Source organism: Methyloparacoccus murrellii (genome assembly GCF_054657115.1).
The window spans coordinates 1-86,203 of sequence record NZ_BAAHXD010000008.1 but is presented as its reverse complement, the minus strand read 5'-3'; the positions used below and the strand labels follow the sequence as shown (position 1 = coordinate 86,203).

Genomic DNA, 86,203 nt, shown 5'->3' with positions numbered 1-86,203 from the left:
GTGCTGCGCCCCCTGCTCGTGTCCGCGCCCCGGCTTGGGCTATCATCCCCCGCAACTTAGTTTGTCGATTCCTTCCTCGCCATTCCGCACCTCTCATGAGCTCTGATTCCTCCATCCGTCGTTCCGGCCTGATGGCACCGCCCCGTTTGCAGGGCGCGTTGCCGCTGCTCGGACATATCCTCGCCTTCGGCAAGAACCCGCACCTGTTCATGATGAGCCTGCGCGAGCAGCTGGGCGACGTGGCCGAGTTCAAGATGTTCCATCAGGACATGGTCTTGTTGACCGGTGACAAGGCCAGCGAGGCTTTCTACCGTGCGCCTGACGAGCAGTTGGACCAAGGGGCGGCCTACAAGATCATGACGCCGATCTTCGGCCAGGGCGTGGTGTTCGATGCACCGATCCGCAAGAAGAACCAGCAGCTGCAAATGTTGATGCCGGCGCTGCGGGACAAGCCGATGCGTACCTATGCGGATCTGATCGTCGAGGAGGTCGAGAACCTGATTGCGGGCTGGGGCGAGGCCGGTGAGATCGATCTCCTGGCGTTCACCAAGGAGTTGACCATCTACACGTCCAGTCATTGCCTGCTGGGGCCGGAATTCCGCTTCGAGCTGAACAAGGTTTTTGCCGAGATCTATCACGATCTGGAGCAGGGGATCCAGCCGATCGCCTATGTGTTCCCGAACCTGCCGCTACCGGTCTTCCGGCGCCGCGACAAGGCTCGCGCCCGCTTGCAGGTGCTGGTCACCGAAATCATGGCGCGACGGGCCAAGGCGCGTTCCGACAGCCCGAATGTCTTCCAGACGCTGATCGATGCTACCTACGAGGATGGCAGCAAGCTGACGCCACACGAGATTACCGGCATGCTGATTGCCACGATCTTTGCCGGCCACCACACCAGCTCCGGCACGACGGCCTGGGTTCTGATCGAATTGCTGCGGCATCCGTCCTGGATGCAGGCAGTGGTGGCGGAGCTGGATGCCCTGTTCGGCGAGGATGGCAAGGTGACCTTCGAGTCGCTGCGGCAAGTCCCCAAGCTGGAGAGCGTGCTGAAGGAGGTGCTGCGCCTGCATCCACCGCTGATCATTCTGATGCGTAAGGTGTTGCAGGATTTCACGGTCGGCGATTACCTGATCAAGGCCGGCAAGTTTGTCTGTGCGGCACCGGCGGTCACCCATCGCATCGACGCGCTGTTTCCCAACCCGGAACAGTTCGATCCCGACCGCTATTCGCCCGAGCGCGCCGAGGACAGGAACCTGTATGCGTGGCAGGCCTTCGGGGGCGGGCGGCACAAATGCTCGGGGAATGCCTTCGCCCTGTTCCAGATCAAGGCGATTTTCTGCATCCTGCTGCGGCGCTACGAATTCGAATTGGTGGACGCGCCCGACAGCTATCGGGACGATTACACTAAGATGGTGGTCGAGCCCGGGTCGCCCTGCCGCATCCGCTATCGCCGCCGCCGGTCGGCCAGCACGGCAGCAGAGGCCGCTCGGACTGGTGACGAGGGGATCGCCATGGCATCAGCGGGGCATTTCCGGATCCGGCTCGACCGGGATCTGTGCAAGGGACACGCCGCCTGCATGGGCGAAGCCCCCGGACTCTTCCATGTGGACGAGGAAGGGCACCTGACCATCCTCAACGATCATCCCCCGGAAGCCGAGTTGGAGAAGGCCAGGGCCGCGGCGAAATATTGCCCGACTCAGGCGATACGCATTGGTGTCGAATGAGGCCTGGCCGGGTCTTTCCCGTGCCGGGCGAGCACGGGTTCCGGCTGCGGGCGTGAGCGGGATTCGCCGCAGGACGCGCCCTCAGGCGCAATCCACGCGGACCTCGCCATCACCTGCCAAGGCCAAGGGCATGCTGTTCCCGCAACCAATGACGAAAGGCGTTCTGCTGGATGTTCATGCCCTTGAGGGCCAGCTTTGCCATCGAGCGCAGCCATAGGCTGGTCTGGCCGCTCCTGATCCGCTCCGGAAACAGGCGGAAGGCCTGCATCACGACCAGGGCAAACTGAGCGCCCATCGAGACGATGCTGCTGTCTTGGGTGGACAGCAGCGCCAGCGAGTGCGCGCGTCCCTTGGGGCAGCTGCGCCAGTAGGAAAAGATGCACTGGTTGAGCAGTTCCGCTTCCGCCGTATGCGACAGGAAGGCTTCGCGCAGCTCTTCCGAGAGGGTACGGCGGGTCAGCTGTACCCGCCCCGCCGCGATGGCGTAACGGCGCAGGGCTTTCGGAACGTTGAAGCGGGTCTCGACCAGGGCGTCCCGCAGGCTCAGGGCATCCTTGACCGCCGTGGTAATCCCCGATGCCGTCAGCGGATGGCAGCAGCCGCGGGCGTCACCCAGCAGCGCGATGTTGGCCTTGACGCTGCTCTGCGGCACGATGCGGTAGTTGGCGGCGGCCATCGGCTTGTCCTGGGCCATGGCTGCCTCGATGTCCTCGCGGAAGGCCGCCGGGAAAAACTTGAGATGCTCGCGGATGGATTCCTTGGAATTATCCCCGCGCAGGATCTCGAACATCACCCGGGCACGGCCTGTGCTGACGCTGTAGGCATAGGAGATGCCCAGCGGATTCAGGAAGATGTTTCCATAGCCGGGATTGGGCAGGTGGGTGTCGTCCACTTCGACGCCCATCATGCCCGAGTAGCGGTGTGTCTCGTGTGGAATGCCGGTCAGCTTCCGTACCTGCGACATCGGTCCGTCGGCACCGATGATGAGTCGCGCCCGGATGCGGGTTGTCCCGGTATCGGTGGTGACGATGGCGGCATAATCGTCCTCGCCTTCGTTCTGCTCGATCGAGGAAACCCGCCCCCCGAGCCAGACATCGACGCCGGAAAAGTGCTTCACCTTCTCCAGCAGATGGTTTTTCAGGGCCTGGTGTTCGATGGCCATGCCGCCATGGGTCAGGCCATCCACTTCGCTGTAGGGCAGGATGACCGATTCCGACTCCTGGACTTCGTGATCCGGCTGGTAGGGGAAGATGGCGAACCCACCGATATCGGCGCCGATATTGGCATCGTTCTCGAGCAGGCCCAGCTGCTTGAGCGCATCGATGCCGGGCGGGTGAATCAGCTCGCCGGCCAGGCGCCGGCCATGGGAGAGCTTGGGTTCGACGATCAGTATGCGCAAGCCCAGGGGCGAGAGGGCCGCAGCAGCGGCAGCACCAGCCACGCCGCCCCCGGCGATAAGGACGTCGGTGTCCAGATGATTCATCGCGTGTGTTTCCATCGTCAACTCGGAATTACCCGTCATAAGTTCAGGCTTGGCAGGTCTGGCGGAAGATTGTTGGGCGAGCCCGGCAACGCGTCCATTGCGTGCCGCATGGGCTTGTGGATGAACCACTGGCCAGACTATCCGGGATCATCATGCAACAGCTGTGGCTTGTGGGCAACTTTGTCGTGTATTTACAGCACAAGTATATCGTGTCAGGGCCCAAACCGGAAAATAAGTATGGTAAAGGCGGTAGTCGAGCATCGCCGCGCCGAAGAAAACCCCATTCACGGCTTGCTGTGGCCAGCCTCCGTCCGCCCGCTGTTGTTGCATAAGCCACAAGATGCCACGCTCGATGGCGCTGTCCTGAGGCGGCAGGATTTCCAGCAGGGCGAGGATCGCCCAGCTGGACATGACCACCTGGGTTTCCGGATGTTCCCGGTACTGGCCGTCGAGACAGCTGCTGTAATGCTCGCTCCAGCCGCCATCGGGGCGCTGCTTGTCCTTCAGCCAGGCGGCAGCCCGGACTAGGGCAGGGTCGGTGGCCGGCATGCCGGCCAGGCGCAGACCTTTTGCCACATGGAAGATCGCATAGGTGTAGTTGATGCCCCAGAACCCCGGCCAGGCGCCGTCCGGCAGCTGGCCCTTGCGCAGCAGCGCGATGGCCCGCGGGATCGCACGGTCGATCTCGCCGCCGGGGAAGTCGGGGTAATGCCGGCGATAGTGGCAGAGCGCGGCGAGGGAGGAGGCCGTGCATTCGAGATAGGAGAGTTCGGTCATGCATTGTCCGAACATCTCGGACGGGTTGACCAGCTCCATGAGCTTGCCGGCCCGGCGGCGCTCGTAGGTGCCGAAGCCGCCGTCGGCATTCTGCCGGGACAGGATGAAGCGGATGGCCTGCGTCAGGCGCTCGACATCCAGCGTGGGTATGGTTTGCAGTTCAGGGTGTTCGGCGGCGGCGAGAATGCCGCAGACGGCCTCGGCGGTACAGTCGCTGACCGGCCAGCGGTGCTGGCCGTCGGAAAAACACCAGCCACCCAGCGCGGGATCCCGCCAGTGGTCGGCGGGGTCGGGCAGCTCCTCCGTCAGCTGGGCGCGTTCGAGGAAGCGCAGCGCCTTGCCGACCGCCGTGCGGGTGTCGTCATCGGTCTGCCGGAGATTGGCCAGCGCCTGCAGGACAAAGCCGGTGTCCCAGGTGTTCGAGCGGGCGCCGACATAGCGCAGACCCTCCGCCGGGTCTTCCCAGCGCCACGCCTCGACGCCCGCCAGGCTGGGTTCCAGGTCGGGATGCCGAGGGTCCTCGACGAAGATGGCCAGGGTATTGAGCAGGCCGTTCACCGGAGAAATGCCCTGATATCGGGTGCTGCGCTGCTCATAGAGGATGCGGTCGAAACAGGCCGCCAAGGCTTTTTCTCTCAGCCGCGGGCTGTGCCAGCGTTCGAACAGCGCCAGCAGATCATAGATGCGCCGCAGCAGGGGGCTGATCGGGACATGGACATCGCCCGGCGCCAGGGTGTGGCGCAGGCCGGCGAAGTCGATGGTGTCATAGGGCTCGTCGTAGAGTTCTTTCCGCAACTCCTCGATCAGCGCCGGCGGCAGATCGGCCCGGTAGCGGCGGCCGGCAAGGTAGGCCAGGCCAAGGTAGATGAGTCGTGTATGACAATAGAACCGGCTGGGGTGGAAGGGGAGCCATCGCGGGAGCAGGAACAGCTCCGGCGGAATGGCGTTGAGCCCGGTGTATTCGTAGAGGCCCAGCATGGCCAGCCAGAACTTGCCCCAGGTCGGAATCCCCTTCACGCCACCCGGTTGCCGGTGCAGCCAGGCCCGGGCACGGGCCAGCCGGGGGTCGCTGGTCGGCACGTCCAGTAATCTCAGGGCGATGTACGCCAGCGTGGTGAAGAAGACATAACCGGGCGACTCGGGGTGCATGCCCCAGGAGCCGTCGTCGGCCTGATTGACCGCGAAATGCCGGATGATCTGCTGGCGTTCCGCCTCGTGATAGGGGCGGCCAACGAGCGTGCGGACGATCACCGCCTGGGCGAGGATCATGGTGCACCAGACCATTTCGCCTTCCCAGTCGCCGCTTTCCTTCTGGAGCCCCAACAGGTAGCCGACGGCCTTGCGGGTGGCCGCTTCGGCCAGGATGGGGGTGTTCGGTTGCGTGCTCACGATATGTCGATGGCGGGGATGTTTGTGGCAGGAGTCAGCGCAGCGGGGTGTCCAGTTCCTGCGCGACTTGCGAGAACTCCTTGCCCCAGATGGTCTTGTTGTAACCCCACGGCCCTGAGCGCAGCTGCCTGAGTCCTTCTTCCAGCGCGGACCTGGCCGCGGCACCTTTCTCGTCGACCTCCCACAGCGCCTCGGCATGGAACAGGTGGTTGAGCGGATGCTGCGGGTATTGGTCGACCGCCTTCTGCAACCACCCCAGCGCCTTGTCTCCATCGCCGATGCCCGTCGGCCAGGAAGGTGCCTTCAGATACAGCATGCCCAGCAGCCGCAGGGGGCCGCCATCGTCGACACCCGGAGAGAGGCGGACGGCCGTCTGCAGTTCCTGCTCCAGCCGGGAGACGCTGTCGGCGGCCTGCAGGGGGTGCTGGTGGACCGCCAGGCCGAGGTTGGCCGCCAGATAGTAGTGAACCGCGCCATCCCGTTCGGCGCCCTGACGGAGCGCCTGCTCCGCCCACTGCACGCCTTCACGGGCCAGCGCCTCCTTGCGGGCGCTGTCCGGCTCGCGCTCCGCCAGATGCAGGGCCAGCCGGCTTGGCAGGGCGGAGCGCTGCACCTCCGGCGCGTTGCTGTTACGCGCAACGCTGAGGGCGCACTGCAGGCTGTGGGTCGAGCTGCCGGGTCCGAACCGGTCGCCATTCGCGAGCAGGCTCGTCGGCGATGTCTCCGGGCAGTCCGAAAGTCCCGGGAAGCGTACCCATTGATCCGGCAGGCTGGCGCAGCCGCCGATGAGGAGTGCTGCGGCGAGCAGGCTGATGGGGAGCGATCGCACGACCTATCTTTCCTGTTTCCATAGGGTGATCATCGGCTCGATCGCGCCGGGGCTGGCCGGGACGAAGGCCTCGATGCCGAACAGCTCGCACAGTTTCTTGCCCTCGCTGTCTCCACACATCCCTTGCAGGGCGCGGGCGAAGCGCTCGCGCTCGCTGGCGGAGCTGGCCTGGCTATCGGCGACCATGCCCATGAGCGGGATGTCGCCGGAGGTGTAGATGGCTTCCATGGGATTCTGCAGCGGCAGCGAGCCGAGGGCCGCGAACTGCTGGCCGTTTACCAGCACCGCATCCAGTTCACCCTTGTCCAGGGCACGCAGCGCCCGGATGGCCTGGCGCGATGGCTTGAGTTCGAAGGCCGAGCGGGGATCGAGCTTGCCGGCGAAAACGATCCGCTGGAGGAAGTCGGGTTCCTCCAGCACCGTGCCGCCGATGGCCTTGCCCTTGAGTTCGTCGAGGCGGCCATATTTGCCCTTCTGCACCAGCAGGCGGTAGTGCTCCGAGGTCGCGCCCTTCATGCGTGGCTGGGCCACGGGAACCAGATGGTGGGCGTCGCGCTGTTCCAGGAAAAGTCCCAGCGAGGTGATGGCAAAGGCCGGCTTCAGCTGATCCAGCTGACTGCGGCAGGTGTCCGCTGCCGTCGTGAAGCTGCTGGTGAAGCTGTTGGCCGGCCATTGGCCGATACGCTCCACGACCCGCAGCATCGATGCCATGGCGGTATTGGCTTCCGCTTCGCTGACCGGACCACCGGGGTAGCAGACCAGGATGGGGGCAGGTGCCGACAGAGCGGCGGATGTCGCGGTTGCCAGCGCCAGCCCGGCGGCCAACAGGCGGAGAGAGGATATCAATGTGCTGTTCACGGTTTTCCGGTCGGATCGATCAATTGCCCGATGGCCGGCGCCACCAGGAGGGTTGCCGCCAGACAGGATAGCAGTCCGAGCGTGATGTCCATACCCAGGCCCGATACGCCGCGGTAGCTGGCCAGGGTGATGGCGCCGAGACCGGCGAGTTCGGTGCCGGCGGCCAGCGCGATGACCTTGCCGGCATCCAGGGTCACGGCCAGGGGGCCGGCTTGCCGGAGCGCCCGCCAGCGGTGGCTGAACCAGACGCCGTAATCGACCGCCAGCGCGATCACCAGCGGCAGGGCGATGATGTTGGCGTAATTGTAGCGAAGGCCCAGCAGCGCCATCAGTCCGAGCATCCAGCCGCCGCCGATGACCAGGGGCAGGGAGGCCAGCACGAAGCCGCGCAGGCTGCGCAGGATCAGCAGCAGCCAGGCCAGGCAGACGGCGATGGCCAGCAGGGTTCCCTGGCCGAAGCTCTCGACCACGGCCCTGGAGAAGGCCTCATGGGTGGTCGGAAAGCCGGTGGCCTCGGGCGAGACGGCGTACACCTCGCGAACCAGGCGCTCCAGATAATCCCAGTCGTAGACGCTCTCGGCGGGGAAGGCGTAGGCGGCCAGGGTGCCGTCCGGCGCCACGAAGCGATCCCGCAGGCTGGGCGGCAAATCGCCGGGTGACAGCGCCCGGGCCGAATCCCAGCCGGCAAGCTGCTCGCGACCGCGCCGGGCCTCGCCCACCAGGGCGCACAGGAAGCGTTCGGATCGGTCGCGGGTCTGCGCGGGGTTGGCCGCGAGACTGGCGCGCAGGGATTCCAGCCGCGTGCGCAGCGATTCGAGCTCGTGCACCAGCGTCTCATGGCCGGCCGAGAAGGCCTGTTCCTGGCCTTCCTCGATCCTGGTCTGGGCCTTTTCCAGCACCGTGCGCAGGCGGCTGAAGGTTGGCTCGTCTAGGCCCTGCCGGTCGAGGAGATCCAGCTGCCGCTGCAGGCCGGGCGCTTGCGCTGCCCGGCCGATGGTCTTGGCGCTGACGACGCGTTCCGTCGCGTCTTCCGGGAACAGCTGCGTGATCGACTGCACGCGGGCGATCGTCGGCAGCGCGCTGGCGCCGGCGGTGATCCGGCGCATGTCGTCTAGGTTACTGGCGGTGAAGATGATGACCTCGGACTGATAGTCGGTTTCGCTGGCCATGCGCCGCTGGTACTGGGCGGCGGTGGAATCGGCCGGCAGCAGCGACAGCACGTCGTAGTCGAAGGGAATGGCCAGGCCGGCCCGGATGCCGATCCAGGCGGTTGCCAGCGCGAGTCCCACCCAGAGCCAGGCCAGCGAGCGGGCGAAGGCACCGCGGCGGCCGGGCCTTGGCCGGGGGCCGGCCGGTGTGGGGGGCACCGCCAGGCGGGGCGGGAACAGGGCATAGACGGCAGGCTGAACCAGCCAGGTACCAAGCAGGATCAGCAGTACCCCGCCTGCCGCGACCCGGCCCAGCTCGGCGAAGCCCGGGAACTCGACGGTGGCCAGCGCACCGAATATCAGCAGCGAAGCGCCGCCCGCCGTCATGACGGCGGAGAAGGAGCCGGCGATTCCCGTGCCGATGGCCTCGATCAGGGGCTTGCCGGCACGGCGGGCTTCGGCGATCTGCGAGGAGGTGAAAATGCCGTAGTCCGCACCCAGTCCGAACAGGATCGCCAAGAAGCTGGACGTGATGATGCTTAGGTGGCCGACGGTTAGCAGGGCCAGCGCCAGGCTCCACAGCGCGCCCAGACCCATGGGAATGAAGATGGCCAGTGCCCAGCGGATGCTCCGCACCACCAGGAGGATCAGCGCGGCGATCAGGCCCGCCGCCGTCCAGATGACCAGCTTGATGTCCCGCTCGATGTCGAGATACTCCTCGTACTCGATCGCCGGCATGCCGGTCAGGACGAATGAGGGCGCGGGTCGTCCGCTGGCCTGGTACTCGCGGGCAAGCCCCCCGGCCACGCTGCGGACCCGCTCGTTGAAGGGCTGCAGCGTCTCGAAGGCTTCCGAGGCATCCCGCGGATGGACGAAGACCACCAGCATTTGCCCGTTGTGCGAGGCGAAGTAGCCGTTGCCTAGCTCCCTGGCGCCGACCGCCGACAGCAGGCCGCTCCAGTCCACGGTGTCGGGTGGCTGCGATGCGCCCAGCCAGCGCTGCCATTCGGCCAGCAGGGCATCGGCGGCGCGGATGGTGGTGGTCATCTGCTGCAAGTCGGGGCCCGGTCCGGAGGGCACGGCCGCGAGTGTGTCCCCGGCTGCCGCCAGCATGCTGTCCAGCGGCACCGATGGCGCGTCGGCGGCCAGTGACAACCCCTGTTCGAGGCGGGTCAGCGCGGTGCGCGGGGCGAGCAGGTAGGCGTGGCGGGCGAAGAAATCGGTATCCAGGCGCTCGGTGGCGTAGGCGATTTCCGGCTGCTGGTTGAGCCGCCTGGCGAGTTCCGTGGCGTAGGATTCGAGCTCGGCACGTGGGGCTCCCTCGATGGCGATCATCAGGTCGGAGGCCGCGCCGAACTTGCCCAGGAAAGTGCTCAGGCGTCGGGCGACGTCGGTGTCCTGGGGCAGCAGGGCCTGGCGGGAGGTGTGGACGGGCAGTCGCGCCGCCGCTACGATCGCCAGCAATGACAGGAGGGCGGCGACCAGAAGCACCCCGCCAGGGTGCGTGGCGCACCAGCGGGCCTGGCGATACATCAGTGATTTCATGCGGGATATGCCGGTATCAGGAATTTTTCAGCCCTGGCCCGTCTAACCGCAGGCGCATTTTCAACGGTCGGGCCGGGGATGGGATTGGCCTGTTGGTCCGATGTCTGCCCGTTGTCGCCAACCGCCGTTAAACATCGAGATAACACATGGTCATCGAAGGCAAAGCCCTCATCTGGGGTATCGCGATCTTTCTGGGGCTCTATGTGGTGCACGTGATCCTGCTGCCGGCGCTGATCGGTGAGCGGGCCGCCACGGGAGATTATCAGGGTTTGCTCTATGGTTTAAACCAGCTGCTGGGATTGGCGACATGCCTGGTATCGGGTTCTGTCGCCGCCAGGAAGGCCGGTCACCATGGTTTTGCTCACGGCGGCATCGTCGGTGCCGTCAGCACGGTGCTGACGGCCTTGATGGCGATGCTGTGGGCGATCGTGACGGGGGCGAAGTTCTTCGGTCTCGAGACCCTGCCGTTCTGGCTGATGATCAACGGCTTTCTCTGCGCCTTCGCGGGACTGGTGGCGACCAACATGGTCGAGGACGAAAACGCCGTCTGAATCTGAACCTGTCCTTGCCGGCCGGCAAGGCGCGCTGCCCGGGATGAAGCGGACAGCGACGCGGTCCGGGCAGGCGGAGGGGTAACGGGATTCAGGTCCGGTCCGGCGTGTCGGCTGGGCGCAGGCCGGGATGACCGGCGAATCTCAATGCTTGACTTTGTCGCCCTGCTGCTGAACCTTCTGGCCGACCTTCTGCAGGTCCTGGCCGAAGCCGCTCCAGGTGTTGCAGCCGGAGAGGAGCAGGCTCGTTGCCAGCATCAATGTCAAAGCGCCGTATTTCATCGTGCGAGTCCTGTCGGTAGGGGGGGCGGGCTTGTTGCGGCGGTGTGGGCACGGTGCATCGCCGTCCGGTGGAATCGTCGTGATGGTAGCCAACATTGGCCGATTGAGAAAGAGTCCGGCCGGGATGGCGCGGTTGCCGGGCCATGCGCCGGCCGCTTTCTCCTGTCCTGCCATCCTGATCCGGCGGTGGCGGAAGGGTCAGGATTCCCGTAGCGCCCGGTTCATCGCGCGCGGGACACGTCGTGTCTTGGGCATTCCCTCCTCAATACGGGATAATCCCTTCCCAGAGCAACGGGGGTAAGCATGAACGAAGATTACGATGTCCTGATTGTCGGGGGTGGCATGGTCGGCGGGACGCTGGGCTGCGCGCTGGGCGGCAGCGGGCTGCGGGTTGCCGTGCTGGAGGACGCGCCGCCCATGCCCTTTTCGCCCGAACAGCCGCATGACCTCCGGGTATCGGCGGTCAGTGTCGCCTCCGCCAATATCCTCAGGACAATCGGTGCCTGGGATGGCATCGCATCGCGCCGCTTGTGTCCATACCGCCGCATGCGTGTCTGGGAGGATGCCGGCGATGTCGAGTTCCGCAGCGAGGAAATCAACGAGCCGGTGCTGGGGCATATCGTCGAGAACCGCGTGATCCAGCTCGCGGTACTGGATCGCCTGCGGGACTTCGACAACGTCAGCCTGCTGTCGCCCGTGAAGACCCGGGCGATCCGCTATCAGCCGCACGGCTCCGAGGTGGAACTGGACGATGGACGTGTGCTCAGGACCCGCCTGCTGGTCGCCGCCGATGGCGGTTTTTCCCGGGTCCGGCAGGCTGCCGGCATGGGTGTGAGCGGCTGGGATTACGAGCAGCACGCCCTGGTGCTTACCGTCGACACCGCTGCCGCGCAACAGGACATCACCTGGCAGCGTTTCACCCCGGTTGGCCCGCAGGCGCTGCTGCCCCTGAGCGGCCCGCATGCCTCGCTGGTCTGGTATCACCGTCCGGAGGAGGTCCAGCGCCTCAAGGGTCTGCCCGACGCCGAGCTGCTGGCCGAGCTGCTGGCCGCTTTCCCGCCGTGCCTGGGCCAGATCCGGGCCATCACCGCGCGCGGCAGTTTTCCCCTGCGTCGGCAGCATGCGTTGCGCTACATCAAGCCGGGCGTCGCTCTGATCGGCGATGCGGCCCACATGATCCACCCCCTGGCCGGGCAGGGGGTCAACATCGGCTTGCTGGATGCCGCCGCACTGGCGGAAGTGCTGATCTCGGCCCAGCGCAAGCAGGAGGACTGGGCATCCGAGGCGGCGCTGGCCCGTTATGAGCGCATGCGGCGCAGCAACAATCTGCTGATGATGACGGTCATGGACGGCTTTTACCGGGCCTTCGGCAACCGGCACCTGCCGTTGCGACTGGTCCGGAACCTTGGCCTGGGCCTCGCCGAACGGCTGAGGCCCGCGAAGAAACTGGCCATGAGCTATGCTATGGGGCTGAATGGATCGCTGCCGCGTCTGGCACAGGGCGAGGCCCTGCTGGGTTGATGCAGGCGCGCGCAGCAGCCGCAACGCCGGCTCTCCCGGCTACCTGCGATCCGCCATCGGCGCGGCTAGCCCGGCGACGCAACCCAGTCGCTTGCCGATGACCGCGGATTCCAGCGGCGTGCCTGGCTCGCCCGTGGCGGCAAGCTCTCAACCCGACAGACCCTGAACGACCCGGAGACACCGAATGCTGAACAAAACCGCTTTTCTGACGCTGGCTTTGGCGATGACGGCGGGCTGTGCGACCTACACCGGCTGGCAGCCGGTGACGGACAGCCACAACGACCCCAATGCGGCAAGAATTCCCCAGGATACGGAGGAGTGCAAGATGCTGGCCAAGGAGGCCGGTTCCCCCGGCACCGAGACGGCCAAGGGTGCCGTCGCCGGCGGTCTGCTCGGCGCGGCAACAGGGGCCGCCATCGGCGCGGTAGCCGGCAATCCTGGCGGCGGCGCCGCCATCGGTGCGGCGGCGGGGGGTCTCGGTGGCGGCACTTACACGGGTGTCAGCGGCGACGAGGCCTACAAGCGTGCCTTCATCAACTGCATGCGCAACCGCGGCCACAACGTCATCAACTGATCCGAATCGGCAGCGAACTGGCGGCGGGTGGGGGGCTGGCTGTCTGTGAGGTCTCCATCCGCCGCGCTGACATCATGACCAGCCTGAGCGACCTGCTGCGCGAGAGCGCGGAGACCTATGCCCAGGTTCCCGCCATCCTGACCGATGCCGGCGTCATCGATCACCGTCGATTCCACCGCCTGGCGGGCGATATCGCCGCCGGCCTTGCGGCAAGAGGCATCGAGCCGGGCGATCGGGTGGCGCTGTACGCGCCGAATGGCGCCGAGTTCGCCATCGTCTATGTCGGCATTCTCCTGGCGGGCGCCACGGTTGTGCCCATCAACCTGCTCATCAATCGCCCCGAAATCCTGCACATCCTCAACGATTCGGGAGCCAGGGGCCTGGTGTTTCACGAGGCACTGGCGGAGAAGGTCCGGGATCTGGCCGGACAGGCGGGCATGCTGCGCTGGTCGGCCCGCATCGTGCCGGCAGCAGATCCGCGCATCGCCCTGGGCGAACTGGCCGACGCGCCGGCGGGCGTTCCGCCATCGCCGACCATCGAGGCGCGGGAGCATCTGGCCGCCATCCTCTATACCTCGGGGACGACCGGTTTTCCCAAGGGCGCCATGCTCACGCACGCCAATCTGGTTGCCAACGTCCGGAGCGTGCGGCATGCCATGAAATGGCGGCCCGGGCTGGACCGGGTGCTGGTGGTGCTGCCGATGTTCCATGCCTTCGCGGCCACCGTCGGCATGCTGACGCCGCTTGCCAGCGGTTGCGCCCTGATTCCCATGGCGCGGTTCGAGCCCGAGGCGGTGGCGGAAGCCATCGCGCGGCACCGGGCCAGCATCTTTCTTGGCGTGCCCAGCATGTATGCCGTCCTGCTGCGGCTGCGCGAGGAGCGGATCAGCCAGTTGCGCTCGCTGCGTTTCGGTATCGTTGGCGGGGCGGCCATGCCGGTCCAGACCCTGAACCAGTTCGAGGCTCGCTTCGGTATCCGCCTTTACGAGGGCGACGGCCCGACCGAGTGTTCGCCGGTGACCTGCGTCAATCCCATCGATGGGCTGGCCAAGCCGGGTACGGTGGGCTTGCCGGTACCGGAGGTGGAAATGCGGATCGTCGACGATGCCGGCCGGACCCTGCCGGATGGCGAGGTCGGCGAAATCGCCGTGCGCGGGCCCAATGTGATGAAAGGCTACTGGAACCAGCCGGAAGCCACCGCCGAGGTCTTCCGCGATGGCTGGCTCCTGACCGGGGATCTCGGGATGCGCGATGCGGACGGTTATTTCAGCATCGTCGACCGCAAGAAGGATCTCATCATCGTCAACGGCATGAATGTCTACCCCCGGATGGTCGAGGAGGTGCTCTACCGCTACCCGGGATTGCGCGAAGCTGCCGTGGTTGGCGAGCCGCATGCGCTGCATGGCGAGGTACCGGTGGCGTACGTAGCGCTGGACCCTTCCGGTGCCGGCAGCGAGAAGGCCCTTCGCGAGCATTGCCGCGCCTGGCTGGGGCGCCATCAGGTTCCCCGTCGCTTCGTGGTGCTGGATGAATTGCCGAAGAACGCGGCCGGCAAGATCATGAAGCGCGAGCTGCGCAAGCAGGGGGAGATCGAGCGCGGGATCGTGGGGCTGGGCTGAATCAGCGCTCTTTCTGCGCCGCCTCTTCGGCCTGCCATTGGGTCACGCGTTCGTCGATCACCGAATTGAGATAGAAGTTGCCGCCCGCCGCGCGCTTGGCCAGCTGCATCTGCAGGATGGCCGACTTGGTCTGGCCCAGCAGATAGTAGCCCTCGGCATAGTAGCGGTGCGACTCACCCTCGTTGCCTAGCTTGCTGTAGGCTTCCGCCATCAGTTCGTAGATGTCCGGCGTCGGCGGATGATGCTTGATGAGGTCGTGCAGCACCGTCCGTGCCTTGGCGGTCTGCCCGGTGTTCAGCAGGGCGCGGACATAGTTCAGGGTCATCGCCTGGTTGTCCGGGAAACGCTGCAGGGCGAGTTCGTACAGCTCCGCTGCCTTGCCGAACTGCTTGGCGTCCATTTCGGTTTCCGCCAGCGCGTTCATGAACTGCGATTGATGCGGGTAGGTTCTGACGAGGCGCTGCAGTGTTGTCCTGGCTCTTTCGGTCTGTCCGAGCCGGGATTGTGCCAGGGCCAGGCCGTAGGCCATGATGTCCTGCTGCTGGCCGGTACCGCGCGTCTGCATGGTGGTGAAGTAGTCGAGCGCATTGCGCGGGCTGGGCGCGGTCTGTACGCGCAGCTTGGCGCGGATGACCTGGTAGGGCAGGGAGTCCGGGTACTGCCGATAGGCGAATTGTTCGGCACGGTCGCGGGTGTCGGAGATGCGCGCCACGGTGACCGGGTGCGTCAGCAGGAATTCCGGGATGCGGTTGCCGGCGAAACGGGTCGATTGCTGCATTCGTTCGAAGAATTCCGGCATCGCTCGCGGATCGAATTCCGATTTGGAGAGAATCTGCATGCCGACGCGATCCGCCTCGACCTCGTTGTCGCGGGTGAAGTTGATCTGATATTGCTGGCTCATGCCCTGGGCCGCCATCATCGCGGCTATGGCCGCATTGCCGCCGCCTTGCGCGCCGATGAGGGCGGCGCCGAGCATGGCCAGCGCTGTGGGGATGGACATGCGGCTGGCCGCCTGAAAGGTCTGGAACAGATGGCGCTGGGTGACGTGCGAGATTTCGTGTGCCAGTACCGAGGCCAGTTCGCTTTCCTGTTCTGAAAGCAGGATCAGGCCTGAGTTGACGCCGATGTAGCCGCCGGGACCTGCAAAGGCGTTGATGACTGGCTCATTGACGACGAAGAAGGTGAAATTCTGGGTGGGCGTATCGCTGTTGGCGGTCAGGCGGGAACCCAGCGACTGGATGTAATCCCATACCTCGGGGTCGTTGTTGATCTGCATCCTTGCGTGCAGGCTGCGATAGAAGGCCGCGCCCAATTCTCCCTCCTGCTGGGCGGTCATCAGCGTCCCGGTCGGATCGCCGATATCCGGCAGCTGGATGTCGGGCATCTCAGCGCGGACGGCCGGCGCCGCTGCCGTGGCCAGCGCGGTCAAGAGCGGGGTGGCCAGCGCCGTTGTGACAAATCGTTTCAAGATGGACAAGGCCTCGGTGCAGGGGGGATATCACCCGGAGAAATGGGGGTTGTTCAAGCCCATTCCAAACCCAACGTTGCCATGAAATACGCCGTTCAGATCAATGCGGGCCCCCTGGAGGGTCGGGCCACCGAACAGGGAGTCCAGTTTATCAAGACCGCCATCGCGTCGGGGGACGAGATCGTGCGGGTCTTTTTCTACCAGGATGGCGTCCGCCATGCATTCGCCGGCGATACCGCGAACGTGGCGGGGGCCGACTGGTCGCGGCTCGGGCGGGAGGCCGGTCTGGAACTGGTGTTCTGCACGGCTGCCGCCGAGCGGCGAGGGCTTTACGATCCCGCTTGCGGTCAAGGCGGGGACGCCGTGATTCGGGAGGGTTTCGTGCCGGGTGGCCTGGGAGCCTGGGTCGATGCCTGCCTGAAGGCTGACCGGGTGCTGGTCTTCGATGCGGATGCCTGGACGTGAGGACGAAGCGCTTTCTGTTTGTCCTGGCGCGATCGCTGGAAGGGATGGCGGGACAGGAATGGCTGGATCAGGTGCTGACCTTCGCCGCTTTCGACCAGCCGGTTGGCGTGCTGTTCATCGGCGATGGCTGGCGGATGCTGGCGGCGGCCGGGGATGGCGATGCCCTGTCCGGTAGCCGGCTGATCGAGGTCCTGTCGCTGTATGGCCTGGAGGGTATCTGGGCCGCCCAGGCGTCATCGACCGGCCTGGCCGACCCGACCCTGGCGTCCGGGGCGGGGTTGATCGCCATTCCCGAATCGCAAGTGCCGGCCTTGATCGCGCGATACGATGTCGTCTTCGGCTGGAACGGCGCCCCTGACAACGCGACCGCCGGGCTCGGGGCCCAGCCGCCGGCAGGTCTTGGTGGCACATGACGGAGGCTGCACCATCGGCGATGCCCCGCGTCACGGCGGACGGGTTTCTGCAGGATGCAGATGACTGGAACGAGGGCGTCGCGGCAGGGCTGGCGGCCCGCATTCCCCTGGTGCTGACCGATGCCCACTGGGAGATCGTCCATTTCCTCCGCGACTATCACCGGCAGTTTCGTCACCTGCCCAATAACCGCATGTTCGTGAAGGCGGTGGAGCGTGCGCTGGGTCCTGAGCGCGGCAATTCCCGCTATCTCAATGGCCTGTTTGCCGGCAGCCCGGTCCGGCATGCCTGTCTGGTGGCGGGGCTGCCGAAGCCGCCCGGCTGTCTGTAGCGCTGCAAGCCCGGCGTGCCAGTGAACCGGAGCGGACGATCGGGGGTCGTAGTGGCAACCGATCGGTGTGACCGTGTGCCGGAGAGCCGGTCGGCAACAGGACGTACAACAAAAAACATCCCGCGCAATCACGCAATCAGGAGTCGCCCATGAAACCGATCGAGACCGCCGCCTTCTCCGCCCTTGGCCTTGCTGCCGCCACCGTGGGCTATCTCATCCTTTCCGCCCCGGAGGGCGAGGACGACTGGCAAAAATTCGTGCAGGACCATCATTGTCAGTCCGTGGGCGAGACGGGTGGCAGCAATCGCGGCGGCTGGCGCTGTGACGACGGCCAGATTCACTACCGCTGGCGACAGCAGAAGTGAGGCATTCCCGTCACCCGGGCCTGGTCGTCGCCGGCGGCGTCATCAGGGTCGGCGGTCGCCTCGTCCGCCTTGACGGTGTAATCAAGTCCTAGTAAGTTAGTCAACCTTTTTATCCGCTCAGGGCGCGATCCAGCGCCCTGAATCTTTATGGCAGGGTGAAGTTCGTGGAGCTCAGCGGCGCTGAAATCGTTGTCCGGTGTCTGAAGGACGAGGGGGTGGAGTACATTTTCGGCTATCCCGGCGGCTCCGTGCTCCACATCTACGATGCCCTGTTCAAGCAGGAGGATGTCAAGCATATCCTGGTGCGCCACGAGCAGGGCGCGACCCACGCGGCCGATGGGTATGCGCGCTCGACCGGCAAGCCCGGCGTCGTGCTAGTGACCTCGGGGCCCGGCGCCACCAATGCCGTCACCGGCATCGCGACTGCCTTCATGGACTCCATCCCCATGGTGATCCTGACCGGCCAGGTGCCGACGCCGGTCATCGGCAGCGATGCCTTCCAGGAGTGTGACACCATCGGTATCACCCGGCCCTGCGTCAAGCACAACTTCCTGGTCAAGGACCTCGCCAAGCTGGCGGAAACCATCAAGAAGGCCTTCTACATCGCCACCACCGGCCGGCCGGGACCTGTCGTCGTCGATATCCCCAAGGATATTACCGACCCCAACATCAAGATCCCTTATGCCTACCCGGAGACGGTATCCATCCGCTCCTACAATCCGCAGGTGCGCGGACACCGCTGGCAGGTCAGGAAAGCGGTCGACCTGCTGCTGAGCGCCAAACGGCCGATGATCTATACCGGCGGCGGGGTGGTCATCGGCAACGCTGCGGCCTCGCTGGTGAAGCTGACCCGGCTGCTGGGCTTCCCGATCACCAATACCCTGATGGGGCTCGGCGCGTATCCGGCCACGGATTCCCAGTTCGTCGGCATGCTGGGCATGCATGGTACCTACGAAGCCAACATGGGCATGCACGAGTGCGACGTGCTGCTGGCGATCGGCGCCCGTTTCGATGATCGCGTAACCGGCAAGCTGGCGCAATTCTGTCCGCATGCCAGGATCATCCATGTCGATGTCGACCCGGCATCGATCTCCAAGACGGTCAAGGTGGACGTGCCGATCGTTGGCGAGGTCGGCCCGGTGATGGACGACATGATCGAGATGCTGGCGTCCAGCCCGGCCAGGCCCGATGCCCAGGCCCTGGCCGCCTGGTGGGAGCGCATCGAGCGCTGGCGGTCCGTGAACTGTCTCGCCTTCGATCGTGGCAGCGACCGCATCAAGCCGCAGTTCGTCATCGAGGAACTGTGGGCCGTGACCCGAGGCCAGGCCTTCATCACCTCGGATGTCGGCCAGCACCAGATGTGGGCGGCACAGTTCTACAAGTTCGACCAGCCGCGTCGCTGGATCAATTCCGGTGGGCTGGGCACCATGGGTTTCGGCCTGCCGGCGGCGATCGGGGTCAAGCTGGCTCATCCGCACGCCGACGTCGCCTGTATCACCGGTGAGGCGAGCATCCAGATGTGCATCCAGGAGCTGGCCACGGCACTCCAGTACCGGACCGGCATCAAGGTCATCAACCTCAACAACGGCTACATGGGCATGGTTCGCCAGTGGCAGGAATTTTCCTACGAGAGCCGCTATTCCCATTCCTATCTGGAAACCATCCCCGATTTCGTCAGGCTGGCCGAGGCCTACGGCCATGTCGGCATGCGCATCGAGAAGCCGGCCGATGTGCGGCCGGCGCTGGAAGAGGCCTTCAAACTCAAGGATCGCACCGTGTTCATGGATTTTCTGACCGACCCGAGCGAGAACGTCTATCCGATGATCGAGGCCGGCAAGGCCCACCATGAAATGAGGATGGCGCCTGGCGTCAGCGTGGACCGGGAACTGGCATGAAGCGTCACATCATCTCCATCCTCATCGAGAATGAGGCGGGCGCCCTGTCGCGCGTGGCCGGCCTGTTCTCGGCCCGCGGCTACAACATCGAGACACTGACCGTCGCGCCCACCGAGGATGCCTCCATGTCGCGCATGACCCTGGTGACCTCCGGCAGCGCCGACATCATCGAGCAGATCACCAAGCAGCTGAACAAGCTGATCGACGTGGTGAAGCTGATCGACATCTCCGAATCCTCCCACATCGAGCGGGAGCTGATGATGGTCAAGGTGCGTGCCTCCGGCGCAATGCGCGACGAGATCAAGCGCCTGTGCGACATCTTCCGCGGCAGCATCCTCGACGTGACCTCCAGCACCTACGTCGTCGAGATCACCGGCGAGAAATCCAAGCTGGACGCCTTCCTGCGCGCCATCAGCGAGGATCACATCATCGAGGTCGTGCGTTCCGGCACCACGGGCATACTCCGCGGTGAGCGGGGGCTGCACGCCTGAACCCAAAACCTTTCGAGCCCATTCAACACCGAGGACATTCCATGCAGGTCTATTACGACAAAGACGCCGACCTTTCCATCATCCGGAGCAAGAAAGTGGCCATCGTCGGCTACGGTTCGCAAGGTCATGCGCACGCCCTCAATCTCAAGGATTCCGGCGTTTCCGTCGTGGTGGCCCTGCGTCCGGGCTCTGCTTCCGCGGTCAAGGCCCAGAACGCCGGGCTCGAGGTTGCCTCGATCGAGGACGCGGTCAGGTCGGCCGACGTGGTCATGATCCTGGCGCCCGACGAGCATCAGGCCAGGCTCTATTCCGAACAGATCGAACCCAACATCAGGCAGGGCGGGGCACTGGCCTTTGCCCACGGCTTCTGCATCCATTTCGGCCAGATCCAGCCGCGCGCCGATCTCGATGTGATCATGATCGCGCCCAAGGCACCTGGCCATACCGTGCGCAGCGAGTACGTGAAGGGCGGCGGCATCCCGGATCTGATCGCGGTGGCCCAGGACGCCTCCGGCCAGGCCAAGGAACTGGCGCTGTCCTATGCCTCCGCCATCGGCGGCGGCCGCACCGGGATCATCGAAACCACCTTCCGCGAAGAGACCGAGACCGACCTGTTCGGCGAGCAGGCGGTGCTGTGCGGCGGTGCCACCGCGCTGGTGCAGGCCGGCTTCGAGACGCTGGTCGAGGCCGGTTACGCGCCGGAAATGGCCTACTTCGAGTGCCTGCACGAGCTCAAGCTGATCGTCGACCTGATGTACGAGGGCGGCATCGCCAACATGCGCTACTCCATCTCCAATACCGCCGAGTATGGCGACCTGACCCGCGGTCCGCGCGTGGTTACCGAGCAGACCAAGCAGGAGATGAAGAAGATCCTGCGCGAGATCCAGACCGGTGAATTCGCCCGTGAATTCATCCTCGAGAACCAGGCCGGCGCCGCCACCCTGAAGGCCAAACGCCGCCTGGGCCGTGAACATCCGATCGAGGAGGTCGGCGAGCGTCTTCGCGACATGATGCCCTGGATCAAGGCCAACAAGATCGTCGACAAATCCCGGAACTGATGCGGTTCCGCTAGCAGGCACCGACAGGGGGTGAGCATGTCTCACCCTTTGTCATTCAGACGTTCCGGTACCCGTGCTAGCCTTGCCGGGTAGCGACACGGTGCCGGACCCCGAAGACAGGGACCGGGCCGTGTTTTCCCAACCGCATTTACCGGGATCATGATGGAACAGCATCCGCAAACCAAGAACCGTCGTCGCGGCATCTACCTGCTGCCGAACCTGTTCACGACCGCCGCGCTGTTTGCCGGCTTCTACGGCATCACCTCCGCCATGAACGGCCAGTACGAGGTGGCCGCCATCGCCATTTTCATCGCCATGGTGCTCGATGGCCTGGATGGCCGGGTGGCCCGGCTGACCAACACGCAGAGTGCCTTCGGGGCCGAATACGACAGCATGGCCGACATGATCTCGTTCGGTGCCGCGCCAGCGCTCATTCTCTACACCTGGATTCTGTCCAGCCTCGGCAAGGCCGGCTGGGTGGCGGCCTTCGTCCATGCCGCCGGTGCGGCACTGAGATTGGCGCGCTTCAACACCCAGATTGCCACCCAGGACAAGCGCTACTTCCAGGGACTCCCGAGTCCCTCGGCGGCCGCCATCCTCGCGGGATTTGTCTGGGTCTGCGTCAGTCACGGCATTTCCGCCGAGAACCTCGGATATCCGGCACTGGGGCTGGCGATCGCCACCGGGCTCCTGATGGTCAGCAATTTCCGTTACTACAGCTTCAAGGATATCGACCTGCATGGCCGGGTTTCCTTCATCTGGGCCATCCTGATCATGCTGGTGTTCGCCTTCCTCTTCACCAACCCGCCGCTGGTGCTGTTCACCCTGTTCACCACCTATGCGATCTCGGGGCCGGTGCTGACGCTGGTACGCCGGCGCCGGATGCGCACCGAGCGCCGCGCCTGACGGGGCGCTTGTCTCGCGCAGGCCCGCGGCTTATAGTGCCATTCCATGTCACATCCCCTCCCGATCATGGCTTCCGTTCCTGACCGCCAGGGCCACGATGGCCCGCGGAAGTCCCGTCTCTGCCTTTCGATCAGCCTGTCGCTCCTGCTGGTTGCCGGACTGAATCTGCCCTGAGGGGCAGTCATTCACCACCCACACCGCAGAACCCGCATATCCCTGTCCAGTGACAAGTTCAGATTCAGAGAGGTCAAGAACATGAGCGACAAACTCATCATTTTCGATACCACCTTGCGCGACGGCGAGCAGAGCCCCGGCGCTTCGATGACCCGCGACGAAAAGGTCCGTATCGCCAGGGCGCTCGAAAGGCTGCGCGTGGATGTCATCGAGGCCGGCTTTCCGGCGGCGAGCCCCGGCGATTTCGAGGGCGTGCAGGCGGTGGCCAGGACCGTCAGGGACAGCGTCGTCTGTGGCCTGGCCAGAGCGCTGGACAAAGACATCGACCGCGCCGGCGAAGCCCTGCGGGAGGCGGCCCAGTCGAGGATCCATACCTTCATCGCCACCTCGCCGATTCATATGCAGCTCAAGCTGCGAATGACACCGGAGCAGGTGATCGACAATGCCGTCAGGGCCGTCAAGCGTGCCCGCCAGTACACCGACAACATCGAGTTCTCGCCCGAGGATGCCGGCCGCTCCGAGGAGGATTTTCTCTGTCGCATCCTCGAGGCCGTCATCGATGCCGGCGCTACCACGCTGAACATCCCGGATACCGTCGGCTACAGCCTCCCGGAGCCGTTCGGCCAGACCATCCGTCGCCTGCGCGAACGCATTCCCAACGCCGACAAGGCCGTGTTTTCCGTGCACTGCCACAACGATCTCGGCCTGGCCGTCGCCAATTCCCTGTCCGCCGTGCTCGGCGGTGCGCGCCAGGTGGAATGCACCATCAACGGCCTCGGCGAGCGTGCCGGCAATGCGGCGCTGGAGGAAATCGTCATGGCGGTCACAACCCGCAAGGATGTCTTTCCCTGCCATGTGTCGATCGACACGCGGGAGATCGTCGCCTGTTCCAAGCTGGTGTCGAACATCACCGGTTTTCCGGTCCAGCCGAACAAGGCCATCGTCGGCGCCAATGCCTTCGCCCATGAGTCGGGTATCCATCAGGACGGTGTCCTCAAGCATCGCGAGACTTACGAAATCATGCGCGCCGAGGATGTGGGCTGGACCGCCAACCGCATGGTGCTCGGCAAGCATTCGGGCCGCAACGCCTTCAAGACCCGCATGCAGGAGCTCGGCATCGAATTTGTCTCCGAGGCGGAGTTGAACGATGCCTTTGCGCGCTTCAAGGAACTGGCCGACAAGAAGCACGATATCTTCGACGAGGATCTGCAGGCGCTCATCACCGATGCGGCCGGCGAGGCGGAGGAGGAAGGCGTGCGCTTGGTTTCGCTGAAGGTCTGTGCCGAGACCGGCGAAGTGCCGACCGCCCGGGTCACTGTCCGTGTCGATCAGGAGGAGTTGACCGGCACCGCCTCCGGTGGCGGCGTGGTCGATGCCAGTCTCAAGGCCATCGAATCCCTGCTCGATACGGGCGCCCAGCTGTTGCTTTATTCAGTGAACAACATCACCACCGGTACGGACGCGCAGGGCGAGGTGACGGTACGGCTGGAGAAAGGCGGACGCATCGTCAATGGCCAGGGGGCCGATACCGACATCGTCATCGCCTCGGCCAAGGCCTACATCAACGCTGTCAACAAGCTGTTGACGCCCCGTCAGCGGATGCATCCCCAGGTCGCGGGTGATGTCTGAATGCACGGGGATCTGCCTCCGGGGACGCCCACCGGCGGGCCGGAAGCCGGCCTGGATCGCCTGGATGCCATGGGCATCCAGGTATGGGTGCCACGCCTGCCGGTACCGCATGGTCCCGGAGACGGCGCGGCAGATGTGATCGAGGTGCCGGCCGTCGGCGCGCCACCCTGCCCAGCGCCGGGGCTGTACGGCGACTGGGAAACCCTGGAGCGGGAGGCCTCGGTCTGCCGCCGCTGCGCCCTGCACGAGACCCGCACCCAGGTTGTGTTCGGTGTCGGCCATCGCGCCGCCCGCTGGATGTTCATCGGCGAGGCACCTGGCGAGCAGGAAGACTTGCAGGGCGAACCTTTCGTCGGTCGGGCCGGCCAGCTGCTGACCGAGATGATCAAGGCAGTAGGGTTGAGCCGGGAGGAGGTGTATATCGCCAACGTCCTCAAATGCCGCCCGCCCAGAAACCGCGACCCCCTGCCGGAGGAAGCCGCCGCCTGCGAGTCCTATCTCCTGTCCCAGGTGGCGCTGGTCAAGCCGGCCCTGATCATCGCTGTCGGTCGGATCGCGGCCCAGCATCTGCTCAAGACCAGTACCCCCATCGGCAAGTTGCGTGGCGTCGTGCATGATTACCGCTCCATCCCGCTGGTGGTCACCTATCATCCGGCCTATTTGCTGCGTTCGCAGACGGAGAAGCGCCGGGCCTGGGAAGATCTCAAACTGGCGCGGAAGACCGTCGCCGCCCGGGCCTGAGGGGAGTGAGCGGCTGATGGATGCCTTTCTGGATCTGCTGGATCGGGCTCGCCGCTGGCTGCGCTATGACGCCGAGACCGAATTCTATTACAAGCATTTCCCCTCACTCGTGGAAAACGCCGAGCTGATCTTGCGCCCGATGGTGCGCAGCGACATCACGCTGCTCGCTGCGATCGAGGCCTCCGCCTACGAGTTTCCCTGGGAACTCGAAACCTTTCGCAGCTGCTTCAAGATCGGCTATCACTGCTGGGTGGGGGAGCGGGCGCGCGAAGTGGTCTGCTACGGGATATCCACCATCGGTGCTGGCGAATCGCACGTCCTCAATGTCTGCGTGGCACCGGCCTGGCAGGGGCAGGGTTATGGGCGGATCGTCCTGCAGAAGCTGATCGACGAGGCCGCCCGCCTCAGGGCCGACAGCATGTTCCTGGAAGTTCGCCCCTCCAATCCCAACGCCATCAGGCTCTACCGCAGCCTGGGCTTCAACGAGATCGGCACCCGCAAGGACTATTATCCCGCCAGACATGGCCGGGAGGATGCGCTGGTCATGGCGCGCGTGCTGGGCTAGCGCGGACGGGTGGCCGCTTGGCGAGACCGGTGGTTTCCGCATGAGGCAAACCTTACCTTTTCCCTCCTCAGGTCTTTACGCCATCACCCGGGATGATGCGCGATCCCGTACGGACGATCTCGCCGCGGGCGTTCGGGGCGCCATTCGCGGTGGAGTGGCTGTCGTGCAGTATCGTGCCAAGGGATCCAACCGGGATACCGTCGCCGATGCCAGTGCCCTGCTCTCGACCTGTCATGCCGCCGGTGTTCCCCTGATCGTCAACGACGATATCGAGCTGGCCCTGGCCGTGGGTGCCGCTGGCGTGCATCTCGGCCGCGACGACATGTCGCTGGCGGAGGCACGCCAGCGGTTGGGAGCGGCCGCGATCATCGGCGTATCCTGCTACGACGACGCTGACAGGGCTGCGGCAGCGGAGGCCGGTGGTGCGGATTATGTGGCCTTCGGACGTTTCTTCCCCTCTGCCAGCAAGCCTCTGGCGCCCTGCGCCCGTCTGGAGACCTTGCGCGAGGCCCGGCGCAGACTGGGGCTCCCCATCGTCGCCATTGGTGGCATCACACCCGAAAATGGGCGTGTCCTGCTGCAGGCGGGAGCCGACCTCCTGGCCGTGATCGAAGGGGTTTTCGGTGACCCGCGCGGTCCGGAATGCGCGGCCCGGGCATTCCGGGAGCTGTGGGCGGCAGGCGAGCCGGGCCGTTAATCCCAGCTCAGTGCGCCGCCGGTCTGATACTCGGTGACGCGGGTTTCGAAGAAATTCTTCTCCTTCTTCAGGTCAAGGATTTCGCTCATCCAGGGAAAGGGGTTCTGGGTGCTGGCGTACTGTTCCGGCAGGCCGATCTGGCTGCAGCGCCGGTTGGCGATGAACTTCAGGTACTCCTCGAACATGTTGGCATTCAGCCCCAGGATGCCGCGCGGCATGGTGTCGTGGGCGTACTGGATTTCGATGTCGACCGCCTCGGTGATCAGCCGGATGATTTCCTGCTGGAAACCGTCGCTCCAGAGATCGGGATTCTCGATCTTGATCTGGTTGATGACATCAATGCCGAAGTTCATGTGCATGGACTCGTCGCGCAGGATGTACTGGAACTGCTCCGCGGTGCCGGTCATCTTGTTGCGGCGGCCCATGGACAGGATCTGGGCGAAGCCGACGTAGAAGAAAATCCCCTCGAAGATCACGTAGAAGGCGATCAGGTCGCGCAGCAGTCGCTGGTCGTCTTCGGGCGTGCCGGTACGGAAGGTGGGATCGCCCAGCGACTGGGTGAAGGGCAGGGCCCACTCGGCCTTGCGCGCCACGGCCGGCAGTTCCCGGTACATGTTGAAGACCTCGCCCTCGTCCATGCCCAGCGACTCGACGACGTACTGGTAGGCGTGGGTATGCAGGGCCTCCTCGAAAGCCTGACGCAGCAGATACTGACGGCATTCCGGGTTGGTGATATGGCGGTAGACCGCGAGCACCAGGTTGTTCGCGACCAGCGAGTCAGCCGTGGAGAAGAAGCCCAGGTTGCGCTTGATGATGATACGCTCATCCGAGGTCAATCCATCGGGGCTTTTCCACAGGGCAATGTCGGCATTCATGTTGATTTCCTGCGGCATCCAGTGGTTGGCGCAGGCGTCCAGATATTTCTGCCAGGCCCAGCGGTACTTGAACGGCACCAACTGGTTCAGGTCGGCGCGACAGTTGATGATCTTCTTGTCATCAACCTGGATGCGGCGGGCACCCATTTCGATGTGTTCGAGACCGGTGGCGCCGGCGCCGGTTTGTTGCGGGACAGGGTGGATGGCGACCTCGGAGCCAAGCGCAATGTCAGGATCGGGTGCGCCGATGGGGGTTGTCTGCGCGCGCGGCGGCTCCAGAGGCAATTCCGATGCGTCATGCAAGGGAAATGGCATCTTGGGGGTCGTGGGGGCAGTCAGTCCGCTCAGCGGTTCATCCCAGTTCAACATGGTCCGCACTCCTGATGGCTATCGATTCGAGGGGATTGTGAGGTTGCACGGCCCGTGCGACAAGGGCAGGAGCTTGTCGTCAGGCCCTATATATTGTGCTTATAAATTCAATTAAGCACAATATCTTGACAGCCCGGCGGGATTGCGCCCACCCCCGCATGGACCGTGGACGAACTGCCAAGGGCTTGAATTGACGGAGGAAACTTTTCGCGAAAACGGATGCCACCCAGTCGACCGGGGCCCGCGAGGGAACCGCCCTACGGGCTGAAGCAAGTGACTGAAACAAGAAAGGCAGCCGGTCGCATGACGACCGGCTGCCTTGGGGCAGCGGGGACGGATCGGTGCCGACGCCGCCTAGCGCGGCAGCTCGCTGCTCCCCATCAGATACTCGTCCACTGCGCGGGCGCACTGGCGACCCTCGCGGATCGCCCAGACCACCAGGGATTGGCCCCGGCGCATGTCGCCGGCCGTGAAGACCTTGTCGACCGAGGTGCGATAGTCCAGCGTGTTGGCCTTGACGTTCTGCCGCTCGTCCAGCTCGACGCCCAGCTGCTCCAGCAGTCCCTCGCGCATGGGATGCACGAAGCCCATGGCCAGCAGCACCAGATCAGCCTTCAGGCTGAACTCGCTGCCGGCGACCCGGTTCATGACCCAGCGGCCGTTTTCCTGCTGCCAGTCGACCTTGACGCAGTTGATCTGGGTGACATGCCCGTCCCGTCCCTCGATCGAGACGGTGTCCACGCTCCAGAAGCGCTCGCAGCCTTCTTCGTGCGAGCTGGAGGTGCGCAGCTTGTTGGGCCAGTTCGGCCAGGTCAGCGTCTTGTTCTCCTTCTCCGGCGGCTTCGGCATGATCTCGAGCTGGGTGATGGAGAGGGCGCCATGCCGTCGCGAGGTACCGATGCAGTCGGAACCGGTGTCGCCACCACCGATGACGATGACATGCTTGCCGTTGGCCGAGAGACTGATGTCCTCGGGGATGCTGTCGCCGGCATTGCGCTTGTTCTGCTGCGGCAGGAAATCCATGGCGAAGTGGACGCCATCCAGCTCGCGGCCGGCCACCTTGAGGTCGCGCGGCTGCTCGGAACCACCGGCCAGAATCACGGCATCGAAATCCTCCAGCAGCTGCCTGGCCGGGATGTTCTTGCCGATATGCCAGTTCGGGCGGAACACCACGCCTTCCGCCTGCATCTGGGCGATGCGCCGGTCGATGTGGTGCTTTTCCATCTTGAAGTCGGGAATGCCGTAGCGCAGCAGCCCGCCGATGCGGTCATTCTTTTCGAAGACCACGACCTCGTGGCCGGCCCGGGCCAGCTGCTGGGCGGCAGCCAGGCCGGCCGGCCCGGAGCCAACGATGGCGACCTTCCTGCCGGTTTTGTGCTTGGCGATCTGCGGCTGAATCCAGCCCATTTCCCAGGCCTTGTCGACGATGGCGCATTCGATCGACTTGATGGTGACCGGTTCGTCGGTGAGGTTCAGGGTGCAGGCCGCCTCGCAGGGAGCCGGGCAGATGCGTCCGGTGAATTCGGGGAAATTGTTGGTACTGTGCAGGACCTCGATGGCTTCGTGCCAGTTGCCCTGATAGACCAGATCGTTCCAGTCCGGGATGATGTTGTTGATGGGGCAACCGTTGTGGCAGTAGGGAATGCCGCAATCCATGCAGCGTGCGCCCTGCTTGCCCAGCTCCTCGTCGGACAGGGGAATGACGAACTCGCGATAGTGCTGAACCCGGTCAGCGACCAGTGTATAGCGCCGATCCTGGCGCGAGATTTCCATGAAACCGGTGGGCTTACCCATGCTTAGTTAACCTCTGTAGGACGCCGGAGCGGCATCGCAGTGTGATCGTCAGTGCTCGGGAGGCGACCGGCAGGATCCAGCCGCCTCGCCGCGATTAGTGGCTGGCGGAAACCTGTGCCTGGGCCCGCTGCATCTTTTCCAGCGCCAGTCGGTAATCGACCGGCATCACCTTGACGAAGCGCGGCGCATACTCGGACCAGTTCTCCAGGATGCGCCGCGCTTTCTCGCTGCCGGTGTAGCGGCGGTGCTTCTCGATCAGGGTCCGCAGGCGCTGTTCGTCATGGCGCGTCATGTCGTGCATGACGTCGACCAGCCCGTGGCTTTCCAGGTCGTTGCCCTGGTGATCGAAACGCTCCAGTGCGCGGGCTTCGGACGGTACCGGCTGCAACTCGACCATGGCCATGTTGCAGCGGCGGCTGAAATCGCCATTCTCGTCGAGCACATAGGCGACGCCCCCGGACATGCCGGCCGCAAAGTTCCGGCCGGTATTGCCCAGTACCACCACGCAGCCACCGGTCATGTACTCGCAGCCGTGGTCGCCCACCCCTTCCACCACCGCGATGGCGCCGGAGTTGCGCACGGCGAAGCGTTCGCCGGCCACGCCGCTGAAATAGCATTCGCCCTCGATGGCGCCGTACAGCACGGTGTTACCGACGATGATGTTGTCCTCGGGCACGATGGGCGATTCCTTGGGCGGGTAGATGGCGATGCGTCCGCCCGACAGGCCCTTGCCGACGTAGTCGTTGCCTTCGCCGACCAGCTCCAGGGTCACGCCGGTCGCCAGGAAGGCACCAAAGCTCTGCCCCGCCGTGCCCTTGAGCTTGACGTGGATGGTGTCCTCCGGCAGCCCCGCATGGCCATGGCGCTTGGCGACCTCGCCGGATAGCATGGCGCCCACGGTGCGGTTGTAGTTGCGGATGTCCACCTCGATCTGCACCGGCGTGCGCGTTTCCAGCGCCGGTTTTGCCTGTGCGATCAGCTGGTGATCCAGCGCCTTGTCCAATTTATGGTCCTGCCGCTCGGTGTTGAAGGTCGCGACGCCGGGGCCGGGCACGGGCTTGTAGAGCAGTCGCGACAGGTCGATCTTGGAGGCCTTCCAGTGGGCGACTGCCTTGCGCATGTCGAGCCGGTCGGTCTGGCCGATCATCTCGTCGAACCTGCGGTAGCCCAGCCGGGCCATCAGCTGGCGCACTTCCTCGGCGATGAAGAAGAAGAAGTTCACCACATGCTCGGGCTGGCCGGTGAAGCGCTTGCGCAGTTCCGGATCCTGGGTGGCGACGCCGACCGGGCAGGTGTTCAGGTGGCACTTGCGCATCATGATGCAGCCCTCGACGATCAGTGGCGCGGTGGCGAAGCCCATCTCGTCCGCACCGAGCAGGGCGGCGATGACCACGTCGCGGCCGGTGCGCATGCCGCCATCGGCCTGCACGCAGATACGGCCACGCAGCTTGTTCAGCACCAGGGTCTGGTGGGTCTCGGCCAGGCCGATCTCCCAAGGGAGACCCGCGTGCTTGATGGAAGTGATCGGGCTGGCACCGGTGCCGCCGTCATAGCCGGCGATGGTGACGTGATCCGCATGGGCCTTGGCGACGCCCGCCGCAACCGTGCCGACACCCACCTCGGATACCAGCTTGACGCTGATGCGGGCCTCCGGATTCACGTTCTTGAGGTCATGGATGAGCTGGCCCAGGTCCTCGATCGAGTAGATGTCGTGGTGCGGGGGCGGCGAGATCAGGCCCACGCCCGGGGTCGAATGCCGCACCTTGGCGATGGTCGCATCGACTTTGTGGCCGGGCAGCTGACCACCCTCGCCGGGCTTGGCGCCCTGGCTGATCTTGATCTGGATGTCGTCGGCATTGACCAGGTATTCCGCCGTCACGCCGAAGCGGCCCGAGGCAACCTGCTTGATGGCCGAACGCATGGAGTCGCCGTTGGGCAGCGGCGTGAATCGTTCCGCCAGCTCGCCACCCTCGCCGGTATTGGACTTGCCACCGATCCGGTTCATGGCAATGGCCAGCGTGGTGTGTGCTTCGTAGGAAATGGAACCGAACGACATGGCACCGGTGGCGAAACGCTTGACGATGTCCTTGGCCGGCTCGACATCCTCCAGCGGCACGGCGGGCCGGTCGAAGTTGAAGTCCAGCAGGCCGCGCAGGGTCAATAGCCGCTCGTTCTGCTCGTTGATCGAGCGCGTGTAATCCAGGTAGGTTTCCCAGTTGTTGGTACGGGTCGCGTGCTGGAGCTTGGAGATGGTCTCCGGCGTCCAGACATGATCCTCGCCGCGCACGCGATAGGCGTATTCGCCGCCGACATCCAGCGCGTTGCGGTAGAGAGGCGCGTCGCTGAAGGCCAGCCGGTGACGCTTGACCGTTTCCTCGGCGATCTCGGGGAGACCCGCGCCGCCGGTGGTGGCGCTGGTGCCGGAAAAATGGCGGGCCAGAAATTCGTCGCTGAGGCCCACGGCGTTGAACACCTGGGCGCCGCAGTAGGACTGGTAGGTGGAGATGCCCATCTTCGACATGATCTTCAGCAGCGCCTTGCCGATGGCCTTGATGTAGCGCTTGTGGGCTTCGTCCTCGCCGATCTTCTCCGGCAGTTCCTGGCGCAGGGCGGACAGCGTGTCGAAGGCCAGGTAGGGATTGATCGCTTCGGCGCCATAGCCGGCCAGCAACGCGAAGTGATGGACCTCGCGCGCCTCGCCGGTCTCCACCACCAGACCCACCTCGGTCCTCAGGCCGGCGCGGATCAGGTGATAGTGCACGGCCGAGGTTGCCAGCAGGGCAGGGATGGCGATGTGCTCGGCATCCATCTCGCGATCGGAGATGACGAGGATGTTGTTGCCGTCTTGCACCGCCTGTTCGGCCCGTGCGCACAGCGTTTCGATGGCTTTTTCCATGCCGCCGGCGCCGGCGTCCGCGGGGTAGCAGAAGCTCAGGGTGGTGGTCTTGAAGACCCCGTTGGTGCGTGCCTCGATGCGGCGGATCTTCTCCAGATCCTTATTGCTCAGTATCGGCTGATGGGCCTCCAGCCGCTTATGAGCGCCGCCGTTCTCCAGGTCGAGCAGATTCGGGCGCGGGCCGATATGGGTCACCAGCGACATCACCAGTTCCTCGCGGATCGGATCGATGGCCGGATTGGTGACCTGGGCGAAGCCCTGCTTGAAGTAGTCGTAGAGCATGCGCGGACGGCTGGACAGCACCGCCAGGGCGGCGTCCGTGCCCATGGAGCCCACCGGTTCCTGCCCGCTCAGGGCCATCGGTGTCAGGAAGAACTTGATGTCCTCCTGGGTGTAGCCGAAGGCCTGCTGGCGATCGAGCAGCGTCTGCGCGTCCGGCGGCATGGCGGAAATTTCCGGCGGCAGGTTCTCGAGCTGCAGCTGGGTCTCGTTCAGCCATTGCTGGTAGGGCGCCTTTTCCGCCAGTTCGGCCTTGATCTCGGCGTCGTCGATGATGCGGCCCTGCTCCATGTCGATGAGGAACATCTTGCCGGGTTGCAGCCGCCATTTCTTGACGATCTTTTCCTCCGGGATCGTCAGTACGCCCATTTCCGAGGCCATGACCACGATGTCGTCATCGGTGATCAGATAGCGCGCCGGGCGCAGGCCGTTGCGGTCCAGCGTGGCACCTATCTGGCGGCCGTCGGTGAAGGCCACCGCGGCCGGGCCGTCCCAGGGTTCCATCAGGGCGGAGTGGTACTCGTAGAAGGCGCGGTGCTTCTCGTCCATCAGCGGATTGCCGGCCCAGGCTTCCGGGATCAGCAGCATCATCGCGTGGACCAGCGAGTAGCCGCCCATCACCAGCAGTTCCAGTGCATTGTCGAAGCTGGCGGAGTCGGACTTGCCTTCGCCGATCAGCGGCCAGATCTTGTCGAGATCCTGGCCCAGGATCTTCGACGACATGGAATGCCGGCGCGCCGCCATCCAGTTGATATTGCCGCGCAGGGTGTTGATCTCGCCGTTATGGGCGATCATCCGGAACGGGTGCGCCAGATCCCAGGTCGGGAAGGTGTTGGTCGAGAAGCGCTGATGCACCAGTGCCAGTGCCGAGACCATGCGCTCGTCGCCGAGATCGCTGTAGTAGACGCCGACCTGATCCGCCAGCAGCATGCCCTTGTAGACGAGCGTGCGCGACGAGAACGAGGGGATGTAGAACATCTTGCCCTCGTTCATCTGCAGTTCGCGGATGCGGTTGTCGATCTGCTTGCGGATGACGAACAGCTTGCGCTCGAAGCCGTCCTGGTCCGGGCAGTTGTCGCCGCGGCCGACGAAGACCTGGCGGATGCAGGGCTCGATAACCTTCACGGATTCGCCGAGACCGGCATTTTCCACCGGCACGTCGCGCCAGCCGAGCAGTTTCTGCCCCTCGTCGCGGATCAGGTCGACGATGATCTTTTCGCAGGTTGCGCGATGTTCGGGGCTGCGCGGCAGGAAGATCATGCCGACGCCGTAATCGCCGGCGGGGGGCAGGTCGATGCCGGCGGCCCGGGTTTCCGCCCGCAGGAAGGCATCGGGAATCTGGATCAGGATGCCGGCGCCGTCACCGGCCAGGGGGTCTGCACCCACGGCACCCCGATGGGTGATGTTCTTGAGTATCTCCAGTCCCTTGCTGATGATGTCATGGCTTTTGTGGCCCTTGATGTGGGCGATGAAGCCCACGCCACATGCGTCATGTTCGTTGCGGGGGTCGTACAGACCCTGCTGGTCAGGGATGGCGTTGAAACTCATGGATTACCTCAAATCAGGAATCTTCCGGCCGGCCCTGCATCCCCCGGTCAGGGGATCTGCCCGGAAACGATGCAGGGCGCGAGAAAACGGTGCGCTTGCCAGGCTGGCGGTACGGCTGGCCGCATGCGGGGGCAGTCCGCCGCGACTGACCAAACCGCGCGCAAATGGCCGAGAAATATAAATAATCGAGCCGTGTTTATCAACAATGCCCGCCGGCCGCCGTCGCCTTCCGAACCGTTAAGCATTCATCATGCCTGAAATTCCGCGAGCATCGCCGGGACAGGGCTGTCGTGGTGCCGGGCGTGGGCGGCCCGTGAATGCCGGGCGGCTCCGGCCGGCATCGTGCGGTATACTCTGACACTTTTGCGGGTCCGCCCTGCCGGTGTCTGCCCGGCCCCGAGTTTTCACCCGAAGTCTCAATGAGCTCATTCGCCAAAGAAATCATCTCCGTCAACCTGGAAGACGAGATGAGGCAGTCCTACCTCGATTACGCCATGAGTGTGATCGTGGGGCGGGCGCTGCCCGACGTCAGGGACGGCCTCAAGCCGGTGCACCGGCGTGTGCTGTACGCCATGCACGAACTGGGCAACGACTGGAACAAGCCCTACAAGAAATCGGCCCGCGTGGTGGGCGATGTCATCGGTAAGTACCATCCGCACGGCGACTCGGCGGTGTACGACACCATTGTCCGCATGGCCCAGCCGTTCTCGCTGCGCTACATGCTGATCGACGGCCAGGGCAATTTCGGTTCGGTGGACGGCGATCCGCCCGCCGCCATGCGCTACACCGAGGTGCGCATGGCGCGCATCGCCCATGAACTGCTCGCCGATCTCGACAAGGAAACGGCCGATTTCACCCCCAACTACGACGAGTCCGAGAAGGAGCCGTCGGTGCTGCCGACCCGGGTGCCCAACCTGCTGGTCAATGGTTCGGCCGGCATCGCGGTCGGCATGGCGACCAACATCCCGCCCCACAACCTTGTCGAGGTGGTGGACGCCTGCCTCAAGCTGATCGAGAACCCCGAGGCCGGCATCCAGGAACTGATGGCCATCATTCCCGGCCCCGACTTTCCCACCGCCGGGATCATCAATGGCGCCAGCGGCATTCGCGAGGCCTACCTGACCGGCCGCGGCCGCATCCATATCCGCGCCCAGTGCGAGTTCGAGGAAGATGGCGGCCGCACCAGCATCATCGTCAGCGAGCTGCCCTATCAGGTGAACAAGGCGCGCCTGATGGAGAAGATCGCCGAATTGGCCAAGGAGGGCAGGCTGGAGGGGATCTCCGGGCTGCGCGACGAGTCCGACAAGGATGGCATGCGCATGGTGATCGAGCTGAAGCGGGGCGAGGCGCCGGATGTGGTGCTGAACAACCTCTATCAGCAGACGGCCATGCAGAGCGTCTTCGGCATCAACATGGTGGCGCTGATCGACGGCCGGCCGCGTTGTCTGAATCTCAGGGAAATCATCGCCGCCTTCATCGACCACCGGCGCGAGGTGGTGACCCGACGGACGCTGTTCGACCTGCGCAAGGCGCGCGAACGCGCCCATATCCTTGAAGGCCTGGCGGTCGCCCTGGCCAACATCGACGAGGTCATCGAGCTGATCAGGACCTCGCCCAGCCCTGCCATCGCCAAGGAGCGCCTGCTGGAACGCCACTGGCGTCCCGGCGTCGTGTCCGACCTGCTGGCGCGCGCCGGCGAGGCCGACCGCTCGCGTCCGGAGGCCCTGGCGCCCGGCCATGGACTGAGCGAGGCCGGCTACCGGCTGTCGCCCGAGCAGGCCCAGGCCATCCTGGACCTGCGCCTGCACCGCCTCACCGGGCTGGAGCAGGACAAGATCATCGACGAGTACAAGGGCATCCTGGTGCGCATCGACGAACTGCTGGGCATTCTCGGCAGCGACACGCGGCTGATGGAGGTCATCCGCGACGAGCTGATCGCCATCCGCGACCAGTTCGGCGACCAGCGCCGGACCCGCATCATCCAGGATCACCTGGACCTGTCCCGCGCCGACCTGATTCCCGAGGAGGACATGGTCGTTACCGTCTCGCACGAGGGCTATGTCAAGTCGCAGCCTCTCTCCGCCTACCGTGCCCAGCGCCGTGGTGGCCGTGGCAAGATGGCGACGACGATGAAGGAGGAGGACTACATCGAGAAGCTGATCGTCGCCAACAGCCACGACACCATTCTCTGCTTCTCCAGCGTTGGCAAGGTCTACTGGCTGAAGGTCTACGAACTGCCGGTGGCCAGCCGCACGGCGCGGGGCCGTCCCTTCGTCAATCTCCTGCCCCTGGAGGAAGGGGAGCGGATCAACGCCATCCTGCCCATCCGCGAATTCGACGATGGCCATTTCGTCTTCATGGCCACTGCCTCCGGCATCGTCAAGAAGGTGGCGCTGAGCGAATTCGAGCGCCCGCGCTCCATCGGCAAGATCGCCATCGACCTGCGCCAGGACGACCGGCTGGTCGATGTGGCGGTCACCGACGGCAGCCAGGATGTCATGCTGTTCAGCAACGCCGGCAAGGCAGTCTGCTTCGGCGAGGACGACGTGCGCCCCATGGGCCGCGGAGCCACCGGCGTCCGGGGCATGACCCTGATGGACGGGCAGGAAGTCATCGCCCTCATCATCGGCACCGAGGGCTCGGTGCTGAACATCACCGAAAATGGCTATGGCAAGCGCACCGTCATCAGCGATTTTCCCCGTCATCGTCGCGGTGGCCAGGGAGTGATCGCCATCCAGACCAGCGAGCGTAACGGTGCCGTCGTCTCGGCGGCGCTGGTGCAGGATGGCGACGAAATCATGCTGATCACCGATGCCGGCACCCTGGTCCGCACTCGCGTGGAGGAAATCCGCGAGCTCGGCCGCAACACCCAGGGGGTCACCGTGATCAAACTCAGTCCCGGCGAGAAGGTGGTCGGCGTCGACCGCATTCCCTACCTCGAAGGCGAGGAGGCCGGCGATGACGATACCGCTTCCGACGAATCACCAGAGGCAAACACATGACGCGCGTCTACAACTTCAGCGCCGGACCTTCGGCGCTGCCCACCGCCGTGCTCGAACGGGCACGGGACGAACTGCTCGACTGGCACGGTACCGGCATGTCGATCATGGAAATGAGCCATCGCAGCAAGGACTACGTGGCGATCGCCGAACGGGCCGAGAGCGATCTTCGGGAACTGCTGTCGATTCCGGCCGGCTACAAGGTGCTGTTCCTGCAGGGCGGCGCGAGTGCCCAGTTTGCGGCGATTCCCATGAACCTGCTGCGCGACAAGACGACGGTCGCCTACGTGAATACCGGCATCTGGTCGAAAAAGGCGATCGCCGAAGCGAAGAAGTACGCCAGGGTGCAGATTGCGGCCAGCGGCGAGCCGAATAACTTCTGTGCCATTCCGCCGCGGGCGGCATGGACGGTGGATGCCGATGCCGCCTACCTGCACTACACCTCCAACGAGACCATAGGCGGCGTCGAATTCCAGGACATTCCGGACGCCGGTGGCCTGCCGCTGGTTTCGGACATGTCCTCGAATATCCTCTCGCGACCGCTGGATGTCGGCCGCTTCGGCCTCGTCTATGCCGGTGCGCAGAAGAACATGGGGCCCGCCGGCATCGCCGTGGTGATCTTGCGCGAGGATCTGATCGGCGAGCCGATGGCGGCCACGCCGTCGATTCTCGATTACCGCCAGCAGGCCGACAATGGCTCCATGCTCAACACGCCCCCGACCTACCCCTGGTACCTGCTGGGCCTGGTGCTGGAGTGGCTGAAAGAGCAGGGTGGGTTGGCGGCGATCGAGGCCGTCAACGTCCGCAAATCCGCCAAGCTGTACGCCGCCATCGACCGGTCGCCCTTCTATTCGAACCCGGTGGATCCGGCCTGCCGCTCGCGCATGAACGTGCCGTTCCGCATCGCCAACACCGAGCTTGAAAAGACCTTCCTGGCCGAAGCCAGGGCGGCCGGCCTGGTCAACCTCGAGGGCCACCGCTCGGTCGGTGGTTTCCGCGCCAGTATCTACAATGCGATGCCGGAGGCAGGGGTGGACAGCCTGATCGGCTTCATGGGCGAATTCGAACGCAAATACGGCTAACCGTCATGTTCAAGGTACTCACCTACAACAATATCGCCACGACTGGCCTGGAACGCTTCCCGCGGGAGCGCTATGAGGTCGCCTCGGAGATCCAGCACCCCGATGCTATCCTGCTGCGGTCCTACGATCTGCATGGGGTGGAGATTCCCGCCACGCTCAAGGCCGTCGGCCGTGCCGGTGCCGGGGTCAACAACATCCCGGTGGCCGAATATACCCGCCGCGGTATTCCGGTCTTCAATGCGCCGGGCGCCAATGCCAATGCGGTCAAGGAACTGGTGATCGCCGGCATGCTGCTGGCGGCGCGGCGGATCTGCTCCGCCTGGCACTATGCCCGCACGCTGGAGGGCGATGACAAGGTTCTCCATACCCAGGTCGAGAAGGGCAAGAAGCAGTTTGCCGGCTTCGAACTGGCGGGCAAGACCCTGGCGGTACTGGGACTGGGCGCGATCGGCGTCAAGGTTGCCAACGCCGCCATGGATCTCGGCATGGAGGTCGTCGGCTACGATCCGCAGCTGACGGTGGAAAGCGCCTGGCAGCTGTCCTCGCTGGCCAAGCGGGCCGGCAGCATCGACGAGCTGATCGCCCGTGCCGACCTCGTGACCCTGCACGTGCCGCTCAACGAGCATACCCGCCATGTCATCAACGCGGCACGCCTGGACCACATGCAGCGGGGCGCAGTCCTGCTCAACTTCTCGCGCGAGAAGGTCGTGGACGAGGCGGCCGTACTGTCCGCCCTGGATGCCGGCCAGCTGGGCGCCTATGTCTGCGACTTCCCCACCCGGCGGCTGCTGGACCACCCGGGCGTGGTCGCCCTGCCGCATCTGGGCGCCTCGACCGCCGAGGCCGAGGACAATTGCGCCGTGATGGTGGCCGACCAGATCCGCGACTTCCTCGAGAACGGCAATATCCGCAATGCCGTCAACCTGCCCGAGGTGGTGATGCCGCGCACCGCGGGTGCCCGGCTTTGCGTCATCAACGAGAATGTCCCCAACATGGTCGGCCAGATCACCGGCGCCCTGGCCGATGCCAACCTCAACATCCTGGACCTGATGAACAAGTCCCGCGACGATGTGGCCTATACCCTGGTGGACCTGAACTCGGCCGTACCCGAGACGACTCTGGACCGTATCCGCGCCATTGCCGGCGTACTGTCCGCCCGCCTCATCTGAGCCCGCCCGTGACTGCAGACGCCATGCCGCCCAGCGACCAGACGCAGCTGGCAGCCATTCGCCAGGCAATCGACGCCATCGACGATCAGCTGCTGGTCCTGCTGAACCAGCGCGCGGAGTGCGCCAAGACCGTGGCGGAGATCAAGATCGCGGCCGGCGAGGTCGACTGTTTCCACCGTCCCGAGCGCGAGGTTGAGGTGTTGCGGCGGATGATGGCGAGAAATCCCGGCCCGCTGAGCCAGGAAACGGTGGCGCGCTTCTTCCGCGAGCTGATGTCCGAATGCCTGGCGCTGGAAAAGCCGCTGGCAGTGGCCTTTCTCGGCCCGGAAGGAACCTTCACCCAGCAGGCGGCCTACCGGCATTTCGGTCACGCGATCTGCGCCACGCCGTTTCCCGCCATCGACGAGATCTTCCGTGCCGTCGAGAGTGGCGCCTGCCAGTACGGCGTGGTGCCGGTCGAAAATTCCACCGAAGGTGTCATTACCCACACGCTGGACAGTTTCCTGCACTCGCCGCTGGTCATCGCCGGCGAGGTCAGTCTGCGCATCCACCACAATCTGATGACCCGCTGCGAGCGGGCCGAGGACATCGAGGAAATCTTTTCGCACCAGCAGTCCCTGGCCCAGTGTCGCGAGTGGCTGGACCGCTTCATGCCCGGCGTCAGGCGCACCGCGGTCAGCAGCAATGCCGAGGCGGCCCTGCGCGCCACCCAGGCACCCGGAAGCGCCGCCATAGCCGGCGAAGTGGCGGCCGAGCTTTACGGGCTTCGCATGCTGGAGCGCAATATCGAGGACGAACCCGACAATACCACCCGCTTCCTGGTGATCGGCCGCCATCCGGTGGGCCCGACCGGTGGCGACAAGACCTCGCTGCTGCTCGCCATCCATAACGATCCCGGCGCCCTGTATGGCGTCCTCGAACCGTTTGCCCGGCATGGCATCAGCATGAGCAAGATCGAGTCGCGCCCCTCCCGGCGGGCGGCCTGGGATTACGTATTCTTCGTCGATGTCGAGGGGCACCGCGAGGATCCGGCCGTGGCGGCGGCACTGCAGGAGCTGGAGCGGCATGTCACCCTGCTCAAGGTCCTCGGCTCCTATCCCCGCGCATTCACCTGACCGATCCCAGTCATCTCCCAGCCATCATGCAACCCATCGACCTCGCGGTTCCCGGCATCCGGGGGCTGACACCTTATGTGCCCGGCAAGCCGATCGCCGAACTCGAACGGGAACTCGGCATCCGCAACATCGTCAAGCTGGCCTCGAACGAGAATCCCCTCGGCCCCAGCCCCAGGGCCCGGGAGGCCGCCGCACGGGTGCTGGGCGAATTGCACCTGTACCCCGACGGCAGCGGTTTCGCGCTCAAGCAGGCGCTGGCCGGCAGGCTGGGCGTCGCACCCGGGCAGATCACGCTCGGCAACGGTTCCAACGATGTGCTGGATCTGGTCGCACGCGTCTTTCTCGGCCCCGGCGTATCCGCCGTGCTTTCGCAGCATGCCTTCGCCGTCTATCCCATCGTGACGCAGGCGGTGGGCGCGACCGCCCTGGTTGCGCCGGCGCACGACGGTTCCCGCGGGCCGCGCTATGGTCACGATGCGCAGGCGCTGGGACAGGCGGTGCGGGCCGATACCCGCGTCCTCTTCATCGCCAACCCGAACAACCCGACCGGGACCTATCTGGACCGCGACCAGCTGAGCGTCCTGTTGCGCGGGTTGCCGGAGCAGGTCATCGCGGTGGTCGACGAGGCCTATTTCGAATACGTCGGCCGGGCCGATTACCCGGATGCCATGCAACTGCTGGCGGAATTCCCCAACCTGATCGTCACCCGGACCTTTTCCAAGGCCTACGGGCTTGCCGGCCTGCGCGCGGGTTACGCCGTCTCGAGCGCGGCCGTGGCCGAACTGCTCAACCGGGTGCGCCAGCCCTTCAACCTCAATGCGGCCGCGCTGGAGGCGGCTTGTGCCGCGCTCGACGACGAGGAACACCTGAGCCATAGCATCGCCCTGAACGACGCGGGGCTGGCTTTTCTGGGCGCCGCCCTGGCGGCTCGCGGACTGACGGCGATTCCCTCGGTGGGCAATTTCATCAGCTTCGATTGCGGGCGCCCGGCCGCGCCGGTGTACGCGGCACTGTTGCGGGCAGGGGTCATCGTCCGGCCCGTCGCCAATTACGAACTGCCCAGTCATCTGCGTGTCACGGTCGGTACGCCGGCGGAGAACCAGGCCTTTCTGGACGCACTCGATCGCGTTCTGGCGGCATGATCCGGCGACTGTGCCTGATCGGCGTCGGCCTGATCGGCGGCTCGCTGGCGCTGGCCTTGCGCCGGCAGCCGGGAGTGGCATCGATCGTCGGCGTGGACCGGGATGAAGCCAACCTGGCGGCGGCCCTGCGGCTCGGCATCATCGATGAGGCGCGGACGGAGGTGGCGGCGGCCGCGGTCGACGCCGACCTGGTGGTGCTGGCCACGCCGGTGGGAGCGATGCCAGCGGTACTGGCGGCACTCGGACCCGTCTGGCGTGCCGGGACCCTTTATACCGATGTCGGCAGCACCAAACTCGACGTGATCGCCGCGCTGCAGGCGCAGCTGGGCAGCGTGCCGGCCAATTTCGTGCCCGGCCATCCCATCGCCGGAGCCGAGTGTTCCGGCGCGGCCGCGGCCCGGGCCGACCTGTTCGATCGCCGGCGCGTCATCCTGACGCCGCTGCCGGAAACGTCGCCGGACGCGCTTGAGCGCGTCGAGCGCCTGTGGGTCGCCGTCGGCGCACGGGTGTCGCGCATGGCGCCCCGGCATCACGACGAGGTTCTGGCGGCGACCAGTCATCTTCCGCATGTGCTCGCCTTCGTGCTGACGGAGATGCTGGGGCGGCGGGACGAGCAGCAGGAAATCTTCCAGTACGCCGCCGGCGGCTTCCGCGACTTCACCCGCATTGCCTCCAGCGACCCGCGCATGTGGCTGGACATCTGCCTGGCCAACCGGGAGCAGATCGTGCCCCTGGTCGAGCAGTACCGGGAGGCCTTGGCCCTGGCCGCCGGGCACATCCAGGCGGGCCGGGCCGAGGCGCTACTGCAACTCTTTGCCGACGCGCGCAGTGCGCGTCAACGTTTTCTGGATCAGTTGGAAAAATAACATGCAGCACCATCAAGTCACCTTCCATGTCCAGCCCGGCGGCACGCTGCAGGGCGAGGCCCGCGTGCCCGGCGACAAGTCGATCTCCCATCGCTCCATCATGCTGGGGTCCCTGGCGGAGGGTGTCACGCGGGTGAGCGGTTTCCTGCAGGCCGAGGATTGCCTCTCGACCATGAAGGCCTTCCAGGCCATGGGGGTCCGCATCGAAGGGCCCGCGGACGGGTGCGTGACCATCCATGGCGTCGGCCTGCATGGACTGCAAGCACCGGCCCAGGAACTGTATCTCGGCAATTCCGGCACCTCGATGCGTCTCCTGTCCGGCTTGCTGGCGGGGCAGCCGTTCGATTCGGTGCTGACCGGTGATCCTTCCCTGTCCAAGCGGCCGATGAAACGGGTGACCGATCCCCTGCGGCAGATGGGGGCGCACATCGATACCACCGAGAAGGGCACCTCGCCGCTCAGGATTCACGGCGGTACTCCGCTGAAGGGCATCCATTACGACATGCCGGTGGCCAGCGCCCAGGTGAAGTCCTGCCTGCTGCTCGCCGGTCTCTATGCCGAGGGACGGACCTCGGTGCGCGAGCCGGCACCGACCCGCGACCATACCGAACGCATGCTGCGCGGCTTCGGCTATGCGGTGCAGCGCGAGGGCGAGGTGGTGTCGCTGGCTTCGGGCGGCCGTCTCACTGCCTGCGATGTCGATGTCCCCAGCGACATTTCCTCCGCCGCCTTCTTCATGGTCGGTGCCGCCATCGCCCCCGGGGCGGATGTCACGCTGCAGCATGTGGGCATCAACCCGACCCGTACCGGCGTGATCGACATCCTCAGGCTGATGGGGGCCGACATCGAGATTCTGAATGCGCGCGAGGCCGGCGGCGAGCCGGTCGCCGACATCCGGATTCGCGCCAGCCACCTCAGGGGCATCGAAATCCCCGAGGCGCTGGTGCCGCTGGCCATCGACGAATTCCCGGTGCTGTTCGTCGCCGCTGCCTGCGCCGAAGGCGAGACCCGGCTGACCGGGGCCGAGGAATTGCGGGTCAAGGAGAGCGACCGCATCCAGGTGATGGCCGATGGTCTGCGCGTGCTGGGGGTGGATGCCACCCCGACGCCGGACGGCATGCTGCTGCGGGGTGGCCCGATGGCCGGCGGCGAAGTCGAGTCGCATGGCGACCACCGTATCGCCATGGCGTTTTCGATCGCCGGCTTGCGGGCGCAGGGGCCGATCACCATCCGTGATTGCGCGAACGTCAACACCTCCTTCCCGACCTTTGTCGAGATCGCCCGGCGCCTGGGGCTGTCGATCGAATCCGACGGCAGACCATCGGCATGAGCGCGGGCATTCCCGTCCTGACCATCGACGGACCCAGCGGGTCCGGCAAGGGTACGGTCAGCCGGGCCGTGGCGCGCGCGCTGGGCTGGCATTTTCTCGACAGCGGGGCGATCTACCGGTCGCTGGCCGTGGCGACCACCCGGGCCGGTATCGCGCCGGAGGATGTCCCGGCGGTGACCCGCCTTGCCGAACACATGCGGCTGGCGTTCACGGCCGACGAACCACCGCGGGTGCTGCTCGACGGCATTGACATCGCCGACCAGATTGCCACGGAGACCTGCGGCAACATCGCTTCCCGGGTTGCCGCGCTGGGGCCGGTGCGGCGCGCCCTGCTGGCCAAGCAGCAAGCCTTCCGTCACGCGCCAGGACTGGTGGCGGATGGCCGGGACATGGGTACCGTGGTGTTCACGGATGCCCCGTTCAAGGTTTTCCTGACCGCCAGCGCCGAAGTCAGGGCGGTCCGGCGCTATAAGCAGTTGAAGGGTAAAGGTCTCGATGTTAATCTTGCCGACTTGACTGCGGACATCGAAGCGCGTGACCGACGGGATCGGGAACGGGCCGAGGCCCCCCTGGTGGCGGCCGACGACGCCTTGCTGATCGATTCCAGCGACCTCAGCGCCGACCAGGTCATCGAGCGGGTGCTGGCGCTGGTCAGGGCACCCGTCTGAGGGTTCCGCGGTCATGGGGCGCCGGCTCGGCTGAGCCGGCGGAATCTTCCAATCTACCGAAAATCAGGCCCCCCCCGGGCACCTGATGCAACGTGAAAAGTTTATGAGCGAGAGCTTTGCTGAATTGTTTGAACAGAGTCTGGCCCAGGCAGAAATGCGACCAGGCAGCATCATCCGCGGAATGGTCGTCGATATCGGCCCGGATGTGGTCGTCGTCAACGCCGGCCTGAAGTCGGAGGGCGTCATCCCGAAATGGCAGTTCCTCGACGCCGATGGCCAGCTCGAGGTTCAGGTGGGCGATACCGTCGAATGCACCCTTGAACTGCTGGAAGACGGCCTGGGCGCCACCCTCCTGTCCCGCGACAAGGCAAAGCGTCTCAAGGCGTGGGGCGACCTCGAAAAGGCGCACGAGGAGAACGAGACCGTGGTCGGTCGCCTGACCGGCAAGGTCCGTGGTGGCTTTACCGTGGCCATCGGTGCCCTGCGTGCATTCCTGCCCGGCTCGCTGGTGGATGTGCGCCCGGTGCGCGACACCACCTACCTCGAGGGCCGCGACCTGGAGTTCAAGGTCATCAAGATCGACCAGAAGCGCAACAACGTGGTGCTGTCGCGCCGCGCGGTGGTCGAGTCCGAGTACAGCGCCGAGAAGGAAGCGCTGCTCGAGAACCTGAAGGAAGGCGCGATCATCAGCGGTGTGGTCAAGAATCTCACCGATTACGGTGCCTTCATCGATCTCGGTGGCGTCGACGGTCTGCTGCACATCACCGACATGGCCTGGAAGCGCGTGCGTCATCCCTCCGAAGCGGTGGAAATCGGCCAGGAACTTCAGGTCAAGGTGCTCAAGTACGACCAGGAGAAGAACCGCGTCTCCCTGGGGCTCAAGCAGCTGGGCGAGGATCCCTGGCTCAACATCGCCCGTCGCTACCCGGCCGGCACCCGGCTGTTCGGCAAGGTCAGCAACCTCACCGACTATGGCTGCTTCGTCGAGCTGGAAGAGGGCGTCGAGGGTCTGGTGCACGTCTCCGAGATGGACTGGACCAACAAGAACGTCAATCCGTCCAAGCTGGTGCAGCTGGGTGACGAGGTCGAGGTCATGGTGCTCGATATCGACGAGGACCGTCGCCGCATCTCGCTGGGCATGAAGCAGTGCCGCGCCAATCCGTGGGACGAATTTGCCGCCAACCACAACAAGGGCGACAAGATCACCGGCACCATCAAGTCGATCACCGACTTCGGCATCTTCATCGGCCTGGAAGGCAACATTGACGGTCTGGTGCATCTGTCCGACATTTCCTGGAACATTCCGGGTGAGGAAGCGATCCGCAACTACAAGAAGGGCGACGAGGTCGAGACCGTCATCCTGGCGATCGATCCGGAGCGCGAGCGCATCTCCCTGGGTGTCAAGCAGCTGGAGCAGGATCCGTTCCAGAACTACCTGGCCACCCACGAGAAGGGCGACATGGTCAAGGGCATTGTCAAGGAAGTCGACGCCAAGGGTGCCGTCATCACCCTGGCCGAGAGCGTCGAGGGCTATCTGCGCGCCTCGGAGATCTCCCGTGATCGCGTCGAGGATGCCCGCACCCAGCTGAACGTCGGCGACGAGATCGAAGCCAAGTTCATGGGCGTGGACAAGAAGAACAAGGCCATCACCCTGTCCATCAAGGCCAAGGATCAGGATGACGAGGCGGCCGCCATCAGGGGCTATTCGGATCAGGCCTCTTCGGCCATGCCGACCCTGGGCGACATCTTCAAGGAGCAGATGGAAAACAAGTAAGTTGCGACCGGCGGGAGGGGTCTTCGGGCTCCTCCCGACAGAAAGGGATTTATCGTGACGAAATCCGACCTCATCCATTCATTGGGCGAACGTTATCCGCACATTCTCCCCAAGGATATCGAACTGGCCGTCAAGGGTATCGTCGAGCACATGGCCGAGGCCCTTGCCGTGGGCAATCGCATCGAGATACGCGGTTTCGGCAGCTTCTCCATCCGATTCCGTCCGCCGCGACTGGGCCGCAATCCCAAGACGGGGACCCGGGTCCAGCTGGACTCACGCTACGTACCGCACTTCAAGCCTGGCAAGGGACTGAGGGACAGGGTCAATGAGGGTTTCCAGTAATCCCTTGGCTGAACCCGGCCTGCCTGCGGGCCGCAACAGCGATTGCAGGGCCATGCCGCTGAATCCGTGGATCCAGGGCATGGCTTTTTTCTGTCCGCGGCGTCTGTCCGCCGCCTCCTCCGGATTCGGCTGAAGCTCCCGTGTCGGTGCAGGAACTCACGGCCCTGCTCCTGCCGGTGGCGGCAGCCTCGGGTTGGTATGCCGCCCGTCGGCACTACCTCCACCAGTATCGGACCAATTTCTCCCATCCCCTGACCCAGGCCTACCGTCGTGGCCTGAACTACCTGCTGGACGAGAAGACCGACAAGGCCATCGCAGCGCTCGCCGAGATCCTGGAGCAGGATGCCGAGCGGATGGAAACCCACATCACGCTGGGCAACCTCTTTCGTCGCCGTGGCGAGGTCGAAAAGGCAATCGAGATTCATGCCAAGCTGCTGCAGGAACCTGGCCTGACGCCCATACAGCGGGCCCGCGCCAGCCATGAGCTGGGCATCGACTACATGCGTTCCGGGCTGCTTGACCGCGCCGAGTCCATCTTCACCGAGCTTGCCAGGAGCGGTTCCCATGGCAAGGTCGCGTTGCAGCGCCTGCTGCAGATCTACCAGCAGCAACGGGACTGGCTGCGGGCCATCGCCTGCGTCACCGACCTGCGCCGGCAGAGCAAGCCGCGGTTTGGCGAGACGGTCGCCCATTTTCTCTGCGAGCTGGCGGAAGAGGCGATGGCCGAACATCGGCTCAAGGACGCGCGGGACTATCTCTCCCGGGCGCTGGAGGACGATCCCGGCTCGGTGCGGGCCAGCATCGCCAAGGGCCGCCTGGAACTTGGCAACGGCGAACACCTGAAGGCGTTGCAGACGCTGAAGGACATCGAGCGCCAGGATCCGGCCTACCTCTCGGTCGTGCTGCCCCTGATCAGCCTGTGCGCCGATCGTCTTGGCCAGGGCCGGGAACTGCTGGATTACTACGGGCAGCTCTACGCCGACTACGGCATCGTGTCGGCTGCCGTGGCCCGGGCCGAGCGGCTGCAGCATGTCGAGGGCATCATGGCGGCGGTGGATTACCTGCTGCCCATTCTCGAGGCGCACCCCGAACCGCTTGCGGTGGCGCGGGCACTGGCCCTGCTGGCGGCGGACAGTCAGCATGGTTCGGGCAAGCTGCGTCGCCTGAGCGCCCTGCTGAACGATATCATGGCGGACACGCAACAGTTCCAGTGCGAGCAGTGCGGTTTCGACGCCTCCGAACTTTACTGGCGTTGCCCGTCCTGCCAATATTGGGGCTCGATACGCCCGGTCGGTCCCTTTGCCGCCCTGAGCGTGACGACCCTCGAACAGGACGTCAGCCGGGAAGGTTCCGGTTGAGGTTCGGCCGGGTCTGTTCACCCAACACCATCGCTGATCCGGAGAACCGCATGTCCAGGCTGTCGTCGACGCCGCTTCCGCCCTTCGACCAGTGTCGCCTGGCCTGGACGACCGATGTTTCCGCATCGGCGGGCCACGGTGGCGCGACGGCCGGAACCCGGGCCACCCGCTGACGATGCATCCCGCCCGGGAGGGGCCCCGCCAGGGGCCTTTTCTGTGCGTGAAACCCCATTCCCCGATAACCGCATGAGCACACTACAGAATATCCGGTGGCATGCCGGCCACGTCAGCCGTCAGGCGCGCGAGGCCCAGAATGGCCACAGAAGCTTCGTCCTCTGGTTCACCGGCCTGTCAGGAGCCGGCAAGTCCACGCTGGCCCATCGGGTCGAGGAACTGCTGTTCCGGGACGGCTGCAGAACCTATGTCCTCGATGGCGACAACGTCAGACACGGTCTCTGCCGTGATCTGGGCTTCAGCGCCGTCGACCGGCAGGAAAACATCCGCCGCATCGGCGAGATGAGCAAGCTGATGGCGGATGCCGGCCTGATCGTCATCACCGCCTTCATCTCGCCTTTTCGCCGGGATCGGGACGGTATCCGGTCGCTGCTGCCTGCCGGCGAGTTCATCGAGGTCCACTGCGATGCCCCGCTGGAGGTCTGCGAGCAGCGCGACGTCAAGGGGCTGTACCACAAGGCGCGGCAAGGCGCCATCCCGGAATTCACCGGCATCTCCTCTCCCTACGAGGCGCCGCTCGCCCCGGAGATCGTCGTGCATACCGGGCGCGATACCCTGGATGACTGCGCCTGGCAGGTCGTCCGCTACCTGGCCGCAAGGCAACTCATCACCCTGTCCAACAAGGAGCCACACGCATGAAAAAAACCGTCAGAAAGGCCGTCTTCCCCGTTGCGGGTCTGGGTACCCGATTCCTGCCGGCCACCAAGGCCAGCCCCAAGGAGATGCTGCCGATCGTCGACAAACCGTTGATCCAGTATGCGGTCGAGGAAGCGGTCGCCGCCGGCATCGATACCCTGGTTTTCGTGACCAGCCGGACCAAGCGGGCCATCGAGGACCATTTCGACAAGGCCTACGAGCTGGAAACGGAACTGGCGACCCGCGGCAAGACCGAGACGCTGAAGGCACTGCAGGACATCGTGCCGCCGGGCGTCACCTGTGTGTATATCCGCCAGGCCGAGGCGCTGGGCCTCGGGCATGCCGTCAACTGTGCGGCGGCCGTCATCGGCGACGAGCCCTTCGCCGTGATCCTGGCCGACGACATGATCGACGATGGCCCGCGCGGCTGCCTCAGGCAGATGGTCGAGGTGTTCGAGGAATGGCAGTGTTCCGTGCTCGGCACCGAGCGGGTCCACCCTTCGGAAACCCAGAGCTACGGCATCGTCAAGGCGGAGGACATCCGTCCCGGACTCGGCAAGCTGAACGGCATTGTCGAAAAGCCGAAGCCGGAGGACGCGCCATCCAGCCAGGCGGTGGTGGGGCGCTACATCCTGACGCCGGGCATCTTCGAGCGGCTGAACAAGGTCCAGCGCGGCGCCGGCGGCGAGATCCAGCTCACCGACGCGATCGCCATGCTGCTCAAGGACGAGCCGGTACTGTCCTATGAATTCGAGGGCAAGCGGTATGACTGCGGCTCGAAGCTTGGTTACCTGATGGCCACGGTCGAACAGGGCCTCAAGCACGAGGAACTGCGGGAGAGCTTCAAGGCCTACCTGTCCGGCCTGAAGCTGGGTTGACGGCAGCGCGCGGGGCGGGTTTCCCAGGCCGGGAAACCCGCCCCGGTGGCGTCTCAGGTCAGCGCTGCCCTGATGCGGGTCATGGCCTTTTCGAGGTTGGCCATGCTGGTGGCGATGGACAGGCGGATGTGGCCCTCGGCACCGAAGGCCGAGCCCGGCACCACGGCGACGCCACCCTGCTCGATGAGGAATTCCGACAGACCCAGATCGTCGTCGATGCCGGGCAGGCGCCGGATGACCCGGCTGACGTCGGGCAGCACGTAGAAGGTGCCGTCGGTCTCCAGGCAGTCCACATCGGCGATGCCGTTCAGCTCGCGGACCACATAGTCGTGCCGCTCCCGGAAGGCCTTCAGCATGTCGCCGATGAAGCCCTGATCGCCGTTGAGCGCGGCTTCCGCGGCGACCTGCGAGATCGAGGTGGGGTTCGAGGTGCTCTGCGACTGGATATTGGTCATGGCCTCGATCAGCCAGGCCGGTCCCGCCGCGTAGCCGATGCGCCAGCCGGTCATGGAGTAGGCCTTGGACACCCCGTTGAGCACCATGGTCCGCTCGTACAGGTCGGGGTTGGCGTTGAGGATGTTGATGAAGCGGCCGTTCCAGACGATGTGCTCGTACATGTCGTCGGTGGCGACGATGATGTCCGGGTGCTGGCGCAGCACGTCGCCCAGCGCCTTCAGCTCTGCCTCGGTATAGGCCATGCCGCTGGGATTGGAGGGGCTGTTGATGACCACCAGCCGCGTCCTGGCGGTGATGGCCCGCTCCAGCTGGTCCGGGGTGATCTTGAAACGCTGCGACTGCGGTGCCTCGACGATGACCGGCCGGGCGCCGGCCAGCAGCACCATGTCCGGATAGGACACCCAGTAGGGCGCCGGAATGATGACCTCGTCGCCGGGATTCAGGAGGGCCTGGGCCAGGTTGTAGAAGCTCTGCTTGCCGCCGCAGGACACCAGCACCTGACGGGTATCGTAATCGAAACCGTTCTCCCGCTTGAACTTGGCGACGATCGCCTTCTTGAGGCCGGGCGTGCCGTCGACGGCGGTGTATTTGGTGAACCCGTCCTGGATCGCCTTGATCGCGGCCGCTTTGATATGCTCGGGCGTGTCGAAATCCGGTTCGCCCGCGCCCAGGCCGACGATATCCTTGCCCGCGGCCCGCATGGCCGCGGCTCTGGCGGTTACCGCCAGGGTAGGGGAGGGCTTGATGGACAGGACGCGATCGGACAGGGTCTTATTCATGATGTCGGGGAAAATCACAGGATGAGGGCGGAAACGATGCCGCAAAAAATGATACTCGATGAGAGCCTGCCCCTGAATCCTGCCAAGGGAAAAAAATTCGCCCTGCACAGCCGCTTTCAGCCGTCGGGCGACCAGCCGGAGGCCATCCGCCAGCTCATCGAAGGCCTGCACGACGGGCTGCTGCATCAGACCCTGCTGGGCGTGACCGGCTCCGGCAAGACCTTCACCATCGCCAACGTCATCGCCCGCGAACAGCGGCCCACGCTGATCCTGGCGCCCAACAAGACCCTGGCGGCCCAGCTGTACGGCGAGATGAAGGAGTTCTTCCCGGAAAACGCCGTCGAGTATTTCGTCTCGTACTACGACTACTACCAGCCGGAAGCCTATGTGCCGTCTTCCGACACCTACATCCAGAAGGACGCCTCGCTGAACGAGCACATCGAGCAGATGCGCCTGTCCGCCACCAAGGCACTGATCGAGCGGCGCGACACCATCATCGTCGCGACCGTTTCCTCCATTTACGGCCTGGGCGAGCCGGCCTCCTATTTCAGCATGGTGCTGCACCTGGTCCGGGGCGACATGATCGAGCAGCGCACCCTGCTGCGTCGCCTGGCGGAATTGCAGTACACCCGCAACGACACCGAGCTGCGGCGCGCGACCTACCGGGTACGCGGCGAGGTGGTGGATGTCTATCCGGCGGAATCCGAGCGCGAGGCGCTGCGCATCGAACTGTTCGACGACGAGATCGAGCGGCTGTCGCTGTTCGATCCGCTGACCGGTGAAATCCTCTCCCGCATCGCCCGCTATACCGTCTACCCCAAGACGCACTACGTCACCCCGCGCGAGAAGATTCTCGATGCCATCGACCAGATCAAGCTGGATCTCCGCGCGCGCCTCGGCGAGCTGCGCGAGCAGCACAAGCTGGTCGAGGCCCAGCGCCTGGAGCAGCGCACGCTGTTCGATCTGGAAATCATGCTGGAGGTCGGCTACTGCTCGGGTATCGAGAACTACTCCCGCTACCTTTCGGGGCGTGCGCCGGGCGAGGCGCCGCCGACCCTGTTCGATTACCTGCCGCCCGACGCCCTGCTGGTGGTGGACGAGAGCCATGTCACCATCCCGCAGCTCGGCGCCATGTACCGGGGTGACCGTTCGCGCAAGGAAACGCTGGTCGACTACGGCTTCCGGCTGCCCTCGGCGCTGGATAACCGGCCGCTGCAATTCGAGGAGTTCGAGGCGCGATCGCCGCAGCGCATCTACATCTCGGCCACGCCGGGTCCCTATGAGCTCAGGCACTCCGGCGCGGTGGTCGAACAGGTCGTGCGACCGACCGGGCTGTTGGACCCGGTGGTGGACATCCGCCCGGCCCTGACCCAGGTGGAGGATATGCTGTCGGAAATCCGCGAGCGGGTGCGCAGGAGCGAGCGGGTATTGGTCACCACCCTGACCAAGCGCATGGCCGAGGATCTGACCGAGTACCTGTTCGAGCACGACATCGCCGTGCGCTACCTGCATTCGGATGTCGAAACCGTCGAGCGGGTGGAGATCATCCGCGACCTGCGGCTGGGCAAGTTCGATGTCCTGGTGGGCATCAACCTCCTGCGCGAAGGGCTGGACATCCCCGAAGTCTCGCTGGTCGCCATCCTCGATGCCGACAAGGAGGGCTTCCTGCGCTCGACCTCGTCCCTGATCCAGACCATCGGCCGCGCGGCGCGCAATGTTGCCGGCAAGGCCATCCTCTATGCCGACCGGGTGACCGGTTCGATCGAGCGGGCGCTGGCCGAGACCGAGCGCCGCCGTGCCAGGCAGGAGGACTACAACCGCCGCATGGGCCTGGTGCCGACCGGCATCGTCAAGCGGGTGACGGATATCCTGGAACTGCCCATCCCGGGCTCGCTCGGGGCGGCGCAGAAGAAGAGTCGCGCCAGAGTGGCCGAGCCGCCTCCCGACTATCGGTCGGTCAAGCCGGCCGAGGCCGCCAGGCTGATCAGGCAGCTGGAAGAGCGGATGTACGCCGCTGCGCGGGATCTGGAGTTCGAGGAAGCCGCCCGTCTGCGCGACGAGATCCGCCGCCTCCAGGACGCGATGCTGATGGCCTGAACATACCAGCGGGAACGCTGCCGGCCGTCAGGGCCGGTCGTCGTCCACCAGAGGTTCCAGGCGGACCGGCGCACCCTCGGCATCGGCCAGCCGCAGCCCGGGCTGGCCGGCGAATTCGAGCGCGATCACGGCCAGCCCGATGCTGCCGCCCGCGGGCGCCGGGCAGGCGTTCACCACCTGCCCGGCGGAGCGGGGCTCGTCCCCCGCGGTGTCCAGGATCGGCGCGCCCGGCGGTAGGCATTCGCAGCCCTCGACCCGGAAGCGGAACAGTCGTCGTTTCAGCTGTCCCAGATAGTGGGTGCGGGTGACGATTTCCTGCCCTGTGTAACAACCCTTGCTGAAGCCGATACCACCCATCCGGTCCAGGTTGAGCATCTGCGGCAGGAATTCCTCGCCGGTTGCCGGCAGGATCCGTGCAAAGCCGGCCTCGATGTCCGCCAGCCGCCAGGCATCCGCAGGCAATGGTTCGCCGGGTGGCGACTGGTCCGCCGCCAGAATCGCCAGATGGCGATCGCTGCCGTCGCTCAGCGGCCAGCCCAGACCGGCCGGCAGGGATGTGTTTCCGCCGAAGAAACCCCACACCCGCGCCGGTCCGGTCAGGTTTTCCAGCGTGACCCTGGCGCGCAGCACGTAGCGCTGGAGCCGCTCCCGCAGCGGCTCGGCGAGCTCGGCGGCCAGCAGCAGGCGGTAGCCATCGTCCGCGCGGGCGATGCGGAAGTTGGCCACTACCCGGCCCTTGGGCGTGCAGAAGGCGCCGCAGCCGAGTGTCCCGCTGGCCAGGGCCAGCACGTCGGTGGTGGCCTGACCCTGCAGGAAGTGGCCGGCATCGTCGCCGGAAACCTTCAGTACGCCCCAGTCCACCAGCTCGGAGAACCCGCCGCGGGCGGGGGCAGTCGTCGATGTGGGGATCATGATGTCCGTGTCGGTTCGGGAAAGGGGGGGCGATGGCGTTCCGGTCCGCCGGCCACCGGGTGAGGCGCGGCCGCGCCGGTCTGGCCTCGTTCTGGCCGGGCGCGGGTCCGCATGGCGATCAGCGGCCGTTCTGCAGGGCGGCGATGCGTTCCTCCAGCGGCGGGTGGCTCAGGAACAGGCGCTGGAAGCCGGACGAGATGCCGCCATTGATGCCGAACGCCGCCAGCTCGCCGGGCAGGTCGGCCGGCTCGTGGGCCCGCTGCAGGGCACGCAGCGCATCGATCATCTTGCCGCGGCCGGCCAGCTCCGCACCACCTGCGTCGGCGCGGAATTCACGGCGGCGCGAGAACCACATGACGATCATGGTGGCCAGGATCGACAGCAGGACTTGCGCCACCATCTGTGTGATGTAGTAGCCGGGTCCATAGCCGTAGCCGCGCTCGTCGTCCCCGGAGCGCAGCAGCACCCGGTCGACCAGGTAGCCGGCGATGCTGGCGAAGAAATAGACAAAGGTGTTCACCACGCCCTGCAACAGACCCATGGTCACCATGTCGCCGTTGGCCACATGGCTCATTTCGTGGCCCAGCACCGCTTCCACCTCATCGGCATTCATGCGCTGCAGCAGGCCGGTGCTGACGGCCACCAGCGAAGCGTTCCTGCTCATGCCGGTGGCGAAGGCATTGGGATCGGGGCTGTCGAAGACGCCGACTTCCGGCATGCCGATGTTCAGCCGCCGTGCCTGCCGGGCGATGGTATCCACCAGCCATTGCTCGGTTGCGTTGCCGGGCTGCTCGATGACATGCACGCCCATGGACTGCTTGGCCATCCACTTCGACATCATCAGCGAGATGAAGGACCCGCTCATGCCGATCACCGCCGAGGAAATCAGCAGCTGGTCCAGGCTCAGGGGAACCCCCCGCTGATGCAGGAAATCGCCCAGTCCCAGAACATGAAAGACGATGCTGATCAGCAGCAGGACCGCCGCGTTGGTCAGCAGAAACAGCAGAATGCGCATGGTTTCATACTCGATTAGTCAATGTCAGGATGGCCATGATTGAAGCTCGACGGCCAAAAATCAAGGGCCGACACAGCGGGAGGCTGCCCGGCGGCCGGCAGGCGTATCGGTCGGTTCTCCGGCCGTTCCCTCGGCAGAGCATGCGGACGTGTCCCCCCGTCGCACGACCGCGCCATCGCACCATTGCGCCCGCTCCGGCGAACAAGCCCATGCTCGGGTCGTGTCACGTGCCGGGTCAGGGACCTTCGATGGCCTGAAGGAGTTCGGGCATGATCCGGGCCGCTCCGGCCTCGGTCAGGTGCGAGTTGTCGTGGTAGTAGACCTTGTCATGTTCGATCAGCGTGCAGTGGCTGGGCTGGCCGGGACACAGGGTCTTCATGGGGTAGACCCAGCGCGCCCCGGGCGGCAGCGGCAGTTCCGCCAGCGCGCTGGCAAAGCGTGCCTGGTAGTCGTGGTTCTCGATATCCAGATTGTCCATGCAGCTCGCCGATTTCGGAGCGACGCCCGGATAGTGCAGGGCCAGTCCGCAGCGGAGGTTGATATTGGGGGTCGGGCCGACGATGACGGTTCTGGCTGGCTTGAGCCGGAAATCCATCAGGGCGTCGGTCATGGCGGAGCGGATGGCCGGGACGCTGTCGAGGCCGTAGGCTCGCCAGAACTGCGCGTGGATGGTGGCCTGCAGGGGCGGCAGCTTCAGCTCGCCCAGCAGCCGCCGGCGCGCATCGCAGGTTTCCTCCGCGTGGCCGGGTGGCCGCAGCGCCATGCCGAAAAAGCAGGTAGGGCTCCATACCAGGAACATGCGGTACCGACCGCCCGCCGCCTGTTCCAGCGCCTTGGCCAGGTGAAAGGCGTAGCTGTCGCCGTACAGCAGCAGGGCCTTGCCGGCTGTCGGCGTGCCGAACTCGCAGTAGCCCTGCTTTCGCACCGCCGCCAGACAGAAGCGGTGATCCAGCTTCTGGTCGGCCAGCGATGGCTGGCCCAGACGCGCGGGAAAGCCCTGCCGCCACAACACCAGGCCGCCGACCAGCGCGGTGGCCATCATGCCGGCCAGCAGGCGCAGGCTATTGCGCCGCGCCGCCGCGGCGCGGCGGATGGGCCATTCCACATGACGGGTGGTGAGCCAGGCGAGTCCGATGGCCAGCGCGACCAGAGCCAGACGGATCGCCGGTTCGGGGGCCTGGCCACCATACAGCCAGCTGAACGACAGCAACGGCCAGTGCCACAGATACAGGGCGTAGCTGATCAGCCCGAACCAGACCAGCAGCGGCGTCGCCAGCAGTTTCCGGTTGACCCAGGCGGAGGGCCCGGTTGCGATCAGCAGCGCCGTGCCTGCGACGGGTACCAGCGCCTGCCAGCCGGGAAAGTGCTGGCCCGGGCGAACCAGCAGGCATCCCGCGAACAGCGCGGCCAGCGCCAGCAGCGACAGCAGGTTTGCGGCCAGCGGACCCGCCATGCCGGGCAGGATGCCGCCATTGCCCAGCGGCTTGCCCGTGGCGACGCGCGTTTGCGCATAGGCCAGCATGGCGCCTGTCAGCAGCTCCCAGGCCCGCGATAGCGGATTGAAGAAGGTCGCGACGGCATTGCCCTGCACCCGCAGGATGTTGTTGCCGAAGGACAGCGCCAGGAGGGTCAGGCAGACCCAGGGAAACAGGGCCTTCCTGCGCCACGTCAGCCAGACGATCAGGGGCCAGCCGAGATAGAACTGCTCCTCGATGCCGAGCGACCAGAGATGCAGCAGCGGCTTGGCCTCGCTGCTGGTGTCGAAGTAGCCGGCCTCCGAACGCAGGACAAAGTTGAGCGCGAACCCGGCTCCGGCGAGCGTGTGCTTGCCGAGTTGCCGGTACTCGTCATCCAGCAGCATGAACCAGCCGGCCAGCAGCGTGGCCAGCAGCACGATTGTCAGGGCGGGAAAAATGCGCAGGATGCGGCGCCGATAGAAGCCGGACAGGCTGAACTGCCTGCGCGCCAGATTCTCCAGCAGGATGAGCGTGATCAGGAAGCCGGAAATGACGAAGAACACATCGACGCCGATGAAGCCTCCCGGCAATGCCAGCGGGAAGGCATGGAAGATGACGACCGCCAGAACGGCCAGGGCCCGCAGGCCATCGATGTCGGGACGGTATTGCGGATGAAAGGACGGCGTGTTGCCGCGCTCCTGCGGCAGCGAGGGTTGCTGGAACATGCGGATGGTCGACGTAGCGGAACAGATCGGCGGTGGTGCCGGGACGGTTGGTGGATGCAGGGCCTGGCGCCCGCGATCCGCGGGCGCCAGGGTCAAGCGGGCGGATTCCCGGCGGATGACGGTTTCGGCGGCGGCGTTGCCTGCGGCGTGGACGCCGGGGCTGCCGCGACCTTGCGGAAGCAGAAGGTTGCGGCGTCGCCCCGCTGCTCGCGGTTGAGTCGCGCCGCCTGTTGCTTGTAGCGGCGCAGCATTTTCCGGGAAACGGGCCGCCGGCCGGTCTGCCTGGCCTCCCGCAGGGCGATATCCTGGCGGTAGAGTTCGCTGCCCCAGAACTGGAAGGCCGTCGAATCGTGGATGACTCTGAGCAGCGCCAGACCCGCGGCGCTGGCAAGCCTTTTCAGGCTTGCTTCGCTATGCAGGTAGAGATGCCGCGGCGCATCCAGCTGCACCCAGTCCGTGCCGTAATGGTCCCAGGCATGTGACGTCACCAGCGGAACGCTGATCAGGCAGCAGCCACCCGGCTTCAGGTGCGCGGCGATCCCGGCCAGCTGCTCGGCCTGCCGCGGCATGTGCTCCAGGGAGTGGTTCAGGCGGATCAGGTCATAAGTGCCGCTGAGGGAGGCGAGGTCGGTTTTCAGCAGCCTGAGCCTGGGCACCGGCTGGCGGTCCCGATCCAGATAGGGATCGATGCCGGTGAGATCGCGGAAGCCGAGCTGGTGCAGCCGCGTCAGGAAATGGCCCGCCCCGCAGCCGACGTCGAGGATCCGCGCGTCGAGGTCCAGCCCCAGTCCCCGCAGTTTGGCGATGTCGCCGGTGGGTTTCAGGGCGGCGCAGAGCCGGCCGACCAGGCCAGGGTTGAACAGTATCCAGCGATCCCGGGTGTCCTTGAGCCGCCTGTCGATGCCCTGCGGTTGGCGTTCGCCCTGCTCGAACGAGTAGTAATCGTCAGGGTAGTAGTCGGCCAGGTTGGCCGGGTAATCATCGATCTGCAGGCAACCGCACTGGCTGCACTGGAAATAGGCAAAGCGCTCCCGGGTTCCCATCAGCATTTCCCGGACGCCGAACACCGGGTTGTCGGATGCGTTCCCGCAGATGCGGCACTTCATGGATGTTGCTCCAGGATGGGCAGGGCTCGCCCGCAGGGATGGCGAACGCTTGGGTAGTCGTGGGTTTCGGGTGCCATCGGGCCCGGATCCTCGCCGGCCGCTCGGTCCACCCGGTAGGCACATGGCCTACCGGGATCTTGTTTACAGCTATGAATATGGCCGGGTCTAGAACGGGATGTCGTCGTCGAAATCGATATCCATGCCACTGCCGCCACCGCCGCTGGGCGGGTAGGACGGATTGGCGGCAGGAGGCTGTTGCGGCGCCTGCGCATAGCCGCCACCCTGGCGCCCGTTGTAGTCGCCGAAGCCCCCGCCCTGGCGTTGGGGAGACTCGCCGCTGGCGCGGTCGAGCATCTGGAATTCCTGGGCGACGATTTCGGTCGTGTACTGGTCGCGGCCGTCCTTGTCCTGCCACTTGCGGGTTTGCAGCCGGCCTTCCAGGTACAGCTTGCTGCCCTTGCGCAGGTAGTCGCGGGCGATTTCCGCCGTGCGACCGAACATGACGATGCGATGCCATTCGGTGCGTTCCTGCAGGTTGCCCTGCTGGTCCTTCCAGGTTTCACCGGTAGCCAGCCTGAGATTGGCGATGACGCTGCCGTTGGGGGAGGTGCGAACTTCCGGGTCGGCGCCGAGGTTGCCGACCAGAATGACTTTGTTGACGCCGCGAGAGGCCATGGACGATTTCTCCTGAGTGACGGGGCGGGCGCGAGGGCCCGCGGCCGCGTTATTGTACTGTAAGGTTTCCCCCCGACCCGCGGGATCGCGCAGAGGTCAGCGGGATGCCCCGCCGCGCACCTGGTCGCGGTACCGGACGAGTTCTTCGGTGATCTCGGCGGCGGTCTTGCGTGCGTCCTTGTCGGAGGCGTTTTTTTCCATGACGAACTTGGCGGCGGCGGCGTAGGGATTCAGCGTTACCGCCGCGCCTGGCGTCTCGCCATGCTGCTTGACGGTACCGAATACGGCAAAGGGTCGGGTGGGGTCGGAGTCCGAGAGGTCGCTCAGGCCCACTTCCACCTGCATCTGCGAGGCACCCTGTCCGAAGCCGAGGGCCGCACGGCGGATGCGGTTGCCCTCGTCCACGTCCACGAACCGGCCGCTGATCAGCCAGCCGCTGCGCGGCAATGTCCCCGTGGGCAGGCGTTCGGCGGGAACGCCCTGGTCCCGCAGGTCCTGAACCAGGGCGGTGGCCAGCGTTTCGACGATCCCGGCTGCCTTGGCCGACGGGTCCGTGGTGGTCAGCGGCTTGGGCAGCCGCTCGCCGACTCCGTCCAGTGCGCCATCGGCCAGCCGGCCCGGCAGGGCGCCGCGCACACCCTGGTCGCCCTGGAAATCGGCCGTGTCCAGGCGGAAGTCGGCCACGTAGACCGTCGCCGGTGCCTGTCTGGGCAACGGCGCCACGGTTGCCTCGTCCCTGACGGTGACCTTGTCGCGCAGGGAGGCGCCCCCCAATCGCTGGCAGGCGCTCCCGTTCAGGGCGAGAACAACGGCCAAGGCCATCGGCAGGTATTGCAGGTTGCGGGTCACGGGCAGGCCTCCGGGTGGCAATGACGGCGAGGGGGCAAGGTTGCGGGCGGGCTTTATCCATCAGCGTGTGGACTTCGTCAAGTGCCGGTTGCCGCCATCGGGAACGGAGATTCGCGCGGCGCCCCGCCGGGTCGGCGGCACAACTGTTTTATCCTTGTGCCTTGCCTTCGTTCCGTGCCGACGATCGCCCGTCAGCGCCAGCCGGTGACGGCGGGGCCGGGACACGCGGCAAGGCGGCTTTGCGGATGGTGATGGATTCAGGTTGATGACGATACTCTACGACGATCGCTGGCTGGGCCCGCACGGCATTGGCCGGTTCGCGGGCGAGGTGGCGCGGCGCTGCGGCATGACGCCGCTGCGCCTGCCGGGCCGGCCGCTGGACATCGCCGATCCCTGGCGCCTCCGCCGTGCCTTGCGGGCGCGGCGGCCCGGACATTTCTTCTCGCCGGGCTTCAACGCGCCGCTGGGGTGGCCATGCCCGTTTTCCCTCACCCTGCACGACCTGATCCACCTGGAAGTGCCGGAGGAACGCTCGCTCGTCAAGCAGGCCTACTATCGGGCGGTGCTGAGACCGGCCCTGCACCGCGCGGACCTCGTCCTGACCGTCTCGGATTTTTCCCGGCAGCGCATCGCCGACTGGGCGGGCCTGCCGCCCGGGCGGATCGTGATCGCGGGTAACGGCGTCAGCCCGGCGTTTTCCCCGGACGGGCCGTGCCGGGACCACCGGCGGCCCTATCTGCTGTATGTCGGCAATCGCAAGCCGCACAAGAATGTGGCGGGTCTGCTGCGCGCCTATGCCGCCAGCGGCATCTGGCGGGAGGCGGATCTGCTGCTGACCGGCGACCTGTCGGACGGGCTGCGCCGCCTCGTGGCCGAACTGGCCGTCACGGCGCCGGTCGTGCCGCTCGGTCCGGTACCGGAGGCGGATCTGCCGGCGCTGTATCGTGGCGCCCTGGCGCTGGTCATGCCTTCGCGCTACGAGGGCTTCGGCCTGCCGGTCGTGGAGGCGATGGCGTCCGGGACGCCGGTCCTGTGCAGCAACCGGACGGCCCTGCCGGAAGTCGGCGGCGATGCCGTGGCCTATTTCGATCCCGACGATGAAGACCATTTCGTGGCCGTCCTGCAGTCGGTGACCCGCACCGCATGGCTGGCGGACCTGCGGGCGCGGGGATTGCGTCGCGCGCGCCGGTTCGACTGGGACCGGGTCGCCGCGCGGGTGATGGCCGGTATCGCCGGGGCCGGTGCATGACATGATAGGCTTGCCAGCGATTGCCGCTGCGGATTTCCCCTGCCCTCCATCGCCATGAAAGTTGCCATCGTCGTCGAATGGCTGGCCGCCTATGCCGGCTCCGAGCGGGTACTGGAGCAGATGCTGGCCTGCTTCCCGGAGGCCGACATCTTCGCCGTGGTCGATTTCGTGCCGGAGGCGGAACGCGCCTTCCTGCAGGGCAAGTCACCGCAGGTGACCTTCATCCAGCAGCTGCCCTTCGCCCGCTCCCGTTTCCGTCATTACCTGCCGCTGATGCCGCTGGCGGTGGAGCAGCACGACCTCGGCGCCTACGATCTGATCCTGTCCAACTGCCATGCCGTCGCCAAGGGTGTCATCGTCGGCCCCGAGCAGCTGCACGTGAGCTACGTCAACTCGCCCATGCGCTACGCCTGGGAGTTCCAGCACCAGTACCTGCGCCAGGCAGGGCTGGATCGGGGGCTGCGCACCTGGCCGGTGAGGTGGATGCTGCACCGGCTGCGGTTGTGGGACCTGCGCACCGCCAACGGGGTTGATCTGTTCCTGGCCAATTCGGCCTTCATCGCCCGGCGCATCTGGCGCGTCTACCGGCGACCGGCCGAGGTGTTGTACCCGCCGGTCGATGTCGATGCCTTCCCGCTGCGGGAGGCCAAGGACGATTTCTACCTGGCCGCTTCCCGGCTGGTGCCCTACAAGCGCCTGGATCTGATCGTCGAGGCGTTTGCCGGCTTGCCCGACAGGACCCTGGTGGTCATCGGCGATGGGCCGGAAATGGCCAGGATCCGCCGCAAGGCCGGCGCCAATGTGCATCTCCTGGGCCATCAGCCGTTCGCGGTCTTGCGCGACTACCTGCAGCGGGCCCGCGCCTTCGTCTTCGCGGCGGAAGAGGATTTCGGCATCCTGCCGGTCGAGGCCCAGGCCTGTGGCACGCCGGTTATCGCCTACGGGCGTGGCGGCGCCCTGGAGACGGTGCGCGGGCCCGACCAGCCGCGACCGAGCGGGCTGTTTTTCGGCCAGCAGTCGGCGGAGGCCATCCGCGCCGCCATCCGTCGGTTCGAGGCGGAGTCTGACCGCTACGAGCCTGTCACCTGCCGCGACAATGCCCGCCGCTTTTCGGTGGAACATTTCCGGCAGGCCTACCGGGCCCGGGTCGATCGGGCCTGGGCCGATTTCCTGGCCCACGGTCCGCCCGGCGTGGAGCGTCCGCCGCGCTGATGCCGGCGGCCATTCTGGCCGCGAATCCGGCCAGCGACCGAGCCGGCGGCCCGGTCTTGCTAGAATTCCGCCCCTGTCTGCGGCCGGTGCTACCGGATAGCGCCGGTCTGGCCCCATCGTCATCGCCCCAGGAGACCGAATGTCCGACATCGAAATCGCCCGTCAGGCCAAGCTGCTGCCCATCATCGATCTGGCCCGGGACAGGCTCGGCATTCCCGCCCAGCAGCTGGACCCTTACGGCCATTACAAGGCCAAGCTCGACCTCGACTTCATCCATGGCCTCGAAGACCGGCCGGACGGCAAGCTGATCCTGGTGACGGCGATCAGCCCGACGCCGGCGGGGGAGGGCAAGACCACCACCACCGTCGGCCTCGGCGATGCTCTCAACCGCATCGGCAGGAAGGCGCTCATCTGCCTGCGCGAGCCCTCGCTCGGACCCTGCTTCGGCGTCAAGGGCGGCGCGGCCGGTGGCGGCCATGCCCAGGTGGTGCCGATGGAGGACATCAATCTCCATTTCACCGGCGACTTCCACGCCATCGGCGTGGCCCACAACCTGCTCGCGGCCCTGATCGACAATCACATCAGCCATGGCAATGCGCTGGGCATCGATCCCCGGCGCATCCAGTGGAAGCGGGTGGTGGACATGAACGACCGCGCCCTGCGGCACATCGTCGTCGGGCTGGGGGGGACCCCCAACGGCTATCTGCGCGAGGATGGCTTCGATATCGTGGTGGCCTCGGAAGTCATGGCCATCCTCTGTCTGGCCCGGGATCTGGAGGACCTCAAGGAACGGCTGGGCCGCATCGTCATCGGCTACAAGAGCGACGGCAGGACGCCGGTCTTCGCCCGCGACCTCAGGGCCCACGGGGCGATGGCGGCGTTGCTCCGGGACGCCATCAAGCCGAATCTGGTGCAGACGCTGGAAAACAATCTCGCCTTCATCCATGGCGGCCCCTTCGCCAACATCGCCCATGGCTGCAACACCGTCATGGCGACGCACACGGCCCTGAAACTGGCCGACTACGTGGTGACCGAGGCGGGCTTCGGCGCGGATCTGGGGGCCGAGAAATTCATCGACATCAAGTGCCGCATGGCCGGGCTGAATCCGGCAGCGATCGTGCTGGTGGCGACGGTGAGGGCGCTGAAATTCCACGGGGGCGTCGACAAGGCGGAGCTGAACCAGGAAAACCTGCCCGCGCTGGAGCGAGGCATGGCCAACCTGGAGCGCCATGTCCACAACATCCGCGAGCATTACCGGCTGCCCTGCGTGGTTGCGGTCAATCATTTCAGCTTCGATACCGAGGCGGAAATCGCCTGTCTCGCGTCCCGCTGCCGGGCCCTGGGCGTGGAGGTGGTGGTGGCCCGCCACTGGGCCGAGGGCGGCGCCGGAGCCGAGGAACTGGCGCGGGTGGTGGCGGACCTGGTCGACAACCGGCCGGGCCGGCATGGCTTTGTCTACGAGGACAGCGCGCCGCTGTGGGACAAGATCGAGGCCATCGCCACGCGCATCTACGGTGCCGGCAGCGTCAGCGCCGACGACAAGGTGCGCCGGCAGCTGGAACTCTGGAGCGAGGCGCATCCCGATTATCCGGTCTGCATGGCCAAGACCCAGATGTCCTTCTCCACCGACGCCGGCGCCAGGGGCGCGCCCACGGGCCACGATGTCCATGTCCGCGAGGTCAGGCTGGCGAACGGTGCCGGTTTCGTGGTCGCGATCGCCGGCAGCGTCATGACCATGCCGGGCTTGCCGCGGGTGCCGGCGGCCGAGTCGATCGACGTCGACGAGCACGGCCGGATCAGCGGGCTGTTCTGACGTCGGCCGGCGCAGGCGGAGCGCCGGGCGCCAAATACCGCCGCCCGGCGTTTTCCGTTAAAGTACGCGATGTGTCCGCAAGGACGGAATACGGCATCGCCCGTTCGCATCTGGCACATGGCTCGCCCGCACGCCTGGCTGGCGACCGGCAACGGACGGGGATGCGGTTCGACAATAACGACGAAATCAACCGGAGGTAAACCCATGCCGACCATCAAAGCCCTCGCGATCATTGGCATCACCCTGGCCAGCACGGCTGTCATCGCCAGCGAAGACCAGTATCCTGCCTACAACTTCCAGCCCTCGGTCATCTTCAGCGATGCCAGCCTGATCCAGAAGCTGTCGGGCGCCACCGCGTCGACCCCCAGCGCCGGCGGCGCCTCCGTCCAAGCCGCCGCCCACGAGCCGGATCCGAAATATCCGGCGGCCTACTTCCAGCCCTCAGTCATCTACCCGGGCAACTGATGCAGGTGGCAGCCGGGGACAGCGGCGATCGTCCGTCCTCGGTTGCCGATGCCGCGCTGGGGAACCCTCTGCATCCCTCATCACCCCGGCGAGGCGGATAGGAAGAAGTGAACGTGTGTCCGACCCAGGTGTCTATGCGAGCTGACCCAGCGTCGCGATAGGACAGCGGGGACCAGCGGCGCCCCGCCGGAACCCGTCCGATAACAATAAGAAAGCAGCCGACCGGACGGCTCGAGGTTCCGTGCCATGACATCGTCGAGGAGAGATTTCGCGGGTCGGCGTCCCGGCCCCAAGGCTCCGGCCCCTGGCCGGCGCCCATCGATCGGCGGGGGCAACCCGCTGTTCTGGCTGCTGGCCTTGATCGGTACAGGGCTGCCCGGCCAGCTGGCGTTTGCCCATGAGCGCTGGATTCTCACGCCCGAGCAGATCCAGGACTGGAGCGCCCGCCAGCCACCCGAGCTGTGGGTCAGCGCGACCCCGCTCAACGTCACCCTGATCACGGCTTTCGCGATCTTCACCCTGGGCTGGATCCGGCTGGGATTCACCGGCGCCCGGGAGCTGTTTCCCGACTTGCAGGCCCGCCTGGGCGCGTTCGGCCATATCGTCGCGCCGATTCTGCGGTTCTGCCTGGCCTGGGTGCTGATGTCATCCGCGTTCGGGCTGGAGCCCCGCCATGGCGTCGAGCGGCTGGCCTCGCCCACGCTGTTTGCCCCGGATCTCGAACTGGCCACGGTTGCCCCGGGTGTGCTGTGGCTGCGCTGGTTCGAATTCCTGCTGGGCATCGGCTTTCTGTTCGGCGCCTACGTCCGGCTCTGCGCCGTCGGGTTGCTGCTGCTGGCGCTGATCGGCACGCTGCTGTTCCAGGCCTCCATCTATTCCTATGCCGGCGCGCTGGTCGGCGTTGCCATCTACCTGCTCTGCCAGGGGCCCGGCAGCTACTTCCTGCCGCTGCCGACGCACCCCCGCCTCCAGACCATGCAGGCCGAACTGGCGCGGGTTCCGCGTCAGCGCGCGCAGGCCATCATGCGGGTGCTGACCGGCATCAACATCTTCTATCTTGCCGTGGCCTTCAAGGTCATGCAGCCGAATCTCGCCATCGCCATCCTGACGATCCACGACATCCGCCTCCTGGGGATGGCGCCCGAGACGGCAACGCTGCTGATGACGCTGGTGGAATTCACGTCCGGCATCCTCATCATCGCCGGCATCCTGCTCAGGCCCCTGTCGCTGTTCTTCCTCGGCGCTTTCCTGATGTTCGCGGCGCTGCTGCCGGAGAGCTGGATGGCGCATGCGCTGTTCTACGGCGTCATGCTTTCCTTTTTATTCAACGGTGCGGGACATTTCGCCATGCCAGAAGCGAAAGACAAGACAGCCAATATCGTGATCGTCGGCGGAACCGTGGCGGCCATCCATGCCGCCATGAAAATCGAGCGGCTGATCGGCCAGTACAGCAATATCCGGCTGACCCTGATCCACGACCAGCCCAACGTGCTGTTCTATCCGCTGCTGCCGGAGGTCATCGGCGGCACCATGCAACCCGGCAATGCGGTCAATCCCATCCGCCGGGTGCTGCCGCAAACGCGCGTCATTCTCGGCGAAGTGGCCGAGGTCGACAGCCAGGTGCGTCAGGTGCGGGTCAACCTGCCGGGCGACCGGACCATCGAGGTTCCCTACGACGAGCTGGTGCTGGCCCTGTTCCTGGTGCCGAATCTCAACCGCTACCCCGGCCTGATGGCGCATGCCAGCCCCATCAATTCGGTCGGCGATGCGTTGCACATCCGCAAGCAGATCATGGATCGCGTCGAACAGGCGGAGCTGGAGGCCGATGCGGCGACCCGCGAGCGCCTGCTCAGCTTTGCCGTGATCGGCTCCGGCCAGCGTGCCTGCGCCACCGCCGAGGAAATCTGCACCATGCTGGAGACCGCCCGGGTTTCCTATCCCGTGCTGCGGGACCAGGGCTGGCGGGTCTATCTGTTCGAGGACACGCAGACGGCCTTCAGCGATTTCGAGGCCGGGATTCGCGAGCGCCGCGACCGGGAGCTGGCCAAGGCCGGGGTCATCCTGGGCCGCGAGCGCCAGGTGGCGGCGGTGACGCCCGACAGCGTGGTCTTTACCGATGGCTCGCGCCAGCCGGTGGGTTTCGTGGTCAACAGCTGCTTCATGCTGCCCCGCGCCGTCATCGACGACCAGACGGTGAACTGGCCGCCCGAGACCGAAGCCGACTTGCGGCTGCGGGGCTGGCCGCATATCTGGGCGACGACGGCATTGCCGCCGGCCGTGGCGAATGGCCAGCCGCGCCGCTACCTGACCACCGCCGACTGGATGGATCTGGGCAAGGCCGCCGGCCAGAACGCCTGGGCGGCGTCGCAGGACTTCGAGACCCGGCCCTTCCATTACCGGAAACGCTGGATTCTGCCGTTCAGCATGGGGCGGCGCTCCCTGTGCCAGGTGGTCGGCTGGGTGGTGGGCGGTCTGCCGGCCTGGTTCCTGGCCCGTATCAGCAACCTCGCCACCATGCCGGGACTGGAGCGCAATCTGCGCATCCTCATCGACTGGACACTGGACGTGCCGTTCCGCGCCGACATCGCCGTCCTGGCGCCCGACGCCACCAGCCGGCTGCAACGCCTGCACCTCGAGGCCGGGGACGAGGTCATCCGCCAGGGCGAGGCGGGCGATACCGCCTACATCATCCAGTCCGGCCGGGTCGAGGTGCTGAAGAACGGCAGAAAGGTGGGCGAACTCGGCGGCGGCGAGTTCTTCGGCGAGATCGCGCTGGTCAGCGACACGAAACGAACCGCCACGGTTCGCTGTCTCACCGCTTGCGAGCTGACGGTGCTCGGCCGCGACGATTTCCAGGCCCTCTCGGTCGGTTCCAGCGCCTTGGCGCGCGCCATCAAGCAGCAGATCGAGGAACGTACCGGGCGGCGCAAGGCCCGCGGCTGAAGCGCGGGTGCCGCATCGGGCACGTCACGCGGCGATCGGTGCGCATCGCCGACGGAGGGTGATCGGGCGCGGCGTCAGCAGACATCCGCCATACAACAACAAACGCGCGTCCGGCGAGCCGGCCGCAGACGAGGAGAGAGCGACGGTATGAAGCGCATCATGTACATCAGTACGACGACCCGCAAGCTGAGCGACGAGGAGGTCGACGAAATCGGCCGGCGCTCGACGATCAACAATGCCAAGGTCGGCGTCACCGGCATCCTGCTGTCGGCGCACGAATTCTTCTTCCAGATCCTGGAAGGCGAGCCGGATGACGTGGACCGGGTACTGGAGCGCATCCGTCGCGACCCCCGCCACCAGGACGTCCTGATCCTCAAGGCCGAACACGACATCGGCGAGCGCTTCTTCGGCCGCTGGTCGATGCGCACCGTGCGCCTGGATGGCACCAGTGACCTGATCCTGCAAGCCATCCGCATCATGCTGGAGAACATCACCGAATCGCATCGCATCATCGAGCGCTACACGCAGCCGGCCGTGCTGCGTTTCCTCACCGATGGCGTCAATCCCCTGAGCGTGCCGGTGCGCAAGACCGAGGAAGTCATCCTGTTCGGCGATATCGTGGCCTTTTCCTATCTGTCGGGACGCTTTCCGGTGGAGGAGGTGGCCGAGCTGGTCAACCTGTTCCTCGACACCTGCTCGCGCCAGGTGGTAGCGCACGGCGGCCAGGTCAGCAAGTACGTCGGGGACTGCGTGATGGCGCATTTTCCCCCGGACGCCGCCGATCTGGCGATCCGCGCCTGCGTGGAAACCCTGCGCGAGATCCAGGCGCTGCGCGGTTCCGCCGGCCGCTGCCGGCTGCAGAAGTATCTCTACTGCGGTTTCGGCCTGAGCAAGGGGCTGGTGATCGAGGGCAACATCGGTTCCTCGATCAAGATGGACTACACCGTGCTCGGCGACATCGTCAACCTGGCGGCGCGCCTGGAGGGGCTCACGCGCAACATCGGCAAGGCCATTGCCCTGAGCGAGCCGGTCAGGGATGCCTGCCGCGAGGGCTGGCACTTCGAGCGTGCCGGGGAGTTCCACCTCAAGGGCCAGAGCCAGCCCCAGCCCATCTACTCGATCACCGATCCGGTGGTCGACGACATCAAGACCTACCAGCAGATCCTCGACGACATGGAGGAACTCTGCTGTGAACTCTCCTGACCGCCGGGTGTCCTCCTGAAGGTCAGCCGCCGGCCTTCTTGACCGTCCAGCCGAATGGGCTCAACTCAGCAAGGATGAGATCGCGATGATCACCCTGGATTTCGATGGTGCCGTTCTTCACCGTGCCGCCGGTGCCGCAACGCTGCTTGAGCCGTTTGCCGAGCTGCTCCAGCGCCGCGCCCTCCAGCGGCACGCCGGTGATCACGGTGACGCCCTTGCCGGCCCGTCCCTTGGTTTCCCGGCGGATGCGGACGATGCCGTCGGATGCGGGTGCCTGCCGCTGGCGCCGGCAGCTGCAGGCGGCGATGGGCTGGCGGCAGGCGGGGCAGATGCGTCCCTGCGCGGTGGAATAGACGAGGGCGTTGAGGCTGGATTTCCTGGACTGGTTCATCGTCTGGACTCGCTGGCTCGGCTGCCGGGCGCCACGCGCCCGGATGCGAGGCGGCGATTCTGGCAGGCCGGCCGCTCCAGGTCCAGACAGGGTCGCTCCTGAGCGACGCCGGCGGCCGCGTCGACCTGTTCACTCACCTCATCCTCCAGACCCTCACCGAGCAATCATGACCAGCATGGCCAAAGCCCCGGCGTCCCACAGGTTCCTGCTGGAGGGGCAGGCGCCGTTGCGCAGCGCCGTGGTCCGGGCAGCCGAATCCCGCGGGTTGGCGCTGGCCGAGGCGGACGGCGATGCCTTGGTGCAAACCCTGCTGGCCTGCCGCCCGGCCAGCCTGTTCCTCGACGCCGACCTGCCCGGCGACGCCGGATTCGCGATGCTGGCGGCCATCCGTCATCGCCCCGAACTGCGATCGAGCCGGGTGGTTCTGCTCACGGCCGATACCTCGGAGACCTGTCGCCAGCGCGCCTATGCCGAAGGTGCCGACGAGGTGCTGCACAAGCCCTACGATCTCGATCAGCTGCTGGCGGCGGAGAGCGACGCCGGCCGCTTCCGCCTGCACTTCTGGGGCACGCGGGGAACCCTGCCGATGCCGGGCGAGCAATCGCTCAAGTATGGCGGCAACACCTCCTGCGTGAGCCTCGACATCGGTCGCGACCGGCATTTCGTCTTCGATGCCGGGACCGGTCTGCGCCGTTATTCGCGCTATCTGCTCGAACGCGAGGGCGGCCGTTTCGACGGGCGGATCTTCATCTCCCATCCGCACTGGGATCACCTCAACTGCCTGCCGTTCTTCGCCCCGTTCTATCGGCTCGGCAACCGCATCACCCTGATGGGGCCGCCGCAGGGCGAGCGTTCGTTCCGCGACCTGCTGGAAGGGCAGATGGACGGCGTCTACTTTCCCATCACGCTGGAAGCCTTCGGCGCCGCGCTGAAGGTCGAGGATCTGCACGAGGGCGAGTACCGCTTCGACGGTGTGTCCGTGCGCACCCTGCGGCTGCGCCATCCGGGCAATTGCCTGGGCTTCCGCATCGATCATGCCGGCCGCTCGATGGCCTACATCACCGACAACGAACTGGGCGAGCCGGCACCGGACGATGTCTATGTGGCGCGGCTGGCGCGGTTCCTCTCCGGTGTGGATGTCCTCATCCACGACACGACCTACTTCGACGACGAGTATCCGCGTAAGGTCAACTGGGGCCACTCCAGTGTCGGCCAGGTCGTCCGGCTGGCCCTGCAGGCCGAGGTCCGCAAGCTGATCCTGTTCCATCACGACCCGGAGCATGACGACGCCGACATCGAGCGCAAGCTGGGCCTGGCCCAGGCGCTGGCGGACAGCGCCGGTGCCCGCCTGCAATGCGCCCTGGCCGTCGAGGGCGAGACGCTGGATCTGGGACAGCCGCTCCCGGATGCATCGGCCTCGGGGTTTGCCCTGGCCGCCCCCTAGCTCTCCCGTCCGTGCCGGCTCCGGCATGCCGCCGGAAAGCCGATAGAATGCCCGCTCACTCTTGCCTTTCATCCGAGGAACGGGACATGCGTCTGTTTGCGAAGCACCCCTGGCTGGTTTTCGGCCTGGGGTTGGCCGCCGGTTATTTCGCCCACAAATATCGCAAGGAAATCATCGGGACGGCCGCCCAGACGGCCGGAACGGGCAAGTCCGTGGCTGCCAGGACCGCGCGGGCGCTCGAGGACGTGGTGGCCGTCAAGCATCATTGACGCCCGGCCGGCCGGGGAACCTGCCGGTCCCTGCCTTCAGGGATTGACGAAGGCCGATTCCGGCGCCACCCGCGAAATCAGGCCCAGTTCGCCAAGTTGCGTGGCCAGCGTGCGCCAGCGCTCCAGGCTCATCTGTCCCAGCGGCGTGCCGCCGGGTTGCGGGCCGGTGATCAGGGCCTGCTGGATGGCTGCCGCCTCGGCGAAGGTGTCGGGATCCATGGTCGGGTTGAGGCCGTGCATCACGGCGTTGATCGGCGCGGGATCGCTCATGTAGCGCGACCAGCCCAGGCGTATGGCCCGTACCAGGGCCGCGACCTGTTCCGGCCGCTCGTCCAGCAGGCGGCGGCGGGTGAAGACAACCCCGCCATAGGGGTTGTAGCCGATGTCGCTGATGGGAAAGACCTGCGGGTGCGCGCCTGCGCGGCGGGCGGCCACCGGCTCGGCGGTGATGAAGCACTGCTGGGCGAAATCGCGGTCGTGCAGGAAGGGCCCCAGGTTGTTGCTGTAGGGCACGGCGCGGATGTTGCGGAAGCCGTAGCGCTGCTCCAGCAACCGGTGGTAGGGCGTACCCGCCTCCATTGCCAGCGTGCCGCCCGCGAAGACCTCGCCGATCGACGTCAGGCCGCGCTCGGCATGCACCATGATGCCCTCCGGGAAGGTCTGGTAAAGGGCGAACACGGCCACGATGTCCACGCCCCGCTCCCGCGCCACCAACAGGCTGTCGGCGCTGGTGATGCCGAAATCGGCCTGGCCGGCGGCCACCATCGGCACCACCGGCACGCCCGGGCCGCCGGGCTGGATGACGACGTCCAGCCGTTCCGCCGCGAAGGCGCCCATCTCCCGCGCCGCGTAGTAGCCGCCGAATTCCGGCTCCGGCACCCAGTTGAGTTGCAGTTTCAGGCGTGGGCGTCCGTCCGCATCGGTGTCGTCGCGCCCTTCCGGACAGCCCGCCAGGAGCAGGGCCCACAGGCAGACCAGCAGGCGCAGGATGTCGAGCAACCTGTTCATTCCCGGGTTTCCGCTAGCCGCCAGCGGCGCATGGCCAGCCGGCTGAAGAGGCTCACCAGCGCGAAGAAGGCGAGGCCGAGGAGCGAGGCCATCAGCACGGCGGCGAACACCTTGTCGGTCTTCTGCTCCTTGATGGCGATCTCGACCGCCGTTCCGATGCCGCCGCCGTTTTCCCAGCTGTCGGCCACGAACTCGCCGACAATGGTGCCGATCACCGCCAGTCCCGAGGCAATGCGCAGGCCGGTCAGGAATTGCGGCAGGGCACCGGGGATTTGCAGCTTGACCAGGGTGGCCAGCCGCCCGGCACGGTAGATGCGGAACAGATCGCGCAGGGCCGGGTCGCTGGACAGCAGCCCGCTCAGGGTGTTGGCGATGACGGGAAACACCGACACGATGAAGGCCGAGGCGATCACCGCCCGCGGACCGTAGCCGAACCAGACGACCAGCATCGGCGCGATGGCGACGATCGGCACGGTCTGGAAGAACACTGCGTAGGGATAGAAGGCACGGCGTATCCACGGATGGCTGCACAGCGCGATGGCCGCAAGCCCGCCGAGCAGGGCGCTGGCCAGGAGACCCGCGCTGGCCGTCAGCGCGGTTTGCAGCGTGGCCCGGCCCAGCTCGGCGCTGCTGGCCAGCAACGCCACGATCACGGCCGAGGGGCGTGGCAGCAGGTAGGCCGGCGTGCCGGAGAGCCGCAGGCCGATTTCCAGCGCCAGCGCGATGCCGAGCAGGCTCAGCAGGGGCGGCAGCCAGGTTTGCAGGCGGACCGGACTCACGGCCTTTCGCCATCCCCGCGCAGCAGCCGGGACAGCGCCTGCACCTCGCCGACGAAGCCGGCTGTCGTGCGCAGCTCCGGCGGCCGCGGGCGCGGCAGGTCGAGGCGCCGGTCGGCGAGCAGCCGTCCGCCCTGTCCCGCGAGCACCGCCACCCGGTCGGCCAGGAAGACCGCCTCGCCGATGGCATGCGTGACGAAGATCACCGTCATGCGCCGCGCCAGCCAGATCTGCTGCAGATGCTCGTCCAGATGCTGGCGGGTGAATTCGTCCAGGGCGGCAAAGGGCTCGTCCAGCAGCAGCAGGCTGGGTTGCGTGATCAGCGCCCGTGCCAGCGAAACCCGCATGCGCATGCCGCCCGAGAGCTCCGCCGGAAAACGCCCGGCGGCATCGGCAAGGCCGACGGTGGCCAGCAGGCGATGCGCCGCCGCTTCCCGCCCGGATCGCCCGACACCGGCCAGTTCCAACGGCAGGGCTACGTTGCCGAGCACCGTGCGCCAGGGCATCAGGCTGGCGTCCTGGAACACGTAGGCCAGCGACGGTTCACCGCTGTGCCGTTGCAGCAGGCCGCCGTCCGGCTGGTCCAGCCCCGCGATCAGCCGCAGCAGGGTGGACTTGCCGCAGCCGGAGGAACCCAGCAGTGCCAGGAATTCGCCCGGGGCGATGTCGAGGTCCAGGCCCTCGATGACCGTCCGGGCGCCGAAGACCCGCCGCAGCCCGCGCAGTCGCAGTCCGCAACCGGGCCGTGGCGCGGCCGGCGGCTGCCGGGCGGGCGTCATCCGGGTGCGGTCACAGACCCGACAGGCCGACGATGTTGTAGCCGGCGTCGACGTAGAGGATTTCGCCGGTGATGCCGGAGGCGAGGTCGGAACACAGGAAGGCCGCGGCATTGCCGACTTCCTCGATGGTGACGTTCTTGCGCAGCGGCGCCGCCTGCTCGCCCTTGGCCAGCATCTCGCGGAAATTGGCGATGCCGGAAGCGGCCAGGGTGCGGATGGCACCGGCGGACACGGCGTTGACGCGGATGCCCTCGGGGCCCAGCGCGGCGGCCAGGTAGCGGACGTTGGCCTCCAGGCTGGCCTTGGCCACGCCCATCACGTTGTAGTTGGGGATGGCGCGTTCGGCGCCCAGGTAGGTCAGGGTCAGCAGCGAGCCATTGCGTCCCGCCATCAGCGGCCGGCCGGCCTTTGCCAGCGCGGCGAAGCTGTAGGAGCTGACGTCATGGGCGAGGCGGAAGTTTTCCCGGGTGACGGCATCGACATAGCTGCCTTCCAGCGCATCGCGCGGCGCGAAGGCCACCGAGTGGACGATGCTGTCCAGACCGTCCCAGTGCTTGCCCAGTTCGGCGAACATCGCGGCGATTTCGTCGTCGCTGACCACGTCGCAGGGCAGCACGATCTTCGCGCCCAGTTCCTCCGCCAGCTTCTCCACCCGTTCCCGGAGCTTTTCGTTCTGGTAGGTGAGGGCGATTTCCGCGCCCTCGCGAGCCATGGCCTCGGCAATGCCATAAGCGATGGAACGGTTGCTGGCGACGCCGACGATCAGCGCGCGCTTGTTCTGCAGAAAGGCCATTGCTTGTCCTCCGTAGGGCTCAAATGGGGCGAGAGTATAGCCGCCGGGGACCGCTTTGTATCCAGCGTCGCCACACCTGCCGGGCCGGGGCCGCCCGAATGGGGGCAGGTCTGCGCCAACCGGGTGCGGCGGTGGCCCGGGTTCGCGCTGAGCGCCGCCCATGGCATGGGGCGGGGCAGCGGATTTCCTCTCTGGCATGAAGTATGCTTTATATCAGGCGGCGTCCACCAAAGCCGGTGGGCGCCCGACAAAGACGTCTTCCGGCGCGACCCTTATCCTCTCGGGATCCCGCTGGCAGGCGTTTTTTTTTGCCCTCGCACTGCTCAGGAGTCGCTCATGCATTTCAGGGAATTTCGACAGGCGGGCCACTGGCCGACCCTGGTCGCGGCCTTCCTCTACTTCGACGTATCGTTCATGGTGTGGGTCATGCTTGGCCCGCTGTCCCTCTACATCACCCAGGATCTCGGCTTGCCGGTCAGCGAGAAATTCACGCTGGTCGCCATCCCGATCCTGTCCGGCGCGATATTGCGCATCCTGATCGGCTTCCTGGCGGACGCGATCGGACCCAAGACCACGGGGCTGCTGGCACAGCTGCTGGTGATGGCGGGGCTCGGCTGGGTGGCGCTGTTCGGCCTGCATGACAGGCAGCAGGCCCAGCTGCTGGGATGCCTGCTGGGTGTCGCCGGCGCCAGTTTTGCCGTGGCCTTGCCGCAGGCGAGTCGCTGGTATCCGCCGAGGTTCCAGGGCCTGGTGATGGGCATCGCCGGGGCCGGCAACATGGGCGTGGTGCTGGATTCGCTGATCGTGCCGGTACTGGCGGAGCGGTTCGGCTGGCAGGCCGTGTTCGGCTTCCTGCTGATCCCGCTGGCGGTGGTGTTCATCCTCTACGCGCTGATGGCCCGCGACGCGCCGACGCAGGCGCGGCCGCTGGCCTGGCGGGACTACGCCGGGGTGTTGCGCGACAGCGATGTCTGGTGGTTCATGTTTTTTTATTCGATCACCTTCGGCGGCTTCGTCGGCCTCGGGGGTGCGCTGCCGCTGTATTTCACCCACTGGTACCACGTCTCCGGCGTCAGCGCCGGCGTCATGGTGGCGCTGGTGGTGTTCGCCGGCTCCATGTTCCGCCCGGTGGGCGGCTATCTGGCCGACCGCTTCGGCGGCATCCGCACCCTGGAATGCCTGCTGGCCATCGTTTCGCTCAGCTACGTCGCCGTCTCTCGGCTGCCGGAAGGGCCGAGTCCGGCGGTGACCGGCGGCGCCACCGTGGCCGGCTGGGCGCTTGCCGAGCTGCCGGCCAGCGCCTGGGTCGCCGTCGCGCTGTTCTTCGCCGGCATGCTGGCCCTGGGCATGGGCAACGGGGCGATCTTCCAGCTGGTGCCGCTGCGCTTCCGCCGGGAGATCGGCATCGTCACCGGTCTGGTGGGCTGCGCCGGTGGTCTCGGCGGCTTCTTCCTGGCCAAGGCGCTGGGCGTCTCCTGGGCCTGGCAGCATGGGTTCGCGGGCGGCTTCCTGCTTTTCGGCCTGCTGCCCCTGCTGGGGCTGGCCGGACTGGTCGGGGTGCGCAGGCGCTGGCGCACCACCTGGGGCGCCGCCTCCGGCGCCCAGGTCTGACGGGCGGGCATGGCGCCGCCGCCCGACGGTTTGCGGCTCGCCCACGGCCTGGCCAGCGCCATCGGCGCCCGCGCGGACAATCAGGACTACGTCGCCTGTGTCATACCCGAGCCGGCCGAGCTGGCCCGCTATGGCGCGCTGGCGGTGGTGGCCGACGGGCTCGGCGGCCTGGCCGGTGGCCGGGTGGCGGCGGAGGTGGCGACCCGGGCCTTCGTCGAGGGCTATTACCAGCTGCCGGCGACGCTGGATGTCGCCCGGCGGGCATCGCGGGCGCTGGACAGCGCCAATCGCTGGATTCACGACATCGGTCGGCGTGATCCGGCCCTCGACCGGATGGGCTGCGCCTTCAGTGCCCTGGCGCTGCGTGGCCGCCAGGCCCAGATCTTTCACGTCGGCGACACGCGCGTCTACCGCCTGCGCGGGGCTGGCCTGGCCTGTCTGACGCAGGATCATGCGCTGAGCCGACCCGGCTACGAGCATGTGCTGTACCGCGCGGTCGGGCTGGAGTCATCGCTGAAGATCGAGCACCGGACGCTGGCGCTGGAGCCGCACGACCGCTTTCTGCTGTGCAGCGACGGCCTGCATGGCGTCCTCGGCGCCGCACAGCTGAGCCGCTGCCTGGCCGAGCGGGCGGCGCCCGGGCATACCGCCGCGCGGCTGATCGAGCTGGCGCTGGCGCGCGGGGCCCACGACAACCTGACGGCGCTGGTGGTCGATGTCGTCGAACTGCCGCGCAAGGCACGCGAGGAACTGCTGCTGTCCCTGCGCGACCTGCCGCTCGCGCCGCCGCCGGGCGTCGGCCAGCGGGTCGATGGCTTCGTCCTGACGCGGGTGATCGCCGCCGGCCGCTGCAGCGTGCTGTACCAGGCGCAGGCGCCCGACCGGCCGCAGCCACTGGTGGTGAAGTGGCCGCTGCCCACGGCCGCCAGCGATGCCGAATACCGGGAGGCCTTCGCCCGCGAGGCCTGGATCGGCGCCAGCGTCAAAAGTCCCTGGCTGGCCGAGTTCATCGAGCCGGAACCCGGCCGGCAGAGCTGTCTCTACGCGCTCATGCCCTACTACCCGGGGCTGACGCTGGAGACCTGGATGCGGCATCACCGGCCGGTACCGCTGGCGGCCGGTCTGGCGCTGGCGTTGCGGCTCTGCCGGGCGGTCTACGCGCTGCACCGCCAGGGTGTCGTCCACCGCGACATCAAGCCGGACAACGTGCTGCTGCCGGACGCGGGCGGCCTGCGGCTGCTGGATCTGGGCATCGCCCGGCTGCCGGCCTGGCCGGAGGATTCCGACCTGCCGGTGCCCGGCACGCCATCCTACATGGCGCCGGAACTGTTCCGGGGCGAACGCGGCAGCCGCGCCAGCGACGTGTTTTCCCTCGGCGTCACGCTCTACCGGCTGTTCGCCGCGGGCGCCTATCCCTATGGCGAGATCGAGGCCTTCAGCCAGCCCCGCTTCGGCCAGATCCGGCCGCTGACCCAGCTGCGGCCGGATCTGCCGGTCTGGCTGGAGGTCGCACTGAACCGCGCCCTGGCCAGCGATCCCGAACGGCGCCATGCCGATGCTATGGAGCTGGCGCATGAGTTGGAGGCGGGACTGGCGAACGGCCGCCCGGTCCAGCGCCCGGCTCGCCTGCCGCTGTACTCGCGCAACCCCCTGCTGTTCTGGCAGTGCCTGTCGGCGGGCTTGCTGCTGGCCCTGCTTGCCGCGCTGCAACGGCTGGCGGCCCTGTCGCACTAGGGCGAGGCGTGGCCCGGTCCGGAATGGTGCGCCGGCCGGGCGCTCCGACGACGCGCCGAGGCCAGGTCCACGGCGGTCGGCGATTCCGGCTGCATGGCACGAAGCCTGCTTCATGATTGGCAAGCGCCAACGGCGGCGCCTTCACGATGACAACGACGTCATTCATCCCCGGCGCGGGGTGGGTGGCGTTTTTTTTTGGCACGACTGCGACGCAATCGAAGCTTCAGGTAACCGACATGAAGAAACAGAAACTGGTGGTCGTCGGCAACGGCATGGCCGGCATGCGTACCGTCGAGGAACTCCTCAAGATTGCGCCCGATCTCTACGAGATCACGGTCTTCGGCGCCGAGCCGCACGGCAATTACAACCGCATCCTGCTGTCCCCGGTGCTGGCCGGCGAGAAGCGCCTCGACGACATCATCCTCAATGATGACGACTGGTATGCGCGCCACGGCATCACGCTGCACAAGGGCGAGCGCGTGACCGCCATCCAGCGGCGCCGGAAATGCGTGACGGCCGAGGGCGGACGCACGGCGGCCTACGACCGCCTGCTGATCGCCACCGGCTCGACGCCGTTCATGCTGCCCATCCCGGGCCACGAGCTGGACGGCGTGGTCGGCTTCCGCGATATCCGCGACGTCAACCACATGCTGGAGGCCTGCGCGAAACACCGCCATGCGGTGGTCATCGGCGGCGGCCTGCTGGGCCTGGAGGCCGCCAACGGCCTGCGCAAGCGCGGCATGGAGGTCACCGTGGTGCATGTCCTCGACACCCTGATGGACCGCCAGCTGGACAAGGCGGCCGCAGCGCTGCTGAAGCGCTCGCTGGAGGCGGGCGGCCTCAACTTCCTGATGGAGGCACAGACCGAGGCGCTGCTGGGCGAGGCGCGGGTGCGCGCGGTACGCTTCAAGGGCGGGCTGGAAATCCCGGCCGAACTGGTGGTGATGGCGGTCGGCATCCGTCCCAACATCGAGCTGGCCAGGTCGGCCGGCATCCACTGCGAGCGGGGCATCGTCGTCAATGACACCCTGCAGACCTACGACCCCAGCATCTATGCGGTGGGCGAGTGCGTGCAGCATCGCGGCGGGCTGTTCGGCCTGGTGGCGCCGGCCTTCGAGCAGGCGCGGGTCTGCGCCAACCATCTGGCCGAATACGGCATCGGCCGCTACCAGGGCTCGGTGACCTCGACCAAGCTCAAGGTCACCGGCATCGATCTGTTCTCGGCCGGCGAGTTCCAGGGTGGCGAGGACTGCGAGGAACTGGTGATCCAGGATGCCGCCCGGGGCATGTACAAGAAGCTGGTGGTCAAGGACAACCGCGTCCGCGGCGCGGTGCTCTACGGCGACACGGTCGACGGCAACTGGTATTTCCAGCTCATGCGCGAGCAGACCGACATCGGCGATTTCCGCGATACCATCCTGTTCGGCCGCGCCCACATGGCGGACGAGGGGCGCGAGGGCCAGAGCATCGCCGGCATGCCTGACGACGCGGAAATCTGCGGCTGCAACGGGGTCTGCAAGAAGACCGTGGTCGACGCCATCGTGCAGAAGAAGCTGTTCACCCTCGACGAAGTGCGCGCCCATACCAAGGCCTCGGCGTCCTGCGGCTCCTGCACCGGGCTGGTCGAGCAGATCCTGGCGGCGACGGCCGGCACCCACGAGCAGACGCCGGCCGAGAAGCCCATCTGCGCCTGCACCCGCCATTCCCACGACGCCGTGCGCGAGGCCATCGTGGCGCAGGGCCTGACATCGCTCTCGGCCGTCTACAGCGCCCTGGAATGGCGGACCCTGGACGGTTGCCATGTCTGCCGGCCGGCGCTGAACTACTATCTGCTGTGCGCATGGCCCGGCCACTACCGCGACGATCCGCAGTCGCGCTTCATCAACGAGCGTGTCCATGCCAACATCCAGAAGGATGGTACCTATTCGGTGGTGCCGCGCCTGTGGGGCGGTCTGACCACGCCGGACGAACTGCGCGCTATCGCCGACGTGGCCGACCGGTACAGGATTCCCACGGTCAAGGTCACCGGCGGCCAGCGGATCGACCTCCTGGGCGTCAGGAAGGAGGACCTGCCGGCGGTCTGGGCCGATCTCAACGCGGCCGGCATGGTTTCCGGGCACGCTTATGGCAAGAGCCTGCGTACCGTGAAGACCTGTGTCGGCGCCGAGTGGTGCCGCTTCGGCACCCAGGATTCCACCGGGCTGGGTGTCAGGCTGGAAAAGATGACCTGGGGTTCGTGGACCCCGCACAAGTTCAAGATGGCGGTGTCCGGCTGCCCGCGTAACTGCGCCGAGGCCACGATCAAGGACTTCGGCGTGGTCTGCGTCGATTCCGGCTACGAAATCCACGTCGGCGGCAACGGCGGCATCAAGATGCGCGGCACCGATCTCCTCTGCAAGGTGGCGACCGAGGCTGAGGTGATGGAGTACTGTGGCGCCTTCATGCAACTCTACCGCGAGCAGGGCCGCTACCTCGAGCGCACCGCGCCGTGGCTCGAGCGCGTCGGCCTGTCCTACGTCAGGTCGCGCATCGTGGAGAATGCCGAGGATCGCCAGACGCTGTACCGGCGCTTCCGGCAATCCCAGGCAACCGCGCAGGTGGACCCCTGGGCAGAGCTGGCCCGGCCCGCGGCCCGCGGCGACTTCATCCCCCTCGAGACCCTGGAGTAACACCATGCAGAACTGGACTCGCATCGGCCAGCTGGCCGACATCCCGCGTCAGGGTTCCCGCGTTGTCGCCACGGCGGCCGGGGATATCGCCCTGTTCCGCTCCCAGGACGACCGCGTGTTCGCGGTTCGCGACCGCTGCCCGCACCGGGGCGGGCCCCTGTCGCAGGGTATCGTGCATGGCCACCGGGTCACCTGTCCGCTGCACAACTGGGTCATCGACCTGACCTCCGGCGAGGCCGTGGCTCCGGACACGGGCCAGACCTTCTGTCATGCGGTGAAGGTCGAGGATGGCTGCGTCTGGCTGCGTGCCTGAGCGCTGGCCGGACAGCCGGACCGGGCCCGGTCCTGGCGATGAGGGCAAGGAGACTTCCATGAACGCGAGCGCGGCTCCGATAAGAACCACCTGTCCCTACTGCGGCGTCGGCTGCGGCGTCCTGGCGACCCCGGCCGGCGCCGAGGCCGCCGTGGTCAGGGGCGATCCCGACCATCCCGCCAATTATGGCCGGCTGTGTTCCAAGGGCTCCGCCCTCGGCGAGACCCTGTCGCTGCGCACGCGCCTGCTGGCACCGCGCATCGGCCGGGAAACCGTGAGCTGGGCGCGGGCGCTGGACGAGGTGGCGGCACGGTTTCGCGCCGTCATCGACGCGCACGGCCCGGAGGCGGTGGCCTTCTACGGCTCCGGCCAGTGGCTGACGGAGGACTATTACGTCGCCAACAAGCTGATGAAGGGCTACATCGGTGCAGCCAACATCGACACCAATTCAAGGCTGTGCATGGCCTCGACCGTTGCCGCCCAGACGCGCGCCTTCGGCGAGGACGCGGTGCCGGGCTGCTACGAGGATCTGGAACTGGCCGATCTGGTCGTGCTGGTCGGCTCCAATGCCGCCTGGTGCCATCCGGTGCTCTACCAGCGCCTCCTCAAGGCGCGCCAGGATCATCCCGGCCGGCGGCTGGTGACGATCGACCCACGCCGGACCGCCACCGCCGAGGGCGCCGATCTGCACCTGGGCATCCGGCCCGGCACCGACGCCTTGCTGTTCGCCGGCCTGCTGGATTACCTGCGCCGGGACGACCGGCTCGATTATGGCTTTCTCGAACGCCATCTTGCGGGCTACGGCGAAACCCTCGCCGCCGCTCGCACCACCGCCCCGTCGCTACCGGCGGTGGCCGCGGCCTGCGGCGTGGCGGAGGGCGACCTGGCCCGTTTCTATCGCTGGTTCGCACGGACCGACAAGACCGTCACCGCCTGGTCGCAGGGCATCAACCAGTCGGCGACCGGCAGCGACAAGGTCAACGCCATCCTCAACGTGCACCTGGCGACGGGGCGCATCGGCAAGCCCGGCATGGGGCCGCTGTCCCTGACCGGCCAGCCCAACGCCATGGGCGGGCGCGAGGTGGGCGGGCTGGCCAACCAGCTGGCCGCGCACCTCGACCTGGAGCGGGCCGGCCACCGGGCGCTGCTGCGCGAGTTCTGGAACAGCCCGCGCATCGCCGAGCGGCCCGGGCTGAAGGCCGTCGACCTGTTCGACGCCATCGCCGCGGGCCGGGTCCGGGCGGTCTGGATCATGGGCACCAACCCGGTGGTCAGCCTGCCCGACAGCCGCAGGGTCCGTGCCGCGCTGGCGCGCTGCGAGTTCGTGGTGGTGGCCGACTGCGAGGCGGAGACCGATCTCACCCCTTATGCGCATGTCAGTCTGCCGGCGCAGACCTGGGGCGAGAAGGATGGCACCGTCACCAATTCCGAGCGTCGCATCTCCCGCCAGCGCGCCTTCCTGCCGGCACCGGGCGAGGCCAGGCCGGACTGGTGGATGCTGACCCAGGTGGCGCGGCGGCTGGGTTATGCCGACGGTTTCCCCTACGAGTCGGCGCAGGCGATCTTTGTCGAGCACGCCCGCCTGTCGGGCTACCGCAATGCCGGCACGCGCCGCTTCGACATCTCCGGGCTGGCCGACCTGGACCCGCGCGGCTACGACGCCTTGCCGCCATTGCAATGGCCGGTCAATGCGGAAGCGCCCCAAGGCACCGCGCGGCTGTACGCCGAGGGGCGGTTCGGCCATGGCGATGGCCGCGCCCGCCTGGTCGCGCCGCGGATCGAGGATCTCGGCCGCAAGCTCTCGGCCGGGTTGCCGCTGAGCCTGAACACCGGACGGGTCCGCGACCAGTGGCATACCATGACCCGTACCGGCAAATCGCCGCGCCTGTCCCAGCATGCGCCCGAGCCCTGTGCGGAGCTGCACCCCGACACGGCGGCGCGCCACGGCATCGCCAACGACAGCCTGGTCCGGCTGGAAACCGCCCATGGCGTGGCCATCGCCCGGGCACGGGTGAGCGCCGACACGCCGCCGGACTCGGTGTTCATGCCCATGCACTGGTCGTTCCGCAATGCGTCCGCCGGGCTGGTCAACGCCCTGGTGAATCCCTTGGTCGATCCCGTGTCGGGCGAGCCCGAATCCAAGCACACTCCGCTGCGCATCAAGCCCTGGCGCCCGCTCTGGCAGGGCTTCCTGCTGACCCGCCAGGCCGTACCGCTGCCGTCGGTGGCCTATGCGGTGCGCGCCATTGGCCGCCACCACTGGCGCCATGAGCTGGCGGATACCCGCGCCCCGGGGGACTGGCCCGCCCATGCCCGCCGACTGCTGGGCTATCCCGGGGAAGCCGCCGCCGACAATCCCGGCGACGAGTGGGCCGAGATGCACGATCTCCGCGCCGGGCGCTACCGCTGCGCCTGGCTGCGCGACGGCCGGCTGATGGGCTGCCTGTTCGTCGACCGGGCGGCCTTGCCGCAGCCGCGCGAGTGGCTGGGCGGGCTGTTCGCCCGCGAGTCGCTGGATGACGCCGACCGCCGCAGCCTGCTGCTGGGCAAGCCGCTCGCCGGCGAGGACCCGGGCCGCGCGGTCTGCGCCTGCTTCGGTGTGGGCGTCAATACCCTGCGTCAGGCCATCCGCGACGGGCAGTTGGGTTCGGTCGAGGCCATCGGCGAGGCGCTGAGGGCTGGCACGAATTGTGGTTCCTGCATCCCGGAACTCCAATCACTACTGGCGGAACGCGGATGACTCCTGTCCCATCGGATGCCCATGACCGGATCGAGCAGCCCGACCTGAATCTGGGCTTCATGCCGCTGATCGATTGCGCGCCGCTGGTGGTGGCGCTGGAGCGGGGCTTCTTCGCCGAGCAGGGTCTGCGGGTGAATCTGTCGCGGGAAGTGTCCTGGGCCAACATCCGCGACAAGGTCGCGGCCGGGACGCTGGACGGCGCGCAGATGCTGGCGCCGTTGCCGCTGGCGGCCAGCCTGCCGGAACCGGTGGCCGGCGTGCCGATGCTGACGGCGCTGAGCCTGGGGCTCAACGGCAATGTCATCGGCGTCTCGACGCGGTTGCATGCGGCCATGGCTGCGCTGGCATCCACGCCGGGCGAGGGCGGTTCCGGCGCACGGCTGGCGCGGGTCGCCTGGCGGCGGCGGGAACAGGGGCGTCCGCTGCGACTGGGCGTGGTGTTCCCGTATTCCAGTCACAACTATCTGCTGCGCTACTGGCTGGCCGCCCACGGGCTGCATCCCGATCGCGATGTCCATCTCGACGTGGTGCCACCGCCGTTCATGGTCGAGGCGCTGGCAGCCGGCGAGATCGAGGGTTTCTGCGTCGGCGAACCCTGGGGCAGTCTGGCCATGGCGCAGGGGGCGGGCGTCGTGCTGCTGGCCGATCACGCGGTCTGGCGCCATCACCCGGAAAAGGTATTCGCGGTGACCGAGACCTGGGCGGCGGGTCATCCCGCGACCCATCGCGCCCTGCTGATTGCCCTGCTGAAGGCGGCGCAGTGGCTGGAAGCGCGGGGGCATGACGGGGCGCTGGCCGAGCTGCTGGCGCGGGAGGACTATGTCGGCGTGCCGGCGCCGCTCGTCCGGCAGATCCTGGCGGGGGTGGCTGGCCCGGTCTTCTTCCGCTATGCCGCGACCTTCCCCTGGCGTTCGCACGCCCTGTGGTTCCTGACCCAGATGGCGCGCTGGGGCCAGATCGACATGGCGCTGCCGCTGCGTCCACTGGCCGGGCGTGTCTACCGGCCGGACCTGTACCGGGAGGCCGCCGCCGCGCTGGGGCTGGCCTGTCCGCTGGTCGACGACAAGCCGGAGGGTGGGCACGAGACCGAATACCCGCTGGCCGAGGCCAGCGGGCCGCTGACCCTGGGCGCGGACCGCTTCTGCGATGGCCGGCGCTTCGATCCGCGCGACCCCATCGGCTATCTGTCCGATGGCCAGCCGTGGGACCGGCGGGTGGCGCCCGGGGACTGGCGACGGGGCGGGGCATGAACCTGAGGATCATGCTGGTCGACCAGCATCCCGGTCGCAGCGCCATCATCGAGCAGGCGCTGACCGACGCCGGCCACACGCAGATCGAGCGGGTCCCCGCCGGGCGCGGCCTGGCCGAGGCGGTGCGCCGGTTCGGGCCGGACATCATCATCGTCGACATGGAGTCGCCCGGCCGCGACACCCTGGAGCAGATGCGCGAGATCGGCCGCGACCGGCCCAAGCCGATCATCATGTTTTCCAACAACCGCGACCGCGACTACATCCGCCAGGCCGTGCGGGCCGGTGTCAGCGCCTATGTGGTGGATGGCCTGGACAAGGAACGGGTGATGCCCATCGTCGAGGTGGCGCTGGCCCGTTTCCGCGAGTTCGAGGCGCTGCGCCAGGAGTTGTCGGACACCAAGTCCCAGCTGGCCGATCGCAAGATCATCGAGAAGGCCAAGGGCATTCTCATGCGCCAGCACGGCATTTCCGAGGACAAGGCCTACGCCGCGCTGCGCAAGGCAGCGATGGACCGCAACCAGCGGATCGGCGACATCGCCAGGACGCTGGTCTCGATCCACGAACTGGAGCTCTGACGGCAGCGCGGGCTGTCTCACGGCGGGCCGGTGTGCACCGGAAACAGGCGCCCCGACGGGGCTGAAACCCGGGAACGCCCGGTATTCCCGGGCTTGTTCAAGGCACGGAATCTGCAGTAGTCAGGCGTGGCTTTGCCAACGCCGGAAAAGCCACTCGGCTGGACAACGTCGTCCTCGGCTGCCCATCCCTTCGGGACGCACCAGACGACGGCGATAGCCGGATGCATGGGCAGCCTTTTTGAGTGGTCGATTCTCAAAGAGGTACGCCATGAAAACGTGCAAATGCAGCGGCTTTCGTCCCGGCACTCCGGCTTTTCCGGCAGGATTGCTGCTGGCCGGTCTGTCCACCCTGGCGTCGGCGGATGCCGGCAATCCCCTAGCCATGGAACTGGGGGGCGCGACCCGGCTCAGGCTGGAAATCTGTGAACGCCTGCGCGGCGAGGCCGTCGACTGGTTCGGCAAGCCCAAGATCAGGGATGTCGTGCTGGACCGGACCTACGACTACGGTTTCATGGGCAACAAGTTCCAGCTGGGGCTGCGGCTGAACCACGACGACTGGCTGGACGGTTTCGCCCAGTTCCAGGATACGACCCTGGCCGGCCTGCCCGACAACGGCGTCGGTCTCGGTGCCCGCTATTACGAGAACTCCGAGCACATCAACCAGAACAGCGCCTTCCTGCGGCAGGGCTACCTGAAGCTCCGGCAGTCCGGATTCTGGCTGTCCGGCGGCCGGCAGCTATACGCGGACGGCATGCAGGGCCTGGCGACCGACAAGGGGCTCAAGTGGATACAGGAACAGCGGCTGGCCCAGCGCCTGATCGGCGCCTTCGACTACACCCATGCCGGGCGCAGCTTCGACGGCGGGACGCTCGGCTACGGGACCGCCGACTACGAAATCTCGGGCTTCGGCTTTGTCCCCACCCAGGGCGGCTTCGACATCAACGGCATGTATTCGATCGAGGGGATCAACATCGCCGGCGTCACCCTTGGGCTGCGCGATGGCGACCGCTTCGGCCGGACGCTGGGCCGGCTGGCCTGGTATGTCTACCACGACGACCGGCCGGACGTGATCGTGGTCGACAATGCCCAGACGCTGCCGCCACAGCGGGGCTCGCACATCGACCTGCACACGGTGGGCGGACATGCCGTCCATGTCTGGGAGGCAGGGAGCGGCCGCCTCGACGGCCTGCTGTACGGCTTCGGCCAGTTCGGCCAGTGGCAGGCACAGACCCAGGGCGCCTTTGCCTTTGGCGCGGAACTGGGCTACCAGCTGACGGATGTCTGGGCCAGCCCGTGGCTGAGGGCGGGCATCAACAGCGGCTCCGGTGACGGCAATCCCGACGATGACACCCACGGCACCTTCTTCCAGCTGCTGCCGACGGCCTGGCTGTATGCCCAGTTCCCCTTCTACAACATGATGAACAATCAGGATGTGTTCGTGCAGGCGATCCTGCGGCCGCATCCCGCGGTCACCCTGCGGGCCGACTTCCACGCGCTCAGCGTCAATGCGACGGCAGACCTGGTCTACGCCAGCAGTGGTGCCAGCAACCAGCGGTTCTTCGGCTTCCTGGGCACGCCGACCCATGGCCATGCCGATCTCGCCAACCTGACGCATGTGGCGCTCTCCTACCGGCCAGTCGAAAACCTGACCGTCAACGCCATGTATGCGCATGCCTTCGGCCAGTCCATCATCGAGAGCAATTACGCCGGCGCGAACGGCAATTACGGGTTTCTGGAAACGGTGATCAGTTTCTAGCGGTGCCGGGTTTCTCCCAGGGGCAATTCGGTTTTTGTCCGACTATCTTTACCGTGTGTCGCTGCAGGAGCAGGGTGGGGCATACCAGATTATGAGGATGCTCCCGCCTCGCAGGCTGTAGCCAGCCAGGCGTATCTCCTGGAACCTACAGGAAGGGTTTCATGCGCTGAGAGAGCTGAGTAAATTCGTCCAGGGTCATGTGGGTGAAATCCATCAGGTCTTCCCCTGCGAGAGGTGTCACGATCCAGCCATGATGCCTATCTTCTCGAATCCAGCCCCTCGCCGCTAG

Annotated in this window: 69 protein-coding genes; 47 read left to right on the top strand and 22 right to left on the bottom strand. The window is 66.4% G+C overall.

Annotated elements, in window-relative coordinates; genetic code table 11:
- The first annotated feature begins 131 nt into the window (after positions 1 to 131).
- A complete protein-coding gene (locus ACYQ1H_RS03905) occupies positions 132 to 1,724 on the top strand; it encodes a cytochrome P450 (RefSeq protein WP_460026752.1) in 1,593 nt (530 codons plus the stop codon).
- Positions 1,725 to 1,833: 109 nt separating this feature from the next.
- On the opposite strand, the gene ACYQ1H_RS03900 is transcribed toward ACYQ1H_RS03905, so the two are convergent.
- The 5 genes from ACYQ1H_RS03900 to ACYQ1H_RS03880 form a co-directional block, all read right to left on the bottom strand.
- The gene (locus tag ACYQ1H_RS03900) at positions 1,834 to 3,222 is read right to left on the bottom strand and encodes an FAD-dependent oxidoreductase (RefSeq protein WP_460026751.1); all 1,389 of its coding nucleotides are present in this window, start codon (positions 3,220 to 3,222) and stop codon (positions 1,834 to 1,836) included.
- A 135-nt stretch (positions 3,223 to 3,357) separates the two neighbouring features.
- Positions 3,358 to 5,373, bottom strand: coding sequence for a 2,3-oxidosqualene cyclase (locus ACYQ1H_RS03895; protein WP_460026750.1), 2,016 nt, complete (start codon positions 5,371 to 5,373; stop codon positions 3,358 to 3,360).
- Positions 5,374 to 5,407: 34 nt separating this feature from the next.
- Positions 5,408 to 6,202: a tetratricopeptide repeat protein gene (locus ACYQ1H_RS03890; protein WP_460026749.1), complete on the bottom strand. Its 795-nt coding sequence runs from the start codon at positions 6,200 to 6,202 to the stop codon at positions 5,408 to 5,410.
- A 3-nt stretch (positions 6,203 to 6,205) separates the two neighbouring features.
- Positions 6,206 to 7,060, bottom strand: coding sequence for a sterol transporter periplasmic substrate-binding protein BstB (gene bstB, locus ACYQ1H_RS03885; RefSeq protein ID WP_460026748.1), 855 nt, complete (start codon positions 7,058 to 7,060; stop codon positions 6,206 to 6,208).
- Entirely contained in the window at positions 7,057 to 9,753 is a 2,697-nt protein-coding gene (locus ACYQ1H_RS03880; protein WP_460026747.1) for an MMPL family transporter, read from the bottom strand. The genes bstB and ACYQ1H_RS03880 overlap by 4 nt, the downstream gene beginning before the upstream one ends.
- Before the next feature lie 146 nt (positions 9,754 to 9,899).
- Between ACYQ1H_RS03880 and ACYQ1H_RS03875 the strand changes: the two genes are divergently transcribed.
- Complete coding sequence (locus ACYQ1H_RS03875) at positions 9,900 to 10,304, top strand: hypothetical protein (protein WP_460026746.1); 405 nt, start codon at positions 9,900 to 9,902, stop codon at positions 10,302 to 10,304.
- Positions 10,305 to 10,448: 144 nt separating this feature from the next.
- Here the strand turns inward: ACYQ1H_RS03875 and ACYQ1H_RS03870 are convergent, their stop codons facing one another.
- Positions 10,449 to 10,586, bottom strand: a complete 138-nt coding sequence (locus tag ACYQ1H_RS03870; protein ID WP_460026745.1) for an entericidin A/B family lipoprotein — start codon at positions 10,584 to 10,586, stop codon at positions 10,449 to 10,451.
- 303 nt (positions 10,587 to 10,889) lie between these two features.
- Here ACYQ1H_RS03870 and ACYQ1H_RS03865 point away from each other — a divergent pair, with 303 nt between their 5' ends.
- From ACYQ1H_RS03865 to ACYQ1H_RS03855, 3 genes are all read left to right on the top strand, one after another.
- Positions 10,890 to 12,107, top strand: a complete 1,218-nt coding sequence (locus ACYQ1H_RS03865) for a UbiH/UbiF/VisC/COQ6 family ubiquinone biosynthesis hydroxylase (protein WP_460026744.1) — start codon at positions 10,890 to 10,892, stop codon at positions 12,105 to 12,107.
- A 184-nt stretch (positions 12,108 to 12,291) separates the two neighbouring features.
- A complete protein-coding gene (locus ACYQ1H_RS03860; protein WP_460026743.1) occupies positions 12,292 to 12,681 on the top strand; it encodes a YMGG-like glycine zipper-containing protein in 390 nt (129 codons plus the stop codon).
- Between the two features lie 74 nt (positions 12,682 to 12,755).
- Positions 12,756 to 14,300, top strand: a complete 1,545-nt coding sequence (locus tag ACYQ1H_RS03855; protein ID WP_460026742.1) for a long-chain-fatty-acid--CoA ligase — start codon at positions 12,756 to 12,758, stop codon at positions 14,298 to 14,300.
- Position 14,301: 1 nt separating this feature from the next.
- Here the strand turns inward: ACYQ1H_RS03855 and ACYQ1H_RS03850 are convergent, their stop codons facing one another.
- On the bottom strand, positions 14,302 to 15,768 hold the full coding sequence (locus tag ACYQ1H_RS03850) for a beta-barrel assembly-enhancing protease (RefSeq protein WP_460026741.1): 1,467 nt from the start codon (positions 15,766 to 15,768) through the stop codon (positions 14,302 to 14,304).
- A gap of 81 nt (positions 15,769 to 15,849) precedes the next feature.
- Between ACYQ1H_RS03850 and tusD the strand changes: the two genes are divergently transcribed.
- The 12 genes from tusD to thiE all read left to right on the top strand — a co-directional run bounded on the left by tusD (position 15,850) and on the right by thiE (position 25,496).
- On the top strand, positions 15,850 to 16,233 hold the full coding sequence (gene tusD / locus ACYQ1H_RS03845) for a sulfurtransferase complex subunit TusD (protein WP_460026740.1): 384 nt from the start codon (positions 15,850 to 15,852) through the stop codon (positions 16,231 to 16,233).
- On the top strand, positions 16,230 to 16,646 hold the full coding sequence (locus tag ACYQ1H_RS03840) for a hypothetical protein (RefSeq protein ID WP_460026739.1): 417 nt from the start codon (positions 16,230 to 16,232) through the stop codon (positions 16,644 to 16,646). Before tusD ends, ACYQ1H_RS03840 begins: the two co-directional genes overlap by 4 nt.
- A complete protein-coding gene (locus ACYQ1H_RS03835) occupies positions 16,643 to 16,975 on the top strand; it encodes a TusE/DsrC/DsvC family sulfur relay protein (protein WP_460026738.1) in 333 nt (110 codons plus the stop codon). Before ACYQ1H_RS03840 ends, ACYQ1H_RS03835 begins: the two co-directional genes overlap by 4 nt.
- A 149-nt stretch (positions 16,976 to 17,124) precedes the next feature.
- Positions 17,125 to 17,340, top strand: a complete 216-nt coding sequence (locus ACYQ1H_RS03830) for a hypothetical protein (protein WP_460026737.1) — start codon at positions 17,125 to 17,127, stop codon at positions 17,338 to 17,340.
- Between the two features lie 164 nt (positions 17,341 to 17,504).
- A complete protein-coding gene (locus ACYQ1H_RS03825) occupies positions 17,505 to 19,235 on the top strand; it encodes an acetolactate synthase 3 large subunit (protein ID WP_460026755.1) in 1,731 nt (576 codons plus the stop codon).
- Entirely contained in the window at positions 19,232 to 19,726 is a 495-nt protein-coding gene (gene ilvN, locus ACYQ1H_RS03820) for an acetolactate synthase small subunit (RefSeq protein ID WP_460026736.1), read from the top strand. Before ACYQ1H_RS03825 ends, ilvN begins: the two co-directional genes overlap by 4 nt.
- A gap of 41 nt (positions 19,727 to 19,767) precedes the next feature.
- Entirely contained in the window at positions 19,768 to 20,784 is a 1,017-nt protein-coding gene (gene ilvC, locus ACYQ1H_RS03815; RefSeq protein ID WP_460026735.1) for a ketol-acid reductoisomerase, read from the top strand.
- 159 nt (positions 20,785 to 20,943) lie between these two features.
- Positions 20,944 to 21,690 carry a CDP-diacylglycerol--serine O-phosphatidyltransferase gene (gene pssA, locus ACYQ1H_RS03810; protein ID WP_460026734.1) on the top strand — a complete coding sequence of 249 codons (747 nt, stop codon included), beginning with the start codon at positions 20,944 to 20,946 and terminating at the stop codon, positions 21,688 to 21,690.
- Positions 21,691 to 21,945: 255 nt separating this feature from the next.
- The gene (locus ACYQ1H_RS03805) at positions 21,946 to 23,493 is read left to right on the top strand and encodes a 2-isopropylmalate synthase (protein WP_460026733.1); all 1,548 of its coding nucleotides are present in this window, start codon (positions 21,946 to 21,948) and stop codon (positions 23,491 to 23,493) included.
- On the top strand, positions 23,494 to 24,234 hold the full coding sequence (locus tag ACYQ1H_RS03800; RefSeq protein ID WP_460026732.1) for a uracil-DNA glycosylase: 741 nt from the start codon (positions 23,494 to 23,496) through the stop codon (positions 24,232 to 24,234).
- A 16-nt stretch (positions 24,235 to 24,250) separates the two neighbouring features.
- The gene (rimI, locus tag ACYQ1H_RS03795) at positions 24,251 to 24,799 is read left to right on the top strand and encodes a ribosomal protein S18-alanine N-acetyltransferase (RefSeq protein WP_460026731.1); all 549 of its coding nucleotides are present in this window, start codon (positions 24,251 to 24,253) and stop codon (positions 24,797 to 24,799) included.
- A gap of 40 nt (positions 24,800 to 24,839) precedes the next feature.
- Entirely contained in the window at positions 24,840 to 25,496 is a 657-nt protein-coding gene (gene thiE / locus ACYQ1H_RS03790) for a thiamine phosphate synthase (RefSeq protein ID WP_460026730.1), read from the top strand.
- Here thiE and ACYQ1H_RS03785 read toward each other — a convergent pair.
- From ACYQ1H_RS03785 to gltB, 3 genes are all read right to left on the bottom strand, one after another.
- Positions 25,493 to 26,740, bottom strand: a complete 1,248-nt coding sequence (locus ACYQ1H_RS03785) for a ribonucleotide-diphosphate reductase subunit beta (RefSeq protein ID WP_460026729.1) — start codon at positions 26,738 to 26,740, stop codon at positions 25,493 to 25,495. The genes thiE and ACYQ1H_RS03785 overlap by 4 nt on opposite strands.
- A 354-nt stretch (positions 26,741 to 27,094) precedes the next feature.
- Positions 27,095 to 28,534: a glutamate synthase subunit beta gene (locus tag ACYQ1H_RS03780; protein WP_460026728.1), complete on the bottom strand. Its 1,440-nt coding sequence runs from the start codon at positions 28,532 to 28,534 to the stop codon at positions 27,095 to 27,097.
- Between the two features lie 94 nt (positions 28,535 to 28,628).
- The gene (gene gltB / locus ACYQ1H_RS03775) at positions 28,629 to 33,257 is read right to left on the bottom strand and encodes a glutamate synthase large subunit (protein ID WP_460026727.1); all 4,629 of its coding nucleotides are present in this window, start codon (positions 33,255 to 33,257) and stop codon (positions 28,629 to 28,631) included.
- Between the two features lie 419 nt (positions 33,258 to 33,676).
- Here gltB and gyrA point away from each other — a divergent pair, with 419 nt between their 5' ends.
- The 13 genes from gyrA to galU all read left to right on the top strand — a co-directional run bounded on the left by gyrA (position 33,677) and on the right by galU (position 48,850).
- On the top strand, positions 33,677 to 36,259 hold the full coding sequence (gene gyrA / locus ACYQ1H_RS03770) for a DNA gyrase subunit A (RefSeq protein ID WP_460026726.1): 2,583 nt from the start codon (positions 33,677 to 33,679) through the stop codon (positions 36,257 to 36,259).
- Positions 36,256 to 37,338 (top strand): 3-phosphoserine/phosphohydroxythreonine transaminase, encoded by a 1,083-nt coding sequence (serC, locus tag ACYQ1H_RS03765; RefSeq protein ID WP_460026725.1) that lies wholly within the window; start codon positions 36,256 to 36,258, stop codon positions 37,336 to 37,338. Before gyrA ends, serC begins: the two co-directional genes overlap by 4 nt.
- Before the next feature lie 5 nt (positions 37,339 to 37,343).
- A complete protein-coding gene (locus tag ACYQ1H_RS03760; RefSeq protein ID WP_460026724.1) occupies positions 37,344 to 38,507 on the top strand; it encodes a phosphoglycerate dehydrogenase in 1,164 nt (387 codons plus the stop codon).
- Positions 38,508 to 38,530: 23 nt separating this feature from the next.
- Positions 38,531 to 39,622, top strand: coding sequence for a prephenate dehydratase (pheA, locus tag ACYQ1H_RS03755; RefSeq protein WP_460026754.1), 1,092 nt, complete (start codon positions 38,531 to 38,533; stop codon positions 39,620 to 39,622).
- Between the two features lie 26 nt (positions 39,623 to 39,648).
- Positions 39,649 to 40,764: a histidinol-phosphate transaminase gene (gene hisC, locus ACYQ1H_RS03750; protein ID WP_460026723.1), complete on the top strand. Its 1,116-nt coding sequence runs from the start codon at positions 39,649 to 39,651 to the stop codon at positions 40,762 to 40,764.
- Positions 40,761 to 41,630: a prephenate dehydrogenase gene (locus ACYQ1H_RS03745; RefSeq protein WP_460026722.1), complete on the top strand. Its 870-nt coding sequence runs from the start codon at positions 40,761 to 40,763 to the stop codon at positions 41,628 to 41,630. The genes hisC and ACYQ1H_RS03745 overlap by 4 nt, the downstream gene beginning before the upstream one ends.
- A gap of 1 nt (position 41,631) precedes the next feature.
- Complete coding sequence (gene aroA, locus ACYQ1H_RS03740; RefSeq protein WP_460026721.1) at positions 41,632 to 42,960, top strand: 3-phosphoshikimate 1-carboxyvinyltransferase; 1,329 nt, start codon at positions 41,632 to 41,634, stop codon at positions 42,958 to 42,960.
- Positions 42,957 to 43,628: a (d)CMP kinase gene (cmk, locus tag ACYQ1H_RS03735; RefSeq protein ID WP_460026720.1), complete on the top strand. Its 672-nt coding sequence runs from the start codon at positions 42,957 to 42,959 to the stop codon at positions 43,626 to 43,628. The genes aroA and cmk overlap by 4 nt, the downstream gene beginning before the upstream one ends.
- Positions 43,629 to 43,713: 85 nt before the next feature.
- A complete protein-coding gene (gene rpsA / locus ACYQ1H_RS03730) occupies positions 43,714 to 45,402 on the top strand; it encodes a 30S ribosomal protein S1 (RefSeq protein WP_460026719.1) in 1,689 nt (562 codons plus the stop codon).
- 54 nt (positions 45,403 to 45,456) lie between these two features.
- A complete protein-coding gene (gene ihfB / locus ACYQ1H_RS03725; protein ID WP_460026718.1) occupies positions 45,457 to 45,744 on the top strand; it encodes an integration host factor subunit beta in 288 nt (95 codons plus the stop codon).
- Between the two features lie 140 nt (positions 45,745 to 45,884).
- A complete protein-coding gene (gene lapB, locus ACYQ1H_RS03720) occupies positions 45,885 to 47,102 on the top strand; it encodes a lipopolysaccharide assembly protein LapB (RefSeq protein ID WP_460026717.1) in 1,218 nt (405 codons plus the stop codon).
- Between the two features lie 246 nt (positions 47,103 to 47,348).
- Positions 47,349 to 47,975 carry an adenylyl-sulfate kinase gene (gene cysC, locus ACYQ1H_RS03715; RefSeq protein ID WP_460026716.1) on the top strand — a complete coding sequence of 209 codons (627 nt, stop codon included), beginning with the start codon at positions 47,349 to 47,351 and terminating at the stop codon, positions 47,973 to 47,975.
- Entirely contained in the window at positions 47,972 to 48,850 is an 879-nt protein-coding gene (galU, locus tag ACYQ1H_RS03710; RefSeq protein WP_460026715.1) for a UTP--glucose-1-phosphate uridylyltransferase GalU, read from the top strand. The genes cysC and galU overlap by 4 nt, the downstream gene beginning before the upstream one ends.
- Positions 48,851 to 48,903: 53 nt before the next feature.
- Here the strand turns inward: galU and ACYQ1H_RS03705 are convergent, their stop codons facing one another.
- Positions 48,904 to 50,085: a pyridoxal phosphate-dependent aminotransferase gene (locus ACYQ1H_RS03705; protein ID WP_460026714.1), complete on the bottom strand. Its 1,182-nt coding sequence runs from the start codon at positions 50,083 to 50,085 to the stop codon at positions 48,904 to 48,906.
- Between the two features lie 48 nt (positions 50,086 to 50,133).
- On the opposite strand from ACYQ1H_RS03705, the gene uvrB reads away from it, so the two are divergent.
- On the top strand, positions 50,134 to 52,182 hold the full coding sequence (uvrB, locus tag ACYQ1H_RS03700; protein WP_460026753.1) for an excinuclease ABC subunit UvrB: 2,049 nt from the start codon (positions 50,134 to 50,136) through the stop codon (positions 52,180 to 52,182).
- Between the two features lie 27 nt (positions 52,183 to 52,209).
- On the opposite strand, the gene ygfZ is transcribed toward uvrB, so the two are convergent.
- The 6 genes from ygfZ to ACYQ1H_RS03670 all read right to left on the bottom strand — a co-directional run bounded on the left by ygfZ (position 52,210) and on the right by ACYQ1H_RS03670 (position 58,921).
- Complete coding sequence (ygfZ, locus tag ACYQ1H_RS03695) at positions 52,210 to 53,094, bottom strand: CAF17-like 4Fe-4S cluster assembly/insertion protein YgfZ (RefSeq protein ID WP_460026713.1); 885 nt, start codon at positions 53,092 to 53,094, stop codon at positions 52,210 to 52,212.
- A gap of 118 nt (positions 53,095 to 53,212) precedes the next feature.
- The gene (htpX, locus tag ACYQ1H_RS03690; RefSeq protein WP_460026712.1) at positions 53,213 to 54,109 is read right to left on the bottom strand and encodes a protease HtpX; all 897 of its coding nucleotides are present in this window, start codon (positions 54,107 to 54,109) and stop codon (positions 53,213 to 53,215) included.
- Between the two features lie 235 nt (positions 54,110 to 54,344).
- Positions 54,345 to 56,291, bottom strand: coding sequence for an acyltransferase family protein (locus tag ACYQ1H_RS03685; RefSeq protein ID WP_460026711.1), 1,947 nt, complete (start codon positions 56,289 to 56,291; stop codon positions 54,345 to 54,347).
- Positions 56,292 to 56,383: 92 nt separating this feature from the next.
- Positions 56,384 to 57,397, bottom strand: a complete 1,014-nt coding sequence (locus tag ACYQ1H_RS03680) for a class I SAM-dependent methyltransferase (RefSeq protein ID WP_460026710.1) — start codon at positions 57,395 to 57,397, stop codon at positions 56,384 to 56,386.
- Positions 57,398 to 57,562: 165 nt separating this feature from the next.
- On the bottom strand, positions 57,563 to 58,072 hold the full coding sequence (locus tag ACYQ1H_RS03675) for a single-stranded DNA-binding protein (RefSeq protein ID WP_460026709.1): 510 nt from the start codon (positions 58,070 to 58,072) through the stop codon (positions 57,563 to 57,565).
- A gap of 96 nt (positions 58,073 to 58,168) precedes the next feature.
- Positions 58,169 to 58,921: a DUF4410 domain-containing protein gene (locus tag ACYQ1H_RS03670; protein WP_460026708.1), complete on the bottom strand. Its 753-nt coding sequence runs from the start codon at positions 58,919 to 58,921 to the stop codon at positions 58,169 to 58,171.
- A gap of 265 nt (positions 58,922 to 59,186) precedes the next feature.
- Between ACYQ1H_RS03670 and ACYQ1H_RS03665 the strand changes: the two genes are divergently transcribed.
- The 6 genes from ACYQ1H_RS03665 (at position 59,187) to ACYQ1H_RS03640 (ending at position 67,806) form a co-directional block, all read left to right on the top strand.
- Positions 59,187 to 60,170 carry a glycosyltransferase family 4 protein gene (locus ACYQ1H_RS03665; RefSeq protein WP_460026707.1) on the top strand — a complete coding sequence of 328 codons (984 nt, stop codon included), beginning with the start codon at positions 59,187 to 59,189 and terminating at the stop codon, positions 60,168 to 60,170.
- 54 nt (positions 60,171 to 60,224) lie between these two features.
- On the top strand, positions 60,225 to 61,382 hold the full coding sequence (locus ACYQ1H_RS03660; RefSeq protein WP_460026706.1) for a glycosyltransferase family 4 protein: 1,158 nt from the start codon (positions 60,225 to 60,227) through the stop codon (positions 61,380 to 61,382).
- Between the two features lie 139 nt (positions 61,383 to 61,521).
- Positions 61,522 to 63,195, top strand: a complete 1,674-nt coding sequence (locus tag ACYQ1H_RS03655) for a formate--tetrahydrofolate ligase (protein ID WP_460026705.1) — start codon at positions 61,522 to 61,524, stop codon at positions 63,193 to 63,195.
- Positions 63,196 to 63,399: 204 nt separating this feature from the next.
- Entirely contained in the window at positions 63,400 to 63,660 is a 261-nt protein-coding gene (locus ACYQ1H_RS03650; RefSeq protein WP_460026704.1) for a hypothetical protein, read from the top strand.
- A gap of 246 nt (positions 63,661 to 63,906) precedes the next feature.
- Positions 63,907 to 66,603 (top strand): cyclic nucleotide-binding domain-containing protein, encoded by a 2,697-nt coding sequence (locus ACYQ1H_RS03645; protein WP_460026703.1) that lies wholly within the window; start codon positions 63,907 to 63,909, stop codon positions 66,601 to 66,603.
- Between the two features lie 147 nt (positions 66,604 to 66,750).
- Positions 66,751 to 67,806, top strand: coding sequence for a BLUF domain-containing protein (locus ACYQ1H_RS03640; RefSeq protein WP_460026702.1), 1,056 nt, complete (start codon positions 66,751 to 66,753; stop codon positions 67,804 to 67,806).
- A 22-nt stretch (positions 67,807 to 67,828) separates the two neighbouring features.
- Here ACYQ1H_RS03640 and ACYQ1H_RS03635 read toward each other — a convergent pair whose 3' ends face one another.
- Positions 67,829 to 68,197, bottom strand: a complete 369-nt coding sequence (locus ACYQ1H_RS03635; RefSeq protein WP_460026701.1) for a translation initiation factor Sui1 — start codon at positions 68,195 to 68,197, stop codon at positions 67,829 to 67,831.
- 166 nt (positions 68,198 to 68,363) lie between these two features.
- Between ACYQ1H_RS03635 and ACYQ1H_RS03630 the strand changes: the two genes are divergently transcribed.
- On the top strand, positions 68,364 to 69,641 hold the full coding sequence (locus ACYQ1H_RS03630; protein ID WP_460026700.1) for an MBL fold metallo-hydrolase: 1,278 nt from the start codon (positions 68,364 to 68,366) through the stop codon (positions 69,639 to 69,641).
- Between the two features lie 86 nt (positions 69,642 to 69,727).
- Entirely contained in the window at positions 69,728 to 69,910 is a 183-nt protein-coding gene (locus ACYQ1H_RS03625; protein ID WP_460026699.1) for a hypothetical protein, read from the top strand.
- A gap of 36 nt (positions 69,911 to 69,946) precedes the next feature.
- Here ACYQ1H_RS03625 and ACYQ1H_RS03620 read toward each other — a convergent pair whose 3' ends face one another.
- From ACYQ1H_RS03620 to ACYQ1H_RS03605, 4 genes are read right to left on the bottom strand one after another with little or no spacing between them, the layout of a single operon-like run.
- Positions 69,947 to 70,918, bottom strand: a complete 972-nt coding sequence (locus ACYQ1H_RS03620) for an ABC transporter substrate-binding protein (RefSeq protein WP_460026698.1) — start codon at positions 70,916 to 70,918, stop codon at positions 69,947 to 69,949.
- A complete protein-coding gene (locus ACYQ1H_RS03615; RefSeq protein WP_460026697.1) occupies positions 70,915 to 71,697 on the bottom strand; it encodes an ABC transporter permease in 783 nt (260 codons plus the stop codon). Before ACYQ1H_RS03615 ends, ACYQ1H_RS03620 begins: the two co-directional genes overlap by 4 nt.
- On the bottom strand, positions 71,694 to 72,473 hold the full coding sequence (locus ACYQ1H_RS03610) for an ABC transporter ATP-binding protein (protein ID WP_460026696.1): 780 nt from the start codon (positions 72,471 to 72,473) through the stop codon (positions 71,694 to 71,696). Before ACYQ1H_RS03610 ends, ACYQ1H_RS03615 begins: the two co-directional genes overlap by 4 nt.
- Before the next feature lie 10 nt (positions 72,474 to 72,483).
- Positions 72,484 to 73,266 (bottom strand): enoyl-ACP reductase FabI, encoded by a 783-nt coding sequence (locus tag ACYQ1H_RS03605; RefSeq protein ID WP_460026695.1) that lies wholly within the window; start codon positions 73,264 to 73,266, stop codon positions 72,484 to 72,486.
- 336 nt (positions 73,267 to 73,602) lie between these two features.
- Here ACYQ1H_RS03605 and ACYQ1H_RS03600 point away from each other — a divergent pair, with 336 nt between their 5' ends.
- From ACYQ1H_RS03600 to ACYQ1H_RS03565, 8 genes are all read left to right on the top strand, one after another.
- On the top strand, positions 73,603 to 74,877 hold the full coding sequence (locus ACYQ1H_RS03600; protein WP_460026694.1) for a nitrate/nitrite transporter: 1,275 nt from the start codon (positions 73,603 to 73,605) through the stop codon (positions 74,875 to 74,877).
- 9 nt (positions 74,878 to 74,886) lie between these two features.
- Positions 74,887 to 76,611, top strand: a complete 1,725-nt coding sequence (locus tag ACYQ1H_RS03595; RefSeq protein WP_460026693.1) for a bifunctional protein-serine/threonine kinase/phosphatase — start codon at positions 74,887 to 74,889, stop codon at positions 76,609 to 76,611.
- A gap of 236 nt (positions 76,612 to 76,847) precedes the next feature.
- Positions 76,848 to 79,280: a nitrite reductase large subunit NirB gene (nirB, locus tag ACYQ1H_RS03590; protein WP_460026692.1), complete on the top strand. Its 2,433-nt coding sequence runs from the start codon at positions 76,848 to 76,850 to the stop codon at positions 79,278 to 79,280.
- Between the two features lie 4 nt (positions 79,281 to 79,284).
- A complete protein-coding gene (gene nirD, locus ACYQ1H_RS03585) occupies positions 79,285 to 79,593 on the top strand; it encodes a nitrite reductase small subunit NirD (RefSeq protein WP_460026691.1) in 309 nt (102 codons plus the stop codon).
- A gap of 58 nt (positions 79,594 to 79,651) precedes the next feature.
- Positions 79,652 to 82,333 (top strand): molybdopterin-dependent oxidoreductase, encoded by a 2,682-nt coding sequence (locus tag ACYQ1H_RS03580; protein ID WP_460026690.1) that lies wholly within the window; start codon positions 79,652 to 79,654, stop codon positions 82,331 to 82,333.
- The gene (locus ACYQ1H_RS03575; protein ID WP_460026689.1) at positions 82,330 to 83,583 is read left to right on the top strand and encodes a CmpA/NrtA family ABC transporter substrate-binding protein; all 1,254 of its coding nucleotides are present in this window, start codon (positions 82,330 to 82,332) and stop codon (positions 83,581 to 83,583) included. The genes ACYQ1H_RS03580 and ACYQ1H_RS03575 overlap by 4 nt, the downstream gene beginning before the upstream one ends.
- Positions 83,580 to 84,158 carry an ANTAR domain-containing response regulator gene (locus ACYQ1H_RS03570; RefSeq protein WP_460026688.1) on the top strand — a complete coding sequence of 193 codons (579 nt, stop codon included), beginning with the start codon at positions 83,580 to 83,582 and terminating at the stop codon, positions 84,156 to 84,158. The genes ACYQ1H_RS03575 and ACYQ1H_RS03570 overlap by 4 nt, the downstream gene beginning before the upstream one ends.
- 268 nt (positions 84,159 to 84,426) lie before the next feature.
- On the top strand, positions 84,427 to 85,914 hold the full coding sequence (locus ACYQ1H_RS03565; RefSeq protein ID WP_460026687.1) for an alginate export family protein: 1,488 nt from the start codon (positions 84,427 to 84,429) through the stop codon (positions 85,912 to 85,914).
- Positions 85,915 to 86,203 lie beyond the last annotated feature (289 nt).

Coding starts and splice junctions, on each gene's coding strand:
- ACYQ1H_RS03905 (WP_460026752.1), top strand. CDS start 132: ATGGCACCGCCCCGTTTGCAGGGCGCGTTGCCGCTGCTCGGACATATC.
- ACYQ1H_RS03900 (WP_460026751.1), bottom strand. CDS start 3,222: ATGGAAACACACGCGATGAATCATCTGGACACCGACGTCCTTATCGCC.
- ACYQ1H_RS03880 (WP_460026747.1), bottom strand. CDS start 9,753: ATGAAATCACTGATGTATCGCCAGGCCCGCTGGTGCGCCACGCACCCT.
- ACYQ1H_RS03875 (WP_460026746.1), top strand. CDS start 9,900: ATGGTCATCGAAGGCAAAGCCCTCATCTGGGGTATCGCGATCTTTCTG.
- ACYQ1H_RS03870 (WP_460026745.1), bottom strand. CDS start 10,586: ATGAAATACGGCGCTTTGACATTGATGCTGGCAACGAGCCTGCTCCTC.
- ACYQ1H_RS03865 (WP_460026744.1), top strand. CDS start 10,890: ATGAACGAAGATTACGATGTCCTGATTGTCGGGGGTGGCATGGTCGGC.
- ACYQ1H_RS03860 (WP_460026743.1), top strand. CDS start 12,292: ATGCTGAACAAAACCGCTTTTCTGACGCTGGCTTTGGCGATGACGGCG.
- ACYQ1H_RS03855 (WP_460026742.1), top strand. CDS start 12,756: ATGACCAGCCTGAGCGACCTGCTGCGCGAGAGCGCGGAGACCTATGCC.
- tusD (WP_460026740.1), top strand. CDS start 15,850: ATGAAATACGCCGTTCAGATCAATGCGGGCCCCCTGGAGGGTCGGGCC.
- ACYQ1H_RS03835 (WP_460026738.1), top strand. CDS start 16,643: ATGACGGAGGCTGCACCATCGGCGATGCCCCGCGTCACGGCGGACGGG.
- ACYQ1H_RS03830 (WP_460026737.1), top strand. CDS start 17,125: ATGAAACCGATCGAGACCGCCGCCTTCTCCGCCCTTGGCCTTGCTGCC.
- ilvN (WP_460026736.1), top strand. CDS start 19,232: ATGAAGCGTCACATCATCTCCATCCTCATCGAGAATGAGGCGGGCGCC.
- ilvC (WP_460026735.1), top strand. CDS start 19,768: ATGCAGGTCTATTACGACAAAGACGCCGACCTTTCCATCATCCGGAGC.
- pssA (WP_460026734.1), top strand. CDS start 20,944: ATGATGGAACAGCATCCGCAAACCAAGAACCGTCGTCGCGGCATCTAC.
- ACYQ1H_RS03805 (WP_460026733.1), top strand. CDS start 21,946: ATGAGCGACAAACTCATCATTTTCGATACCACCTTGCGCGACGGCGAG.
- ACYQ1H_RS03800 (WP_460026732.1), top strand. CDS start 23,494: ATGCACGGGGATCTGCCTCCGGGGACGCCCACCGGCGGGCCGGAAGCC.
- rimI (WP_460026731.1), top strand. CDS start 24,251: ATGGATGCCTTTCTGGATCTGCTGGATCGGGCTCGCCGCTGGCTGCGC.
- thiE (WP_460026730.1), top strand. CDS start 24,840: ATGAGGCAAACCTTACCTTTTCCCTCCTCAGGTCTTTACGCCATCACC.
- ACYQ1H_RS03785 (WP_460026729.1), bottom strand. CDS start 26,740: ATGTTGAACTGGGATGAACCGCTGAGCGGACTGACTGCCCCCACGACC.
- ACYQ1H_RS03780 (WP_460026728.1), bottom strand. CDS start 28,534: ATGGGTAAGCCCACCGGTTTCATGGAAATCTCGCGCCAGGATCGGCGC.
- gltB (WP_460026727.1), bottom strand. CDS start 33,257: ATGAGTTTCAACGCCATCCCTGACCAGCAGGGTCTGTACGACCCCCGC.
- gyrA (WP_460026726.1), top strand. CDS start 33,677: ATGAGCTCATTCGCCAAAGAAATCATCTCCGTCAACCTGGAAGACGAG.
- serC (WP_460026725.1), top strand. CDS start 36,256: ATGACGCGCGTCTACAACTTCAGCGCCGGACCTTCGGCGCTGCCCACC.
- ACYQ1H_RS03760 (WP_460026724.1), top strand. CDS start 37,344: ATGTTCAAGGTACTCACCTACAACAATATCGCCACGACTGGCCTGGAA.
- pheA (WP_460026754.1), top strand. CDS start 38,531: ATGCCGCCCAGCGACCAGACGCAGCTGGCAGCCATTCGCCAGGCAATC.
- hisC (WP_460026723.1), top strand. CDS start 39,649: ATGCAACCCATCGACCTCGCGGTTCCCGGCATCCGGGGGCTGACACCT.
- ACYQ1H_RS03745 (WP_460026722.1), top strand. CDS start 40,761: ATGATCCGGCGACTGTGCCTGATCGGCGTCGGCCTGATCGGCGGCTCG.
- aroA (WP_460026721.1), top strand. CDS start 41,632: ATGCAGCACCATCAAGTCACCTTCCATGTCCAGCCCGGCGGCACGCTG.
- cmk (WP_460026720.1), top strand. CDS start 42,957: ATGAGCGCGGGCATTCCCGTCCTGACCATCGACGGACCCAGCGGGTCC.
- rpsA (WP_460026719.1), top strand. CDS start 43,714: ATGCAACGTGAAAAGTTTATGAGCGAGAGCTTTGCTGAATTGTTTGAA.
- cysC (WP_460026716.1), top strand. CDS start 47,349: ATGAGCACACTACAGAATATCCGGTGGCATGCCGGCCACGTCAGCCGT.
- galU (WP_460026715.1), top strand. CDS start 47,972: ATGAAAAAAACCGTCAGAAAGGCCGTCTTCCCCGTTGCGGGTCTGGGT.
- ACYQ1H_RS03705 (WP_460026714.1), bottom strand. CDS start 50,085: ATGAATAAGACCCTGTCCGATCGCGTCCTGTCCATCAAGCCCTCCCCT.
- uvrB (WP_460026753.1), top strand. CDS start 50,134: ATGATACTCGATGAGAGCCTGCCCCTGAATCCTGCCAAGGGAAAAAAA.
- ygfZ (WP_460026713.1), bottom strand. CDS start 53,094: ATGATCCCCACATCGACGACTGCCCCCGCCCGCGGCGGGTTCTCCGAG.
- htpX (WP_460026712.1), bottom strand. CDS start 54,109: ATGCGCATTCTGCTGTTTCTGCTGACCAACGCGGCGGTCCTGCTGCTG.
- ACYQ1H_RS03685 (WP_460026711.1), bottom strand. CDS start 56,291: ATGTTCCAGCAACCCTCGCTGCCGCAGGAGCGCGGCAACACGCCGTCC.
- ACYQ1H_RS03680 (WP_460026710.1), bottom strand. CDS start 57,397: ATGAAGTGCCGCATCTGCGGGAACGCATCCGACAACCCGGTGTTCGGC.
- ACYQ1H_RS03675 (WP_460026709.1), bottom strand. CDS start 58,072: ATGGCCTCTCGCGGCGTCAACAAAGTCATTCTGGTCGGCAACCTCGGC.
- ACYQ1H_RS03665 (WP_460026707.1), top strand. CDS start 59,187: ATGACGATACTCTACGACGATCGCTGGCTGGGCCCGCACGGCATTGGC.
- ACYQ1H_RS03660 (WP_460026706.1), top strand. CDS start 60,225: ATGAAAGTTGCCATCGTCGTCGAATGGCTGGCCGCCTATGCCGGCTCC.
- ACYQ1H_RS03655 (WP_460026705.1), top strand. CDS start 61,522: ATGTCCGACATCGAAATCGCCCGTCAGGCCAAGCTGCTGCCCATCATC.
- ACYQ1H_RS03650 (WP_460026704.1), top strand. CDS start 63,400: ATGCCGACCATCAAAGCCCTCGCGATCATTGGCATCACCCTGGCCAGC.
- ACYQ1H_RS03645 (WP_460026703.1), top strand. CDS start 63,907: ATGACATCGTCGAGGAGAGATTTCGCGGGTCGGCGTCCCGGCCCCAAG.
- ACYQ1H_RS03640 (WP_460026702.1), top strand. CDS start 66,751: ATGAAGCGCATCATGTACATCAGTACGACGACCCGCAAGCTGAGCGAC.
- ACYQ1H_RS03635 (WP_460026701.1), bottom strand. CDS start 68,197: ATGAACCAGTCCAGGAAATCCAGCCTCAACGCCCTCGTCTATTCCACC.
- ACYQ1H_RS03630 (WP_460026700.1), top strand. CDS start 68,364: ATGACCAGCATGGCCAAAGCCCCGGCGTCCCACAGGTTCCTGCTGGAG.
- ACYQ1H_RS03625 (WP_460026699.1), top strand. CDS start 69,728: ATGCGTCTGTTTGCGAAGCACCCCTGGCTGGTTTTCGGCCTGGGGTTG.
- ACYQ1H_RS03620 (WP_460026698.1), bottom strand. CDS start 70,918: ATGAACAGGTTGCTCGACATCCTGCGCCTGCTGGTCTGCCTGTGGGCC.
- ACYQ1H_RS03610 (WP_460026696.1), bottom strand. CDS start 72,473: ATGACGCCCGCCCGGCAGCCGCCGGCCGCGCCACGGCCCGGTTGCGGA.
- ACYQ1H_RS03605 (WP_460026695.1), bottom strand. CDS start 73,266: ATGGCCTTTCTGCAGAACAAGCGCGCGCTGATCGTCGGCGTCGCCAGC.
- ACYQ1H_RS03600 (WP_460026694.1), top strand. CDS start 73,603: ATGCATTTCAGGGAATTTCGACAGGCGGGCCACTGGCCGACCCTGGTC.
- ACYQ1H_RS03595 (WP_460026693.1), top strand. CDS start 74,887: ATGGCGCCGCCGCCCGACGGTTTGCGGCTCGCCCACGGCCTGGCCAGC.
- nirB (WP_460026692.1), top strand. CDS start 76,848: ATGAAGAAACAGAAACTGGTGGTCGTCGGCAACGGCATGGCCGGCATG.
- nirD (WP_460026691.1), top strand. CDS start 79,285: ATGCAGAACTGGACTCGCATCGGCCAGCTGGCCGACATCCCGCGTCAG.
- ACYQ1H_RS03580 (WP_460026690.1), top strand. CDS start 79,652: ATGAACGCGAGCGCGGCTCCGATAAGAACCACCTGTCCCTACTGCGGC.
- ACYQ1H_RS03575 (WP_460026689.1), top strand. CDS start 82,330: ATGACTCCTGTCCCATCGGATGCCCATGACCGGATCGAGCAGCCCGAC.
- ACYQ1H_RS03570 (WP_460026688.1), top strand. CDS start 83,580: ATGAACCTGAGGATCATGCTGGTCGACCAGCATCCCGGTCGCAGCGCC.
- ACYQ1H_RS03565 (WP_460026687.1), top strand. CDS start 84,427: ATGAAAACGTGCAAATGCAGCGGCTTTCGTCCCGGCACTCCGGCTTTT.